Below are 115,343 nucleotides of genomic sequence, written 5' to 3' on the forward strand. Positions count from 1 at the left end.
TCGACCAAGTGGATGCCCAGTCGGGCGCAGATCCCCTGCAGCGTCTTGGCGCGATAGGCCGGGCCGTTGTCGATCACCAGCTTCACCGGCAGCCCGCGTTTGAGCACCGCTTGCTTGAGCACCGCCTCGATATCGAGGGCCGTCTCGCCGGGACGAAAGGCCGAATGGGCGATCAGGCGCGAGGCATCGTCCATCAGCGAGACCAAATACGCCTTGCGCAGGCGGCCCGCGATCGGTACGCGCGGGCCGTGCATCACATCGCCATACCAGATGTCACCGGCGTGCTCGGCGACAAAGGCACGGTGCTCCTGCGGCTCGCTCGCCGCTCCGCTCGGGCGTGAGAGCCCGTGGGCCTGTAACAGCCGGTGCACGGCCGAGCGCGTGAGCGCTCCGGCCGCGACCTGACCCCGGCGCTCGAGCAGACGACAGAGACGGTCGATGGAGCGGCGCGGATGCTCGCGCTTGGCCGCCAGGATCGCCTCCTGGATCGCGGGGGGAATTTTCGACTGCCCCCGGTCCGCGCGCGCCTTGGGCGCGAGCGCCTCGATCCCGCCGCGCTGCCAGGCGTAGTACCAGGCCTCGATCGTCTTCTCGCTCAGGCGCGTGTGGTGCGAGCCGGGGATGGCGTGGCCGCCGACAAGCCCGAGGGCGTGCCCGAGGAGAACTGGCTGCCGATCGAAAGAAAGGACGCAGACATGGACATCGTCCTGCGTATCTACGAGCCGGACCTGGAGAAGATGAAGACCTGGAGGGCGCCCAAAGCGGAGAAGCGACCGAACTAGAGAGCGACTCAACGGCTGCCTGGCGAGAACGCACGGCCTGGACGGGAAGAAGACCAGAGGCAGCAGATCGCTAATGTATCCAAGAGGAGTGAATCGCAACCTGCTGGCCATCGCCGGGCTGGGGATTTCCCTTACCTTGACGATGCCAGTCAACGCCCAATCCACGGCAGACGGCGCCGCCCGCGCCGACAGGGCTGCCCGAGATGCGAGTGGCATCGTCGGCGGCGCCCGCTAGAGGCGCACGACCGTCATGGTGGACGGTGAGGCGCAGCTGCGCGCCATCACCCTTCTGGATCTGGGCCTGGCCCTACTCTTCGCCGCGGGCACCCTGGTGCTGCTGAAGCGCCTACCCGCGCTGCTGGAAATCCTGCTGCTAAGGCGATATGGCATGTCTGCCGCGGACCGCTACGCGGTGACGGCACTGTGGAGCTATGTCGTCGGCGCCGTCGGCATCATGCTCGTGCTTGGCACGCTGGGCAAGTTGGAGCCAACTGCAGTGGATGACCGCTGCGCTCAGCGTCGGCATCGGCTTCGGCCTGCAGGAAATCGTCGCCGATTTCATCAGTGGCCTGATCATCCGTTCGAGCGACCGATCCGCGTCGGTGATACGGTCACGTTGGGCGACACTGACGGCGTCGACACCCGCATTCGTATCCGCGGCGACTTCGACCGTAAGGAGCTCTTGGCCCCGAACAAGGAGCTCATCACCAGCCGCCTGCTCAACTGGACACTGTCGGACCCGGTCACCCGCATTCAGCTCGTTGTCGGCGACGTCTACGGCAGCGACCTTGAGGCGGCGATCTCCATCATGGAGCGTCTTGCCGGGGAGCACGAGCATGTCGTCGACGACCCGCCCCAGTTCGCAGCCTTCGACACCTTCGGTGACAACGCCCCGACACTAACCCTGCGCGCCTATGTGAGCTCCATCGACGTGCCCCTGGGCACCGTCACGGAGCTGAACAGGGCGATCAACGCCGCCTGTGAAGCCGCGGGCTTGAGCATTGCGTTCCCGCAGTGGGACGTACACTTGGACCCGAGTAAGCCACTGCGAATCCGGATTGAGGGGCGCTCAGTCGCCGGCTGACCCGACCCCTGTGCCCGCGGCGCGAGCGCGAAAAGCACCCGGGCGCGCTCGGATCACCCTGTCGACGGCAATCAGGGGAGCGGGGCCGTATCCGTCTCTCCTTTGACGTTGATCGTACCATCCTCGATCTTCGCGTTGATCGCGTCGTGGGCCGTCATCGTACTGGCGGGCTTCGTGTTGGTCACATCCGAGCCGCAGCCCGAGCTCAGCCCCGCGAACGAGATGGCAGCAAACAGCACGCAGCAAATGATCGCTCGGCTCATCACAGCATCCTCCGTTGGTGGCCAATTCAGTGCGCATGGAGTAACACCAACCCCTTCTCAAGCAGTATAGCCTCGCAGGCCAGAGGTGGCGTGCGAGGCCAACGGCATAGTGAAACGGTTGAGCGCCCGACATGAATCGCTCGAAAAGCCGGGGCTCGCAGATCAAGTCGCTGAGCGAGAACAGCCTGGGTGGGCTGCTCCGTGCAACCGTCGTGGGCTGGGATGGCACCCTATTCTTCACCTGACACGGCCTGGCCTTCCTCAAGAAGGCGCTCGACCTGGAGCCCAGCGGCTTGGGGAATCCAGCACTGCCGAAGAAGATTCCCGATGGACCTCGGTGTCTGGGGTCGAAGGAGTGCGGCATCCAGAGCATCGCGATGGCAGGTGCACCAAGGCTCAAGGGACAAGGGACAAGAGAGAGGGGACAAAGGCGTCGCGTCCGTCGGGGAGCTGCGCAGCCTCTGCATTCAGGCGGACGCTCGCATGATCGGCTGACAGATGAGCCGAGACCTCTTCGGCTGGAGCAAGGATGCGCGCATTGCCCTCAGAACCCCCGCATCGCCTTGTAGCGCTCCAGCACAGCTTCGGTCGGGCCGGCATGCACGACCTGGCCATGCTCCATGAGGATCGCCTTCGAGCACATGTTGCGCACCAGCTCGTCCGAGTGCGAGGAGAGGACGATGATCGAGACCTTCTCGGTGAAGCGCGCCAGGCGCTCGCGAGCCTTATGCAGAAAGGCCGCGTCCCCAGCGCCAATCCCTTCATCCAGCAGCAGGATATCCGGGACCACCGAGGTCGACACGGCGAAGGCGAGCCGCATCTGCATGCCGGCCGAGTAGGTGCGGATGGGCAGATCGAGAAAGTCGCCAAGCTCGGTGAAGTCGGCGATCTCGTCCATCCGCGCTTTCATCTCCCGGCGCGTGAGGCCGAGGAAGAGCCCGCGCAGGATGATGTTCTCGTAGCCAGTGCTCTCCTGATCCATGCCGAGACTGATGTCGAACAGCGGCACGGTCCGCCCAGCGACGCTGACACGCCCGGAATTCGGCTCGTAGATGCCGCCCAGCACCCGCAGCAGCGTCGTCTTGCCGGCGCCATTGTGGCCGATCAGCCCGAGGCGATCGCCATCTTCGAGCTTCAGATTGATGTCCTGCAGGGCCTGAACCACGGAGATGCGCTGGGACGTCGAATCGGAGCGGATCTGCCCGCCGGTCGCGCTCTGGATGATGCGGTTCTTGATGGAGCGCGTCGCGGCATTGTAGACGGGGAAGGAGACGGAGACGTTTTCCAGTTGAATCGAAGCCACAGTCGCGTCCCCTATACCCAGTAGGCGATGCGCCAGCGATAGGCGGAGTAGAAGAAGAAGGTGATCGCCCAGCCGCCGACGAGGATGGAGAGCACCGCGAGCCAATGCTCGAGCTGCGCGGGCTGACCGAGCATTGGCGCCCGCATGATCTCGACCAGATGGTAGAAGGGATTCAGGTCCAGCAGCAGGGCGCGCCCCGGAAGCATCTCCGGCTTCCAGATGACCGGCGTGATGAAGAAGAGCACCTGCACGATGCTGCCGACGATCAAGGGCACGTCACGGAAGCGGGCGCTCAAGAGCCCGAAGAGCAGCGAGATCCAGAGCCCGTTCAGCAGGATGACGAAGAGCGCCACCGGGACCCACAGCAGGTTCCAGTTCAGATCCGCGCCATACCAAAGCGCGACGCCGAAGAAGACCCAAACATTGTGGGCGAAGGCGATCAAGTTGGACCAGAGCATGCGGTAGGCATAGATGGAGACCGGCGCGTTCAGCTGCCGGATCATGCCGTCCGAGCGAATGAAGGACTGGCAGCCCTCGTTGACGATGCTGGAGATGAGCCCCCAGATGACGAAGCCCGCCGCGAGGAAGGGCAGGTAGTCGTGCAGGTCCTGCCGGAAGATCTGGCCGTAGAGCAGCCCCAGGGCGAGCACCATGACGGCCATGGAGATGGTGATCCAGAAGGGCCCCAGCTTGGAGCGGCGATAGCGTTGCCGCACATCGTGCAGGCCTAGGGTCATCCACAGCTCGCGACGCTCCCAGCCCGCGGCGATGTCCCTCAGGGCGCGCTGGATCTGCTCCGCACGCAGCCCGTGCCTGAACTGACTCAGGAGCGGCGACTCGCCGACTTGGGTCTCAGACGACATCAGAGAGATTCCAATCCAGGATTTGACGAAGAGGCGGCAGTCGCGCCGGCGGAGGGACAACAGGGCTCAGCCAGAGGCACCGGTGTTACCCGCGAAGCTGATAATCCGGGTACTATACCACGCCATCTCGCCGGGAATCGGGCCCGGCCTCGCACTTCCACCGCGCACACCTTGGGTCCACCCGAGCTTTCCAGCCGCGTCACGCGCTCGCTCGGCAAGCGGACAGCGCAGGCATCGGCACGGCATCATGGTCTTCAATCTGCTACGCCCCCTGTGGCGCCTCCTCCCCCTGGACATCCCGGCCCGGCAGCGCATGCAGCGCCGGCTCTTCCGGACCCTGCCATTCCTGTTCCGCAAGCACCCGGGCTTCAAGGCGTTCGAGCAGGCGCGCCAGCGCGGTGAGCTGTGGCGAGGCATGGGCGGAACGCTGGAGGATCAAAGCTTCCAGGCGGTCCCACTGCTGGATGCCCGGCCGCCGGCCTCGCTACCGGCGCGCCTCATCGCCTTCTACCTCCCGCAATTCCATCCCATCCCCGAGAACGACGCCTGGTGGGGCCGAGGCTTCACCGAGTGGACCAATGTCGTTCGCGGACGCCCCCAGTTCCCCGGCCACTACCAGCCCCATCTGCCCGGCGAGCTGGGCTTCTACGACCTGCGGGCTCCCGAGGTCATGGCCCGCCAGGTCGAGCTTGCCAAGCTCTACGGCATCGGCGGCTTCGCCTTCTACTACTACTGGTTCGCCGGCAAGCGGCTGTTGGAGCGCCCACTCGAGGACTATCTGAGCAGCAGCCTGGACCTCCCCTTCTGTCTCTGCTGGGCCAACGAGAACTGGAGCCGGCGCTGGGACGGCCGCGACGACCAGATCCTCATGGCACAGGAGCACTCGCCCGAGGACGATCTGGCCTTCATCCAGGCCATCGCCAGGTATCTGCGCGACCGGCGCTACATCCGCGTCGGCGCACGGCCGCTGCTCATGGTCTACCGGCCGGCACTGCTGCCCGACCCAGCGGCGACCGCGCGGCGCTGGCGCGGCTGGTGCCGCGACAATGGGATCGGCGAGATCTACCTGGCCTACACCCAATCCTTCGAGTCCGAGCCACCGGAGGACTACGGCTTCGACGCGGCCGTCGAGTTCCCGCCCAACAACAGCCACCCCGTCGACATCACCAAGCAGATCCAGGACCGCAGCCCCGACTTCAAGGGCACCATCTACGACTGGACCATCTACCCCGAGCGCAGCCGGCACTACGAGCCCTGCGACTACAGGCTCTTCCGTGGCGTCAATCCGTCCTGGGACAACGAGGCACGCCGGCGCGGCCGCGGAGCTGTCTTCCTCGGCTCCACCCCCGCGGGCTATCGGCAATGGCTCGAAAACGCCATCGGCGACACGCTCGCGCGCATCTCAGAGCCATCGGAGCGGCTGGTCTTCATCAACGCCTGGAACGAGTGGGCCGAGGGCGCGCACCTTGAGCCGGACGACCGCCATGGCTACGCCTATCTGCAGGCGACCCGCGACGCCCTACTGAGATCCCGCGTGGCGGTGCGGCGCGAGATCCTGCTAGTCGCCCATGACGCCTATCCGCATGGCGCCCAATACCTCGCGCTGCGCATGGCCGAGCGCCTCACCGAGCGCTTCGGCTATCGGGTCACCATGGTCGTGCTCGGCCCAGGCCCATTGCTCGCCGACTACGCCGCCGTGGCGGACGTGCACAGGCTCGACAGCGACGAGGCCGACCGTGGCCCTGGTCGCCGCTTGGCCAAGATGCTCCGCGAGCGCGGCCTCGACAGCGCCTTGGTGAATTCGACCGCCTCCGGGCGCTTCCTGCCCAGCCTTAGGGCCGCTGGATTCCGCACCATCGCACTGGTCCATGAGCTCCCGGAGCTGATCCGCCGCCATGCGCTGCAGCCGCATGCCAGGTATGTCGGCGAGTCCGCGGACGTGGTGGTCTTTCCCGCCGGGATGGTGCGCGATGGCTTCGCCCAATTCGCCAAGGTGACTGAGGCCCAGGCGCGCATCCGGCCACAGGGCCTCTATAAGGAGAACGCCCTCTTTCGACAGGAGAGGACGAAGGCCATCCGCGCCCAGCTCCGCGACCGGCTCGGTCTTCCCGCAGACGCCCGCATCGTCTTGGGGGTGGGCTATGGCGACCATCGTAAGGGGGTCGATCTCTTCGTGCGGACGGGGCTGGCCCTCGCCGGGGAGCGTAAAGAGGTCTATTGCATCTGGGTGGGCAAGCTCGATGCGGCCATGCAGGAGGCGGCCGACCGGCTGCTCGCCGCGGTAGACCCGGACGTCAAAGGACGCTTCATCTTCCCCGGCCACACCACGGACACGGACGCCTTCTACGCGGGGGCGGACATCTACGCCATGACCTCGCGCGAAGACCCCTTCCCCTCGGTCGTGCTCGAGTCCCTGGCGGTCGGCGTGCCAGTGGTGGCATTCGAGGGCGCGGGCGGCTTCTGCGAGCTGGCACCGACCGGGGCCATCCGGCTGGCGCCCGCCGAGGACTCGGGCGCCTTCGCGACAGAGATCGCCCGGCTGCTTGATGACGAGGCCGCACGCCACGAAGCGGGACTGCAAGGCCACAATCTGGTCGCGCGCGACTTCGGCTTCGAGCGCTACCTGCTCGACCTGCTCGCGGAGACGACCAGCCCGGTCCCAAGGATCTCGGTGGTCGTCCCGAGCTTCAACTACCGCCGCTATCTGCCCGCGCGGATCCGCAGCATCCTCGAGCAGAGCCTCCCCGTCTACGAGCTCATCGTGCTCGACGACTGCTCGACCGACGGCAGCCGCGAATGGCTGGCGGAGGAGCTGCCAAGGCTGGCCCCAGAGGCCCAGGTCGTGCTCAACAGAGAGAACTCGGGCTCGGTCTTCGTCCAATGGCTGGAGGGCGTGCGCCGCGCGCGCGGCGACTACGTCTGGATCGCGGAGGCGGACGACCTCGCGGCCCCGGATTTCCTCGACGAGGCCATGCGCGGCTTCGCCGATTCCGACGTGGTCCTGAGCTTCACCCAGTCGCGCCAGATCGATCCCGACGGCGAGGTGCTCTGCGGCGACTATCTCGACTATGTCGCCGACATCTCCCGCGACCGCTGGCGCCAGCCCTATCGCTGCCCGGGCGAAGAGGAGATCGGCCAGGTCCTCGCGGTCAAGAACAGCATCCCAAACGTCAGCGGCGCGGTCTTCCGGCGCGCGGCGCTCCTCGACGTCCTGCAAGCGCACATCGACGACATCCGCAGCTACAAGGTCGCCGGGGATTGGGTGGTCTATGTCGAGCTCCTCAAGCGCGGCGCCATCACCTTTTCGCCCAGGGCCCTCAACGACCATCGCCGCCATCCAAGCAGCGTCACCCTCTCCCGCTTCAATCTCGAGCAGCTGAGCGAGATCGTGGGCGTCCAGCGCTGGATCGCCGCCAATCACGACGTCGGCGACGACACCCGGGCGATCGCCGACGCCTATGCACAGGCCCTCTACGAGCAGTTCGGGCTGGCCAACGCAAAGGCCCCCAAGTACGGGGACTGCGAGGCATTGCGGGGCTCAGGCTAGCGGCAGACTGCTGTAGACCTGAAGAGAGCTACCAGCCTTCAGCAGCCAGCTTTTTAGGGCCGATCCGCAGGTCGCAGCCCGCCCCTCCCGCCTATTCGCAGACGGACCTCTGAGAAGCTGTCTGGGCGCTCGTAGGGGCGACTTCAGCCGCCCTCGATAACCGCGGGGGTGGGCGACTGAAGTCGCCCCTACACCCGTCCATAGGGGTCTCGACGATGATTTCCAGACAGCCTCTGAGTGGCCAGCTCCGCTCGAGCAGGCGCGCGCTCGGGCGAAGCAGCGACCACGCGGTCTCGTCCACCCGTCTTCGCCTGGTAGAGCAGGTCGTCGGCGCGCTTGAGCAGGCTCTCCGGGTCGTCCTCGTCCCTCAGCTCAGCCACGCCGATGCTCGCGGTGACGCGGTAATCCGGTGCGATCGGGCGCAGCTCGGCAATGCCGAGGCGGATGCGCTCGGCCACCTCACAGGCTGCGGACAGACCTGTTTCGAGCAGATAGGCGACCAGCTCCTCGCCGCCCAGGCGCGCGGGCAGGTCGGCGGCGCGGACCTGCGAGCGGAGCAGGTCGGCGACAGCCACCAAGACGGCGTCGCCCCCGGCATGACCGAATTGGTCGTTGACGCGCTTGAAATGATCGAGGTCGATCATGAGCAGCGCGAGTTTCCGCCGACGCGAGCGGACATGCCGCACCTCGGTGTCCAGACGCTCCATGAAGTAGCGCCGGTTGGCGAGCCCGGTCAGGGAGTCGCTGCGCGCGAGCTTCTCATTGAGCCCATTGGCCTGGGCCAGCGCATGATTGGCCTTGTGCAGATCACGCACCAAACGGGACATCTGGATCGCCAAGTGCCCCATGCGCTCGACGATCTCGTTCTCGACGCCGCTCGCGATCTCGCCGATCAGAAGCGTCCCCCCCGCGATCCGGTAGGCATGAAAGCAATAGGCCTCCCCGTCTTCGGTCTCTCTCAGCATCAGCGCAACCGGGGTACGCGGCGGGAGATTCGCCAACAGGTCTCGTGCCTCCTCATCGATGCGCAGGAACCGCCAAGGCGACTCCCCGCTCACGCGATCGAATCCTGCAAAGCGGGACCGGAAGGCCATATTGGCGTCGCGAATGAGACCTCGATCGTCCAGCTCGATCGTCAACAGACGTCCGGATTCCATGACGTGCTGGCGCAAGGCCCACAAGGCATCCAAGTCGAGAGATTCTGTCTGGCTCATGCTCATCGGTCGGTCGGTCGGTCGGTCGGTCGGTCGGTCGGTCGGTCACATCGAAACATCAAGCGCGCGGGCCCAGACGACAGCGGCCTCGCAATCTGTGAGAAAGAGATCCGCGCCGAGTGCCTCGACCAGCGAGGGGACGCTCAGGAGGGCCTGACCACCCACGAGGATGCGCGTCTCGGCCTGATCGCCGAGTGCCGCTCGCAGCGCCGCGATGGTGGCACGCGCCTCGTCGAGGTGGCTGAGCATGCTGATCGAGAGGGCGACGAACCTTGGGGATTCGGCGACGACCGCTTGGATCAGGGTATCCTGGTCGCAGTCGGCGCCGAGAAAGGTCACCTCCCAGCCATCTAGATCCAGGCAGGCCGCGACCATCCAGGCACCGAGCTCGTGCAGCTCGCCGGCCACTGAAGCAACGATCGCCCTACCGCGTGGCTTGGCTGGAAAGGGCTGCTCCGAGTAGAGCCTGGAGAGCACCAGATAGGCCGTGGACGTGGCCTGGTGCTCCCCCGCGACCGAGAGCCGTCCGCTCTCCCAGCGGACCCCGATCTCCACCATCGCCGGGAAGAAGAGCCCCTGAAGGAGCTGCGGAAAGGAAGCGCCCTGCGCCAGCAAGCCGCGGCTCAGCTCGAGCAGGGTGAGGTGGTCGCAGGCGACCAGGGCCTCGACAAACCTCGCGTAGGTTGCATGCAGCTTCTCAGGCACCGCCGGAGACGGCGAGCGAAAGTCGCTGGCGGCAGCGACGCTGCTCTCATGGGCCGCGAGCATCCAGTCATAGAGTGCAAGCAGCGGCTGAGTGTCGGCGTCTGCCAGGCGCTCGCGGATCGCCTGCTTCCAATAGCTCAGCTCGACGGGAAAGTAGTCGAAAGAGACGCCTTGATTGTGATAGGTGAAATAGATCCAGGGCAGGGTCTTGGCCAAGAGCGGGAAGTTGCCGGTGCGCAGAATCTCCGCCACGAAGGCCGCGTGATTGCGGTGATTGACCTCAAGCAGACGCGCCGGATTGCCATTGAGCAGCGCCGCGAGCTTCGGGTGCTGGAACACCAGGTGCGAGACCCGGTCCGCCAGCTCGCGGGCGTTCTCCGCGTAGGCACGGACGGTCTCGGTGGGGATTGCACCAATGCTGGCGTCGAGTCGAATTCCGGTCATCTTGCCGTCCCGGTGAGCGGTGGAATGCGTCGCTGATTGGCGCCTGGTCTCGGCGCACCCAGCCCGTCGTCCCATCCTAGGGCAACCGCTGCGCAGGCCAGGTGCCCCGTGCGCCGGAGATCAGCCATCGTCATCGAGCCGCTCCGCCAGCTGCCGCTGAATGCGATGCACGCGATCGGCCACCTGCTCGGCCTTCGGGCTGCGCGCGCGAATGGCCGCTTCCAAGTCCGCAGACGCTTGGTAGAGCCATGTTGCGCCCAGGGACCCCGCAGCGCCCTTGAGCGCATGGGCGAGCTGCCCGGCCGCGTTCGCGTCACCGACGGCCAAGGCGGACCTTACCTTGGGGATGTCGTCTCCATGGTCCTGGCAGAGACGCCGAAGCAGACGCAGATAGACCGGCAAGCTCCCGCGGACAGAGCGCAGACCGAATTCGACATCCAACCCCTCGACCTGACGAATGCCCGCCTCGCACTCGGGCACCGCGTCCAATGACGCCTGGCCTTTATGGGCGTCACCGACTTCGCGCACATGCGCGGGCACCTCGGTCGCGCTCAGCCACCTCAAGAGCGCGCTATAGAGCAGCTCCGGCTCCACCGGCTTGGCGATATGGGCGCTCATCCCCGCCGCCAAGCAGAGCTGGAGGTCATGCTCGAGCGCGCTCGCGGTCATCGCCAGAATGGGGATCTCGGCCCAGCCGGGTAGGCGACGCATCAGACGGGTCGCTTCCAGACCGTCCAAGTCCGGCATCTGCACATCCATCAGCACCAGGTCGTAGCGCCCTCGCTCAGCCAGCGCGACGGCCGCCCGGCCGGTGTCGGCGAGGTCCGCGGTCAGCCCGACCTGCTTCAGCAGCTCGAAGAGCACTTCCCGATTGATGCGGTTGTCCTCCGCGGCCAGGATCCTTCGGTCTCCATAGTCGCGCGCCAAGATCTCCTGCGTGCTGGGCTGGCTCGGCAGGCTGGCCGGGGCCGCCGCCCGGGTGTCCGCCGGCTTCGCCAAACGGGCGGTGAGCCAGAAGCGGCTGCCGCTTCCCGGGGTACTTTCCATGCCGACCTCGCCACCCATGAGCTCGGCGATGCGCCTGGTGATGGCGAGCCCTAGCCCGGTTCCGCCGAAGCGGCGGACCGAAGAGGCATCGCCTTGCTCGAAGGCGTTGAAGAGTCGAGCCCCCTGCTCGGCCGAGATACCGATCCCGGTGTCACTGACCTCGAAGCGCATGAGCAGGTCCCTGTCGCCTTCTTCGAGGATCTGTGCCCGCAGGCGAATCCGTCCTTGCTCGGTGAACTTCACCGCGTTGCTCAGGTAGTTGATGAGGGCCTGGCGCAAGCGGGTCGCGTCGCCTAGCAGCGTGCTGGGCAGGGTGTCGACCTCGAGCCCGAAGTCGAGGCCTTTGGCCTGGATCCTATCCGCCATCAGGCCACAGACCTCCTCGAGCAAGGCCTCGGGCGCAAAGGCCTCCGTCTGCAGCTGCAGCTTGCCCGCCTCGATCTTGGAGATATCCAGAATGTCGTTGATGACGCCGAGGAGATGCTTCGCCGCGCTGTCGATCTTGGTCAGCTTGTCGCGATGATCTGGGTGGGAGATCGCGCGATCCAGCAAATAGGTGAGCCCCAGAATGGCATTCATCGGCGTGCGAATCTCGTGACTCATGTTCGCCAGGAACAGACTCTTGGCTTGGCTGGCGCTCTCCGCTTCCTGCTTGGCGAGCAAGAGCTCCGAGGTGCGGTGCTCGACCAGGCTCTCGAGATGCTCGCGATGCCGCGCCAGCTCCAGCTCGGCGCGCCGCCGCTCTGTGATGTCGGACAGGATGACGGCAAAGGTGCCCGGCATGGGCCGATAGGCGTAGATCCGGAGATCGCGGCCCAGGGCAGGATCCCACTGCTCGAAATGCACGGCGCGCCCCGTGCGCACCACCTCGCCGTAGCGCGCGATCCACTGGCTCTCGAGATCCGGGAACAGCTCGCGTGCGCTGCGCCCGAGCAAGGCGTCGCGCTCCAGCCCGATCAGCTGCTCATAGGCCGGATTCACGTCCAGGAAGCGATAGTCCAAGGCCTGACCAGAGGTGGAGAAGATGATCTCGTGCAGTGCGAACCCTTCCTGCATCGACTCGAACAGCGACCGATAGCGCACCTCGCTGAGCCTGAGCTGATCCAGGCTCTGGGCGCGCTGGATGGCCAGGGCGCACAGGCCGGCCATCTGCAGCGCGAGATTCTGGTAGCGCGGGAGATAGCCCTCCAGGGCCAAGCCTTCGATCATGAACACGCCTAGGGTCTCGCCTGCATTGGCGATGCGCAGCAGGAAGCCCTGCCCTGACGCCGTCGCAGCGGTCGGCTCGCACCCGCGCATGAAGGTACGCGCCTCGGTGACGGCCTCGGGGCGCGGCGCGGCGCCGACTGGCGACGGAGGCCTTCCTTCCGCGTCGCAAGGCAGATAGAGGCAGATCCTCGGCGCGAAAAGGGCGACGAAGATCTCACGGATCTGAATCAGCACCTCGCGCTCGCCGCGGGCCAGCGAGAGCTGACTCAGCAGGTCCATGGCCATGGCCGTCTCGGCGACCTGGGCCTGTACCACGGACTCCCGGGAGAGGGCGTCGCGGCGCTCGGCCTCGCGACGCGCCTCGGACACGATCAGACGCAGATTGAGCCTGAGATAGCCGAGCCCGACCGCATGCCGCCGCGCTGGACGCTGCAGATGGGCCGCCAGCTCGGCGAAACGCTCGGACGCGGCGGGATCATGCTCGGTGTCGAGGAGCAGGAGCGACTCCGAGCTCTCCTTGAACAGCTCGCGGGCCAGCTCGGCGCCGCCGAGCCCAAGCCGCTCGAGGTGCCTCCGCCAACCGGCGAGCCAGCCCGGCGTGCAGAGATAGGCGCCTTGAAGCAGCTGCGCGTCGATCCAATCGGGATCGGCCAGCAGGTGGAAGCACTGCTGAAGGCGCTGGATCCTGATGCGGTGGCCGGCAACCAGGCAGTGCGGCCCACCATGGTCGCGCCCTGACGCGAGCGACGCGAGACAGCTGCCTCCGAGCAAGGCGATGGGCTCATCCGCGGGAATCTCGTCGAGCGCCCCTTGGAGGTCGGCAGCGGAGAGCGGCGGCGCGCCACAGTGTGCCGGAAAGGCATGCGCGACCAGACCCGCGAGCTCGGGACGGTCCGCGAGCGCGGCCCGCACCTCAGCGACGAAATGTGCGCAAACGAAGAGGTGCGCCCGCGCGCCGGCATCCTGGCCCGCGCTTGGGCGTCGCGGCGAGGCGACAGTGCAAGCAGAAGCGGCGCAAGCAGATGAGACGGCCATGAGCGCTGCCCGGGTCTAGCCCCGGCTCAATCCCGTCGGCACCAATCGAGCGGATAGCGCCCCCAGCGCTCGACCGCGTCCGAGACCGCGGCCAACACCTCGTCCGGGACCTGCCAGGGGATCTCGCCATGGTTGTCGCCAAGGACAAAACCACCGCCACGGCCGGCGGCGGCGATCGCCGCCTTGACCTCGGCCTCGGCCTGCTCGGGCGTCCAGTGACGCATGGAGATGCCGTTGAGATTGCCGAGCAGCGAGAGGCGCCCCCGGCAGACCTGCTTGAGCGCGCCGAGATCGTCATGATGGCTGACGCCGATCGCCACGGCGCCCGTGTCCGGGAGCAGGTCGACGATCTTGAGCGCGCGGCCCGAGGCGAAGTGCATGGCGGCGGGCGCCTGCAGCCGCGCCAGCGTGCGGCGGGCAATCTCGAAGCCAGTGGCGAGAAAGCGCTCGCGCGGCACGATGGTGCTGGAGGAGACGGGATCGAAATAGCAGATGGCATTGGCCCCGGCCGCCACCTGCGCATTGCCCCAGGCGACACAGAACTCCTCGTTGAGCCGCATCAGCCGCTCGAACCGCTCCGGCTGCTCGTGCATCAGCGCGAGATAAGGCCCGAAGCCCATCTGGATCACCGGCAGCGAGAAGGGCGACATGACCACACCGACGATCGGCACCTCGCCGCCTGCCTCGGCGGCCAACAGCCGGGTGGTCTCCAGCACCCTGAGCAGGGCCGGCGAGTCCTCCACCCGTGGCGCGGTCAGCTGGTCGATATCCTCGGGACGCCTGATCACAGGCACGCCCGCGTTGGGCGGCCCGTCGTCACGGTAGAGCACGGTGCCGCCCCAGGCCTCGGTCTCGAGGGCGGCATAGTAGAAGGTATAGAGACAATCATGCCGATAGCGCGCGCGCAGCCTCAGCTGGCCCTCGGCGACCCGCTCCGGGCGCGCGAAATAGTCGGCGATGGACAGCCCAAGCTCGCGCGCGCCCTGCATGACCGGCAGCAGGAAGAGCGGCACCCGATCCGGCTCCTGGTGGCCGAGCGACGTCAGCAGCCGCTGCATCGGGGTCATGTCGCCGTGCGACGCGGTCGAGCCGTTCACGAGCCGGCCTCCAGGAGTCTGCCGAGGATGGGCAGGACCTCACCCGCGCTGAGGCCGACCGCGTCCGCGCCGACCTCGCGCCAGAGTCCGTCGTCGAACCGATAGGGGGCGCCGCCGACGATCACGCGCGGCCTTGGAGAGAGGGCACAGAGCCGTTCGGTCAGCAGGCGCACGCGCAGCGCCGCCGGGAGCATGAGTGTCGAGACCAGAAGGATCTCGATGCGATCCTCGCGCACCCGCGCGACCAGGCCGTCGACGTCCTGCCGGCCATAGTCCATGACCTGGTGGCCGGCGGCGCGCAGCACGGTGCGCACGATCTGCTTGCCGAGCAGGTGGTGATCTTCCAGGACCGCGATCGCCAGGCGGGGCGCCTGGGCCTGCGGCCCTGGATCGGCATCGGCCGGCTCGCTGTCCTGCCGGGTCTCGCTCAGCAGCTCCTCGACAAGCTCCTCGCAGATCCGACCGCTCATGTAGACCTGGGAGAGCGCGCAGTCTCCCGCTTCCCAGCGCCGGCCGATCTCTTCCAGCGCGGGCCGCACGAGCCGCTCGATGACGTCCAGAGGCGCACTCCTTGCGCGGACGTCACGCAAAAGGGTCCTTGCCTGAAGGCGATCCAGGGCGAGCAAGGCGGCCAGCAAGCCGTCGGAGCCAGGTGACATCGCTTGGACTCAAGTCGTGGAAATAACCATGCGCATCGGCCAAAAAACGGGCACAAAATGGACACGAAGCAACCATTTAGCACGCGAATTCGATAATATCGATCTTACGACGCCGGAACAATGTAGGCCAGCAAACCGTTCGTCGAACGATTGCCCCGCGTCGAGTCCGCGCGGGGGCCGCCTGTCCGACCCAAGGCCACGGGAGAAGGTAGCATGCCCGCAGCCCGCAGCCCGCAAGAGCAGGGCGCGACGCGGAGACGTCGCGTCTTGCCGCCCATGCCACGACCTTCGACGCCCCGACCAAGGCTAGAAGCCCCAGCTAACTCTAGATAAGTCTCAGGGTTTCGCCTCGCAGAGGGACTGCTATGCTCTTGGAGACGAGAGATCGAGTCATGATGGTCGGGCGTCTTCAGCATGGGCGCTCGTGGACGGAGGCTCCATGAATCCCCCTGCCCATGGGTGCAGCATCGGCTTCGCCAACGACCAATTCGAGCCGGGCGTGCACGTCTGCCACATCTACGGCGATGACCAGGAGCAGCAGAACGCGCTGCTGAAATTCCTCTTGACGGGTGTCCGAGGCGGCGAGCGCTCGAGCTGCTTCTCCGAGCACTGCGACGAGCAGGCCATCGCGCAGGAGCTGAGCCGCAATGGCATCTCCTACGCGGAGGTCTCGCGCGCCGGCGCGGTGATACTGGGCGGCGTGCGCGAGGTCTATTTCGAGTCGGGCGACTTCGATCCGGACCGAATGCTCGGGAGGCTGCGCGGGCTCTATCGCGAAAGCCTGGAGCAAGGCTACCCGGCCGCTCGCGTCATTGGCGACATGCTGCCCGAGGTCCTGGATATCGCCGGACGGACCCGGCTGCTGGAGTACGAGTCGCGCGTCACCTTGCTGCAGCGCGAATGCCCGATCACCGCGGTCTGTCAATATGACGGCCGCGCCTTCAGCGGTGCCGACATCCTCGAGATCCTCAAGGTCCACCCCTTGACGGTGGTCCAAGGCGCCGTCATTCGCAATCCCTTCTACATCCCACCTGAGACCTACCTCGCGCTCCAGCGAGACGCGTCAAGGTGAGCACGGCGACGCGAACCCTCGACGCGCGCGTCCTCGGACAGCTCCTGCTGATGCAGAGCGCGGTCATCGGTCTGCCGGACGAGACCATCTTCGGCTTCGTTTGCCAGGGTTTGGGCGAGCTGCCGGGTGTGACCAGGGCGCTGCTCGTGCGCGACGGCGAGGCCGCTGCCACGTCCAGCCGACAGCAGTTTCCGCTGCGTGTCGGCGAGCGGCCGCTGAGGGGCATCATCGAGCTCGAGGTCGCCGACTCAAACGCACTGAGTCCCTACCTGGGATACCTGGAGAACTTCTGCTCCACCCTGGCCCTGATCCTCGAGGAGCGCGATCAGAGACAGCGTATCCAAGAGCAGCAGCAGGTGCTCGAGCAGCGCGTCGCCGAGCGCACCCGCGCACTGACGCAGAGCGAGGCACGCTTTCGCGCGCTCAGCAACGACCTGCCGGCCATGGTTTGCGAGTATCTGCCGGACAGCACCCTGACCTATGTCAACGACGCCTACTGCGCCTATTTCGGCAAGACGGCCAAAACCCTCGTCGGCCGGCGCTTCTTCGATTTCCTCCCGGCCGAAGCCGTCGCTGCGGTGCGCCGGGAGATCGCCTCCTTCAGGCCCGAGCAGCCAACCAACTCCTACAAGCACACCGTCCTCAAGGACGGCAAGCCAGTCTGGCACGAATGGATGGATCGCGCCTTCTTCGACGAGACGGGACAGCTGCTGCGGATCCAGGGGGTCGGCTTCGATATCACGGCCCGCCAAGAGGCCGAGATCGAGCTCGCCAAGGCCAAGGAGCTGTTCGAGCGCGCCTTCCGCGACAACCCGAGTCTCATGGCGATCAGCGATCCGGAGTCGGGACGGCTCATCGACGTCAACAACACCTGGCTGGAGCGCATGGGGCTGCGCCACGAGCAGATCTGCGGCAAGACCATGGTGGAGCTGGGGCTCTTCCCGAACGAGCAGGCGCGGCGGCAACTGGTCCAAGAGATCCTCGCGGGAAGGCGCTCACACCCGGTCGAGATCGAGGCCCCCGACAAGAACGGCCGCGCCTTCTTCGGCGAGGCCGCTGGCGAGATCATCCACGTCGGCCCGCACCGCTTCCTGTTCGTGACCATCCAGGACCTGACACGCCAGCGCGAGCTAAGGACGCGGCTGGAGCGCGAAGCCACCCATGACGCACTCACAGGCGTCTATAATCGCCAGTTCGCGGACGGCTACCTCATTCGCGAGATCGCGGCCGCCGATCGGCTCGACCATCCCTTGCCGCTGTTGATCGCGGATCTGGACCACTTCAAGCGCGTCAACGACCGCTTCGGCCACCTGGCTGGCGACAGCGTCCTGCAGGAGGTGACAGGCCGGCTCGGCGCGCGCATCCGTCAGAACGACCTCCTCGCGCGCTGGGGCGGCGAAGAGTTCATACTAGCCCTGCCCGGCACGCACCGCGCCGGCGCGGTGCGGCTCGCGGAATGCTTGCGGCGAGACATCGAGCTGCGCCCCTTCGAGGCCGCGGGTCCCATGACACTGAGCATCGGGCTGGCGATGTGGCGGCCCGGCGAGTCCGCCGCGCAATGGATCAACCGGGCGGATCAGGCGCTCTACGCAGCCAAGCATCAGGGCCGCAATCGCGTTTGCATTGCCGCGGACACCGACCGCTGAGCGCCAGGGTCCGCGGTCGTCTGGAGCCATCCCACCGATGACGTCTTGCTTGCATCTTCTCGAAGCGCTCCAAGCGCCTGTCCTGTTCGTCGCCCTGGATGACGGACATGTGCGCATGGCCAATGCCGCGGCCGCCCGTCTGCTCGGCCATTCGGTCGAAACCCTCGAGCAGCTGCCCATCTCGGGGATCGAGTGCGCCGAAGCCGCACAGGCGCATTGGCAGAGCCGTTCGGCCGGCGGCCCGGCGTCGCCGTGCAGGCCCGCGCGACTGCGCCGTGCGGACGGCCGCGAGCTCAGGGTCGAGATCACGGAGATCGACGCCAGCCAGGACACGCCACCCGGCACCTGGCTCGCCATCCGCGAGGCTTCGGAGGAAAGCACTGCAGAGCAGCGTTTGCGCGACGCCCTGAGCTACGCCCATTTCGGCTACTGGTCGCTCGACGTGGCGACGCTGAGCGGGGATTGGTCCGAGGAGATCTACGCCATCTTCGGCATCGACCCGGCGACGCCGGCGTCGCCGGAAACACTGCGGACGCTCCTACACCCCGAAGACACGGAGCGCGTCATGCGCTCCCTGAATCAGTGCTGCGAGAGCGGCATCGAGCATCGGCTCGACTATCGCATCCTGCGTCCGAATGGCGAGCTGCGCTGGGTGAGCTGCCGGGGCAAGCCCGTGTGCGACGCCGAGGGTCGGCCGATCCGGATCGCGGGCTTCCTGCAGGACATCAGCGAGCGCCAACGCACCGCCGAGGCACTGCGCGCCCGGGAGCAGATCCTCGCAAGCATCTTCCGCACCGTGCCCATCGGCATCGGTCTCACCCGCAACCGCATCCTTCAAGAGGTCAACGACGGCTTCTGCGCCATGACCGGCTACGCGCGCGACGAGCTCATCGGCCGCAGCACGCGCATCCTCTATCCTGACGACGACGAGTTCGAGCGGGTCGGACGCGAGAAATACGCCGACATTCGAGCAATCGGACACGGCGAGATCGAGACGCGGTTCCAGCGCAAGGATGGGCAGCTGATCGATGTGCTCCTGGGCTCGACCCTGGTGGACCAGGATGCCCAGATCCCCGAAGTGACCTTCACGGCGGTCGACATCAGCGCGCGCAAGGCGGCCGAGCGCCAGGCACGGGAGACCGAGGCGCTGTTCACCAAGGCCTTCCACGCCGCCGGGACCATGCTGAGCATCAGCGCGCTCGCCGATGGCACCTACGAGCACGTGAACGATGCCTTCGTCGAGATCACCGGATACCCGCGCGACGCGGCGACGGGAGCCCGCTCCATCGATCTCGGCCTGATCGCCGAGACGCAGCGCCAGCGCATGATCGCAGCGCTCTCACCCGACGGACGCGTCAGGGACCTGGAGCTGCGGCTCACCCGGGCGGACGGCGGGGTCATGGATTGCCTCTACAACGGGGAAGTCATCGAGATCGGCGGCGAGAAGAAGCTGCTCTCGATCGCCCATGACATCACCGACCTCAAGCGTGCCCAGCGTCAGATCGAGGCCGAGCGTGCGCGCGCGGAGCGTTATCTCGAGGTCGCCGGCAGCATCCTTCTGGCGCTCGACCGCACTGGCCGCGTCACCCTCATCAACCCGAAAGGCTGCGAGGTCATCGGGCTCCCCGAGTCCGAGATCCTTGGCCGTGACTGGATCGCGCATTTCATCCCAGAGGAGGACAGAGGCGCGGTCGAGTCGACCCGTGGGCACCTCTTGCATGGCGACTTGCGGACCTCGGAGTACGTCGAGAGGCACCTGCTCACGGCTCAGGGAGAACGACGCCTCATCGCCTGGCACAACAGCCTGATTCGTGACACGGACGGCGAGGTCATCGGCACGCTCGCCTCCGGCGACGACGTGACCGAGCAGCGCGCGGCCGAGCAGGCACTGCGCGAGGAGCGGTCCTTCCTGCAGCACGTCATCGACGGCATAGAGGACCCCATCCTCGTCGTCGACCGCGACCGCCGCGTCCTGCGTATGAACCAAGCCGCGCGGATGAAGGCCACCCAGGTCGCCGCCGCACATTCCGAGCTCAGATGTCATGAGCTGCTCTATCAGAGCCATGAGCCCTGTAATTCGGATGCCCGCCGCTGCCCGCTGCATCGCGTCCTGGAAACCGGCAAGCCCTGCAAGACGCTGCACTCCATCACCGGCATGGGCGGCGAGCGCACGCACGAGGTCGCGGCCAGCCCGCTGCGCAGCGAGGACGGGGCCATCCAGGGCGTCATCGAGATCTCGCATGACATCACCGACCACCTGGAGCTGCTGGAGGCCCTCCATGCCCAGGATCTGCGCTATGCCCATCTGGCGCAGTACGATCCCCTCACCGAGCTGCCCAACCGCTTCCTCTTCTCGGACCGCTTGAGCCAGGCCATCCAGGTGGCACAGCGCAGCCGCTCGAAGCTGGCGGTGCTCTTCCTGGATCTCGACCAGTTCAAACAAATCAACGACAGCTTCGATCACAGCGACGGCGATGCCGTCCTCATCGCCCTGGCGCGGCGGCTGGAGGGCCTGCTGCGAGGCGCCGATACACTCGCACGCATGGGCGGGGACGAGTTCAGCATCATCCTCAGCGACATCAAGCACGATGAAGACGCCGCCAAGGTGGCGCGCGCGATGCTGGCGCTCTTCAAGAGCCCCTTCGAGATCCGCGGCCATCGGCTGTTTCTCGGCGCCAGTATCGGCATCAGCCTCTACCCGGAGCACGGCACGACCACGGAGGACCTGGTGCGCAACGCGGACGCCGCCCTGTTTCGCGCCAAGGCCGAGGGGCGCAACAACTTTCAGTACTACTCGCAAGACCTCACGGCCAAGGCCTTCGAGCGCATCCTGCTGGAGTCCAGCCTCCACGACGCCATCGCCAATCAGGAGCTGGTGCTCCACTACCAGCCGCAGCTGCACCTCCCCAGCCGCAAGGTCTGCGGCGTCGAGGCCCTTGTCCGCTGGCAGCACCCGAGCATGGGACTGGTCCCGCCCGATCGCTTCATTCCACTAGCCGAATCCACCGGGCTGATCGTGCCCATGGGCGAATGGGTCCTGCGCGAGGCCTGCGTCCAGATGGGGCACTGGCTGCAGTCCGGAAAACTGCCCCACGACGCCCTCATGGGGGTGAACCTCTCGGCGCGGCAGCTCGCACAGGAAGACCTGGTCGACAAGGTTCAGGATGCGATCGAGGCGGCCGGCCTCTCTCCCACCAATCTGGAGCTGGAGATCACAGAGACCAGCGTCATGGCCTCACCGGAGCTCTCGGCCTCGCGCCTGGGTCGTTTGCGCGACCTCGGCGTGAAACTGGCGATGGACGATTTCGGGACCGGCTACTCCTCGCTGTCTTATCTCAAGCAGCTACCGCTCACCAAGCTCAAGATCGACCGCTCCTTCGTCTCCGACATTCCAGAGGACGCCAATGACACGGCCATCGCCAAGGCCATCATCGCGCTCGGCGAGAGTCTTTCGCTCGAGGTCCTGGCCGAGGGGATCGAGACGGAGAGCCAGCGCGACTTCTTGATCGAGGAAGGCTGCGAGACGGGCCAGGGCTACCTCTTCTCGAGACCCCTCCCCCCAGCCGATTTGGAGCGACTTCTCGCGGGTGACGGCTGACCGCGCTTTCTGGGATGGTCGTGAAGAGAGCTACCAGCCATTAGCGAAGGAAGTGTCCGTCAACTGCCTCCCGCTGTTCTGGTCACGAAGCTCCTGCTTCGTGACCTCGGCGACGAAGCTCTGCTTCACGACGCCGAGCACTTCCGGCCCCTGCACCAGGCCGAAAGCAGGGCTTACCCTCAGACCCGCGAAGCGGAGCTTCGTCTCGCGGGTGACGCAGCTGGAGCTGCGTCACCAGAGACCCAAATCGGGAAACAAGACATGGACGGCTCCTAAAGAGTGCACCGGCGGCTGGCGGCTGGCGGCTGGCGGCTGGCGGCTGGCGGCTGGCGGCTGGCGGCTGGCGGCTGGCGGCCATTTGTAGCCTGATGGATGCGCATCGGCCAAACCTTGGTTTCTATTCGCCTCCTTCGCGCCTTTGCGGCTCGATAGGCCGATTCGGGATCAGCGAGGCCCGCACTGGCTCACTGGCAGGAGGCGATCGCCCAGCTTCCCCCGTCCGTCGTCAGCGGGACTTGCGGCAGCGACAGCGCATCGATGGGCACGGGCTTGCCGAATAAGTACCCCTGAAAAAGCTCGCAGCCGTGCTGCAGAAGGAAATCGCGCTGCTCGACCGTTTCCACGCCCTCGGCGACGACATTGAGTCCGAGCGACTGGCTCATGGCCAGCACGGCGCGCACGATGGCGGCATCGTTGTGGTCGCGCACGATGTCGCGCACGAAGGCCTGGTCGATCTTGACCTGGTCGAGCGGCAGGCGCTTGAGATAGGACAGCGAGGAATAGCCGGTCCCGAAGTCGTCCAGCGAAAAGCCCAGGCCGAGCATCTTTAGATTGCGCATACGGGCGATGACCTGCTCCACGCGATCGAGCACGACACTCTCGGTCAGCTCGAGCTTCAGCCGCGTCGCGTCGATGCCTGAAATGGCGACCGTTTCGCGAACCTGTGAAACCAAGTCCGGCTGGTGGAATTGGCGGGCGCTGACGTTGACCGAGAGTGTCAGCCCCCGCATACGCGGATCTTCCTGCCAGAGACGCAGCTGGGCACAGGCCTGCTCGAGCACCCAATACCCGATCGGAATGATGAGACCTGTCTCCTCCGCCAAGGGGATGAAGCGTACCGGCGAGACCGGCTCGCCATCGGGCGGGAGCCAGCGCAGCAGCGCCTCGGCGCCGACGAGGCGGCCGTAGCGGTCGACCTGCGGCTGATAGTAGAGCTGGAGCTCGTCGCACTCGATGGCGCACCTCAGGGCTGCTTCCAGCGTGGCCCGCGCCTCGATCGCCGCCTGCATGTCGGGATTGAAGAAGCGCACCGTGTTGCGACCGGCATTCTTGGCCTGATAAAGGGCGACGTCCGCCTGCTTGAGGATCTGGTCGACGCTCAGCTCCTGTCCGCAGAACAGCGCGACGCCGACGCTGGCCGCGCTGTGGTGGAGACTGCGGCCTTCGACCAGCGCATAGGGACGATCGAGCACGCGATGGATCTTCTCCGCGATCTGCTCCGCCTGCAGCGCGGCCTCCGCCTGGACCGTGCCCAGCTCTCCGGCGACGATGACGTACTCGTCCCCACCGATGCGCGCCACTGTATCGTCGGCCCTCACGCGTGCCGTGAGGCGGCGCGCGACCTCGGCCAGCAGCCGGTCCCCAACGTCGTGTCCCTGAGTGTCGTTGAGATCCTTGAAGTGATCCAGATCCAGCATCAGCAGCGCCCCGTACTCCTGCCTGCGGCTCCCGGCCGCCATCAGCTGACTCAGGCGGTCGAGCAGGAGTCGACGGTTGGGCAGGCCGGTCAGGGGATCGAAGTAGGCGAGGCTGTGGATCTGCTCTTCCGCGCGCTTGCGCTCCGTAATGTCGACGCAGAAGCCCATGACGAGCTGACCCGGCAAGGTGATGGCGCGCAGACTGCCCACGATCTGACTCCCGTCCTTGCGGCGCAGATCGATCTCCAGCTCATAGCGCCCCTTGTCGAGCACCTGCTCGAGCGTGCGCAGATGCTCGTGCCTGGCATCGGGCGGCGCCAGGTCCGTCACGCTCATCCCGAGCAGCTCGGCGCTCGCATAGCCAACCATGTCGCAGGCCGAGGGATTGACGTCGACGAGCCGACCCGCGCTATCCGCGACGAAGACCCCCTCAGGCGCATGCTCGATGTAGGTGCGATAGCGCTCCTCGCTCTCGCGCAGCCGCGTCTCGAGCGCCTTGCGTCGTGCGATCTCGGCGGTCAGCGCATCATTGCGCCCCTGCAGCTCGGCCCGGTTGCGGTTGGACTCGATGACATCCGCCTCGAGCCGCCGGGCACGCCGGCGCATGCGCGCGATCACCAGCACCACGGCGACCAGGATGACCGGCACCATGCTGGCGAAGTAGAGAAAGGCGCGCGAGGTGATGTGTCCGTAAAGCACGGACCCCGGCAGCAGGGTCACGACGGACAGCACCCCTTGGGCCACTGGTACCCTTAGAGCCAGGTCGAAGGCTTCCGACAGCACCGTGTCGGAGAGCGCCGGGAGGCCGTCCAAGGAGACCAGCGTCTCCGGGGGGATCTCGGTCAGGCTGAGCAAGCCGGACGCATCTGGCAGCGCCTTGCCGGGCTGATTGAGCGGCCTTCCCGATGCGGTGACCAAGAGCTGGCGAAAACCCAGCTCTTGCGCTGAAGAGGTCAGGTAGCGCGAGAGCAGATCGAGCCGCGAAAGGGTCACCACCTTCCCGCTCGGATTGCCGCGATACATGACGGGCGCGGAGGCCAAGATCCTGCCGTGCTCCTCGTCGATCAGCAGGCGCTCGCTCGGTGCGCCTGCGGCGAGATGCGGATCCAGGGGCGCCCCGGGCCGCGTATCGGCGAGCAGCGTCCCATCCTGGTCGAAATAGAGAATGCGCGCGTAGACGGGCGCGCCGAGAAGCCGCTTCTGCGCCAGCTTGGCCTGGAAGCTCGCCTCGAGCGCGGCCAGGTTGGCATTGAGGCCATAGCGCATGGACATGCCCAAGGCCCGATTGGTGAGGAAGGTCTCGATCTCGTGGATCTCGGTCAGGTCGGCGGCGAAGCGACGCAGATCCTCGAGGAAGTCCCCCATCAGGACCGCCGTCTGGTGTGACTCTGCGAGCAGGCGTGCCTCGGCCGCGTCACGGAGCTGGCTCTGTGACCTATAGGCGTTGCTGAGGAGGACGACCAGATAGCAGGACAAGACGGCGGCCGCCAGCACCATCCAATGGCGGCGTAGGGGCAGGAATGGCACGGCGGTCGCTCCCCTCTAATCCTGCTTGGCGAAGAAGGCGGGGAAGTAGCGCTGAACGCCGGGATAGTACTTGCTGACCAATCGATCGTAGGCCCCGTCCTCCTTGATCTTCCGCAGGTAGGCATTGAAGGCATCGCGCAGCTGAGGGGCATCCTTGGGGAAGGCGGCGGCAAGCACCTGCTCCTCGGAGATGGGGCCGATCACCTTGAAGGCGCCCGCCCACTTCTGCATGTCGAGAATGAGGTCGGGGACATCGAGCAGTGACAGATCGGCATCCAGCTGGAGCAGGGCCGGGACCATCTCGTTGATGTTGGTGCTCTTGGTGTAGGCACGCAGCTCGAGATCGCGGCCCTTGAGACCATAATTGGCCGGGTCGAGACAGGTCCTTTCCATGACCAGCAGACTCTGCTTGCCAATGAGTGCCTTGGTCTCGCGAATGTCTGCGCTGAGATCGTCGCTGCCGGCAATAGGCTGAATGGGCGAGTCGGCGCGGGCGATCAGCATCACCTGCGACGGAAAGGTCGGCTCGGAATAGAGCAAGATCTGCTCGCGCCAGGGCAGGACGGTGAATCCCGTCGCGATCATGTCACCCTTGACGGGATAGTCCCCCTCCAGGCGGACACTGTCTCCGGAGCGCAGGACATCCTTGCCGAGCAGGTCCCGAATGACCGAATAGAAATCGCTGTAGATCAGCTTGTAATCGACGCCGAGATGTCTGGCGAATCCCTGTGCCAGCTCGGCATCGAAGCCATCGCCGGCGCCGGTGACGAAGTTGGCGTAACGGATCCCGAGATGGCGCAGCTCGCCCCTCGCCTTGATCTCGGGCAGATCCGCGGCGGCAAGCGGCAGGCTCATAAGAGCCAAGGGGACGAAAAGCAGCAGGAGCGAGCGAAGGCGGTTCGAGGTCATCCTCTCCCTGTCCTCCCGTATCGTTCGATAACGAGTCCTGATCCGCAAAGCGAGTCTGGGGACACGACGAAACACCGCGGACGTGCCGAGCGAAGCGAGCCAGGCTCGGCACCTTGCGCTAGACGCCCTGTGGAGCGGCGCGAAGATCGGCAGCTCGCCGAAACCGGTCGCACAGGGCTCGAGATGATTGGCTCATCCATCTTGGCCGGCCGGAAAGCAGGTGGCCGGCGCTTTCAGCGCAGGTCAATGCTCGACCAGTGTGTATGTCGATGCTGTGCGCGCGGTCTCAAGCCTAAAGACCGACATTTTGTGGCCGCCAGCGCAACGCCCGCTTGACTCGGCGACGACGAGCACACCGCAAGATAAAAAGCAACCCATTGTTTTAATGGAATAAAATTTCACACGCCAGGAAAGCAGGCCGAATATCGACCAAATGGACGCAAGGCCCGCAATCCACGCTTGAGTGAGAATGTCCACGTCGAGTCGCCCATGCGGCCGCAGCCAGGCGACGCACAGCTGAGGACTACGGGCAAGTGTCAGAGGGACTACATCCTGACTTGCGGAGCCAGCTTCCGGGCACCAGCGTCGCCAAATCCTATGATTGAGGGCTCTTCGAGAAGACCAGTCGCTGACCGATCGCGTGACGGCAGCGCATCGGAAGGTAGCCCCAGCACGAAGCATTTCGATGAGTCGTCCAGCTTGGAGCCATCAATCTAATCGCCATAGGGCACCGGCCTGGGCGGGAAAGAATGCCCGAAAATCACCCAGAGTGGTCACCGAGCCCATTGAGTCCAACGATGGCCCGGTCCCAGCAGGCGACGCAGGATTCCGATGGGCCAGTGACCGGAATTGGTCGGCTGCTACTAGCGCGCGAGCGAGGGAATCCTGCTTCGCTAGGCCTCCGTTCCCTAGGGCTCCGACGGCTGCGTGCTTCAGTCGGGGGCACCTTGCGCCTAGGCCCGCGGCGCCGGCACGGCTGACAAGAGATCGCGCAGGACATCGTCCGGCTGGTAGCCCTCGATCTCGAGGTCGGCAGTCAATTTCAGGCGATGCCGGAGCACGGAGGCGGCCATGGCCTTGACGTCGTCCGGGGTAACGAAGCCATTGCCGCTCGCCAGGGCATGTCCGCGCGCGGCACGGACCAGCGCAACGGTCGCGCGCGGCCCCGGGCCGGTCTCGATGCCCTGCCAATCCCGCGCGGCACGCACCAGCCTCACCGCATAGTCGAGGATGCTGTCGTCCATCTCCAGATCCGCGGCGAGGCGCTGGATGCCTCGGAGCTCGTGCGTGGAAAGGACCTGCTCGACGCGCGAGGTGTCGAGCTGATCTCCAACCCTGCCCTGCGTCGCCTGCCGCACCATGGCGATCTCCTCGGACTCCTCCGGGTAGTCGATGAAGACCTTGAGGAGGAAGCGGTCGAGCTGTGCCTGCGGCAAGGGGTAGGTGCCTTCCTGCTCAATGGGGTTCTGGGTCGCGAACACCAGGAAGGGGGGCGTCAGCGGAAGCGCCCTGCCCTCGATGGTCACCTGCTGCTCCTGCATGGCCTCGAGCATGGCCGCTTGCGTCTTGGCCGGCGCGCGGTTGATCTCGTCGCCGAGCAGCAGGTTGCAGAAGATGGGGCCGCGACGGATGCGGAACTCCTCGCTCTTGAGGTCGAACATCGCGTGTCCGGTGACGTCGCTCGGCATGAGGTCCGGCGTGAACTGCACGCGCGAGAAGCGCCCCCCCAGCGCGGCGGCCATGGCACGCACTAGAAGCGTCTTGCCGACCCCGGGCAGGCCTTCGAGCAGCACATGGCCGGCCGCGACGAGGGCGACGACGGACTCGCGAATCACTTGGTCCTGCCCGATGACCGCGCGGGCGATCATCGCCTCGAGGGCTTCGAGCTTGGCGGACGCCTGCTCGAGGCCGAGCTGATCGGCCTGGTCTCCTGTCGTATTCATCCAATGCTCCGGGAAAGCTTCTCGGGGAGGTCATACCCAAGGTTGATCCTGCGCCAAGGCAGAGTTGCTATGGCTGGGCGCTCAACTTGCCGCGACGCGGACCCTGGCGCAACTGCTGCAGCAGCATCGCCTGCTCGGTGAAGCCGCGCGCGTCATCGGGCTGAGCGAAGAGCGAGCGGTAGATGCGTTCTACCGATTCGCCGGTGAATGCGGCCAGTGCCTCGGCCTGAGCCTGAGACCCGTGCTGCGCAAGATCCGGATGGTGACGCAGCCAATCCCCCAAGATCCGCTTGCGGCTGGAGTCGACCAGGGCGGTGGTCCCATTGTGACGCCACAGAAAATCGCCGCTGGCATCGAGATGCTCGATCAGGTCGCGCCGGCGCCGGTCGGGAGCCGTCACCAGGGGACCCAGCCGCCGCCCCAAGGACCACAGCCAGACGACCGCGAGCACAGCGACCGAGGTCAAGGCATAGGGCGCGATGCCCCACAAGAGCGCACCCAGCCAAGGCATGTCGCTGTCGTAGAGCAGCCAGATCCTGCCGCCCTTCTCCGGGGCCAGAAGCTGGGCCGCGAAGTAGGCATGATCATGCTCGCCGATCGAGGTGTTCGTGAGGAAGCCGCTATCACTGAGAACCGTGAGCCTTCCCTCGCCGATCCGACGCTGCAGGATCCGCGGACGGCCCGCCGCAGCGGCCAGGATCTCATCCCCATCGCGCCCTTCCAGCGCGTAGCCGGACTGGAAGGCGACCTTCACAGGTCGCCCGGCGTCAGCCAGGTCCAGGGTCGCGATCCTGGTGCCATCATCGTCATCAGCCCCTTCGCCCGCGTCGAAGCGCAGCCGAAAGCCGAGATCAGTCAGCAAACCCGCGGGCGGGGTGTCTTCCTCCCAGGTCTCCATGGCCTCGACGATCAGGTGCCCTCCCTGCTTCAGCCAAGCCATGAGGCGCGCCTGGCGCTCGGTGCTCATCGGCCCCACCCCCAGCACGACCAGCGTATCGGTCGCCGCCGGCAGATGCCACAGACGATCGCGGCCCGTGACGCTCTCGGCGGGCAGCTCAAGCGCCTTGAGGAAGCGCTCCGCGGCAAGCAGGGCGTTGCGTCTCGCCTCGGACGAATAGCCGACGGGGATGCGCTCGGTACGGCGCTCGAAGTTGGCGAAGAACCAGCTCACCATCGCCGTGACGGCGATCAGGACCAGGCCGCCGACCACCAAGCTCAAGGCGCGTCGCTCGTCCATCAAGCCGCCTCCTCCCGCGCCTGTGCCGTCCATTGCGACCAAGCCTCGAGCAAGGATTCGACGCCGGCGTCGCTCGGCGCGCGGTGGGCATAGGCGAAGCCCCACCAAGCCTGGGTCACCCGCTTGAAGGGCGCCACCTCGGCTCGAGGCAGGGCGCGCCTGGCCAAGCGGAGACAGTCACCCTCGGTCGCACCCTCCGGGATCTCGACACCGAGCCGCCCGAGGTGCGCCAAGCTCGCGCGATAGAGCAGGGAGAGGGCGCCACGCCGATCGCCATCACGCAGCCGCTGACGAACGGCCTGGGCGATATCATTGGGAAGGCTTGCCTCGACCATTGGCTCGGACTCGCTGACGGCCATCCGGCTTCGGCTGCGCACCCGGCGCAGCGACCAGCCCAGCCGACGCCGGTCGCGCAGGATTCTCAGCAGCAGCAAGAGGATTCCCGCGACGGCGAAGGCGAGCAGGATCCACTTGAGCGAGCCCGCGACCATGAGCAGCACCGCCTTGACGCCCTCAGGGAGCCTGACGGGATCCTCTTCCTCGTCCGGGCTTTCGATCGGCACCCAAACCTCGACCTCCTTGACCGATCCGAAGTCCGGGTCCTCCAGGACCTCTGCGATCAGGGCCTTGGCGCGATCGGGGTCAGGCATGGGAGCCGCGTCCACGCCAGGCGCGGTCAACAAACCGGCGCCAACGATCAAGAGCATGGCCGAAAGGCCGCGGGCACCCTTCGGCCCGCTTTCGCGCACCGTCTTGAAGGCCAGCTCCAGGTCCCAGGCCTCGAGCTCGGTACGCCGCGAGAAATAGAGCGCGAAGCCCGCGCAGACGTAAAAGGGCGCCACCATGGAGAAGGCGAAGACGTAGGCAATGGCGCTGATCCAATAGGCCCAAGAGGCGTCGTCCGTGACGGCGGCCATGAGGTCGAGGCGCGGCAGCTCCTGCGGCACGAGGAAGAAGATACCCAGGAGGAGGCTGGCCCAGAGGATGATCTCGAAGTGGTAGCAGACCAGGGTCAGCCAGAAGGGCACGCCGCTGCCGTTGCTGATCACCCGCCGACGCTCCCGGGCGGCACGGCCCTGGAGCCCCTCCAGCAGGGTCAGCGGCATCAGGAAGGATCGGCGCATACCGATGCGCCGCCAGAGAAGATAGGGCAGCAGGCGTCTCGGCACCCCGGCGCGGAAGAGCGTCCTGAGGTCCGACCACCCCAGCCGCTCGCCGAACAGTGCCCGGCTCGCCCAAATCAGCAAGGGCCCCTCGTAGACGGGCTTGAGCCACCAGAGGGCGAGCAGCCACAAGTCCGGCCGAAAACCGGTCAGGAAGAGACAGAGCACGCCGATCGGCAGGGCGCTCAGCCACCACAGCAGCCACAGCGGCAGGAGCCAGGCCCGGGCCATGGCGAAGCCGAGATCCTGCCCTTCCCAGCCATCGCGCGGGCGCAAGGCTGCCGTTGCACGATCAAGCTCCATGCCGGCTCCGCCCCGACAGCGCGAGATAGAGGGCCACGAGCACCCAGCCGGCGAGGCCGATGCCGTACTTGACGGGTGCAGGCGCGGGACCCGATGACCAAAAGGCCTCGACGATGGCCGCGAGCAGCAGCATGAGGGCCGCCCCGCCGACCAGAACGATGGCGTCGCGCGCGTTCGTGCGCAGGGCCGCCAGCCGCGTGCGCCGGCCGGGGGCGAGCAGTGCCTTGCCGAGCAGCAGTCCGGCCGCCCCGGAGATGGCGATCGCGGTCAGCTCGTAGGGCCCGTGGCCGCTGACGAAGGTCCAAAAGGTGCCGCCATAGTCCAAGCGGGTCAGATGGCCGGCGGCCGCACCGATGTGGAGTCCGTTGAAGACGAGGATCACGGCGGAGCCGACCCCGAAGATCAGGCCGCTCGCGAAGCTGCGAAAGCCGATGCCGACGTTGTTCATGATGTAGAAGCCGAACATGGCGAAGTCCGTATCCGCCTGCCGCCCATGGCTGCGGCCTGGCTTGCGGTTGGCCGGATCGTACATCTCCTCCAGGTTGGAGACCTGGAGGCCATCCATGAGGCTGTAGACGATCTCCTCGTCCAGATAGGTAGCGACCCCCATCGCGAGCATCGGCAGGAAGAGCAGCGCCATCCCCATCCAGAAGGCGAGTGCGTGGCGACGGAGCGTACGGGGAAAATCCTCGGCCATGAAGCCGAGTGCCGCGCGCAGCATCCGCGGACGACGGCGGTAGAGATGAGGGTAGCCGCGCCGCGCCAGGTCATGGAGATCGGCGATCAGCCCCGGGCTGTAGGCCCGCGTCCGCGCCAGGGCATAGTGCCCGCAGACGGCGCGATAGAGCTGAGGGAAGCCCTGCGGATCCTCCTGAGCCGGAGGCCGTTTGGATTTGGCGTCGCCTTCCAGCTGCTCCAGCAGCAGGCGGTATCGGCGCCAGGTCGGTGCATTGGCGGCCTCGAACTGCTGTTGCTTCATCGGCAGTCCGACCGCGCGAGCCAGGCGAGAGCCGGCTGTGCCCAAGAGGAGAGGGAGGCCCCTGGCTGCGGGCGGAGATCGCCCCGGTCGGAGACAGGCGCGCGGTGCCAGGGCGTCGAGCCGCTGCGCGCGAGGCGCGGTCCGGCAGGGGCATCGAGGCTCATGGCAGCTCCTGCGCCCGCCCCCGCGCGAGCCAGCTCGCCCAGCCCCTGACCCGTGCGACGGCGAGCTCGCCGCGATCCCCGAGCTCTTGGGTCAGGACCTCGGCCAGCTCGATGCGACGAGCCGCGGAGAGTCGCTGACTGCGCTCGGCGAAGGACAAAATGGCTTGCTGGGCCTCCAGGCCGAGTCCCAGAGGAGGCGCGACGGGGCCCGCCATGACGGCCTCCCTGGGCTGGGCGCGGCCATCGGCACGCAGCACGAGCGTGCCGGCGGCGAGATCTCCGAGACGGCGAAAATCGCGGTCGAGCAGGACGGCAACCAGCCCGACGCCATAGAGCAGGGGCAGGAAGTCCACGACCCGCAACAGATTGCGAATCATGGATGCGGGCAGCCCGATCGGGGTGCCGTCGTCATGGACGACCGCGAGCCCCATCGCGCGCTTGCCGGGCGTCGCACCCTTCCAGACCTCGAACACGACGGGATAGAGCCATTCCAGCGCGAAGAAGGCGAGGAGCATGAGACCAAGGCCGAAATCGGCGAGGATGAGCAGCGGGGTCAGGATGAGGTAGAGCCCCGCGCGAATCACGCCATCCAGCGCGAGTGCGAGGGCGCGCGGCACTGGGCCTGCGACGCGCAGGCCGAGGTCGATGCCTTCGGGTGTCTCGTTGAAGCGGACGGTATCGATGCTGGGCTGCATGTCCTCTGCTCGGATCGCCGAATCACCGATGCTGACGCTCAACGGTAAAGGCTGAGCGGGAAGTATTCCGTGATCAGGATCACCGGACGCCCGTCGATGATGATCCGATAGGTCCGAAACACTGCTGTCCCGCCATCCGCGGTCCGGTCGAGGCCGACGTCCATGACCTCTCGGTAGCTCTCCATCCCGCTGTCGCGAATGAGCACTCCGATGCCGATCTCCCGGTCGATGAGCCGCTGACGAAACGCCGGAGGGATCAGCTCTGTGCGGATCAATGAGAACGCCTCCGCGAAGCTTCTGCCGCTGTCGACGCCGCACAGCCGCGCGTCGCGGATCAGGCAGCAATCGCCCACGCCGACGGAGATCCAGGACACCGGCTGCTGAGCCGCCTCGAAGCGCTGCTCGACGGTATCGACAGCGACCGGCTCCCAGAAATAGGCCTCGAGGATCTTGGTCACAGTGCCATCTGTGACCAAGAGCGCGCGCAGGAAGGGTGGAAGCTCGCTCAACGCCAGACGCTCCCCGGATGGCGAGCTGATCAATGCGTCGCGCGCGAACCCGTCGCAGCGAAAGGGAAGCTCTGCAGGCGCGCGATCCGCCCGCCGGTAATACCTATGCATCGCCTTTCCTCAACCGCAATGCGGAAACAGCCGGCCCAACCCTTTGCCCCGACGCCCTCGTCAGACACAGGCCGCAAGCGCTTCGGGCGCGTCGAGCCCTCGCCGAGAGCATGCCCGCCCGGCCGCATGGCGTGCCGTGGCGCCTCACCACACCCTTTGCGCCATCGCAACGTGTTGCATAAACCCCCACGACGACGCAGCGAGCGCTTCTGCCACCGTCTCTAGGAACGGCGTCGAGGACAGCGTGCACGGTTGTCACAGGGTGAGTAGGACGCAAGAGAGAGCGCCAGTGAAGGAGCATAATTCATTGAAACTTGAGTACATTCAAACGCACCCCGGGCAGACGAGACAGATCAGAGCCTGGACCGGGCGGCGGAGTGCGCGGCGGCCGTGGTAAGAAATCTGCCGATCCATGCCTTTGTGGGCTTGATGTCTAAAAGATTTTGCCCCAATCTTCTGCGTGACCGCACGCATCAGCGAAATCGCCGGATGTTGCGCGGAGCAAAACGAGCTGTGCCATGGGTCAACCCCGGCGCCAGCCTGGAAATCGTCTATGGTTGACGCAGGGACGAAAGATGGCATGACTCGGAAAGGATCCCCGTATTGTGTTATACAAACAGCGCCTAATGGCCAACAATCTGGAGACTTAGCCCAATGATCAAAATCGTCAAAGTCGCTTCCCTGTCCGCTGCCGCCCTGCTGACCACCTCGCTGCTCGGTGGCTGCACCACCGACCAGACCGCTCGCGACATGGCCCAGCAGGCCCTGGACACCGCCAACAGCGCCCAGGCTTGCTGCAACTCCAACACCGAGCGCCTCGACCGCATGTATCAGAAGATCATGGGCAAATAAGACGCATTGCCTGACTCGCGCCGGTATCCCACGACCTGTGGGATACCGGTATCTTCCTCGACCGCCTTCTCGACCAGCCCCCAGTCGATCACCACATTCGGGTCGCTCTTGATCGACTCCGGAATCGCTTCCCTGGCGCTCTTGCGCACGCTCTTCTCGCCGGCCTGAACCTCAAGATAAAGGTCGTCTCCGCGCCAGCCGACCTTGTAGGCCTGGTCGATGATGTTGACCGGGGTCTTGATGCTCACCTGGGGATAGAGCTTCTCGACGCCCTCGGGGTACATGCGAATGCAGCCGCCGCTCACCTCCATCCCGATTCCCCAGGGCATGCTGGTGCCATGAATGAGATAGTCCGGCCTGCTCAGGCGCATGGCATAGCGCCCCAATGGGTTGTCGGGCCCGGGCGGTACGACCGCTGGCAGGATGTCGCCATAAGCCGCGTGCGCAGCCCGCACATTCGGTCCAGGGGTCCAGGTGGGGTTCTCGCGCTTTTCGATAACCTTGAAGGAGCCTAGCGGTGTGCCCATCGCATCCTTCCCGACGCTGATGGTGAAGACCTGCACCTCGTCCGGCTTGCCTGGGGGATAGTAGTAGAGACGCTTTTCCGCGCGGTTGATGACGATGCCCTCGCGCGGAGCGTCGTTGGGCAGGACGAACATGCTCGGCACGATGACCTCGGTTCCCTTACCAGGCACCCACATATCCACGTTGGGATTGGCCTGACGCATGTCGGCATATCCGAGATTGTTCTGCCGCGCGATATCCAAGAGCGTATCCTTCTCTCTGGCCTTGAAATAGAAGGTGACACCGACGACGGAATCCTCGGGGTGATCGAGTCGGAACGTCTCGGCACGGGCACTGCTCAACGCACCCAAGCCAATCAGGGAGGCACCGATGAGGGCAGCCAGCCACGCCCGACCTTTGCCAAGCTCAAAACCACTCATAGACTCTCCACGCTCCTGTCTGGTTGAGATTCGATGAAAAAGCCGTCGCGATTGTCTCACGTTCGCAACATCGGGGTCGCCGCTCACGTCGACGCCGGAAAGACGACGCTGACCGAGCGCATCCTCTTCTACACCGGCGCGTCTTACAAGATCGGCGAGGTCCATGACGGCGCCGCGCACATGGACTACATGGCCGAAGAGCAGCAGCATGGCATCACCATCACGGCCGCCGTCACCAAGGCACCCTGGCGCGAGCACCTGATCCAGGTCGTCGACACGCCGGGACACGTCGACTTCTCCATCGAGGTCGAGCGCGCCATGCGCGTGCTCGACGGCTGCGTTCTGGTCCTCGACGGCGTCCGCGGTGTCGAGCCCCAGACCGAGACGGTGTGGCGCCAGCGCGAGCACTTCAAGCTCCCCGCACTCTTCTTCGTCAACAAGATGGACCGCCCAGGCGCAGACTTCAGGCGCAGCCTGGACGCCATCCGCGCGCGGCTCAAGGCGGAGCCTGCGCCCATCACCCTGCCCTTCCCGGACGATCACTCGGTGATCCATTTGATCGATCGATCGCGGATTCGTTTCCTTGGAGAGCAAGGCGAAGACGTCGTCGTCGAGCCCTGCCCGCCCGACCTTTGGGAGCACTGCGCCGACCTGCGCGAATCACTTGCCCTGGCCGCCGCGGAGGCCGACGAGTCGCTCGCCGACCTGGTCCTGGCCGGAGAAGAGCCAGATGCCGAAAGCCTGCGCGCGGCCCTGCGCAAAGGGACCCTGGCCGGCAGCTTGTTCCCCTGCTTCGGCGGCAGCGCGCTGCGCAACCTCGGCGTGCAGCCCCTTCTCGACGCCATCGTCGATTTCCTGCCCGCCCCCATGGATCGTCCCCCATCGCTTGCGAAACGACCGGATGGAAGGTCGGAAGAGATCGTCATGGGCGGCGGCGGGCCGCTCGCGGCGCTGGCGTTCAAGGTCCAGCTCTGGGACGGGCGTCGACACGTCTTCGCCCGCCTCTATCGCGGCACGCTCAAGCCCGGCGACAGCGTGGAATTCCTAGGCAGCGACGGGCAGACCAAGCAGGAGCACGTCGCGCGCATCTTCGACGTCGATGCCGGCAAGAAGTCCAAGCTCGACCAGGCGCTGGCGGGGCAGATCGTGCTGCTTGCCGGGCTCAGGCACGCCACCACGGGCGACACGCTCTGCGCACCTGGAAATCCCCTGAGCCTCGAGCGCATCATCACGCACTCCCCGGTCCTGGGCCTCGCGATCGAGCCCGGCGCGGGCACCGACGAGGAGAAGCTGGTCGAGGTCCTCGACAAGGTCCAGCAGGAGGACCCGACCCTCGTGGTCGAGGAAGACCCGGAGACCGGGCAGCGCCTGCTGCGCGGCATGGGTGAGCTGCACCTGCAGATCGTCATCGAGCGGCTCGCGCGCGAGTTCGGGGTGGCGGTCAGGACCGGCAAGCCCGCGGTCGCCGTGCGCGAGACCATTTGCGCGACGGCCTCCGCCGAGGCCCTGTTCGCGCCACCGCCGACGCCAGACCCGCGCCAGCCGGATCTGATGGCGCGAGCCGTCGTCAAGGTCGCGCCGACAAAGCGCGGCCAAGGCGAGCAGATCGAGGTCCGTCCGAGCGTCCTGCCCGAGGGGAGCGCACTCAGCGAAGCTCAAGCGAGCGCGATCGAGCAGGCGATACAGGCCACGCTCGCGTCCGGCCCGCGCTCCGGAGCCGAGGTGCTGGATCTCAGTGTCGAGGTCGTCGAGATCGAGCTGTTCGGTCAGGGATCGACGCCCGAGGCCATTGGTGCCGCGGTCAGCAAGGCCCTGCGCAAGGCGCTCGAGGGGGCGAGACCCGCCACCATGCAGCCGATCATGCGCATCGAGGTCATCGTCCCCGAGCCCAATCTGGGCACCGTGCTGGGGGATCTCCAATCGCGCAAGGCGCTGATTCAGAGCACCTCGACTCAAGGCGAGATGGCGACCATCGCCGCCGAGGCGGGGCTCGAGCCGCTGCTGGGCTATACGACCTCGCTGCGCAGCCTCACCCAGGGACGCGGCCAATTCAGCATGGAGCTCGACCGCTTCGATCTGTGGTGAGCGACAGGGCCCGCGGACCCCCTGGGGACGTCACTGGGTCATCACGGAGCCGCTTCGCCGCGCTCCGTGCCGACGGCGCCTCAGTCGAGACTGGATTCAGCCGGCTGGCTGAGCACGACGACGCGGTCGCGCCCCTCGTCTTTCGCGCGATAGAGGGCGATATCGGCGCGCTCGATGAGACTTTCGGGCGATTCTTCGCCCTCGGCCTCGACGACACCGACCGACACAGTCACTCCACCGATGACATTCTGCGACCCCTTGCGCTGGATGCGCAGGCTCGCCACCTTGTGGCGGATCCGCTCGGCCAGCTCGGCTGCGGCAGCCAAGGGGCGGGTGGCAATCACCGCGAACTCCTCTCCGCCGAAGCGGGCCACGAAGGTGGCGTCGTCCTGCATCTCCTCGAGGATGCCCCCAACGATCTCCAGGATACGGTCGCCCATGAGATGACCGTAGGTGTCGTTGCACTGTTTGAAGCGATCGAGATCGAGCAGGAGCAGTGAGGTCGGCTCATCGCCCGAGCTGAGCGCCTGCTGCAAGGCGTCGTTGAAGGCGCGACGATTGGCGATCTTGGTGAGGCTGTCGACGCGCGCGTCATACTGGCTCTCCTCCAGCTCCTTCTTGAGCTTCGCGACCTCGGCGCTCGCTGCCGCCAGCTCGTCGCGGAACTGGCTGTTCAGATCCTCGAGGCTCGCCGTGTCTTCCATGAGCCGCTTCAGGGCGGCTCGAATCCGCTCGGAATCGATCGGCTGCTCGAGGATCTGAAGGGTATCCTTGAGCGACTCGCCATAGGCCTCGGTGCCTTCGGCGCTCTTGGACACCGACCGCGCGAGCTGCGTGAGGATGTTGACCAGGAGATTCTGGGCCTGCGGACTGTTCGGCAGATAGGTCTTGACGAAGAATTCGAAGAACAGCGATTCGCTGACGTCCGGGTCGTAGCTTCCAGGTCCCGGAAACTGCTCCAACAGGGCCTTGCTGAGCTCCGGATGCGTGTTCTGCACGTGCGCATACCAGAGTGCGTAGTTGTAAGGCGTCGGCGGGATCTGGCGCTGCACCATCAGAGGCACCGCCATGCGGAGATAGTCCGAGGACACGCTCAGCTCCTCGCGAAACACCATCCTCTTATTCGTCATGCGAAGGTCGCTCGTCTTGGCTGGGGTAGCGCCGCTTCGATCGGGCGCCCAAGCGCGTCGGCACGCGCTTGTCGCAGCCGCATGATATGCGATAAGACGCTGGCGCGTTAGGCCAAGCGTGAATCGCCGACGAAGTCGGCATCTAGTCGGCGGGAGTGCATCCGAGCTGGTGCTCGAGCTGCGTTGAGCGCAGCTGTGCAGTGCGGATGGCGAGGGCCGAAGGCAGGATTGGGAGGCGCTCAGCTCGCGCGCCAGGGCGCGACCTCGCCGCGAGGTGCTTCAGCGACTGTGATCCGCCGGTGATTCGTCCGGGCGGTCTCGCGAGTCCGACTCGCGCCGCCGTTTGTCCCTGCGCAGTACCCAGAGCTGCCAGAAGCAGAGCCCGAGGGCGGCACTTGCGGTCAGCAGCGCCTTGCCGAGCATCAAGGTCCCCGTGCTGATCACGCGCCGCCCCCGAGTGATTGGCCGAGTGGCCGAGACGTCCGAGTCTCAGCCATTCGACTCGTCGGCTTTAGACTCCTGCTTGACCTCGGAGCTGGAGCTGCTCGAGTCGCGTCCCGAGCTCATGAATTGGTAATAGAGAAGCCAGCCGACCAATCCGAGAAAGACCATCATTTCGGCAGCAGCCAAGGATCCACCGTCCATCGTCGTCTCCTCCAGAGCATTGGTTATCAGTGATCTCGATCTACGGTGGGGAAGTTTTGGGATGCGCCAACCGATTGCAACCATGCCAGATCCAGGGAGGCCTCCTCGGCCAGACAGGGCTTCCTCGGCCAGACAGAGCGACTCCGAGCCGCCTAGCCAAAGACGCTAGCTCCCTTGGCACCTGCCCGTTGGCAAGAGCGGCCAAATGCGAGCATGAATCGATCTCGAATTCATCTGCGGAAGCGGCCTGCTTCGGGTTATGCTTGGATCCTTCGTATCGGAGACCGACCAAGGCCCTAGCAGTAACAGACGATGTCTCACCAGCCCCAGCTCATCCCACTCTCAGACCTTCCCCACGAGACGCCCGCCCGCCTCACCGAGATCCGTGGCGGCCGCCACCTGACGCGCCGCCTCCTGGCACTGGGTCTAAGGCAGGGCAGCTCGCTCTGCGTGGTCCAGCGCAGGGGGCAGGGTCTGGTGCTGGCGAGCGGAGAGGCACGCATCGCCGTCGGCGCCGGGATCGCGGAGAAGCTGTGGGTCACGCCCGAGGCACCCGAGGCGGGCTGCGCCCCTTGCGAGTCGGACGAGGTCGAGCAGGTCGCTGACGGCAGCCACCTGGGCGTCACGAGCTAGGGGCGGATCTTCACGATGACAGGCAAAGCCACCGGTCCCGTGGCCGCGGACGACCGACCAAGTACCCAGCTGACGGTCGCCGTTGCGGGCAACCCCAACTGCGGCAAGTCGGCCCTCTTCAATGCCCTCACGGGCATCCGGCAGACCACGGGGAACTGGCCCGGCGTCACCGTCGAGCGCAAGGAAGGCTCCATGGAGCTGGACGGGCGGCGCATCCGCGTCATCGACCTGCCCGGGATCTATTCGCTCGACGCCAACTCGCTCGACGAGGTCGTCACGCGCGACTACCTGCTCAGCCGCGACGCCGACCTGATTGTGAACGTGCTCGACGCCAGCAACCTGGAGCGGCACCTCTATCTCACGGTGCAGCTGCTGGAGATGGGCGTGCCCATCGTCATCGCGCTCAACATGATGGATGTGGCGCGCAAGCGCGGCATCCAGATCGACACCGAGCAGCTGGCCGAAGCGCTCGGCTGCCCGGTGGTGCCTCTGGTCGCCGTCAGCAAGGAAGGACTGACGGAGCTGCAGGCCCGCCTGCTCGCGGTCGCCGAGGGGCGCGAGCCCGCCGGCATGCCGCTGGCTCAGGGCGAGTGTGTCGAGGAGGCGGTCGCAGACCTGATCCCGAAGCTGGGGGACAGCGCAGAGCAAGCCAATACGCGCTGGCTGGCACTCAAGCTCTTGGAGTCAGACCCTATCGCCGAGAAGGTCGCGAGCCCCGAGGTCATGACCCTCGTCGAGCAGGCCCGTCACCAGGTCGCCGAGCGCGCGGGCGAGGACACGGACCTACACATCGCGGACACCCGCTATGGCCACGCCCATACCCTCGCCCAGCGGGTCGTGCGCGAGAGCCGCCGCGTCGAGCGCACCCTCTCGGACCGCATCGACCAAGTGGTGCTGAGCAAGCTCTTCGGCATCCCGCTCTTCCTGCTGATGATCTACCTGATGTTCATGTTCACCATGAATATCGGTGGCGCTTTCATCGACTTCTTCGACCTGTTGGGACAGGCGCTCTTCGTCGACGGCCTCGGCGCCCTGCTCGAGCGCCTGGACGCACCCGGCTGGCTCAGCCTGGTGCTCGCGGACGGCATCGGCGGCGGGCTGCAGGTCGTGGGGACCTTCATCCCCATCATCGCCAGCCTCTACATCGTGCTCTCCGCCCTGGAAGACAGCGGCTACATGGCGCGTGCCGCCTTCGTGATGGACCGCTTCATGCGCTCCATCGGGCTGCCCGGCAAGGCCTTCGTCCCCCTCATCGTCGGCTTCGGCTGCAACGTGCCGGCGGTGATGGCGACGCGCACCCTGGAGAGCGAGCGCGAGCGCAAGCTCACTATCCTCATGAACCCCTTTATGTCCTGCGGCGCGCGGCTGCCCGTCTACGCCCTCTTCGCGGCCGCCTTCTTCCCGCACTCGGGTCAGAACCTGGTCTTCGCCCTCTATCTGACAGGGATCGCGGTCGCCATCCTCTCCGGCCTGGCGATGAAGCACACCCTGCTCCAAGGCGACAGCTCGGGCATGCTGATGGAGCTGCCCCCCTATCACCTGCCGACCCTCAAGGGCGTCCTGCTGCGCACCTGGGACAGGGTCAAGCTCTTTCTCCGCGAGGCGGGCAAGGTGATCGTGCTCATGGTCCTGGTGCTCAATGTCCTCTCCACCGTGGGCAGCGACGGCAGCCTGGGCAACGAGGAGAGCGACAGCTCCATCCTGGCGGGCATCAGCCGCACCGCGACGCCACTGTTCGCCCCCATGGGCATCCGCGAAGACAACTGGCCGGCAATCCTAGGTGTCTTCTCGGGCGTTCTGGCAAAAGAGGTCATCGTCGGGACCCTGGACTCGCTCTATGGCCGACTCGCGGCCGAGGAGGCCCCGACCAGCGAGCCCGAGCCCTTCGATCTCTGGCGCGACATCGGGAGAGCCGGCGCCTCGATCGGCGAGAATCTGTCCGACCTGGGGGCGCGGGTGCTCGACCCACTGGGATTGGACGTCGGCGAAGTCGGCGACCAGGCCGCGGCCGCCGACGAGCAGGGCGTGCAAAGCGGCACCTTCGGCGCCATGGCGGAGCGCTTCGACGGCCAGGCCGGCGCCTTCGCCTATCTGCTCTTCGTCCTCCTCTACTTCCCCTGCATCGCCACCATCGGTGCCATCGTGCGTGAGGCGGGCGCGCCCTGGGCCATGTTCGTCGGCTTCTGGACGACGACCATCGCCTTCCTGACCGCGACCGTCTTCTACCAGACCGCGACCTTCGAGCGCGCCCCCCTCTCGGCCGGGATCTGGATCGCAGGCAGCATCGGGCTCTTCGCCGCCATTCTGGTCGCGCTGCGGGTGTGGGCCAGCAAGGAGCCCAGAGTAGGGACATTGGGGAAATCGGAAGCCTGACTTGGCTTGCCCCGATACGGCAAGGAGCAGAGGAGCAGAATGGGTGGTACAGCTGATCCTGATCTGAACGTAGTGGACCGAAGCGCATCGACCCAACTTCCAATTCACGTTGCGCCCTTCGCGCCTTGCGGTTCGAATCACCGCATTCGAGCTACAGACTCCTCGGGCGGGTGATGGAGACGAGCTGAGCGGTCCCTGAGCCAAGCGCCGTCCAGTCATTCGGCATCTCGAGGCGCGCGACCGTTGCGGTCGGCAGCAGCTTGCCGTCCTCCGGGATCTCGATGTCCTCGCCGACCAGGTGGCGCAGCAGCTCTTCGAGGCCGGGATTGTGGCCAACGAGCAAGACGGTCGCGGCACCCTCGGGACAGCGTGCCAAGACGTCCAGCAGCTCGGGGAGGCTGGCCTCGTAAACGGTCTCGTCCCAGACGATGCGCTTCTTCTTGAAGTCCATGCGCTTGCAGACCTTGGCGGCGGTCTGACGCGCCCGCTCGGCTGGCGAGCTGACGACGTGATCGGGCACCAAACCCTCGCGATAGAGCCAGCTGCCGACCTTGGGCGCATCGCTCTTGCCGCGCTTGGCCAGCGGACGCTCGAAGTCCGTCGCGGCGCCCGAGTCCCAATCAGATTTGGCGTGGCGGAGAAGCAGCAGCTCTCGAGGCATATAAAAGAAGGGATCAGCGTAGCTCAAACTGCGTTGCGAACCTGCTGGTGCAATGATGGCAGGTTTTTAACACATCCGTCATTTTGGCGTAACCTCAGCGGGTCTCGGCCAGCAGACGCTCGATCATCCCTTGCGATTGACTCAGGTAGCCGCCACCGAACAGATTGAGGTGGTTGAGGATGTGATAGAGATTGTAGAGGGTCTTGCGGGTCGCATAGCCAGCATCGAGCGGCCAAGCCTCCCGATAGGCGGCATAGAAGTCGCCCCCGAAGCCCCCGAACAGCTCGGTCATGGCGATATCGGCCTCTCTGTCCCCATAGTAGACCGCCGGGTCGAAGATCACCGGCTCCCCCTGACGGGTCGCGCCGATATTCCCACCCCAGAGGTCGCCGTGGAGGATGGATGCCTCCGGCGCATGGTCGATGAGTGCGTCCAGGCGCGCCATGAGGCGCTCGCCGGCAGCCTGCAGGCGTCCGCCGTAGCCATTGGCGGCGGCGATCTCGAGCTGCCGGCCGAGACGATGCTCCCGCCAGAAGCGCACCCAGTCGGTCGTTTGGGTATTGCGCTGGGGCGTGGAGCCGATGGTGTTGTCGCGCTCCCAGCCGAATGTCGGCGCGGTCGCCCGGTGCAGCTCGGCCAGCTGGCGTCCGGCAGGCACCCCGTCGAGACGACCGCCGAGATCGAGCAGCTCCATCACCAGAAAGCTCTGGCCTCCGGCGGACCCCGTGCAGATGGGCTCCGGGACGCGCATGGCGCCCGGCTCGGCCAGCGCCCGCAGGCCGGCGGCCTCCGCCTCGAACATATCCAGCCGGTCCGTCGCGTTGAGCTTGACGAAGTAGGACTGGCTGCCGTCGCCGAGCACCGCGGCTGTATTGATACAGCCTCCGCCAACCGCCCGGTTGGAGCGGACCTCGAAAGGCCGTCCCGTCGCAGTGCTGATCGCCTGTGCGATCGTCGCCCACTGCGTCATTTCGATGCCCCGCGGCCAATGCGTCGATGCAGTGGACTCGTCCGAGGAAAGTGCGCGCGCAGGAACTGCATCTGATCCGCGAGGACGTTGCGCCCCATCAAATAGATGTACTCTGCGTGCGTCGGCGTGAAGGGCACCGCGAGCAGCTCCATGCGCGCATCTTCGGGGGAGCGGCCGGCCTTATGGTTGTTGCAGCGCACACAGGCAGTGACGACGTTGTTCCAGTGGTCTTCGCCACCCTTGCTCGTCGGGCGGACATGATCTCGCGAGAGCTGCCTGGATGAGAATCGCTGACCGCAGTACATGCACATGTGATCGTCGCGCTGAAACAGGGTGCGATTCGACAGCGGCGGGACATAGTCATCCTGCAGCTTGCTCAGGGCGTGATGGATGCCGTAAGTGGCGATGATGGAATGAATTCCTAGCTGGCTCTGAGTGCGCGTCACGGCGTTGATCCCGCCGCGCAGGAGAAACAGCTGGTCGCCACAGGAGTAGGCGACCTGCCCGAGGAAATAGAGACGGGCGGCGGCCCGGTAGTCGACCCATTCCAGGGGCATACCTGCCAAATCCGTTCGCAGTACCTGTTGATTGAGTGGCAACATAGCTGGATACGGCTCGGAATTTGCGGGAATCATACACGCTCAACTCGAAGGCGCAAGGGAGCGAGACTGGGGAATGATGCATTCCGGAAACAGGATGCCGAGCGGGGCGAATTCCCATACGGCTCCCGTCGAGCGCCGCGACGGACGTCGCGGCAAGACCCTGAAGTCATCCCCCACCCACAGCCACCGCAGCGGCTTGGCCGCCTCACCGAATTCGTCAACCCCACGCAGAGCGGGACTGGCACAAATAGCGTAAGTTATTGTTTCGTCGAGCCTTGAGACCAGGTGGTCAGCATTTAGCCAGAACCGCACGAGTCCCCAAGGGACGCGCCTTGGGGACGCTTGCTCAAGGACTATCCCCAGAGTTATCCACAGATATTGTGAACAATTGACCACGAAACAACCCGAGCCCTCTCATCCCGCTCGCCCCCGTGGCAATCAGGGCGCGCACAGAAGCGGCTCTCTGGCGAAGCCAGGGCGCGATTCTTCATGATCCTTCATCACGCCTCATGATCATCTACCGCGTCGCGGTCGATGCCCCGCTCGCAGCCCTCTTCGACTATCTGCCGCCAATCGACGCCGCAGATGCATCACCGGCGCCAGGATCCCGTCTGCTCGTCCCTTTCGGACACCGCCAGCGGGTCGGGATCTTGATCGAGGTGCGCGAAGAGAGCGCGCAGCCCAGCGACAAGCTCAAGGCCGTGGAGCGGCTGCTCGACCCCAGGCCCTTGCTTGGACCCAAGGACCTGGCGCTGGTTCGCTGGGCCGCCGACTACTACCAGCAGCCCCTCGGCGAGGCGGTCTTCACCGCCCTGCCGGCACGCCTGCGCACCTCGGCCCCCCTGCTGGACGAGCACGAGCCGGGCGCTCGGGCAACGCCGCTCGGCTGTGCGACGGCCCTCGCCGATCTCGCACGCGCACCCAAGCAGCGTGCGGTGCTGGCGCTGCTGCAGAGAGCGCCGGCCGGGCTTTCGCTCACCAAGCTCGGAGCCCAGATCGGAGATTGCCGCGCAGCGCTGCGCGCCCTGCGCGAGAAGGGACTCATCGCCAGCTGCACCCTGGAGCGGCGAGAGCCGGCCCCGCAGGTGACGGCGCCTTCCCCGCCGCCACCCTACCCGCTGACCGACGAGCAATCCGAGGCGACGGCCAGCATTCAGGAAGCCTTCGGGCGCTTCCAGGCCTTTCTGCTCGACGGCGTCACTGGGAGCGGCAAGACCGAGGTCTACATCCGTCTGGTCCAGGCACTGATCGAGCAAGGCAGACAGGCGCTGGTCCTGGTCCCGGAGATCGGTCTGACCCCGCAGCTGCGCGAGCGCTTCAGCAGCCGCGTCTCTGGCCCCATCGCCGTCTTGCACTCCGCCCGCAGCAACACCGAGCGCGAGCGCGACTGGCAACTGGCCGCCCGCGGCGAGGCCGGCCTGCTGCTCGGGACCCGCTCCGCCATCTTCGCGCCTCTCCCGCGTCTGGGCCTCATCCTGGTCGACGAGGAGCACGACCCTTCCTTGAAGCAGCAAGAAGGCTTCCGCTACTCGGCGCGCGACCTGGCGGTGCGGCGTGCGCAGCTCACCAGCTGCCCGGTCGTCCTCGGCACCGCCACCCCCTCGCTAGAGACCCTTCACAACGCGCGCGCCAATCGCTACGCCTGGCTGCGCCTGAGGCACCGCACCGGACAGGCGCGCCCGCCGGCGATCTCCCTGCTCGACATCCGCCGCCAGCCCTTGCGCGCCGGCCTCTCCAATGTGCTCCGCAGCCACATGCGCGCGGAGATCGACGCCGGCAATCAGGTGCTGCTGTTCCTCAACCGGCGCGGCTATGCGCCGGTCTTCACCTGCCACAGCTGCGGCTGGGTCGGCGGATGCCGCCACTGCGACGCCCGCCTCACGCTGCACCTGCGCCAGAAGCGGCTTTGGTGCCACCATTGCGACTGGTCGCAGCCGCTGCCGACGCGCTGCCCGGAGTGCCAGGGGCTGGACCTGCGAATGCTCGGTCAGGGCACGGAGCGGCTCGAAGACGAGCTCCGCCCGCTCTTCCCCGATGTCAGCCTGGCGCGGATCGACCGCGACAGCACCCGCCGCAAGGGCGAGCTGACGCGCCTCTTCGACGCCGCCCGCAAAGGCGAGATCCAGATCCTGCTCGGCACCCAGATGCTCGCCAAGGGACACGACTTCCCAGGCGTCACCCTGGTCGGCATCCTCGACCTGGACCAATCGCTGTACGCGAGCGACTTCCGCGCCCCCGAGCGCACGGCCCAGCTGGTGATCCAGGTCGCGGGCCGCGCCGGACGGGCGGAGCGGCCGGGCCGCGTCGTCCTCCAAACCCGGCACCCAGAGCATCCGCTGCTGCAATCCCTGCTGAAGGATGGCTATGGCGGATTCGCCGCCCAGGAGCTCGACGAGCGCCGCGCGGCCGAGCTGCCGCCCTTCATGCATCTCGCCCTGGCGCGGGCCGACGCGGCGGACGAGACGCTTGCCCTGGACTTCCTGCGCGAGGCACGCCGCCTCGGCGAGCGGCTCGACGAGTCCCGCGTCCAGCTGCTCGGTCCAGTCCCGGCCCCCATGGAGCGCCGCGCCGGACGCTACCGCGCCCAGCTCCTGCTGCAATGCGCCAGCCGCCCCCTCCTGCAGCGGTTTCTCCGCCACTGGACCCACGCGCTGCGCCAGCTTCCACGACGGCGCGGACTGCGCTGGTCGCTGGATGTCGACCCTCAGGACATGCTCTAACCATCCGACGCGGGTTCAGGTATCCTTGTGCTCGCCGTTTTCCGCCCGAGCGCGGGGGCGGCGCGACACCCAAGCACCGAAACAATCAACCCGTTGCGGACTCCCCAGAACCCTGGCTCAGCGATGCGCCGAGGCGCGCCCGGAGCCGAGTCTCGCGCGAGTCGGCAAGCCGTCAGCCTGCATGAAGCAAGACATCAAAGATCTCATCTCCGCCGCGCTCTCCGCGCTCACCAGCAACGGCCAGCTCGCGCTCGCCGAGCCTCCAGAGCCCCAGGTGGAGCGCGCCAAGGACGCCTCTCACGGCGACTTCGCGACCAACATCGCCATGGTGCTGGCCAAGCAGGCGCGCACCAAGCCGCGCGACCTGGCGCAGCACATCCTCGACGCCCTGCCCGCCTCGCCACTGGTCGCCAAGGCCGAGATCGCGGGCCCCGGCTTCATCAACTTCTTCTTGGCCGAGGACGCCTACCGCGCCGTCGTGCCGCGCGTCCTCGAGGCCGGTCGCGGCTATGGCCGCAGCGACATCGGCGCCGGCAAGCGCGTACAGGTCGAGTTCGTCTCCGCCAACCCGACCGGGCCCCTCCATGTCGGACACGGGCGCGGCGCGGCCTATGGCGCCGTGGTCGCCGATCTGCTCGCGGCCGTGGGCTTCGACGTGCACCGCGAGTACTACGTCAACGACGCCGGCCGCCAAATGGACATCCTGGCCGCATCCGTTTGGCTCAGATACCTCGAGCTGTGCGGCGAGGAGCTGAGGTTCCCGAGCAACGGCTACAAGGGCGATTACGTCTGGGACATCGCCGCGACCCTGCACCGCGAGCACGGCGACGCCTACCGCGTCGAGGCCGGGCAGGTCTTCGCCGGCCTGCCGCCGGATGCCGCGCTCGAAGGCGAGCCCCAAGACGACGGCGGCGACAAGGAGGCCCATATCGACGGCCTCATCGACGCCGCCAAGCGCCTGCTCGGCGACAACCGCTACCGCTATGTCTTCGAGCTGGGCCTGAGCACCATCCTCGACGACATTCGCGCCGACCTCCTGGAGTTCGGCGTGGAGTATCAGGAGTGGTACTCCGAGCGCTCGCTCACCGAGAGCGGCGCGGTCAACAAGGCCATCGAGCGGCTGCGCGAGTCGGGCCAGGTCTACGAGCAGAATGGCGCGCTCTGGTTCCGCTCCACCGACTTCGGCGACGAGAAGGACCGCGTGGTGGTGCGCGACAACGGCCAGACCACCTACTTCGCCTCCGACATCGCCTACCACATGGACAAGCTCGAGCGCGGCTTCGACCGCGTCATCGACATCTGGGGCGCGGATCACCACGGCTACATCCCGCGCGTCAAGGCGGCGCTCAAGGCACTCGGCGACAACACCGATCGGCTCGATGTCCTGCTGGTCCAGTTCGCCATCCTCTATCGCGGCGGCGAGAAGGCGCAGATGTCGACCCGCTCCGGCGAGTTCGTCACCCTGCGGCAGCTGCGCAAGGAGGTCGGCAGCGACGCCGCGCGCTTCTTCTACGTGATGCGCCGCTGCGAGCAGCACCTGGACTTCGACCTCGACCTGGCCAAGTCACAGTCCTCGGACAACCCGGTCTACTACGTCCAATACGCCCATGCCCGGGTCTGCAGCGTGCTGCGCCAGGCCGCCGATCGCGGCATGGTCGTCGAGCCGAGCAGCGGGACCACGCACCTGGACAGGCTCTCGGAGGAGCACGAGCAGGCCCTGCTGCGTACCCTGACGCGCTATCCCGAGGTCGTCGAATCGGCCGCCCTCAAGGAAGAGCCGCATCAGCTCACCCACTACCTGCGCGAGCTGGCCAACGAGCTTCACACCTACTACAACGCCCACCAGTTCCTGGTCGAGGACACCGCTCTGCGCGACGCCCGCATCAAGCTGATCCTGGCCGTGCGTCAGGTGCTGCGCAACGGTCTGGGGCTGCTCGGCGTTTCAGCACCGGAGAGCATGTGACATGCCCAGGGACTATCGCCGCTCCAGCCAATCGCAGCCGTCCAAGCGCAAGCAAAGCAGGTCCTGCGTCTGGTGGCTGATCGTCGGCATCGCCGTCGGAGTCGTGGCCACCAAGATCCTGGCCCCGGGCCAGGACGCGGCGGAGCCAGCGACCGAAACGGCGGCACGCGAGAGCGCTAGTCCCAGCCGGCCCAAACCGAGCTTCAAGTTCGAGGAGATCCTCACCCAGGCCGAGGATGACGACGATGGCAAGGCCCCGCCGCTGCCACCGCCGGCACCACGTCCTCAGCCGCCCGTGCAGGAGAAGCCAGCCACGCCCGAGCCGGCGCAAGCCAGGGCCGTCGAGCCGGCACCCACGCCGGCGCCAGCGGCCAAGCCTCGCCGCGGCTCCTATGTCGTCCAGGTCGGCTCCTTCAGCCGAGCGGCGGATGCCGAGCGCCTCAAGGCACAGCTCGCGATGCTCGGCGTCTCCACCAGCGTCCAAGCCGCGACGCTCTCCAACGGCCGCGTCACCCATCGCGTGCGCACCGGCGGGTACGCCAGCCGGGCAGAGGCCAAGAAGGTCCAGGCACTGCTGAAGCGCCATGGGAAAGACAGCCTCGCCATCCCGGTCAAATAGCACTCCACATCAGCTGCCGCCGCCTCATGACGGCGGCAGCCCGCCTCACCCCTTGACCGTCAGCACCTGCTTCAGGGTGTGCACCACCTCGACCAGGTCGGTCTGGTCTGCCATGACGGCGTCGATGTCCTTGTAGGCCGCCGGGATCTCATCGATCACGCCCTTGTCCTTACGGCACTCGACACCCTGCGTCTGGGCCTCCAGGTCCTTGCGGGTGAAGCGACGGGTCGCCTCCCCACGGCTCATGCGCCGCCCCGCCCCGTGCGAGCAGGAGCAGAAGGACATGGGATTCCCCAGCCCCCGCACGATATAGGACTTGGCGCCCATGCTCCCCGGGATGATCCCCAGCTCGCCCTCGCCCGCGCGGATCGCGCCCTTTCGGGTGAGGTAGACGTCCTTTCCGAAGTGATGCTCGCGTGCCACATAGTTGTGGTGACAGTTGATCGCCTCCGTGGTCGTCTCGAAGGGCGGCAGCCGATCGCGCAACGCCTCGATGATGAGCCGCATCATCTGACGACGGTTTTCCAGCGCATAGTCCTGCGCCCAGCCGACCGCCTCGACATAGTCGTCGAAGTGCTTGCTGCCCTCGGGCAGGTAGGCGAGGTTCTGGTCCGGGAGCCGGATCTTCCAGTGCTCCATCTCGCGCTTCGCCAGCTCGATGAAGTGCATCCCGATGCGGTTGCCGATCCCGCGCGATCCCGAGTGCAGCATGATCCAAACCTGCTGGGCCTCGTCGAGACAGAGCTCGATGAAGTGGTTTCCGCCACCCAGGCTTCCCAGCTGGCTCTGCCAGCGGGCGTGAATCTTGGGGTGCTTGTCCAGGATCGGCTTGAGGCCCGGGGCCACGCGCTTCAGCCCCTCGGCGCACCAGGCATCCTCGGCGTGTCCGTCGAAGCCGACCGGCACGGCGGCCTCGATCGCCGAGCGCACCCTGGCCAAGGAATCCGGCAGCTGATCCGCGCGCAGCGACAGCCGCAGCGCATTCATGCCGCAGCCGATGTCGACCCCAACCGCCGCAGGAATGATGGCCCCGAGGGTCGGGATCACGGACCCGATGGTCGCCCCCATTCCCCAATGCACGTCCGGCATGGCCGCCACGTGCGAATGGATGAAGGGCAGCTGGGAGACGTTCTCCAGCTGCTTCATGGCGTTCTCGGCCACGTCCTCCGTGTAGATCTTGACCGGGACACGGCCCTTGCTGATGACTCGCTTGATCGGCATGGTCTTCTTCCTGCCAGTAAGGTGCTAGGCGATGCTCGAGCAGCACCGACGCGCTGCCACTCTAAAGCGTGAGAGCAAACCCGTTCGCTTACTTGTGCTTTCGCCTCTTATCGTTTCGTATTTCACCGGGATCGAGACCCTGAAAGGCGTCGATTCCTGCCTCGATCGTCTTGCGGTAGCCCGCCCGAATACTCGATGCGGACCGCTCATGCGGCCCGCCCTTGCGCAGCAGCGGGGACCGGGCGACCGGGTTTCGCAGCTTGCTCATCTCCTTGTACCTCGTTGCTATGACCCGTGACCAAACGACCGCAATCCTTTGCGGCACGTCAATCATCTTAGGGTGGACGAGCGGGAGCGAAGTCCACCGAATCTCGCCTCGGCGCTGGTGGACTGCGCTGCGCTTGTCCACCCTACGCATCTACCCCTTGGGGGCCTCGATCCGGACCAGCCCCTGCAGCAGCGATTCCATGCCGCCGAAGACAGTCAGACTGCCGACCCGCTCGGTGACGCGCTCCAGCGCCTCCAGCTCCTTGAGCCGCAGCAGGACCGGGTTCTGGTCCATCAGCTTGGCGGTGTTGAGCAGCGACCGCGTCGCCGCCGTCTCCTCGCGGCGGCGGATGAGGTTGGCCTGGGCCGCCTTCTCCGCCTCCACCACCTGGTTGAGGATCTGCTTCATGTCACCCGGCAGGATGACGTCCTTGATCCCCAGCGCCTCGACCTGGATCCCGTAGGGCTCCGCGCGCTCCTGGATGCCTGCGAGCAATCCCTGCTCGGTCACGCCCTTCTGCTCCAGCAGCTCGTCGAGCGTGCGGTCGCAGATGGCCTGACGCAGCCCGAACTGCAGCTCCCGATACAGGAAGTCCTTGTACTTCGGCAGCCCGGCACGGACCTTCACGGGGTCCTCGACCCGGTAGTGCGCGCTCAGGTTGATCCGCAGGCTCACCTTGTCACGGGTCAGGATCTCCTGCCCCTGGACCTCCAGCTCCTGCAGCCGCAGGTCGGTCACTTCCACCTGCAGATTCCGCGCGAAGCTCCAGAAGGCGTGGACTCCAGGCTGTAGCGTCCGGATCAGCCGTCCATCCTGGATCAACAGACCGATCTCGTGGTCGGCGACCTCCTCCTCGAGGATGTTGTCCAGAAACTCCGTCCCCGGCAGCACCTTGCCCAGCGTGCGGGCCTTCTCCCGCAGTGCGGGCGAGGCCGTGGTCCAGGCGTCCCTATGCCGCATCCGGCGGATGCTCTCCATGAGCTCGGCATCGACGGCCAGGTCGGCCGACAGGTCGACCCGCTCGACGCGCACCTCGATCGGCCCCTTCCAGTAGAAGCGACGACTCATGGGCGGAATCAGCGTGGTCAGCCGGCCCTCCAGGTAGACCAGTCCGGCCTCTCGATCGGCGGTCTCGACCGCGTCGACCCAGGCATTCCAGAGCGCCGCGGCCTCCTTGCGGAAGACCTCGGCATGCGCGTGGCTCAGCTCCGGATTGGTCAGGTCGTAGACCTCGATGGCCAGGGCGCCGGCCAGGTCCACCCAGTGGTAGACGCCCGGCCCCAGCACCTGCTCCAGCATCCCGTTCTTCAGCACCAGGGCACGCTCGTGCTGGGCGACGACCTGTCGCTTGTATCCCATGATTCTCATCGTTCTCGTCTCCTCTGCCGTCGGTCGATCAAGGGGGCGGCATCATGTCTACCTGTTTCGCTTATCGGTTGGGTTGCGGAAGAGCGACCAGCTTCCAGCCCCTGCGTCATCGCGCTCTTCGATTGCTGACGCCTCCAACAGCCGCTCGAATCGAGCCAATCCAGTTGCTCGTCAACTGGCTGACTGCAAAAAGCTGGCAGCTGGAGGCTGGAAGCTGGCAGCTCTCTTAAGCGGCTCGCCCCGCGTCGCGGCGATGGGCCATGAAGGCCGCACGGCCGCTAGGCTCCGGCTTGGTCGAGCCGCGACCCTGCGGCGCCTTCCGCACTCCTGTGCAGACGACCTGCTGCGAAGCGCTCCGATCCGCGCGTTTCTCCAAGGCGCAAGATCGCCGCGACGCCCCCGATCCGGCCTCCCTGCCGGCCCGCCGACGGGCGGGGATCGCTTGATCATCGGGCTGGGGCTCACCCCTGGGCTGTGGTTGGAGCAGGCTCCAACCGAAGGCGATGGACAGTCGCCTCATGTGGCAACGGCGGGATTCGAACCCGCTACCCACTGGTCCAAAACCAGTTGCTCTACCCGATTGAGCTACGTTGTCGCCTCCACGGCCATCGCGCAGTGGGTACGGACCCCAGGGACACCCTCTGGCGCCTAGGCCCGCCACCGGGGCATTCAGAGCCCCAAGCGCTGACCACGCGATGCGCTCCGCGAAGCTGGTTTCGCCCGAAGCGCCAAGTCTCCAGGCACAAAAAAGCCCCGACCGGTGCTCCCGGTCGGGGCTTGAAATCCCGCCGGAAGGCCCTTTTGCTGGGCCTTCCGCGATCACAATCGAAAAAGACTCAGCTCAGAGGCGCAGCACTGTCCGTCCGCCCCGCGAAGGAGGTCCGGAGCCCTGGTTGTTTGAGGTTGCCGCTGACGATCATTGGAGTCTCGATCCTCTCGATTGCAGTTGTCAGTTGATTCAATGGGCGGCTAGTCTAGCGCGCAAATCAAGTATGTCAACACAAATATCAAGATTCTTGTAAATCACCGAGCACATGCAATCGACCACGATCCCCGGACGTATAAAGCTCGCGCGCAAGATGGCCGGCCTGCCCACTCAGGCCAGCCTCTTGGTGTGCATCCCCGGCTGGAAGCCCTCGCGGCTCGGCAACTATGAGGCCGGCATCTCCACGCCTGGCGCGGACGACATGCTGCTGATCGCGGAGGCGACCGGCGTCTCCGCCTGCTGGCTGATGTTCGGCCAGGGGCCGATCCGACCGAGCGAGCGCGACCTCCAGGCCGTGCGGCACCAGAATCTGGCCCAGGCGCTGGATGGCATCGAGGCGGACGAGGAACGGCTGGCGGAGACGGTCAAGCGGCTGCGCATCTCGCGCAAGCGGCTGCGGGAGCACCTGGACAATCCCTTTCTGCCGATCTCCGACGAGCTGGCCCGCAGACTGGAGCGCCTCCTCGGCGCCAAGCCGGGCTGGCTGGACGAGCAGCACGTCGAGCGCGACCCGCTCTTCCTGTCCTTCCCCGAGGAGATGCGCGAGCTGATGATGATCTATTCCGAGCTGCCCGCCAGCCAGCGCCCCGTGCTCATGGCGACGGTGCGCGCCCTGCGGGATTCACTGACGACGGCCTAGCTTGGCGAATCTCAGCGTCGGTGCCGATGGCCCCAAGGCTGGGAGTGTCGGCCTCCAGGCCGACACCTGTTGACCTGGAGGCCGTAGCGGGCTTCACCTGGCGGGTGAGCCAGCAGGAAACCCCGATCTTGAAAGTGATCAAGGCCTTGCATGAAGCACGAAGCGGTCAACTGCCGGATCTAGGTTCAAGCTGACGCTATCGGCCGGCGGAGCCGCGATCAGGCCTCGCGAACGGTCGCCAGACGCCGCCGCAGGAGCTGAACGTGCAGCCGCAGATCGTAGAGCTCGTCGGAGTAGGACAGCGGCACGTCGACCTGCGCCGCCTCGCACTCGATGCGCTCCAGGCGCCCCGCGAGCGCGTCGAGGGCAGCGTCGTCGCCACGGCCGGTCTCGAGCTCGAGGTCGATCTTTCTCAGCTCGACATACCAGCGCAGGATGCGTCGGCGGATCCGCCAGGCATAGATGGGCGGCAAGATCTTGATGAGCGGGAACAAGAGGGCGACCAGCGGGAGCAGCATGACCTTGGTGCGGTCGATCCAGGTCGCCGCCCAGAAGGGGAGATAGCGCTGCAGGAAGGGCGGGCCATGCTTGTAGTGACGCTCGGCGTCGCTGCTCATCGGAAAGTCGCTGTGCTGCGGCGTCGGAAAGGTCCCTGGGGCGGCGAGCAAGCTGCCCTGTCCGTGCGCCTCGACCGCCGCCTCGATCAAGAGATCCACCAGTGCCGGGTGAATGTCCGGCCGGGCGACCAAGTTTGCCGTCGCCGCAACCAGGTCGAGGTCCCTCTCTGGAGACTGCCGAGCCAGGTCGAGCACGCCGGTCGGGAGCTCGAGCCGGGTGAGCGAGCGGTCGATCCGGGCATAGGCCGGCGCCTCATCCAGTGTCCGAGCACGCACTTCGGGATCCGCCACCAGGGCGGCGAGCAAAGGAGAGTCCGCGGCGGCCACCATGACGAGCAGGTCTAGCCGACCAGAGCGCAGCCGCTCGGCCAAGGCGGCGGTGTCATCGCGGATCAGCTCCGCATTGTCATCCGTGATCCCGCTCTCCCGGAGCATGCGCTCGGCCAGAAAGGCCGTCCCGCTATCGGGCGGGCCGATGCCGATCCGCGCGCCCTCCAGCGCGCTCAGCGGAAGATCCTCCGCGTCGACGGGCACCAACAGCCAGACCGGCTCGTAGAACATGCTCCCCAGCCCCATCAAGGCCTCGCGCTGCTCGGGCGTGGCGACCCCACTCTGAACGAAGGCCAGGTCCACCGGCGCATCCGCATCCAGAATGCGCGCGAGATTGTCCACGGAGCCCGCCGTTTCGACCACGTCCAGGGTGATCCCGTGGCGCTCCAAGGCCCGGCGATACTGCTCCGCGTAGCTGTAGTAGCCGCCCTCGGCGCCGCCGGTAGCGATACTGACCTGCACCGGCGGTGCTGGCTGGATGTATTGCGCGGTGACGTAGAAGGCGATAACGACCAAGAGGGCACTGCCGCCGAAGAGGCCGACCGCCTCCCAACGGCCGCGCTTCGGCTTCGGTCGATTGGCGGACTTGGTGCTCGAGGAAGGCATCCGAGGCTCCCGAGTGCGGGCCAGCGGCGACATGCCGCGGACTGTGTCGAGTCAGCATTATAGCCACGGCTGTCGACGGGGACGGACCCCTGCCCGCAGGCGACGGCCTCACCGACGCACGGCGAGCGGCATTTGAGGCGCAGCCGCGTCGAGCGCCTCGGCCGGTCCAAGCGACCTCGGTCACAGTGCGGCTGGCTCGCGCTGCCTATGCTGAGCCTGATGCATGCAAGCGGCGCTGAGCCAGACTTGAAGTCGCGCGTCTAGCAGCAACTTCTAATGTTGCACTGCAATACAAGCGTGCGTAGCATCCCCCTAGCAACACCAGTTCTTCACGAGGTTTCATCGGTGCCAGGTCAAGCAGTCCGCGAGTCCATTCAGGGCCAACCCTTCAACGACGTGCTCAACGAGCTGCACGCCCACACCTTTTCGGGCGCGCCCGGGGAGTCAGACCCCTTCACGCTCAGCGAGCTCGAGCGCGAGTACATCGCCTATGCCCTGGGGCTCTACTATCAGTGCGATCATTGCGTGGAGTATCACGGCCGTGTCGTAGAGCGCGTGCGCAAGAAGCTCGGCTCGGCGTCATGGGCCTGGAAGGACGAGATGCTGAAGGTGGTGCTCTTTCTGCGCACCAGTCGAACCAACGTCTCGGCGCGGGAATGGGAAGGCTGGATGGACGCCTGGCGACGCTTTGCCGGCCGCTTGCACCACCATGAGCGCGGTCTCGCCTGCAACATCGCCTATGCTGTAGGGATCGCCCGCGCCGACGAGCACCTGATGGATGTCGCCTTCGAGTCCCTGCGCAGTCTGTACGACAACGACGAGACCCTGCTCGGGGTCATTCGCGACATCGACCGCGTCGTGGTCTTCATGAAGGCGGCAACGTCCAAGAACCGCACCGACCCCATCGTTCGGCGCCAGCTCGGGATGCGGGGAATTCGTATCTGAGGTTCTTGCCGACGCGCGGGGCATGGCTAGATGCCAGCGCACCGTCGCGTCGGCTTGGGCCCCCAGCCTGCCAGTCGGCTCAGTATGCCGAGCGATCCCGCCCTAGAGAGCTGGCGGCCGCCAGCTCAGTCATCCTCATCCCGATCACGCCGCTCGACCGTCTCCGGGTCGGCCGTGATGGGACGATAGATCTCCACCCGATTGCCATCGGCGAGCTTGGTATCGAGCTTGCTGATCTTGCCGAAGATCCCGACCTTGTTGACGTCCAGATCGATCTCCGGGAACTGGTCGAGCAGACCCAAGCGCTCGATGGCGTCCCGAATGGTGCTTCCCTCGGGCACGTCCAGCTTCAGCCAGGTCTGCTTGAACTTGTCTGCGTAAGCGACTCCGACGTGCATCTTTGTTCTCGCTCCAGTCTTAAGAAGATTCGTGGGCACCAGCCAGGTGGACGAGCGCGAGCGAAGTCCACCGAATCCCGCGCCGATGCCGGTGGACTGCGCTGCGCTTGTCCACCCTACGCCCTCAGCCCGAAGGCACAGTGGAAGAGGGACCGGTTACGCCCTCTTCGCGTCCTTTGCGCCTTTGCGCCTTTGCGGTTCCAAATGACCGCACCCGGCATCACGCCAAGGCCTCGCCCCCGGACTCGGCGCTGCGGCGCTTGACCTCGGCGATGCGGGCGTCGATGAGGCGCTTGGCGGCGAGCATGAAGCCGAGCGCGATGAATCCACCCGGCGGCAGAATGGCCAGCAGGAAGCCGCGGTACTCGGGGATGATGGTGACCTCGAGGAAGGACATGCCATCGCCCAGCAAGAGACTGGCGTTGGCGAACAGGGTCCCGCTGCCGATGATCTCGCGCAGCCCGCCCAGCACGACCAGCACGAAGGTGAAGCCGACGCCCATCATGAGCCCGTCGAAGGCCGAGGGCAGCACTGGGTTGCGCGAGGCGAAGGACTCCGCCCGCCCCAGGATGGCGCAGTTGGTGACGATGAGGGGGATGAAGAGCCCCAGCACCTTGTGCAGGTCATGCAGCCAGGCGTTCATGCCGAGATCGACCAGGGTCACCAGGACGGCGATCACTAGGATGAAGATGGGGATGCGCACCTCGGGCGTCACCTGGCCGCGAATCATGGCGACGAGCAGGCCGGCCGCGATCATGACGACCGTGGTCGCCAGCCCCATGCCGAGTCCGTTGGTCGCCGTGCCGGTCACGGCCAGCAGGGGACAGAGGGCGAGCGACTGGGCGAAGACGACGTTGTTGTTCCAGAAGCCGTCGGAGGCGATCCGCCCCCACGGGGTCTTGGGCTTGGTCTCTGTGTCTGTGCTCATGGCTGACTCCGGACGGGCGCATCGGGATCCGTCGTGGTGATCTGGGCCGGGGTCGTCAGGGCCTCGCGGTGGCTCTGGAAAAACTCCAGACCGCGCCGGATCGAGCCCACCACGGCACGCGGCGTGACGGTGGCGCCGCTGAACTGGTCGAAGTCACCGCCGTCCTTCTTGACCGCCCAGCGCTCCGCGGGCGGCTCTCCTAGCGAGAGTCCGTCGAAGTCGAGGATCCAGTCGTCCTTGGCGACCTCGATCTTGTCGCCCAGTCCGGGCGTCTCGGCGTGCGCGAGCACGCGCACCCCGAGGATCTTGCCGTCGGCGCCGATGCCCATGATGGACTCGATCTCGCCGGCATAGCCGATTCCGACGATGCGATAGGCGACCGCCTTGACCTGGAGCCCGTCCAGCGCCCGATAGACGGTCACGGGCGCGCCATCCGCGTTCTCGAGCGTCAGGGGGTGCGCCAGCAGGTCGTTGTCATGCATCGCGGGCGGAATGACCTGGCTCAGCGAGGCCTTGAGGTCCTCGGCCTTGCGCAGCTCGATGGTGTCGCGGGTCGCCATGTCGCCCATGACGAGAAGGGCGGCGGCGAGCAGGGTGGAGCCGCCGAGCAGCCCGGCCTGATAGCCGATGCGCTGGCGGTAGCTCGGCACGCTGGCGTGACTCATGATTCCACCTCCGCGTCGTCGGCGTACTCGATGGGCGCGCCCTTGCGGTCACGGCCATAGACGCGCGGTTTGATGTAGTAGTCGATCAGCGGGGTGCAGGCGTTCATCAAGAGCACCGCGAAGGCGACGCCCTCCGGATAGCCGGCCCAGGTGCGGATGGCGTAGACCAGCAGCCCACAGCCGGCGCCGAAGAGGAGCTGCCCCCGCGTCGAGACCGGCGAGGTCACCAGGTCCGTGGCGATGAAGAAGGCGCCGAGCAGGGTCGCGCCGGATACCAGATGGTAGAGCGCGCTGGTGTAATGCTCGGGGTCATAGAGATTCATGACCGTGGCGAGCACGGCGATGGTCCCGAGCATGGCCAGCGGGATGTGCCAGGTGATGATGCGCTTGAAGATGAGGAAGAGCCCACCGAGCAGGATCAGCACCGCCGACGTCTCGCCCATGCTGCCGGCGACCGTTCCGATGGCCCCGGAGAGTGGCGCGAAGAAGCCCGGCAGGATGCCGGACAGGCTGAGCCCCTGGCCCAGCTCGGTGCGCACGTGCCCGAGGACGGTCGCGCCACTGTAGGCATCGAAGCCCTGACCGCCGAAGGTGATCGCCAGCCCCTCGACCAGCCCGGGCGCATCGGCGGAGAACAGGGGCGCCGGCTCGACGAAGCTGGTCATCTCGAGGGGGAAGGCGATCAAAATGGCCACACGCGCAACCATCGCCGGATTGAAGAGGTTCTGGCCGATGCCGCCAAAGACCTGCTTGGCGATGACGATGGCCATGAAGCTGCCGACCACGCCGATCCACCAGGGCGCCCAGGGCGGCAAGGTCATGGCGAGCAGCCAGCCGGTGAGCAGGGCCGAGCCGTCGAAGACGAAGGGGCGGATGGGCTTTCCCGCGATCCCCAGACTCATGACCTCGAACAGCAAGGCCGAGGCGATGGTCGCCGCGAAGAGGTAGATGGCGGGCCAGCCGAACTGCCAGAGCCCGAAGGCCGTGGCCGGCAGCAGGGCCAGCATGACCAGCCCCATGGTGCGGGAGATGCTGATGCGCTCGTGGGCGAATGGCCCGGCCTGGGCGGCCGGGGTCTCGATACTCATCTCAAGCCTCCGTCTCGGCTGGGGCCTTGGCTTCCGCGGGAGCGGGCTCCGCCTTGGGCGCCGCTTCGGCCGCGGCCTTCTGCTCGGCCTCGGCCTTTTTCTTCGCGGCCATCTCGCGCTTGCGCTTCGCCATGGCCTCGCGCTTGGCCTTCTTGATGGCCTCCATGCGCGCCGTGCGCTGCTCGGCGAGACGCTTGGTCTCGGCCTGCTTCTGCTTGGCGCGCCCGCGCGCCGCCATCTCGCCCTTGGCGTAGTTGAAGAACTGCACCAGCGGGATGTGACCCGGGCAGGCGTAGGCGCAGGAGCCGCAGCCGATGCAATCCATGAGACCCCGCTCGACCGCGCCCTCCAGATCGCCGACGCGGATATGGGCCGCCATGTCGAGCGGCACCAGCCCGCAAGGGCAGGCCTGGACGCAGCTCGCGCAGCGGATGCAGGGCATGACCTCGCTGACGTTGGTCTCCTCCGCGGTCAGGGCCAGGATCCCGTTGCTGCCCTTGACCATGGGCACCCGCGTGCTCGGCAGCGGCTGCCCCATCATGGGCCCGCCGCTGATGAGTCGGTCGGGCTCGACCTTGAAACCGCCGCAGTAGTCCAGGATGTCCTGGACCCTGGTACCGAGAGGGATGCGCACATTGCGCGGCTCGGAGATCGCCTTGCCGCTGACGGTCACCACGCGCGAGACCAGCGGATAGCCGTAGCGCAGCGCCTCGTGCACGGCAAAGGCCGTCGCTGGGTTGTGAGCCACGACGCCGATATCGGCGGTCAATCCGCGCGCCGGCGTCTCACGCCCGATCAGCGTCTGCACCAGGTGCTTTTCCGACCCCATCGGATAGCGGGTCGGCAGGCGGGCGATGCCGATATTCGGGTACTCGGAGGCCGCGACCGCCATGGCCGCCTGCGCCTCAGGCTTGTTGTTCTCGATGCCGATGATGATGCGCTCCACCCCGAGCGCATGCGCCATGATGCGGATACCGTCGAGCACGTCCGCCGAGCGCTCGCGCATCAGGCGGTCATCACAGGTCAGGTAGGGCTCGCACTCGGCCCCATTGATAACTAGCGTGTGCAGCCGATATTTCTTGCGCAAATTCAGCTTGACGGCTGCGGGAAAGGTCGCGCCGCCCAGGCCGACGACGCCGGCCGCGGCGACGCGCGCCGCGATCTCCTCCGGCTGCAGCGCGAAGGGGTCCTCGACACCCTGGATGTGGTCGGCCCAGCGATCCTCGCCGTCGGGCTTGAGCGTGATGGTCGGCACCGAGAGCCCGGAGGCGTGATGCGCCGGGTAGCTGCCCACGCCCATGATGCGCCCTGAGGTCGGCGCATGGACGGGCGCCGAGATCATGCCCTGGCCGTTCGCCAGCAGGTCCCCCTTGGCGACCATCTGGCCGCGCCGCACGGCCGGGCTGGCCGGGGCGCCGATGTGCTGCTGCAGCGGAATGTGAAGAAGCGCCGGCATCGGCAGGTCTTGGATCTCCTGACCGGCGGCGAGCTGTTTGCGGTCGTCCGGGTGGACGCCGCCACGGATCTTGAAAAGTCTCATGGCCGTGTGCGGACCTCCGTCCGAGGTTGCGAGCCCCCGCGTGCGAGGAGCGAAGTGCCGAGAAGCTGGCTCATATCGCCACCGCCGGCTTCGGCCAGTACCAGGTCTGCAAGGTCGGCGCGAGCGGACGCATCTCGATGCACTCGGTCGGACAGACGTCGAAGCACAGCTCGCAGCCGATACAGGCGTCTGCAAAGACGCTGTGGATCATGTTGTTGGCGCCCATGATGGCGTCGGTCGGACAGCGCTTGAAGCACTTGGTGCAGCCGATGCAGAGGCTCTCGTGGATGTGCGCGATGGTGGGCACCTTGTCCTCGACGCCAGACAGATCCGCCGTGACGCCAAGCAAGCTGGCCAGCTCCTCGGCCAGCGCGCGTCCGCCGGGGGGGCAGATGGTGACCGGCGCGGCACCCGAGGCGATGGCCTCGGCGGCGGGCCCACAGCCCGGATAGCCGCACTGACCGCATTGCGAGCCGGGAAGCAGGGCGGAGACCTCTTCGGTCGCCGCGCTGCCCTCGACCTTGAGGTAGCGCGCGGCGAGTCCCAGCAGCCCGCCGAGGGCGAGACCAAGCGTGGTAAGACTGGCGATCGCGGCAAACATATCTCTTCGGATCTCCTGATTGAGTCGAGTATCGCGCCGAGTCGAGTGTCGCGCTCCCTCAGGCGAGCCCGGCGAAGCCCATGAAGGCCAAGGACATCAGGCCGGCGACGATGAAGGCGATGGGCGCGCCGGCGAAGGCCGCGGGCACGTTGGCCAGCGCGAGACGCTCGCGCATGCCGGCGAAGAGCACCATGACCAGGGTGAAGCCGAGCGCGGAGCCGAGCCCGTAGAGGACGCTCTCCAGGAAGCCGTGGCCTTCCTGCACGTTCAGCAGCGCCACGCCCAGCACGGCGCAGTTGGTCGTGATGAGGGGCAGATAGATGCCCAGCACCTGATAGAGGGCTGGCGAGATCTTGCGCACCGCCATCTCCGTGAACTGGACCACGGCGGCGATGACGAGAATGAAGGTCAGGATGCGCAGATAGCCGATCCCCAAGGGCTGGAGGACGTAATACTCCAACAGCCAGCCGGCCACGGCGGCCAGCGTCAGCACGAAGGTCGTGGCGAGCCCCATGCCGAGCGCGGAGTCCAGCTTGCCCGAGACCCCCATGAAGGGGCAGAGACCGAGGAACTTGACCAAGACCACATTGTTGACCAATGCAGTGGCCAGGATCAGCATGAGATACTCGCCCATGTGCGAAAGCCCTTGCGCGACGAAAACAGATGACCCGGGCAATGCAACCTGAATGCCACCTCTCCGGGTAGGGCCTTAGGCCATTGCCTCGGAGGGGGCAGCCAGATCCCCCGCTCGCCGCTCGCCCAGCGACTCCCGCGTCCAAAAAACAGCAGCTTGCGGACCAAGCCCCCGGAAGCTCCGCAGGCTATTTCGCGACGCGGGAGCCTCATGCCTGCTCCGCGCGACGCGCCAGCGGCTGTCGCGGTGCCAACAAGATTTCTCGTTGCCAGCACGGCCGATTGTTGGAAAACTGACAAAGCGCCGAGCCCGGAGCTCAGTCGTGACGGGCCGAAGCGCATGGTGTATTTTTTGCTTAAGCTGTAGCGGAAAGCTTAGCCGCTCAGGAGAATGCCGTGCCGGTCCGACAAGCCCCCGAGCCCGTTCAAGAGGCCGTTATCAACGCCCTAGGCGAGTTTCTGGCGTCTCCCCCGGACGGGACGCCACCCGAAGTGATCGAGGCACTCTCGTTCATGGGCGGGGATCCCGCTGACCCTCTGCCGCCGCGGCTCTTTTTCGAGGCCGTCGAGCAGTCTCCGGTCGCCATCTCCATCACGGATGCCAAGGCGGTCATCCTCTATGCCAACCCCGCCTTCGAGCAGCTGACCGGCTACGGACGCAAGGAGGTGGTTGGGCAGAACGAGGGCATCCTGTCGAACAACGCCACGCCGAACAGCATCTACGAGCAGCTCTGGCGCACCATCAGCCGCAAGCAGACCTGGACCGGCACCCTGGTCAATCGCACCAAGCAGGGCGGCGATTACCTCGCCGAGCTGACGATCTCCCCGGTGCTGGATCGCGACGGCGACCTCAAGTACTTCCTGGGCATGCACCGGGACGTGACCAAGATGCACGAGCTGGAAGGCGCGCTGCGCCAGCAGAAGTCGCGCATCGAGACGGTGCTGGACGCCGCGCCCGTGATCGTGGTGCTGCTCGACAGCGCCGGACGGGTGATCCTGGACAATCAGGAGTACAAGCGCCTGCTCGGCGACCTCAAGGGCAAGGAGCCGGTCGACGTCCTGCGCGCCGCCATCAGCGAGCAGCTCGGCATCGATGCCTTCGCCGCCTGCCTGGAGGGCAAGCCGTTCAAGAACGTCGAGGTCAGCATCGATATCCGCGGCCACCAGGGACCGCGCTGGTTCTCCTGCTCAGGCACCCCGGTGCAGGAGTCCGACCCGACCGCGCGCAGCTACTTCGGCCAGACGGGGCCGGGCGAGCGCCGCCTGCTCATCCTCGCCAACGACGTCACGGTGCGGCGCCGCGAGATCGAGCGCGCCCACATGGAGAACCTGCGCGCGCGCCTCGCCGAGCAGCAGCTCATGCACGGCACGCGCGAGGCGCTCGCCGCGGCCATCTACCAGATCCAAGTCCCGCTGAACGTCATCAAGGCCGCCGGCGGCATGCTGCGCAGCGGGGCTGGCAACGTGGATACGCTAGTGGGCATGCTCGACCAGATCAGCGAGTCCGGTGCCAAGGCGCTCGAGACCCTGAGCGCGGCGCTGCCGGAAGAGACGCGCGAGGCCGGCGTCATGGTCAACGTCAATGCCCTGCTCCGCCAGGTGCTGGAGCTGGAGACCAACCGGCTGCTCGCGGACGGCGTGGTGGTGGACTGGCGCCCGGCGGCCGTGCTGCCCGAGCTGCCGGCGCACAAGAACGAGCTGCGCTCCATGTTCAAGCACCTCATCGACAACGCCATTCAGGCGCTGCGCGAGTCCAACAAAGGTCATCGCGAGCTGAGCCTGACCACCCGTAAACTGGACAATGGCGTGGAGGTCGAGATCCAGGACAACGGACCCGGCATCCCGGCCGACGACCGCTATCGCGTCTTCGAGCCCTTCTACATCGGCTGGAAGCACCGCCGTGGGCGCGCCGGCATGGGCCTGGCGCTCTCCCAGGAGATCGTCAACGCGCACGGCGGGTCGATCGAGGTCGACCCCGACTTCACCGACGGCTGCCGCATCCGTCTCTCTCTGACCGCCGTCTTTCCGGACGATTGACTTTGCCCGACCGATCAATGAGCTCTACCCCAACCGACTTCGGGGCCGCCGAAGAGGCGCATCGCCTCGCCCTGGCCGAATCCCAGCTGGCCGCCCTCTTCGAGGTCAGCAGCGTGCTCAGCCGCTCGCTGAACCTGCGCCAGACCCTACGCGAGGTGCTCAGCGTGCTGCACGAGCGCGGCCGCATGAGCCACGGGCTCGTCTGCCTCTTGGACGAAGAGCGCGGCGAGCTCCTCATCAGCGCCCTGCACGGCAAGGACGCCGAGCCCTTCGAGACCGTCACCTACCAGCCCGGCGAGGGGGTCATCGGCCACATCCTCACCACCAACGAGCCCTGGGTGCTGCCCAAGGTCGCCGACGAGCCGCGCTTCCTCGATCGGCTCAACCTCTATGATCCCGAGCTGCCCTTCATCGGCGTTCCGATCCGGCTCGGCGAGGAAAAGGCGGTCGGCGTCTTCGCCGCCCAGCCGCCCCCGGGCGACGCCCTGCTCGGCTACCGCTCGCGCTTTCTGGAGATGGTCGCCAACCTCATCGGTCAGGCCGTGCGCCTGGCGCGTACCGTCGAGGCCGAGCAGCGCGCCCTGCGCGAGGAGCGCGACACCCTGAGGCGCGAGGTCAAGGGCACGCACGGATTCGACAGCATCATCGGCCGTGCGGACAGCATGCGCCTGGTCTTCGAGCAGGTGCGCCAGGTCGCCAAGTGGAACACCACGGTGCTGATCCGCGGCGAATCCGGCACGGGTAAGGAGCTGATCGCCAACGCCATCCACTACAACTCGCCGCGCGCCCGCGCGCCCTTCGTCAAGCTCAACTGCGCCGCCCTGCCGGACAACCTGCTGGAGTCCGAGCTTTTCGGCCACGAGAAGGGCGCCTTCACAGGTGCCGTGAGCCAGCGCAAGGGGCGCTTCGAGCAGGCCGACGGCGGGACCATCTTCCTCGACGAGATCGGCGAGATCTCACCCGCCTTCCAGGCCAAGCTGCTGCGCGTGCTTCAAGAAGGCGAGCTCGAGCGGGTCGGCGGCGGGCGCACCCTCAAGGTCGACGTGCGCGTCATCGCCGCGACCAACCGCGACCTCGAGGCCGAGGTGCGCGCGGGGGATTTTCGCGAAGACCTCTACTACCGCCTCAACGTCATGCCCATCCGCATGCCGGCGCTGCGCGAGCGTCTGGAGGACATCCCGGACCTCGCACGCTTCCTGGTCGGCAAGGTCGCCCGCACCCAGGGTCGCGACCTGGAGATCACCGACAGCGCCATCCGCCAGCTCATGCGTCACAACTGGCCGGGCAATGTGCGCGAGCTGGAGAACTGCATGGAGCGCGCGGCGGTCATGTGCGAGAACGGCGTCATCGACCGCGACGTCATCAACCTGACCGGTTTCAGCCCGGACGGCAGCGGCCAGGAATACTCGACGGCCACCACGACCACCACAGCGGCCCCGGCCACGCAGGTCGACCTCAACGACCCCAACCTCGACGAGCGCGAGCGCGTCATCGCCGCCCTGGAAGAGGCCGGCTGGGTCCAGGCCAAGGCCGCGCGCCTGCTCAATATGACCCCCCGTCAGATCGCCTACCGCATCCAGACGCTCAATATTAAGATGCGGCAATTCTGACCCCGGCAGCCTCGGTGCTCACCGGCGCTGCCTCGGAGGGATCGGCGATGAGCATCCTGATCGACCTGATCGTCTTGCTGGCCGTTTTGGCGGCGCTGGGCAAAGGCTGGGGCTGGTGGCGAACCGCGCAGCGCCTGCGCTTCATCCGCACCTACAGCTTCCCGAACGGCCTGCTCGACCGGCTGGCCAAGCACCACCCCCAGCTCGACGGCCGCGACCGCCACCTGGTCGCCCGCGGGCTGCGGCAGTTCTTCATCGCCTACCTGCGCGGCGGCCGCAAATTCGTCTCCATGCCATCGCAAGCGGCGGACGACCTCTGGCACGAATTCATCCTCTACACCCGCCACTACCAGGCATTCTGCAGCAAGGCCTTCGGGCGCTTCCTCCACCACACCCCAGCCGCCGTGCTCGGACCCAGCCGCCAGAGCAATACCGGCCTGCGCCGCGTCTGGTGGCACAGCTGCCGCGAGGAGAAGATCGACCCCAAGCGGCCCACCCGGCTCCCGCTCCTCTTCGCGCTCGACCAGCAGCTCGGGATCGAGAACGGCTTCCGCTACGCACTGGACTGCCATGGCGCCAGACGCAAGCAGCAGGACAGCTCCAGCACCCCCGTCTACTGCGCCGGCGACATGTCCAGTACCGACTTCGACGGGTCGTCCGATGGCTTCGGCGACTCCTGGTTTGGCGGCGGGGATGGCTCGGGGAGCACTGGGGGTGGAGGTGACAGCGGTTGCGGCGGGGGCTGCGGTGGGGATTGAGACACGGCCTCTCACCACGGCACTGAAGGCTTGGTGACGATCTACCGAGCTTCCGGAGTCTGACCCTATCGGCACACGCGGCAGTCGATGGGCGCGCAGCTGAGGCCTTGGGTATGGAACATATAATTTCGCTGCGAAGAGCGCTTATGGGACAGGTAACCATCTACCTCGACGACGAGACCGAATCGCGCTTGAAGGCTTCGGCCAAGAGCAAGGGCGTACCCGTCAGTCGTTGGATCGCCGAGCTGGTGCGCGAGAAGACCGGGACCGAATGGCCCGAGGAGGTCCGTCAGCTAGCCGGGGCCTGGCCCGATTTCCCCGACGCGGAGACGCTGCGCGGCGAGCAAGCCGAGGATGTCCGCCGCGAGTCGTTCTGATGTTTCTGCTCGAGACCAACACCCTGATCGACTTCTTCAAGGGACAGGGTCGGGTTGCCGAACGACTGCTGGCCACACCACCCAACCAGGTGGGCATTTCCGCGATCGTGCTGCACGAGCTGCAAACGGGGATCGCCAAATCGACTCAGCCAGAAAAGCGGCACCACCAGCTCGAAAGCCTGGTGAGCGCCGCCATGCTGTTTCCATTCGGCGCGCCTGAAGCCGCCGCTTCGGCGCTGATCCGCGCCGATTTGGAGCGCGCCGGCACACCCATCGGCCCGCTGGATACCCTGATCGCCGGAACCGCTCTCGCCAACCGAGCGGTACTGATCACGCACAACACCCGGGAATTCTCACGGGTCTCCAATCTGGCTCTGGAGGACTGGTACTAGTGCGGAATGGCACTTCCAAGTTGCGAAGTCATGCTTGCCCGAGATTCGGCCAATCGAACCGCGAAGGCGCAAAGGACGCTAAGAAAAGATATTGGCTGTTGTATGGAGCTCACCTGCAGGATGCGCAATCGCCACCCCGCAACGCATTGAAATCCTTTGCGCTCTTCGTGCACTTTGCGGTTCGACAGCTCTTCTGAGGTCGATGCCAAGAACGCTCGTGCTGCACGATCTCCAGCCGGCTGCTCGGACCGATCGCTGCCGTCGGCGCCGTCATCAGTCATTGACGATCGAGGATTCTGTTAGGCTTCGGCATCCGCTGCTTCGAGACTACGCCAGCCATGTCGACCACCCACTCGCAAGAGCGCCGCTTCGGGCCAGTCACCGCGATCTCGCTGGTGATCGCGACCATGATCGGCACCGGCGTCTTTACCACGACAGGCTTCTTGCTGCGCGACATCGGCTCACCGCCGGCCGTCCTGGTCGCCTGGCTGCTCGGTGGGGCCGCGGCGGCCTTCGGCTCGCTGGCCTATGCGGAGCTGGTCGCCGCGCTGCCGCACAATGGCGGCGAATACCAGCTGCTGTCGCGCATCTACCATCCGGCGCTGGGCTTCATCGCCGGCTTCGTCTCGCTGGTCGTCGGCTTCGCCGCCCCGGTCGCGGCGAGCGCCATCGCCTTCGGCGAGTACCTCAATCTGGCACTGGGCACGTCCGCCGTCTCGCCGGTCATCTCCGGCCTGGTGCTCGTGGTCGCCGCCTCGGTGATCCACTCCATCCACCTCGGGAGGGGCAGCCGGGTCCAGGATCTGCTCACCATCGGCAAGGCCCTGCTGATCCTCCTCTTCATCGTCGGCGGACTCGCCGCGGTGGATCCCGCGCGGCTCGTGGGGAGCGGAGACTCCCAAACCGTCGCCGCCGTGCTGTCCCCCGCCTTCGCGGTGGGGCTCATCTATGTGTCCTACGCCTACAGCGGTTGGAATGCCGCGGCCTATATCGCCGGCGAGGTGCGCCAGCCGGAGCGCTACATGCCGATCGCCCTGGGCACGGGAACCCTGCTCGTGACGCTGCTCTATCTGGGGGTGAACACGGTGTTTCTGGGCGCCGCACCCGCCGAAGAGATCGCGAGCGCGGGGGAGCGCGTGGGGGCCGTCGCGGCCATGCATGCCTTCGGCGAACTGGGAGGACGCATCCTCAGCGGACTCATCGCCATCGGCCTGCTCTCGACCGTCGGCGCACTGGTCATGACCGGCCCGCGCATCTACGAGGCCATGGGACGCGACTACCCGGCCATGCGCGTGCTCGCGCGCCGACGCCTCTCCGGCGGCCCCGTCATCGCCATCGCCCTCCAATCCGCGCTCGCCGTGGCCATGATGCTGACCTCCAGCTTCGAGGCCTTGGTGAGCTATGTCGGCTTCACCCTCTCGGTGTTCGCCGCGCTGACGGTAGGCGGGGTCTTCGTCCTGCGCGCCCGCGAGCCCGAGCTGGCGCGGCCCTACCGCACCTGGGGCCACCCCTTCACCACACTGGGCTTCCTCGCGCTCATGACCTGGATGACCGTCCACGCCGTCCACCAGCGCCCCATCATCGTCGCGGTCGGCGCCTTGACGGTCTTGCTCGGCTGGCTTGGCTACCTGGCGGCGCGGCGCCTGGGGCGGTAGGGCAGACCACCTGGGGCTCGGCCTAAGCCCCGAAATTCCATCGATGAGATCAACTCGCGACCGGTCGGTCAACCGCGTTCCGCTCCGTCTTGAGGGGACTGAGGCGAGCCAATGACAACGGCAGGGAGATCGGTCCGAGGAAAGTCGTCACCCTTGAAGAGCAACGGCTGTTTAAGGGTGCTCGCCAAGGCATAGGAGCAGCAGTCGCCGAGATTGAGTGAGGCTGGGTGCAGCCCCTTGCCGAAACGCTCATAGGCCACGCGAGCCACACGCGCCTGAATCGCGTCGAAAGGCACGACCTCGACGCCGAGATCCGCAAGCAAAGCCTCCAGCTCAGCGACGGCATCGGCTCCTTTGCGCCGATAGAGCACGATCGATGTCTCCAAGACGGAGAAGGCGCTGATAAAACGCACGGGATCCGCGGCCAATGCGGTCGATAAGCACTCGGCCTCAGGCTCTCCGAGCAGAATCGCAACCAGAGCCGAGCTGTCGATCACCATGGATCGAAGGCTCCCTCCGAACTGTAGCCAAGGATGTCCTCCGCTGAGCTCCGATCATGGTCAGGCAGCTCTGCACACCGCTCCCGCGCTTGCCGAATTCGAGCGATTGCGGAGACCTCACTGCGCTGGCGCTGCAGCCGACCAGCACGCTCCTGCAGGGCAGAGAGGATGATTTGCGGGATCGGCTCTCCGGTTTGACTCGCCAGCTCTCGCGCCAGCTGCTCGACTTCTTCATTGACGATCGTGAGAGCCATGCTTTCGACCTCCTCTGCAGACGCTGCCCGAAGTGTACCAAGTTGACCCTGCCTCCCCCAGGAGGCGGTATCATCGCCGCCCCAAGATCCCACGCCGAGGCTCAATCCATGTCGCCGAGAAGCCGACCATCCGGACCATCGACCTTGCCGTAGAGGCTGAATCGGCTGGCGTGGAAACGCTCGGCCGTCTCCTGTAGATCCCCATTGAAGCGCGGATCCTGCGGCCGCTGGTGGGCGTCGACGAAGGCGGCAACGTCCCAGGCCTCCTGATCCGTCAGGGCTCCGCCGATCCCGAAGGGCATGTTGGCCTTGATGAAGGCCGCCGCGGTGTCGATGGCGTGCATGCCGGCACCCCAGTTGTAGGACTCGGGCCCCCACAGCGGCGGAAAGACCACCTGGCCCTTGGCCCTGACCACACCCGCGCCGTCGCTGCCGTGGCAGAGCGCGCACCGGGCGGCGTAGACCTGCTCGCCGCGTTTCGGATCGAAGCCCCGTGACGTCTCTTTCAAGGGCGCATAGCCGCGGCCCGGCAGCCTGGTCTCGCCGGTCGGCGCGCCTTGGGCCAGCCAAAAGCCGTAGGCCGCGAGGGCGCGGATCGGCTCGCTGTCCGAGGGTGGAGGAGCACCGGTCGACGAGCCCTCGGCATTGAGCGAATAGGCGAAGCAGCCCTGGAGACGGTCGGCGAAACCCTCGACCCGCTCGGTCTTGCTGCGGTAAGCCGGATAGGCGACCCAGGCGGCCCACAGGGGCGCTGCACCGGCAAGCCGCCCTGCATCCAGGTGGCAGTGGACGCAAGCGAGCCGGTTTCCGACGTATTCGGCCGAGGCGGGATGCCGGTTGGTCTCGAGGAAGATCGCCTGGCCCTTTTTGACCAGCTCACCGAGCGGACCTGAGGGCATGGCGTCGCGGGCGGGCGGCCGAAAACCGATGGGCGCCGGCTTGGACGCCGACACCGCCGAAGCCTTCTCGGCCTTTGCGATCAGCGCCTGGTCCGGGGCCTTTGGCGCCGGCGTCGCCCGTCCCGGCGGGAGCGCCGCATAGTAGGCCGCAAGGGCTTGGATCTCGGCGTCACTGAGCTGCGCGGCCACCGTCCGCATGAGGCCGAGTGGATCATTCGCCCGCCGGCCATCCCGCCAAGCCTTGAGCTGCGCCTCCAGATAGCTCGCCTGCTGGCCGGCCAATCCCGGAAAATAGGCGCCGACCCCATTGCCGTCCGGACCATGGCAGCCCGCGCAGGCGGGCAGCCGACGCTGGGACCAATCGCCCCAGGCGATCAGCCCCGAGGCCGTTTGCGCCACCGAGCCCTCGGGCGGAGCCGCTGAGGGCGAAGGCGGAGGGAGCCCCGCGTAGTAGCCCGCCACCGTGGCGATCTCACCATCACTCAGATGCATCGCCATCGCATGCATGACGGCGCTATCGCGCCGCCCGGAAGCCAGATCGCGGAGCTGCTTGGCGAGATAGCCGGCGTCCAGTCCCGCAATGCGCGGGTAGCCGGCCCCGGCATTGCCGCCGCCGTCTGGGCCGTGACAGCTCGCACAGGGCGCCACCCCATGGCGCGTGCCCTGCTCCGCGATACGCCGACCCGCATCTTCAGGGCTGGCGGCACCCGCCTGCATCGCGAAAATCAGAGAGACCAGAGCACCAGCCAGGAAAGCTCGTTTCATTTCACCGCCCCCAAGCAGTCGACAACCAGAGCTTACCGCATCGCCATTGGAGCGCTCGGCACGCGCAGCTCAGCCCAAACCCGCGGAGAGCAGCCCTCCGATCGACGCGACCCAGCCCCGTCAAGCTGTCCGCATTCTCACAAGGATCCTCTGGGCCGTCTGTCGCGATCCTAACAAAGCCACCGCAGCAGACAAGAAAACCCTTTCTAGATCAGCGCGATGAAATCACAAGAAAGCCAGGCACAAGCTTTGCTTAATCTCTCCTAGATTTCGATTCAACCGGGCAAGCGCCCGATTTTTCCGGAGGCGGCGTGATGGATTTGAATGTAGTGAGCCAAAGCGGAGGCTGTGCGTCGAGCGGCTGCGGCAGCAGCGCCGATCGACTCTCTCATCTGCCGGAGGCGATCCGCGCGAAGGTCGATAATCATCCCTGCTTCTCGGAGGATGCGCACCACCACTATGCTCGCATGCATGTGGCGGTCGCGCCCGCCTGCAATATTCAGTGCCACTACTGCAACCGCAAGTACGACTGCTCCAACGAGTCGCGCCCGGGCGTCGTCTCCGAGCTGCTGACCCCGGATCGGGCGGTCAAGAAGGTCATCGCGGTCGCGGCCAACATCCCCCAGATGACGGTGCTCGGCATCGCCGGCCCGGGCGACCCGCTCGCCAACCCCGAGCGCACGCTCGAGACCTTCCGCCAGCTCTCCGAGAAGGCGCCGGACATCCGCCTCTGCGTCTCGACCAACGGCCTGGCGCTGCCGGAGGTGGTCGACGAGATCTGCAAGCACAACATCGAGCACGTCACCATCACCATCAACTGCGTGGATCCGGACGTCGGCGCCAAGATCTATCCCTGGATCTTCTGGAACAACCGCCGCGTCAAGGGCCGCAAGGCCGCCGAGATCCTTATCGCGCAGCAGCAGAAGGGCTTGGAGATGCTGGTCGAGCGCGGCGTCCTGGTGAAGGTCAACTCCGTGCTCATCCCGGGCGTCAACGACGAGCACCTCAAGGAAGTCAGCCGCGCGGTCAAGGCCAAGGGTGCCTTCCTGCACAACGTCATGCCCCTGATCGCCGAGCCCGAGCACGGCACCTTCTACGGTCTCATGGGCCAGCGCGGCCCCAGCAACGAAGAGCTGCAGACCCTGCAAGACGCCTGCGCCGGCGACATGGCCATGATGCGCCACTGCCGCCAGTGCCGCGCGGACGCGGTCGGCATGCTCGGCGAGGATCGCGGGCACGAGTTCACGCTCGACAAGATCGAGACCATGGAGATCGACTACGAGGCGGCCATGGCGCGCCGCGCCGAGATCCATGCCGAGATCGAGGCCAACCGCACGGCCCAGCGCCAGCAGACCGGCGAGGCCTTCGTGTCGCTCTCCTCACTGAAGCGCGGCCTCAAGACCAAGGCCGCCGAGCCCCGCCCCGTGCTCATGGCCGTGGCCACGACAGGCGGCGGCGTCATCAATCAGCACTTCGGCCACGCCCGCGAATTCCTGGTCTACGAGGCCTCGGTCAACGACGTGCGCTTCGTCGGCGCGCGCAAGGTCGATCTCTACTGCTCGGGCGGCGACACCTGCGGCGATGCCGAGACCACGCTGCAGAAGATCATTCGCACCCTGAAGGACTGCGAGGCGGTGCTCTGCTCCAAGATCGGCTACGAGCCCTGGAGCCAGCTCGAGGAGGCCGGCATCACCCCGAACGGCGAGCACGCAATGGAGCCCATCGAAGAGGCCATCGCCGCCGTCTACCAGGAGATGGTCGCCTCCGGCCAGCTCGAGCAGGCGGGCGCGGAGCCGCAGCGCCTCACGGCCTAGCGCGCAATTTCGATCAGTAGGCTGGACGAGCAAGCGCGAAGTCCACCGAATTCCGCGCCGGCATTGGTGGACTGCGCTGCGCTTGTCCACCCTAAGGCGGGGTGCAAATTTCCGAGTTTCGGATCAAGGGGACGAATTCAATGGCATTCAAGATCGTCGAAGGCTGCGTCAACTGTTGGGCCTGCGAGCCGCTCTGCCCGAGTCAGGCCATCTTCGAGGCCAAGCCGCATTTCATGATCGACGCCAAGAAGTGCACCGAGTGCGAAGGCGAGTACGCCGACGCGCAGTGCGCGAGCATCTGCCCCATCGAAGGGGTCATCTTGGACGGGCTCGGCGTGCCCGTGAATCCGCCCGGCTCGCTGACCGGCATCCCGCCCGAGCGCCTCGCGGCCGCCCGGGCCGAGATCCAGGCCCGCTGAAGAACATCGAACCGCAAAGGCGCGAAGGACACGAAGACATGCGGCTTTGTGGGCACTGCATCCGTTCAGCCGCCGTACCAGGATCCGCCTCGGCCTCACCCGCTGAAACTCTTGGCGCTCTTTGCGCCTTTGCGGTTCAAGAACATTCCGGAGCCTAGCAGCGTGACAACCTCGGTCGTCTTCTACGAAAAGCCCGGCTGTATCTCGAATGCCAAGCAGAAAGCGATTCTGCGCGCGCACGGGATCGAGCTGAGCGTGAAGAACCTGCTCGCGGAGCCCTGGACCGCAGAGCGTCTGCGCCCCTTCTTAGGCGCGCGACCGGTGCGTGACTGGGTCAACCCGACGGCGCCGCGCGTCAAGCAAGGCGAGGTCAGGCCGGAGGCGCTGGACGAGCCGACCGCGCTCGCCCTCATGGTCGACGACCCGCTGTTGATCCGCCGCCCCTTGATCGAGGCCGACTGCGGCCGTGGCTGCGGCTTCGAGCCAGGCCCCCTATTGACCGCGCTTGGCGTCGACCTGGACGCGAGCCAAGACCTGCAGTCCTGCTCCCAGACCGGCCCGGACCCGCACTGCGACCTGCCGACCGCGGAGGCGACGGCGCGATGATGCCCCTCCAAGCAGAGCCCGCCGCTCGAGCCATCGCCAAGCCTGGCGAGTCGGTCGAGATCGCCCCAGGCGTGCACTGGATCGGCGCGCTCGATCCCACGCTGCGCACCTTCGACATCATCCTGCGCACGGCCAACGGGACGACCTACAACTCCTACATGGTCCGGGGCACAGATGGCGTCGCCATCATCGACACCGTCAAGGCCGAGTTCGCGGACGACTTCTTCGCGCGCATCGAATCGGTCGCGCGCTACGACGAGATCCGCATCATCGTCCTCAATCACCTGGAGCCGGACCATACGGGCGCCCTGCCCGAGCTGATGCGCCGCGCGCCCCAGGCCAAGCTGTATATCTCGACGCGCGCCACCGCCATGCTCAAGGCGCTGCTCAAGCCCAAGGAGGACAAGGGACCGCTGGCGTTCGAGACCGTCGGCACGGGCGACGAGGTCTCGCTCGGCGACCGCACCCTGCGCTTCCTGCATACGCCCTTTCTGCACTGGCCGGACACCCAGTGCACCTATCTGGTGGAAGAGGGCGTGCTCTTTTCCGGCGACGTCTTCGGCTGCCACTACTGCGACACCCGGCTGCTGAACGACCGCTGCGGCGACTTCCGCTTCGCCTTCGACTACTACTACGCGCACATCATGCGGCCCTTCAAGACGCACGTCATGGACGCGCTCAAGCTGATCGAGCCGCTCCCGCTCAAGACCATCGCACCCACGCACGGGCCCATCCTGCGCGACCGTCCGCGCCGCTACATCACCCGTTACCGCGAGCTGTCCACCGCGAGCTTCGCGGACAAGATCGGCAACGAAGAGCGCTCGCTCATCATCTTTTACATGAGCGCCTATGGCAGTACCGCGCGCATGGCCGAGGCCATCTGCGCCGGTGCCGAGGAGCAGCCCGGGCTGCGTGTCTCGCTCTACGACCTCGAGGGCGGCGAGACACAGCCCTTCGTCGACCTGATCGAATCGGCGGACGCACTGGCCCTTGGCTCGCCCACCATCAACGGGGACGCCGTGAAGCCGATCTGGGATCTGCTCTCGTCGCTCGCCGTGATCGATCTCAAGGGCAAGCTCGGGGCCGCCTTCGGCTCATACGGCTGGACCGGGGAGGCCGTGCGCATGATCGAGGACCGCATGCGCGGTCTGAAGATGCGGGTCCCGGTCGCCGGACTTCGCGTCAAGCTCATCCCGACCGATGAGGAGCTCGACGAATGCCGCGCCTTCGGACGCGACATCGCGAGCGCCATCGCCAGTGGGGAGAAGGGCAGGGTCATCGACTTTGCCGAACTGGGTTAACGACAGATCGACCAAGCTCGAGTGCTTAACCTCAACCTTTAGAACCTAGGAGTTTTCAACCATGGCCAAGGCCAAGATCACCTTTTCGGACATCGACCAGACCGTCAACGTCCCGGCCGGCACGCGGATCATCGAGGTCTCCGAGAAAATCGGCGCCGGCATCATCTACGGCTGCCGCGAGGGCGACTGCGGCACCTGCATGACGCATGTCGAAGAAGGCTGGAACAACCTGACCGAGCCGTCCGTGCTCGAGGAAAAGGTCCTGCGCGAGAACATGGCAAGCCGCCACGACCGTCTCGCCTGCCAGGCCCAGATCCTCGGCGACTGCAAAGTCAAACCTGCTTGATGATTGGAGAAGCAACGTGGCTCTCGTAACCTTTTCGAACCCCGAGTACAAAGACAAGACCGTCTACGCCGTGGCCGGCAGCCACACGGAGACGCTGCTCAAGCTCGCCAAAGAGCACAAGATCCCCGTGCACCACGACTGCCAGGACGGCGAGTGCGGCAACTGCCTGGTGCGCGTCACCAGCGTCGACAACAAGGCGCGCATGGGCTACCACCTGACCGAGAAGGAGCAGACCGTGCTCCGTCACCTCGGCAAGCTGACCAAGGATCAGATCGACCAGCTTGCGGTCGATGACATGCCCAGCGAGTGGCGTCTGGCCTGCCAGATGATCGTTCGCGACGAAGACATCCTCGTGGAGTACTGATCATGTCCACCCTGGCCCGTGACCTGACACTGGACTCCGATCGAATCTATGCCCGGTTGATGGTCCGCGCGGCCGGGGATGGCAATGATCGCGCTTTCGCGAGCATGATCGCCTCGCGCGCCGCCGGCGGCGGCGCGCTCCCCGCCTGGCTCGGACTGGAGGTCACCGACTTCCACCAGCTCATGGCACACCACTTTCCCGGCGTCTCCCCGGATGTGCTGTCGGCGATGGACGGCCAATCCCCAGTGACCGCCAACCGGCTGGACGAGCGCGAGGAGCTGCTCCAGCTGATGCTGTCCAACCGCGCCAGCCGATCGCCCTCCGAGGCCTGGATGGCGCAAGTGGTCGCGGCCGGCTGCATGGCGAGCGACCACCTCTGGCACGACCTCGGCCTCTGGAACCGCAAGGAGCTGACCGAGCTGATGCGCCGCAACTTCCCCGCGCTGGCGTACCGCAACGACAAGGACATGAAGTGGAAACGTTTCCTCTACAAGCAGCTGTGCGAGTCCGAGGGCGTCTACGTCTGCCGCGCCCCCTCCTGCGAAGTCTGCGCCGACTACCATGTCTGCTTCAGCCCCGAAGAGTAGCGAGCTGACACAGGGAATCACCAAACAAGCCGTCATCGGCCGCGCCGTTGCGGCCTATCTGGGCCTTGCGATCGGCGACGCCCTTGGCGCCACGGTCGAGTTCCTGACCCCACGCGAGATTCGCGACCAGTACGGCGAGCACCGCGACCTCATCGGCGGCGGCTGGCTGCGTCTGCGCAAGGGCCGCGTCACCGACGATACCGAGATGAGCCTGGCGCTCGGACAGTCCATCCTGCGCATGGGCCGCGTCGACGCCCGAGACATCGCCGAGTCCTTCAGCGACTGGATGCGCACCAAGCCGGTCGACATCGGCCACACCGTGCGCCGAGGCGTCAGCCTCTACCGCCGCACCGGCGAGACCCAGGTCCCAGAGAACCAGTACGACGCCGGCAACGGCGCCTGCATGCGCGCCCTGCCCATCGCCCTCTACACCCTGGGCGCGGATCTGGAGCAGATCGCCGCGGCCAACCGGGTACAGTCCCACGTCACCCACCACAACACCCTCGCCGACGCCGGCACCCTCACCGTCATCCGCATGGTGCAGATGGCCATCCTCGGCGGGACACGCGACGATCTGCGGGCGCTGACCGAGGAGCTGGTCAGCAGCCACCCGAGCTACCGCTACGATCGCAAGCCCATGGAAAACCCCGGCGGCTACATCGTCGAGACGCTGCGTGCCGTCTTTCAGGCCCTGATCGCAACCGACAGCTTCGAGGCGGCCATGATCGACGTGGTCAATCGTGGCGGGGATGCGGACACCACGGGCGCCATTCTGGGCATGATCGCGGGGCCTTTGTATGGAGCTGAGGGACTTCCGAGACGCTGGCTGCGCACGCTCGAAAAGGAGACCACCCAGGCCTGCCAGAGCCAGGCGATCGCCTTGGTGAGCGCCGCGCCTCTCACCCAGAACGAAGATCTTCGGCACTAGCTCGCGGGGTCACTGGCCATGTCTAGGGGCTGGCCCAGAGGCGCGAGCTTCCCCCAGACCTTGGAAATCGCCCACCCATTGTGCAGAGGCTCTAGGGAGCGGCTCGAAAACGGCGAAGTCGCCCGCAAGCGGGCTCCTACTGGGGCGAGGCGTTTGGCACCGGACGCCCCAGGCGACCACACATCAGTGCGGCCGCCCGTGATGCACGGGGGAGTGATCGCTGGAAGGCGTCTTAGCCGGAGCTACGGCCCGCATTGGCGGTGACATGCGCCGCCAGGGCGCTGTCCATGGTGACCGCGTGCTGCGCGAACCAGCTAGGAAGCTGCTCCACGACATAGGACCTCGCCAAGGCGACATGCCCCTTCTGCAGGCGAGAGCCGAACCAATCCATCTCTCCGAGCACTCGGCGATGCTCGGTGCGGTGCTCCTCGGTCGCGCTGAAGCCCGTCTCGCGCATCATCACCTCTTCCGCGGCGAAATGGGCGTGGGTGTGCTGGACCATCTCGTTGAAGAGATAGGCAAAGGCGGCACTGCTCGCCTCGGCCATGCGGTTGACGAGGTCAACGAGCTCCCGGTGGTTGCGATCCATGGCAGGCACGCCAAGGAGATAGCGCTCCTCGAAATCCTCTATCAGAGCCATGGCTCCTCCGCGGGCTTCGCGTCAGGCGCTGAACGGTCGGACTTCAGCGCATCGATCCATCGATGGTGGTGAGCTGCCCCGGCGCGAACCGATCCGGGACTCTAAGGCGCGATGACGCGCCCTTGGCTCCAACCATAGCAAGCCCCGAAAAACGGGGAAAAGAGGAAATCGCAATTTCGGAGCCCCTGGACCGAGCCAGGGACGCGAGGCGGAAGACGCGCTGGAGCCCCGCCCCCTAGCAGCCGACCTCGCCAGTCTCGGGGATCAGCTCCGCGACGGCATCGGCCTGCCCGGCCGCGGCCAGCAGCTCGGGCCAGTCCGCCTCGACGATCTCGACGCCCTTGGTGGCGAGGAAACGGCGCTCCTTCTCCGTGGGCTCCGGGATCAGGGCCCAGCCGGCGGGCTCGCCTGCCGCATAGATGATGTCGGACATCACCATGCGCTCGGTATCCCGTAGAAAGCGCAGCCCCAGGAAGAGGTACTGTTTGCCCTGGCGATGGGTCTTGACGAAGGCAGGGATGCCGAAACCGCCCATCAGCTCCGTGAGATAGTCGACGAAGTCGGCATCCGAAGCGATATAGGTCTCGTCCGGTTTGGGGCTGCCCATGGGCTTGAAGAGGATTGGCAGACTGGGATCGACGTCTTCCTGAGCGACCTCCCGGTAGGTCTCGCCATCATAGGCGTGGATCCGAAAGCGATAGTCGGTCCCCCCCACTCGGGCGATACCGCGGATGAGCGTATGCGGCTGATCCGCGTAGGAATCCTGCAGCTGCAGATCGCGGTTGATGTCGATGACGTAGGGCGGGCGGATGCCCTTGATCCAATCCTGTAGGGGCGAGCGTGTCCAGGTACGCTGCGCATAGGTCGCATTCAGGAACCGATGGACGGCACTCCGGCCCCGCTTGAGCTCGACATCCATGGCGGCACGCGGGAATTCCCACATGAGCCTTGGCGACATGGGCTTGCCATTGTTCATGGCGATGATGAGGCTGTCGCTGTCGGCCGGCATGGCCTCGCCGTTGGCGACATCCGTGACCCCGCTGAGTGCGCCAGGGCCGAGGTAAGGGACCAGCTCGCCGCGAGCCAATTGGCCCGCGAGGCTTTCGAGCGTGACTGTCATTGCGGTTACTCCTGGGCAGTCGATGGATTCAATGAGCCAAGCAAATAACCTGCCAATACACAAGGAATCGGCACCTTCGGGCCTGCGGCCTTGCCGCACGCGGCCTCGACGGAGCAGGTGCGCACGGCGCTTGAATACGGAGCCAGACCGCAATGTCGCCCGACGGCGCGACGCTTGTCGCCTTTGCGACAAGCTGGCGCTAAGGCAGCAGAGTCAGTCCCTGGGCTTGCGGCGCGGACGCGCGTCTCGATTGAAGGGCTTGCCGTCGCGCCCAGCGGAGGGACGTCGCGAAGAGCCGCCCTCGCCACCTTGGCGCCGCGGACCCTCGCTGAAGCGCGGCGGCTTGGCCCGCGGGCCTGCCGAATCGCGGCCGCCGTCACCCGCATCGCGTCCCGCGCCCCAGGAGCGGCGCCCGGAGGCCTCATCGGCCAGGGTGATGCGCAGCGGCTGGCCGCAAACATAGACGCGCTTGAGGTGCTTGAAGATCTCGCGCGGCATCCCCTCGGGGAGGTCGACGACGGAGTGATCCGTCTGGATGTCGATGCGGCCGATGTAGCGCCCTTCCAGACCCGACTCGTTCGCAATGGCGCCGACGATCTCGCGCGGCGTCGCGCCGTGCTGATGGCCGACCTCGATGCGATAGCTGACCAGATCGGCGTCCCCGCCGCCCTGGCGCGGCCGTTGATTGCCGCGGCGCTCGTCCTGACGGTCCCCGCGCCCAGCATCACCGTCGCGCTCCCGCCCCCGCCGCGGCTCGCGTCTGCCACGCTCCGCGCGGGAGTCGTCGCGCTCGCGCCGGTAGGGGCGGATCGGATCCTCCTGGACCTCGAGCGGCCGCTCGAGCTGCCCGAGATAGGCCAAGGCCGCCGCGATGTCCATCATCTCCACCTCCTGCTCCTGGGCGATGCGCGAGAGCAGCCGATAGAAGAAGTCGAGGTCTTGCTCGGTCAGGGTCTTGAGGACCTCCTGGGTGAAGCGGTCGATCCGCGTCTCGCTGAGCGCCGCGGCGGAGGGCGGATCCATCGCCGGCACCTGGCGCCGAATGATGCGCTCGATCGCCCTCAGCAGGCCGCGCTCGCGCGGCTCCACCAGCAAAATGGCACGCCCGGCACGGCCAGCGCGCCCGGTCCGGCCGATGCGGTGGACATAGGCCGAGGGATCGGTCGGGATGTCGTAGTTCACCACATGGCTGATGCGCTCGACGTCCAGGCCGCGCGCGGCGACGTCGGTCGCCACCAGGATATCCAGCTGCCCCTGCTTGAGCCGCTCCACCGTGCGCTCGCGCATCTCCTGATTCATGTCGCCATTCAGCGGCTCGGCGGCGAACCCATGCGCCTTGAGCTTGTCGGATAGCTCGGTCGTCGTGTTCTTGGTGCGCACGAAGATGAGCATGCCGTCGAAGGGCTCGAGCTCCAGGATCCGTGTCAGCACGTCGAGCTTGTGGAAGCGGGTGACGACGCAGTGGTGCTGGTCGATGGTGTCGACGGTCTCGGAGTCCGCCTCGATGCGGACCTCGACCGGATCCACCAGACGATCCTGAGCCACACGGCGAATGGCCGGTGGCATGGTGGCCGAGAAGAGGGCGACCTGGCGCTCGGCCGGCGCCTGATCGAAGATCCAGTCGATGTCCTCCGCGAAGCCCATGTTGAGCATCTCGTCGGCCTCGTCCAGGACCAGGGTGCGAATACCGTCGAGCTGCAGCGTGCCGCGACGGATATGGTCCATCACGCGCCCCGGCGTTCCGACGATGACCTGCGGATTGCGCTTGAGCTGGCTGAGCTGCAGACCGTACGCCTGCCCGCCGTAGATGGGCAGGACATTGAAGCCTTTGAGGTTGCGCGCATAGCCCTGGAAGGCCTCGGCCACCTGCAGCGCCAGCTCGCGCGTCGGCGTCAGCACCAGCAGCTGGGGCCGACGGACATCTGGGTCGATGTTGCTCAGCAGCGGCAGCGCGAAGGCGGCGGTCTTACCCGTGCCGGTCTGCGCCTGACCGAGTAGATCGCGGCCAGCGAGCAGGTGAGGAATGCACTGGCTTTGAATGGCGGTCGGGGATTCGTAGCCGAGATCGCGCACGGCCATTGCAATAGCGGGAGAAAGACCGAGCTCGTCGAAGCTGGTGCTCGTGTCGGGGGTGTCCATGGTGGGCCTCTCGAGAGGAAGGTCGCGGCCCGGGAGAAGGCCGAAGGGCCAGCCGAATGATGGGCGCGAAAGTAACAGAGTATTATCAATGATTCTCCGCCTGTCCGCAACTAATATCTGACCGGAAAGCTCGACTTCTACGCCAACGGCTGGCCGAGTCCGGGCGCCGATCGCCGGCCAGCCGACTTGCACTTCGGAACCCAGACACCAGCTTTCTCAGCCATCGCGCCTTGCACAAGCGTCGCAAGGCGCAAGCATTGCAAGACAAATTCAGACGAATCGCCGGAAGGAGCCCCAATGACCCAAACCAGCGACGCGCGCGGCACCGCCGTCCCCAGCAAACGACTCAGCCGGCTTTGGCACCTCGGACGCGCGACGACCGACCTGGCCGCCGGCATCGGCTTCACGGGGCTGGTCGACATGGCCCGCACGCGCGGCGGCGGCCAACCGGCACGCATCCAGCTCTCGCCCGAGCACACGCGCCGCTTCACCGACCGCCTGGCCAAGATGCGCGGCGCCGTGATGAAGATGGGCCAGCTGATGTCGATGGACGGCTCCGACATCTTCACGCCGGAGGCGGCGGAGATCATGGCCTCACTGCGCGACCGCGCCGAGCCCATGCCCTTGAGCCAGCTGGCTCAGGTGCTGGAGCGCGAATACGGGTCCGGCTGGGACAAGGGGTTCAAGCGCTTCGACTTCACCCCCATCGCCTCGGCCTCCATCGGCCAGGTCCATCGCGCGGAGACCAAGGACGGGCGCAAGCTCGCCCTCAAGATCCAGTTTCCCGGCGTGCGCGATAGCATCGACAGCGATATCGACAACCTCGCCTTTCTCGGCCGCTCGCTCGGCATGGCGCCGAAAGGCATCGACATCGACCCCTTCCTCGAAGAGGCCCGCCGTCAGCTCCATCGCGAGGCCGACTATGCCGCCGAGGCGGACGCCATGGACGCCTATCGCGAGCGCATCGGCAACGACGAAGCCCTTTTCATCCCCGGCGTCCATCGCGATCTCACCACCCAGAGCATCCTTGCAATGGACTTCGCCGAGGGCGTGCCGATCGACCACCTGGCCGGACCGGACTACCGCCGCGCCGAGCGCGACCGCGCCGCCACCCTGCTGATGCGCCTGACCCTGCGCGAGCTCTTCGAGCTCGGCCTGGTCCAGACGGACCCGAATTTCGGCAACTATCTCTACGAAGCCTCGAACGGCCGCATCGTGCTGCTGGATTTCGGCGCCACCAAGCCGGTCTCGGCGAAGCTCGTCGAGCAGTACCGCGCGCTCGCCCAGTCCGCGCTCGCCAAAGACCGCGGCGCCATGCGGAGCGCCTGCGTGGCACTCGGCTATGTCGGCGAGAACGACCCGAGCGAGCATGTCGATGCGATGGTCGATCTGCTCGAGATGGCCGCCGAGCCCCTGAAGCACCCGGGCCACTACGACTTCGGCACGTCCAATCTCTTCGAGCGCGTCTACCATAGCGGCCGCGAGCTGTTCCACTCGGGCGCGTTCACGACCGCGCCCGCGCCGGACACCATGTTCCTGCACCGCAAGTTCATGGGCTCCTTCATGCTCTCCAGGCGACTGCGCGCCCGCGTCGACCTCGCCGAGATGGCGCGAACCTGCATCTAGCCGACTCGCCCGCAAGCGGGCTCCTTACGCGCGCGGCGCCTCCCCCCTGATACGGGGAGAGGTGCTGCTGAGCCGCCCCGACGGATCCGCACCCCACGCGGGGCCGGCCGCGCGCGGGCGGTTTCCGACCTCGGCGCGCCGCATACGCTCAGGCCCGGAACTTGGTAGAGTTCCCACATGGAATTGCAGAGTTTTATCGTCTCCGCGATCGTGCTGCTGACGGCGGCGGCGCTCTCTGTCGCCCTCTTCAAGCACCTTGGGCTCGGCTCCATCCTGGGCCTGCTGGTCGCCGGCATCGTCGTGGGACCGCATTCGCCCGGCCCCTATGTCACCGCCCATGTCGACGACGTGCGCAGCTTCACCGAGCTGGGCGTCGTTCTGCTGCTCTTCATGATCGGACTGGAGATGCAACCGAAGCGGCTCTGGGCGCTGAGGCGCGAGGTCTTCGGGCTCGGGACTGTGCAGATCCTGCTTTGCGGCTTCGGCATCGCGGCCTACATCTCCTTCTACGAGGCCTCCTGGCAGGCCACGCTCATCATCGGGCTGACCATGGCGCTGTCCTCCACCGCCCTGGTCATGCAGCTCCTGCACGAGCGCGGCGACCTCGCGACCCGCCACGGCACCAGCGCCTTCGCCATCCTGCTCATGCAGGATCTGGCGGTAGTGCCCATGCTCGCCATCGTCCCCTTGCTCTCGGACCTGGGATCTGGCTCGCCCGAGCTGCCCTTCTCCCAGCAAGCCCTGACGCTGGTGGGGATGCTCGCCCTGGTGATCGTCTGCGGGCGCTACCTCGTCCCCTTCGCGCTGGAGCGCCTGCTGCGCCAGAACAATCGCGAGGCCTTCGCCCTGGTCGTCATGCTGGCGGTCTTTCTCGCCGCCTGGGCCATGCACGAGGCCGGACTCTCGATGGCGCTCGGGGCCTTCATGATGGGCATGCTACTGTCCACATCCCGCTTCAGCTTTCAGATCCAGGCCCATATCGAGCCCTTCAAAGGGCTGCTCATGAGCCTCTTCTTCGTGGCCGTGGGCATGTCGATCGACCTGCCGGCGATTGCCGCTCAGCCCCTGCTGCTCGCCCAGCATGTCCTCGTCATCCTCGCCATCAAGCTGGTCGTGCTCTTCCTCATCGCCCTGCTCTTCGGGCTGCCGCGCGGGGTGGCGACCCGGGTTGCCTTCCTGCTCGCGCAGAACGGCGAGTTCGGCTTCGTGCTCTTCGGCTTCGCGAAGGCCATGGGGGTGATCGGGGAGTCCACCTTCGTCATCGCCGTCAGCGTCATCTCGGTCAGCATGCTGCTGACCCCCATCCTGGTGGGCATCGGCGACAAACTGGCGCGCCGCGCCGAGCGACGCCGCGACGCCCCAGAATCCTTCGACTACGAGGCCACCGGCATCCAGCCGCAGGGGCGCGTGGTGGTCGCGGGCTACGGCCGTGTCGGCCATACCATCGCAACCCTGCTCGAGGTCAACCAGATCCCCTTCATCGCCTTCGATACCAATCCGACCAATGTCGAGCGCGGCGTGCGCGACGGCCGCGCGGTCTACTATGGCGACATCGGCGACATGGAGCTGCTGACCGCCGCCCAAGTCGGCAATGCCTCGCTCGTCATCCTGACGATCGACCATGGACCGACGGCACTGCGCGCCGTCTCACACATCCGCAACGCCTATCCGCAGGTGCCCGTCATCGCCCGCGCGCGCGATCTGGAGGCCTGCGGCAGCCTGATCCGGGCCGGGGCGACCCGCGCCTATCCGGAGGCGATCGAGAGCAGTCTGCGACTCGGGGCCGAGGCACTGCAGATGCTCGGCATCTCGACCGAAGAGGTGGATTCGCTCTTGAGCGGAGTGCGCAGCGAGAATTACGCCCAGGTCGTTGAATGAGAAGGGTGAGCGACCTCGCCCGACCCCAGAGTTGCCTTGGTGAGACAAACTCAGTAGGCTCTCCCGCCGCATAACATAAACGCCTGATCCGAGGACACTTCGACAATGGAAACCAGCACTGAGCATGCGCGGTTCAACATGATTCAGCAGCAAATCCGGCCTTGGGGCGTCCTCGACGACCGCGTCTTGGATGTCATGGGAGAGCTCCTGCGCGAAGCCTTCGTGCCCGATGCCTACCGCGGCCTGGCCTACGCGGACATCGAGATCCCGATCGGCGCGGAGAGCAGCATGCTTGCCCCGAAGCTCGTCGGACGCATGCTCCAGGCGCTGCAGGTCCAGCCCGGCGACAAGGCCCTGGAGATCGGCACAGGCACGGGCTATGTGGCGGCCTGCCTCAGAAACCTGGGTGCGCGCGTGATCAGCGTCGAGATCGACCCAGCCCTGGCAGCCGAAGCAACTGCTCGACTCACTGCGCTGAAGGTGAAGTCGGTCGACGTCCGTGAGGCGGATGGGCTCGCCAGTGCCATTCCCGGCGGTCCCTACAACGTCATCGCGATCACAGGCTCCATGCCGACCGACGACGACCTACCCCGCTTCCAGGAGCAGCTTGCCGTCGGCGGCCGGCTCTGCTGCTTCCTCGGCACCGAGCCTGTCATGCAGTGCGTGCTCGTCACGCGCGAGAGCAAGGATGCGTTTCGCCGCGAGGCCCTGCTCGAGACCAGCGTCCCGCCATTGCGCAACGTCGTCGAGCCCGAAACCTTCGAGCTCTAGGCCGGCAGCGACCGCGCCCGAGCCCGAGCAACGGCGGCCATCCTGGCCGAAAAAATCGGCGCAGGCAGCCCGCATTATTAGCTTTATCAATCCTTGATTTCGATAAGGCTAATAGCGCACACTCCTTCGGCTCCCGTATCGTCGGCAGCACAGACGTACAACGATTTCGGAGGACAGGCCAATGACGACACATCCGGCCCACATGCCCCTGTGCCAACGCGCATCTTCCCAGCTCCTGATCATCGACGCCCAGGAGCGGCTCGCCGCCGCCATGCCACTGGACGAGCTCGAGCTGGTGGTCGAGAACATCAACCGCTTGGTCTCGGCCGCGAAGATCCTGGACATCCCAGTCATCGCGACACAGCACAACTCCAAGGGACTCGGCCCCATCATCGACACCATCAGCTCCAACATGCCGAAGGTGCATGAGCCGACCGAGAAGACGGCCTTCTCCTGCTGCACGGCGCCTGGCTTCGAGCGCAACATCTCGCTGCACCCCGACCGCCGCCAGCTCGTCGTCGTCGGCATGGAGGCGCACATCTGCATCTCCCAGACGGTCTCAGGCCTGCAGCGCTGGGGCTATCAGGTCTTCGTGCCGTCCGACGGCATCATCTCCCGCAAGCCGGCCTGCAAGCAGAATGTCCTCGACCGGATGCGCCATGGCGGCGTCCAGGTCGTCTGCACGGAATCCGTCGGCTTCGAGTGGATCGGCGACTCCACGGACGCCCAGTTCCGCGACGTCTGGTCGCTGTTCAAATAGGATCGCTAATCGAATAGGTCGCCTTCCGCGTCGGCGTCGATCACCGCCACCAGGCGGTCCAGCGCCCCGCGATTGCGCTCCACCACGGCGCGGCCCTGCTCGCCCACCTGGGCACGCAGGGCCGCGTCGCTCAGCCAAGCCTGCATCAGCGCGGCGAGCCCGGCGGCATCCGCGACACGCACCGCGGCACCCTCCCTCACCATCATCTCGGTGATCTCGGCGAAGTTGAAGGTATGAGGCCCCACGGCGACGGGCACGCCCGCGGTCGCGGCCTCGAGGAGATTGTGTCCGCCAGTCGGCACCAGACTGCCGCCGATGAAGGCAGCGTCACCGGCGGCCAAGAAGGCCGCCAGCTCGCCCATGGTGTCGCCCAAAAGGACGGCCCTGTCCTCACGGCAAGGCTCCTCGCGGCTGCGCCGCGCCATGGCCAGCCCCTGCCGCTCGACCAGGGCGGCGACGCGATCGAAGCGCTCGGGGTGACGCGGCACCAAGACCAGGAGCGCCTTGGGCAGGCGCGCCAACAGACGCCGATGCGCCTCCAGCAATTGAGCGTCCTCGCCCTCGTGCGTGCTGGCCGCAACCCAGACGGGGCGCTGAATCCCCCAGCTCCTGCGCAAGGTCTCCGCCAGCTCGCGCTGACTCGCGGGCTGGCGGAGATCGAACTTGATGCTGCCCGTGACCTGCACGCGCCCGGCATCCGCCCCCAGCGCGATGAGCCGTTGCGCATCCGCGTCGCTTTGGGCCGCGATGCGCGCGAAACGCTGTAGGGTCTCCCTGGTCAGACCTCCCACGCGCGCATAGCCGCGCGCGGATCTCGCCGACAGGCGCGCATTGGCCAGGACGACGGGGATGCCCTGCCGCTCGCAGGCGGCCAGCATGCTCGGCCAGATCTCGGTCTCGACGACGACCACCAGCCGAGGACGCACCTGATGCAGGAATCGCCGCATCACGCCGGGCAGGTCATAGGGCGTATAGCGATGCGCGACCGCATCGCCGAGGAGATCCTGGACGCGCGCCGCGCCCGTGGGCGTGGTCGTGGTCACCAGGACGCGCAGGGCGGGATCGCGGCCGCGCAGCCGCCGGATCAGCAGCTCGGCCGCCTGCACCTCCCCGACCGAGACGGCATGGATCCAGAGGTCGGCCCTCGGCGCGGCATCGCCCGAGGCCAGCCGCTCGCCGATCCGCCGCCGGTACGCAGGCGCCTTGAGGCTGCGCGCATAGAGGCGGAGCAGCGCCATCGGCAGCAGTAAGCGCAGCAGGATCGAGTAAACGCCCAGAGTCATGCGTCAGGTCCCTGCCCTGCTGTCCCTGTCCTGCTCATCGATCCCGGATGGTCCCGATGATGCGGCTCGTCGAGCGGCCCGGCAGGAAATCGAGCACGCGGACCTCGCCGCCGCTCGCGCGCACGCAGTCGGCCCCGGCGATCTCCTCCGGCCGGTAATCCCCACCCTTGACCAAAACTTCCGGCCTGACCGCGCAGATCAGCGACTCGGGCGTGTCCTCGGCGAAGGGACAGACCCAATCGACCGACGCCAGCCCGGCGAGCACCGCCATGCGCTGCTCCACGCCGTTGACCGGACGACCCGCACCCTTGAGGCGCTGCACCGAGGCGTCGTCGTTGACCGCGACCACCAGCCGATCCCCAAGCCGTTTGGCCTGCTGGAGATAGGCGACATGGCCCTCGTGCAGGATGTCGAAGCAGCCATTCGTCATCACCACACGCTCACCGGCCGCGCGGGCCGCGGCAGCTGCGGCGACCAAGGCGTCGCGGTCGAGCACCGGCTGCCACTCGCCACCGCGATAGGCCAGCTCCAGCTCGGCGGCCGTCACGCTCGCCGTCCCCAGCTTGGCGACCGCCAGCCCGGCGGCGCAGTTGGCCAGCGCGCAGGCCTCGGCCAGCCCGACGCCCGCACTGATCGCCGCCGCCAGCGTGGCGATCACAGTGTCTCCCGCCCCGGTGACATCGAAGACCTCGCGCGCCTGGGTCGGCAGATGCAGGGCCTCCGCATCGGGCCGCAGGAGCAGCATGCCGCGCTCGCCCAAGGTCACCAGTAAGGCATCGAGCTGCAGCTCCGCACGCAGCCGCTGGCCTTTCTCGATCAGCATGGCGTCATCGACGCAAGCGCCGACGATCTGCTCGAGCTCCGCGCGATTCGGCGTCAGCAGGGTCGCCCCGCGGTAGGGCGTGAAATCCCGCCCCTTGGGGTCCACGAGCACGGCCTTGCCTTGGGTCTTGGCGATCGCAATCAGGCCCTGCGGATCGGCCAGCGTGCCCTTGGCGTAGTCGGAGAGCAGCAGCAGGTCGGCACAGGTCAGCGCCTCGGCAACCAGCTTGGGCAAGGGGTCGATATCCGCGGGAGCCAGGGACTGCTCGAAATCGAGCCGGATCAACTGCTGGTGGTGGCTCAGCACCCGCAGCTTGGTGATGGTCGGGACGTCGGGCCGACGGTGCAGCCTGGCCCGGATGCCCTGGGACGACAGCCGCTCGGCGAGCAGGTCGGCAGCCGCGTCCGCACCCGTGACCCCGACCAGCGCCGTGTCCGCGCCGAGCGCGGCCAGATTGAGCGCGACATTGGCCGCCCCGCCCGGGCGGTCCTCGACCTGCTCGACATGCACGACGGGCACAGGTGCCTCGGGCGAGATGCGTCGCGTCGCGCCCGTCCAATAGCGATCGAGCATGACGTCGCCGGCCACGAGGATGCGTGCGCGGCCGAGGTCGGGGAAGCTGGGCGGGGGCGTGCGGCTCAAGGTCGGCTCCGTTCGTCCAAGCGCCGGGGAGCCCGGCGGGCCCAGATTCTACTGGATTGTCGGCCACCTGGCCTCTGGCCCGAGCAGCTCCTCGATCGGACGCGGCGCGCCGATCCCATAGCCCTGGGCGAAATCGATCCCGATATCGCGCACCCGCGCCAGGGACTCATCGCTCTCCACGAACTCGGCGACCGTCTTGATCCCCATGACCTGGCCGATCTCGTTGATCGACCGAACCATGGCATAGGCGACCGGATTGACCGCGATATCCTCGACGAAGATCCCGTCGATCTTGATGAAGTCCACCGGCAGCGTCTTGAGATAGGCGAAGGAGGAGAGTCCGCTGCCGAAGTCGTCGAGGGCGAACCTGCAGCCCATGTCGCGCAGCGCCCGAATGAAGTTGACGGCGCTGTACATGTTCGAGATCGCCGCCGTCTCGGTCACCTCGAAGCACAGCTTGGAGGTCAGGCCTTCGTGCGCCTCGAGGCGCTCGACCAGCCAGCCCAGCAGGCGCGGGTCGCCCAACGAATGCCCGGAGAGATTGATGGAGCAGAGCGTCAGCTCGGCGAGATGCGCCGGATTCTCGCTGAGCCAGGTAATGGCGCGATCCAGCACCCACTGATCGAGCCGGCAGGCGAGATGATAGCGCTCCGCGGCCGGGAAGAAGGCGCCCGGCATGACCATGTCGCCACACTTGTCGCGCATGCGCAGCAGCAGCTCGTAATGATGCCCTTCGCTGTCGCCACTCAGCGGCATGATGGGCTGAAAGGAGAGACCGAAGCGATCTTGCTCGAGCGCCTCGGTGATCCGCGACACCCACTGCATCTCGCCGTGGCGCCGGGCCAGCTCGGTGTCGTCCTCGGTATAGACATGGATGCGATTGCGGCCGGCATCCTTGGCGGCATAGCAGGCGTTGTCGGCGGCGCTCAGCGCGGCGTTCATTCCGGTCACTTCGGCATCGATCATCACCAGGCCGACACTGACCCCGACCCGAAAGCCCTTGTCACCCCAGACGAAACGGAAGTCGCTGACGGCCTTGCAGAGGCCCTCGGCGACCCGGATCGCGCCATCCGCCGAGCACCTCTCCATCAAGAGTCCGAACTCGTCTCCCCCCAAACGGGCCAGGGTATCCTGCTGACGAATGCGGCCTTCGAGGACACGCGCGAGCTGGCGCAGCACCGAGTCGCCGGCGATATGACCGCAGGTATCGTTGATGACCTTGAACTGGTCCAAATCCAGGTAGCAAAGGGCATGCTGAAAGCCCTCCCGCCTAGCGCTCGCGAGCGCTAGGCCCAGCCGCTGCTCGAAGGCGCGGCGGTTCAGGAGGCCGGTCAGGTCGTCCAGGCTGGCCTGGAGCTTGAGCTGCTCGGAGAGCAGATGCGCCTCGGTGTTGTCCAGCCAAGAGCCAACCAGCTCGATGGGGCGGCCGGCGGCGTCGCAGACGAGACGCACGCTGTCACGCACCCAGCGCCAGCCGTGGTCGCGATGCCGGATGCGGTACTCCAAGCTGCTGCTCAGCGCGCCGGGGAGACCATCGAGATCGGCGCGCACGCCCGACAGGTCATCCGGATGGACCAGATGCTGCCAGCGGACCCGGCCACTCAAGAGCTCCGCCGGGTCGAAACCGAGCAAATCTCTGACATTGTCACTGACGAAGGTGAGCGGCCGCTCGCCTTCGGGCCGGCGCGCATAGACCACGGCTGGACTGGTGCTGATGACGTGCGCCAGGAGCTCGTCCGAGCGGCGCCGAGCCGCTTGCGCCTCGTAGCGCTCGCTGAGATCGCGCGCGACGCCGATCAGCTCGCCCTGAACGCCCGGGACCGACTCCGTCCCGGCATTGCCGAGCGACAGCAGCTTGATCTCGACTGGCATGGGGAGCGCCCCCTGAATCTGGGTCTCGATGGCCCTCGTCTCGCCCTCTGGCGCCTCTGCGAGCTCGACCAGGGCACGGCTCACACGCCCCCGTTGCGCCGGAGCGACGAGATCCAGAAAAGACCGCCCCGTGGCTTGCTCCGCCGGGCTTCCCAGGAGAGACGTCAAGCGCTCATTGACGAAGCGCAGACGGCCGAGACCGTCCAGGACGAAGATGAGATCCGGCGAGCTGTGCACCAGGAAGCGATGCAAGCGGTCCGACGCGCTCAGCTGCTCCAACATGAGCGCATGCGAGCGCTCCGCCTGGGTGCGCCGGCAGCAGCGCCCGATCCGCTCCAGCAAATCTTCGACCCGATAGGGCTTGGCAAGGAAGTCGTGCGCGCCTTGGCGCAAGGCCGCCGTCGCCTCGGGAACCGAGCGCGTTCCGCTCACCACCACGACGGCGGTCTCCGGACAGGTCTCGCGCAGGAACTCGAGCACCTGCATCCCGCCGACCTCGGGCATCGCCAGGTCGAGCAGGACGATGTCGAAGTCGGCGTCGCTCAAGCGCCGCAGGGCCTCGTCACCATCGGCGGCACAGCTGACTTGGAAGCCGCGCCGACTGAGCAGCCGCGACAGGCTCGCGCGGACCTGAGGCGCGTCGTCGACGATCAGGAGGCGGCGACAGCGTCCTGCGTCCTCATCGGTGGCGAGAGGCTGAGACAGCTCCGGATCCCCTTGGAACGCATCGTTCATCCCGTTCTCCGCGCTGGCTCGCGACAGGGCGGCATCAAGACCCGAAAGCGACTGCCCCCGCCGCTACCGGGAAAGTAGCCGACCATGCCGTCTACCCCCTCGACCAAGGTCCTGACCACCGTCAGACCGACGCCTGCGTGCCCTGGCTTGGCGCTCGTGATGGGCTGGAAGAGCCCCGCGACACGCTCCGCGGGGACCCCAGGTCCATCGTCGCTGACGCTGAGCTCGACATAGACCTTGCCGGCGACGTTGACCCCTGCGCGCAGGTCGACGCAGATCTGCCCGCCCGCGCCGAGCGCCTCCGCGGCGTTACGCACCAGGTTGATGAGCACCTGCTTCAGAGCATCCTCGCCGAGCGTCAGCGCGGGGATCTCCTCGGCACAACACAGCCTCAGCGCGATCCCGCGCGGACGACAGAGCGCCTGCTCCAGCACCCCGCTCAAGCGCCTGATTGCAGTGGAAGGGGTGGTGTCGCCAGTGTCGGGAGACGCGGCGGGCGCGTCGTCCACCAGGCGCACCAAGATGCCCCCGACCCGCTCGACCTCTTGCCTCAGGACCCCGAGGTCCTCGCTGGCCTCCGGATCACCCTGCAGCCGGTCGACGAGCAGATCCAGATAGCTCTGCATCACGGTCATGGGGTTGCTGGCCTCGTGAACGGCCGCATGGAGACGACTCTGCTCGAGCAGCCGACGGTCTTCGTCGGCAAGCTGGCGCTGGGCGACACGCGCGCGCAGCCCCATCAGGGCGAGGCCGGCCTCGCTGCCCAGCAGCATCAGCAAGCGGGTCTGCGTCAAGAGCCGAGCGAGCTGGGCGGGCTGGGTCTGCAGCACAGCGACGCCCTGGCATCCGCCGGGCGCCCTGAGCGGCAAGTACAAGACGCCGGAGGCCGTCCCCATGACCTGGCGATCGAAGACGCTCACATCGGGCGAGTCCGCCATGGCCTGGGTGATCGCGCCTGAGGTGAAGGCCTGAGCGGCCCGGGAGGCGCCGCCGTCCGCCGTACAGGACAGCTCGGCGAAACGTCCGTCGCTCGCGCCTGGATCCAGACCCTTCAGACGGCCCCCTGCGGCGGGAAGGAGGTAGCGCGTGCGATCGACGCCGAAGAGGAGACTCAGCATCTGCCCGAGCACCGCGAGCAGGGCGGACTCGTCGCGCTCCCCGCCGAGATCCTCCCGAAGCCCCGCGGCCAGGCTGTGGGTCCGCACCGCGGAAAGGAGTCGAGACTCGCCCTTGAGCCGTATGCGCTGGGATGCGGCCTCGTCCGCCCGCGTCTCCTCGACTGGCGCGATACCCAGCGGACCGGCGAGCTCGGCGACCACGGCACGACTCTCCTCGCGCAATTTCCGCAGCATCGAAGGGGTCAAGCCGAACAGCAGGTCGCCCGCCGCGAAGGCATCCGCATCGTCCCAGTGGACACTCTCCAGGGCATTGGCGACGTGGAGCAGGCGCACCAGGAGATGCGCGTCGACCAAGGCGGCCGTCTCGGCGTGATGGAACCTGCAGGCATCCGCCAGGAAGGACTCCAGACGCCAGGCCGAGATCAAGGCTGCGCCGACGGCACAGTGATCCGTCCCCACCAAGCCGCGCTCGCGCGCGACGAGCGGCTCGGCGCATCCCGCCTCGGCAAGGAGCTGAATGTAGGCTGCACCCTTCTGCGAGGCGATGATGAGCTGCCCGATGTCATGCAGCAGCCCGGCCAGATAGGCCTCGCTGGGGCAGGCATGGCCCAGGGTCTCGGCAAGACGCTGAGCCAGATGCGCCGTGCGCAGCGCATGTGTCCAAGACCGGCAGATCTCGTCGCGTGGAATACTGAGCTGCTGAGAGAGCGCCTGCATCAAGGCGGTGGTGATGGCGATGCGCCGGACAGTTTCGAGCCCCATGGTCACCAAGGCGCGATCCAGGCGCGTCTCCGTGCTCGGCTGGCGCCGGTAGAGCGCCGAGCTCGCGACGGCCAACATCCGAGCCGCGACCACGGGATCCTTCGCGCAGATGGCCGCGAGCCGCGAAAAATCCACGTCTGGATCGTCGAACGACTGGAGCAGCTCAAGCAGAACACTGGGGAGGGCGGGCAGCTTGGCCAGGTCCGTTGGATCGATATTCTTGTTGTTCTTGTCCACGGGCATGATCTGGGGGCAGCTGCGGAAGGCAGTTTAGGCAGCAAGCACGGCAGCTAGTCGTCCTTTTATATCAAGTTATTCCTTGCTTTTTGTGATGGATATCAGCTTTTGCGTCATTGGGCACGAATCGTCTCCATTCGACGAGTGCCGGCTTGGGGGCGTTCTTGACCGCGAGCTTCCACCAGACGCCGAGCAGATCGTCGCCGTAGGAGATCGCCTTGCGGGGCAGGATCAGGGGATGATCCGCTGGGCTTGCTGGGCCACGCAGACAGGTCGTGGCGCTTAGATAGCCGGCCTCTGCCGCCAAACCGACGGTCTCGGCGTCGAAGCTGCCGAAGGGGTAGCACAGGTGCTCGACCGCCTCGCCCAGGGCATCCTCCAGCGCCGCCTTGCTGTCGCGCAGCTCGCGGCGCTTGGTGGCCGCATCGACCTCGCCGAGCTTCACATGGTTCACGCTATGCGATCCGATGGTGATCCCCGCCGCACGCATCTCCCGCAGCCGCGCGCCACTCATGAGGCTCGGAATCGGCCGGCCTGGGTCCTTGCCGAACCACTCGGCCCGGCGCCCCAGCCAGTTGCTGATGGCATAGAGGGTCGCGGAGAAGCCGTGGCGCTGGAGGACAGGCAAGGCGTAGTCGGCGAAGTTGTCGTAGGCGTCGTCGAAGGTCAGCACCACCGCCTTGGGCGGGATGGGGCGCTCGCCGCGCAGGCAGGCGAGCGCCCCATCCAGCGGCAGCACCCGATAGCCGAACCGGTCCAGCAAGGCCATTTGCGCCGCGAAACGGCGGTGATCGCAATAGTTCGCACGATGCGCCTTCATGGGCGCGAACTCGCCCACCTGGTGATACATCAGGATGGAGATGCCGGGCGGCGTCATGCCGGGACATCTCCCGAGACGAGCGGCCTCGAAGCCAGCCTAGGCACGGAGCGCATGCAGCAGCCCTTTCAGCAGCGCGAGCGGCGAAGGCGGACAGCCGGGAATCTTGGCATCCACCGGAATCACCCGCTCGACCGCCCCGCAGCTCGCGTAGGAGACACCGAATTCGCCGCCCGTGCAGGCGCAATCACCCGCCGCGATGACGAACTTCGGCGCGGGCGTCGCGCGCCAGGTCCGGCGCAGCGCCGCCTCCATGTGCCGCGACACAGGCCCAGTCACCAGCAGCGCGTCGGCATGACGCGGCGAGGCGACGAAATGGACCCCGAAGCGCGCGACGTCATGGTAGGCATTGTTGAGCGCATGGATCTCCAGCTCACAGGCATTGCAGGATCCGGCATCCACCTGCCGAATCGCCAGGCTCCGCCCGAAGCGGGCATCGATGCGGCGACGCAGCTCCATGCCGACGCCATCGAGCTCGGCGTCTTCGAGCCGCGGCGGCGCCTCGGTGACGACGCCCGTCTGGAATGATTTCTTGAGGATTCGAAACATCAGCCGTCATCTATAAAGAGCGCTGTCAGCTCCCAGCCTCCAGCGGCCAGCTTTTTGGAATCAGTCCGTAGGGTGGACAAGCGCAGCGCAGTCCACCAGCGCCGGTGCGGGATTTGGTGGACTTCGCGCTCGCTCGTCCACCCTACAGGTCTTGGTCTACAGATCCTGCCCCGAATATGCCCCATTCACGGACTTATTGCAGACGGGAAAGTCCGGGACGATGTTGCCCTGGATGAGCCGCTCCAGGGCGGGCCAGGTGAACCAGCTCGGGTCGCGCGGGAAGTAGCGGGCGATGCGGCCGTCCGCACCGAAGCGGACGACGCTCAGGATCTCGCCGCGCCAGCCTTCGATGATCCCCAGCCCTAGGGCGCCCGCCTCCGCCTCTGGAAGATCGGTCCGAACGGGCCCCTCAGGTAGGGCCTTCAGGAGTCGATCCATCCAGCCCAAACTGTTGCGGACCTCCGCCATGCGCACCCGCACCCTGGCGGCGACATCGCCCTCGGGCAGCGTGGCACCATCCATCGCCAAGCCCTCATAGGGCGCATAGGGACTGTCGCGCCGCACGTCGAAGGAGAGCCCGCTCGCCTTGCCGACATAGCCCGTGCAGCCGAGCTGGCGTGCGTCGCTCTCGGAGAGTACGCCCGTCGTCATCAGCCGGTCGTCCAGCGAGGGATGGTCCGCGACCACGTCGAAGATGGGGGCGATCTCCGACTTGAGCTGGGCCTGGTCCTGCAAGAGCTCTTCCGCGACCCTTTCGCAGACATCCGCCGCGACACCGCCAGGGACCAGAGCATCCATCATCAGCCGATGGCCGAAGACCGCCTGGCTGCGGCGCTGCCACAGCTCCCGCAGCCGGCCGCACTGGACGTGTGCGAAGGCGAAGCCGACGTCGTTGCAGACGGCGCCGATGTCGGCCAGGTGATTGGCGACGCGCTCGCGCTCGGCCATGAGCCCGCGCAACGCCAGCGCGCGCGGCGGAACGACGCAGCCGGTCGCCCGCTCCATCGCCTGACAGGCCGCCCAGGCGTGGGCGACCGTCGCATCGCCAGAGACCCGCCCGGCCAGACGCGCCAAGCCGGCGGGGTCGCGCCCGACGGCCAGCTTCTCGATGCCCTTGTGGACATAGCCCAGCCGCTCCTCGAGCTGCAGCACGTCCTCGCCCATGGCGTGAAAGCGGAAGTGGCCGGGCTCGATGATGCCGGCGTGCACCGGGCCGACGGGGATCTCGTAGACACCTGCTCCCTGCACGCGCCCGAAGGGATAGTCGGCATCCGCCGGGGTGCGTCCGACCGGCTCTCCCGCGAGCGGAAAGGCGCTGCGCAGCGGAAAGCTGTCCTCCGGCCAGGCCTGGTGACGGGTCCAACGACGGCCGTCCGGCTGACCGGTCAGCTCCAGGCCCGTGAGGTCGTGCGCATGTCGCTCCAGCCGATCGACGCCAGGATAGAAGGCCGCCTGGGAGGCCAAGACGGGGCGCAGCATGGGGACCTGGGTCTCGAGCACCAGATAGTCGCCCGCGTGCTCCAGACAGGCCTGGACGCGGATGGCTCGGTCCTCGGCGGCCAGAGCGCTGTCATCAAGACAGTCGGCCCAGAGACCCGCATGTCGCAGCCCCATGTCGGCGGCGACCCGGGCCGCCGTCGCCCAGTGCTCGGCGGCCAGCGCCAAGCGGATTGCCGGCGCCAGCGCCAGGGCATCCTGCGCGACGATGACCTGCTCGGCCCCGAGCCTGGCGAGAAAATCGGACAGCCAATCCAAGCCGCTCATAGCAGGTGGCTCCCCGTGATGAGCTGGGTCGCGCTATCCAGCCAGGCGGCAAGAAAGCCCGGGATCGCCAGCCCCAGCCAGAGCACCAGCCCCAGGTGTACCAGCACCGGCAGCATGTTGGCCTGGACCGGCAGCTGACCCTCGGGCGCGCTGCCGTAGACCATGGGGTGCAGGTGCCGAAACAGCCCCGCGAAGGCGATCACCAGGCCGCTCAGCAGCACGACGGTAAACCAGGGATAAGACTGCATGGTCGCGGTCAGCAGCAGGAATTCGCTGGTGAAGACGCCGAAGGGCGGAAAGCCCGCGATGGCCGCGACGCCGATCAGCAGCGACCAGCCCACGGCAGGCTGGGTGCGGATCAGCCCCCGGATGCGATCGATGGCCTGGGTCCCGGCGATATGGGTCGCATGCCCGACGGTCACGAAGATGGCGGACTTGGTGAGCGAGTGCACCAGCATGTGCAGCAATCCGCCGAAGGTCGCCAGCGGCCCGCCCAGCCCGAAGGCGAAGGTCATGAGCCCCATGTGCTCGATCGACGAATAGCTGAACATCCGCTTGATGTCGCGCTGACGGTGCAAGAAGAGCCCGGCGACCAGGAAGGTCGCCAGCCCGAAGCCCATCAGCAGGGCGCCCGCCAGGTGCGGCGTCGCCGTCTCCGCCAGCGAGCCGTCGACCAGCATCTTGAGCCGGATCACGGCGTAGAGCGCCACCTTCAGCAGCAGCCCGGAGAGGACCGCGGACATGGGCGTCGGACCCTCGGAGTGGGCATCCGGCAGCCATTGGTGCATGGGCACCAGACCGACCTTGGTGCCATAGCCGACCAGCAGGAAGACGAAGGCGATGCGCATCACCGTGGGATCCAGCGCATGGGCATGGGCATGGAGCACGCTCCAGGTCAGCCCCGCCTCGGCCTCCTGGACGACGTGCTGGGAGGCGAAATAGGTCAGCACCGTGCCGAAGAGCGCCAGCGCGATCCCCACGCCGCAGAGGATGAAGTACTTCCAGGCCGCCTCGACGGCCTCGGGCGTGCGGTAGAGCGACACCAGCAGCACGGTCGCCAGGGTCGCGCCCTCGACCGCGACCCAGAGCACGCCCAGGTTGTCCGTCGTCAGGGCCACCAGCATGGTCAGCATGAAGGCCTGATACATGCCGTGATAGATCCGCAGGCTGCCGACACTGATCCGCCCGGTCGCGCAGACATGGCGCATGTAGGGCCGCGAGAAGATGGATGTCGTCAGACCCACGAAGGCCGTCAGCACCACCAGGTAAACGTTGAAGGCATCGACCCGAAAGCCCGTGCCCTCGACCGTCCCCTGCGCGGCGACCGACAGCGCCAGCCAGAGCGCCCCCGCGAGCGTCAGCGCCGAGACGCCCAGATTCACCCAGCCAGCCGGCCCGAGGGCGCGCATCATGATGAGTGCGAGGCCACCCAGGAGGGGCGTGAGGAGCGTCAGTGCGAGCGCATTCATGTGGGAAGCCTCCAGCCGCCAGCTTCCAGCCTCCAGCCAAAGGGCATCCGAGCAGCATCCAAGCTCGCACCGGGCGCAGCCGCCTGCGGAAAAGATCCGGCGCAACAGCCTCGCGCCACATCGCTGGCAGCTGGAGGCTGGAGGCTGGCAGCTCTCTTCGATCTCATCCGCCGCCCTCCTCGACTTCAACCGTCTCCGTCAGCCGATTGAGCCGATCCACGTCCAGCGAGTCGATACTCTCGCGGATCTGGAAGAAGAAGACGCCGAAGAGCACCATGGCCACCAGGACGTCGAAGGCCACGCCCAGCTCCACGACCAGCGGCATGCCGGCGGTCGCGGAGACGGCGGCGAGGAAGAGCCCGTTCTCCATCGACATGAAGCCCAGCACCTGTGCCACCGCCTGCTGGCGAAAGACCATCATCAGGAGTCCGATCAGCACCACGGCCAGGCTGACGGCGATGATGTTGCGGGTGAAGGCCAGCCCCTGGGCAACCATGGGCACCACCACCCAATAGCTGAAGATGACCAGGACCACGGCCGCCATGATGACCAGCGTCGGGCGGGCCAGGGTCTCGGTGTGCCGCTCCAGCTCCAGGCGTCGGGCCAGCCGGTGCAGCATCCAGGGGATGAGCAGGGCCTTGAGCCCGAGCGTCAGCAGGGCGGAGAAGTAGAGGTGCGAGGCGTCCCCCGCGAGGGCGACGGTGAAGGTCACGGCCGCGACCAAGGCGCCCTGCCAGGCGAAGACATGGATGGCCGCGACCAGACGCGGCTGAGCCAGCAGCACGAAGGACAGAAAGAGCGCCAGCGCCGCGAGCAGCAGCACGAACTGCTGCAGCAGCGTCATGACCGTCAGGCTCATGTCCCCACCTCCAGGATGACGTGGCTCAAGAGCCCCAGCAGCCCGAGCAGCAAGGCCAGGTTCAGGAAGGCCGGCACGCGGAAAAGGCGCATCTTCGCCAGCACCGTCTCGCCCACGGCCAGCACGACCGCCAGAACGCCCAGCTTCAAGACCACCGCGACCAGTCCCAGCCCAAGCGCCACGGGTCCGAAATCACCGGCCAGACCCCAGGGGAAGAAGACGTTGACGACCAGCACCCCATAGAGCAGCAGCTTGAGCTGGGCCGCCCATTCCATGAGCGCCAAGTGGCGGCCGGTGTATTCCAGCACCATGGCCTCGTGGATCATGGTCAGCTCCAAGTGCGTCGAGGGATTGTCGACCGGGATGCGCCCACACTCCGCCACGGCGACCAGGATGAGCGCCCCGAAGGCGAAGAGATACGAAGGACGCAGCAGGAAGCCGTCGGCCAGGTGATGCTGCATCACGCTCACCAGGCTGGTGCTGTGCGCCGTCATCGCCAGGGTGAAGACCGCCATCAGCAGGGCCGGCTCGGCCAGCGCGGAGATCATCATCTCGCGCGAGGCGCCCATGCCGCCGAAGGCGGTGCCCACATCCATGCCGGCCAGCGCGAGGAAGAAGCGCGCCAGGGCCAGCAGCCCGACGAGCACGATGATGTCCGCGATCTGCGCCGTCGGCAGATCCAGCGCGACCAGCGGCACGGTCGCCGACGCCAGCCAGGTCGCGACGAAGACGATGTAGGGCGCGATGCGAAACAGCGGCGAGGCCGTGTGCGCCACCCGCGTCTCCTTGAAGAGCAGCTTCCGCAGATCCGCGTAGGGCTGCAGCACGGAGGCGCCCCGGCGATTCTGCAGCCGCGCCTTGACCTTGCGCAGCCAGCCCACCAGCAGCGGCGCCAGCGCCGCGCAGAGCAGCGCCTGGAGCAGGGCGATGAGCCAGGCGCTAAGCATGCGCGCATCCCAGCACTCTGGCCAGTCTGGCTCCCAGGCTCCAGCGTGGGAGCAGTTCAGCGATGCTCCAGCGTCGCGACCCGGCCCGCAGAGCGGGCGGGCGGCATTTCCACGCCGGAGCGTGGGAACGAGATACACATCTTCGTGGGAGCGGCGCCCCGCCGCGACGAGCGCAGCGTCCCCGATCGCGGCGAGGCGCCGCTCCCACCAGCAATAGCCGTAGGGTGGACAAGCGCAGCGCAGTCCACCAGCACCGGCGCGAGACCCGGTGGACTTCGCTCGCGCTCGTCCACCCTACAAGCGCGTACGGCCAGCCCACCAGCAGCGATGCGATCAGCCAGGCGCTAAGCACGAGCGCCCCCTTCCAGCCTGGCTCCCACGCTCCAGCGTCGGAGCAGGTCGGCGACGCTCCAGCGTCGCGACCCGGCCCGCAGAGCGGGCGGACGGCATTCCCACGCCGGAGCGTGGGAACGAGATACACATCTCCGTGGGAGCGGCGCCCCGCCGCGACGAGCCCAGCGTCCCCGATCGCGGCGAGGCGCCGCTCCCACCAGCAATAGCCGTAGGGTGGACAAGCGCAGCGCAGTCCACCAGCGCCGGCGCGGGACCCGGTGGAGCGCGGGCTCAGGTCGGCATGAAATAACTCGCATCAGCCACCCCATCACGCCCCCGAGATGATCCACAGCAGCACCAGGAGCGTCGCCAGAGTCCAGCCGAGATAGACCCGCACATTGCCCGACTGCAGCCGCACCACCCGGCGCGAGGCGAGCTCGACCCCACGCGCCACAGGCACATAGAGCCATCCCCAAAGCCGATCCGCGAGCCTCAGCCGATAGCGCTGGACGCCGTCGCCGCCGGTCGTGCGCGTCTCGTCGATCTCGAACAGCAGTCCAAAGACCCGCCGCACCGGCTGTGCGAAGGAGGCGGCCGTGTACTGCATCCGCGGCGTCGGGGCGGCGAATCCGCAGTCCCAGGGGTCGCAGCGCCGGGAACGGCGCACCGTCCGGCGCTTGAACCACCAGATCGCCACGCCGGCGATGAGGGTCAGCGCGAAGACGTTGAGCGGCGCACTATAGCTTGCGGTCTCGGAGGAAATGGGCGTCAGCCACAGCCAGCCGTTGGCGCCCGCCTGCGGGATGCCGGTACCCAGCAGCTGGGCGGAGACCGGCTCGATCAGATGGACGACCTGGGTGGGCAGAACGCCCAGGAGCACGCAAAGCACCGCCAGAAACCCCTGCCCGAGGCGCATCCCAAAGGGAACCGCCCGCGCCCGGCGCACATGGCGGCTGCGCGCCTGACCAAGGAAGGCGACCCCATAGACCTTGACGAAGGTCGCCGCGACCAGGGCGCCGGTCAGTGCCAGCACGGCGGAGGCGATGGGGATGAGGCTGCGCAGCACACCGCTGTCGAGCTGCCAGGCCTGGAGCGCCGCCTGAAAGGTCAGCCACTCCGAGACGAAGCCGTTGAAGGGCGGCAAGGCGGAGATCGAGAGGCAGCCGACGAGGAAGAAGTATCCCGTCCAGGGCATGCGCCGCAGCAGCCCGCCCATCTGCTCCAGGTCGCGCTCGTGGGCGCTGTGCAGGATGGCCCCGGCGCCGAGGAAGAGCAGCCCCTTGAAGAGCGCGTGATTGACGGCGTGATAGAGGGCCGCGACCAGAGAGAGCGCGCCAAGCATGGGATGACCCGTCGCCTGGAACAGCAGCGCCAGCCCGAGCGCGATGAAGATGATCCCCAGATTCTCCACTGACGAATAGGCCAGCAGCCGCTTGAGGTCCGTCTGCATCAGGGCGAAGAGCACCCCCATGAGCGCCGAGACGCTGCCCACGGCCAGCAGCACCACGCCCCAGAGCCACTGCACCTCGCCGTTGAGGTCCAGCACCACGCGGACGAAACCATAGACCGCGACCTTGAGCATGACGCCCGACATCAGGGCCGAGATGTGCGAGGGCGCCACCGGATGCGCCTCGGGCAGCCAGGCGTGCATGGGCACCAGACCCGCCTTCATCCCAAAGCCGAGGAAGGCCAACGCAAAGGCGACGCTCGCCCAGCCCGGCGAGAGCGCCGCCGTCCGCATGGCATCGAAATCGAAGCCGCCGCCGAAGGCCGCCAGCACCCCGAAGCCGAGCAGGATCGCCAGCCCGCCGATATGGGCCATGAGCAGATAGAGAAAGGCCGCGCGACGGTTGGCCGGGTGCTCGTGCTGGAAGGCGACCAGAAAATAGGACGCCAGCGACATCAGCTCCCAGGCCACCATGAAGAGAAAGGCGTCGTCCGCCAGCACCACCAGCAGCATCCCGGTCAGAAAGAGCCCGGTGAAGCCGCCGAGCGCCGCGAGCGAGTCGCGGCCCTGCTCGAAACCGCGCACATAGGCCGGGCCATAGAGGCCGACGGCCGTTGCGACCAGGCCGATCACCGCGAGAAAGAGCCCGGACAGGGCATCCAGCCGCAGATGCCAAGGCATCCAGGGCAGGCCGAGCGGCAAGGTCACCGTGAAGCTGCCGCCCTGAGCCAGGACCAGCAGCCCCGCACCGAGCGCCGCCACACCGGAGAGGCCCACCAGAGGCATGGCCGCCAGACGCAGGACGCGCGGCTCGCGCCCGGCCAGAAGCGAGACGCCAGAGGACCCCAGGGCCAAGACCAACGCCAGGAAGGCCAGCGACAGCGCCGGGCTCCCACTCATGCGCCCGGATCCTCGGTCGGCCGCTGCGCCTTGAAGCGCACCCCGCGCCCGCCGCCCGCACTGGTCGCGCCCTCGCCGATCAGCTCGACCCCGGCACGCTCGAGCGCCTCGACCACCTTGACCAGGGACTCGACATTGCCGCGCACCTGCCCGTCGCTCGCCTCCATGCGCTGAATGGTCGGCAGCGACAGACCGGCGACCTCGGCGAGCCGGCGCTGGTCCATGCCGAGCAAGGCGCGCGCGGCCCGCAGCTGGGCAGCCGTAATCATGTCTGAGACATCGGAAGTGATGGCATGGAGAAGAGTTTAGAAAGATCAAGGATGAGAAAGCAAGTATGAGGCAGCGGCCGAAGCGAGTTTCAGAGGTCTATCGCCGCGCTCTCCAGAAGTCAGTGCTTGGCGCGCGAGGCGCAGTGCTCACCTGATGGGGCAAACCTCAATGGACATCCCTTTGGACATGGAGCCCCACGGGATATACATTTCCAACAAGTAGATCCAACACATCCAACGAGGTAAAGATGCGAGTTTCAAAGTGGGGCAACAGTCTCGCGGTTCGCCTGCCCGCCACGGTGGTGGAGGCGCTGGACCTAAACGAAGGTGACAACATCGAGATTCAGGTGGAAGGTGCTCGCGCACTCAGCGTTGCCAAGGCGCCCGACAACCAGGCTCTCCTGGAGCGACTACGCAAGTACCGGGGCCGACTGCCCAAGGCGTTTCGTTTTGACCGACTGGAAGCCAATGAGCACGAGTAGGGCCTTCTTCGATACCAACGTGCTGCTCTATCTGTTGTCGGAGGAGACTTCAAAGGCGGATCGCGCAGAAGCAGTGCTGGCCGATGGAGGCACCATCAGTGTTCAGGTGCTCAACGAATTCGCATCCGTGGCCTCGCGGAAGCTCGGCCTCTCCTGGGCGGAGATCCGCGAGGTGCTTGGCACGATCCGGCAGCTTTGCAGCATCGAGCCCCTGCTGCTCGCGACCCACGAGCGAGGGCTCGCGATCAGTGAGCGATATGGGCTCTCGATCTACGATGCGTTGATCGTCGCCTCCGCGCTCAACGCCGGGTGCAATCTCCTGCTCACCGAAGACCTCCAGAACGGGCAACGGATCGATGAGACGCTCGAAATCAGAAATCCTTTTGCGAGCGAAGACGGCAGATAAGGGAGCGACCCTTTTCGGTCATGAGGATCCGATGACACTCGATCTTGTCATCTTGCTGCGAGCCGTCCTGGGCGCGTTGACCTCTAGGTCAACAGGTGTCGGCCTGGAGGCCGACACTCCCAGGGCTGGGTCTGCTGGCTACCAGCGTCCTCCATGGCCGCGCTTCTGGCTCAAGAGCCGAGCGGCCTCGGCGCGCTGATCGGGTGTGAGCGCCGCATAGAGCTCCTGCCGCGCGCTCCACATCTGCTCACGCTGGCTCTGCCGAGACTCCCGCAGCGCGTCCATCTGCTCCGGCGTTAGGCTCCCGCCGAGCCGCGCCTCGCGGCGACTCCTGATGATGTCATCCCGCGCGGTGACGGCCTCGGCGTACTTGCTCCAGGCGGGCTCCTGCTCCGGCGTGATGCCGAGGCTGGTCTTGAGCTGGTCCAGGCGCTGCGCCCTGGCCGCCGGATCCGCGAAGCCCTTGGGACCGCCGAATCCCCTTCCACGACTCTGCTTCGACCGCATCAGCTGACCGGCCTGGGCACGCTGCTCGGGCGTGAGGGCGGCCAGGAGCGCGAATCTTGCAGTCTGCATCCGATCGCGCTGGGTCTGGCTCGATTGACGAAACTCCTCGATCTGCTCGGCTGTGAGGTCCCCGCTGAGCCGCGCCTCGCGATGGCCGCTCATGAGCGCCGCCCTGGTGGTCATGGCCGTGGCATAGTCGCTCCAGGCCTGCTCCTGCTCCGGCGTGATCCCCAAGCTGGTCTTGAGCGCGTCCAGGCGTTTGGCGGTCGCCTCCGGATCCGCGAAGTCCATGGGGCCGCCGAATCCGCGCATGGGTCCGCCTCGTCCATCCATGGCGCGCGGCGCGCCGTCCGGGCCTGTGCCATAGCAGTCAGGCCCATAGCCGCCGCGGGCGTAGACGCCGTTGCCGACACCCAATGCCAGAGCGGAGACCGTGAGGATTCCCAGGAGCTTTCGTGTCTGTTGTTTCATGATGCTTCTCCACTGTGATCCCGGACAGGCGCATCCTGCCCGGCTCTGGGGTCGATTTGACGCGCCGCGCGTAAGCTCCAGATGTCTACACAGGGGCTTTTTGTAAGCGAATGTGACAAGGGGGCGTCTTGTGACGCTGGGTTACCATCGGCGCCTTCCTGGGATGTCCGGCCGGAGTAGAGTGCAGCCATGACGACGCAAGACCATATCCTGGTGGTCGACGACGACCCCGAGATCCGCCAGCTGCTCAAGACCTATTTGGAGCGCAACGGCCTGGCCGTGACAGGCGTGGGCGAAGGGTCGGCGATGTGGCAGGTCCTTGAGGGGACCCGCATCGACCTCATCGTGCTCGACATCATGCTGCCTGGGGTCGATGGTCTGGAGCTGTGCCGTCAGCTGCGCGACCGCACGCGGATTCCCGTCATCATGCTGACCGCGCGCGGCGACGAGCTGGACCGTGTCCTGGGGCTGGAGCTGGGCGCGGACGACTATCTTGCCAAGCCCTTCAGCGCGCGTGAGCTACTGGCACGGATCAAGGTGGTGCTCCGCCGGGTGCGCGAGCAGCCCTACGCCGGACTGGACGATGCGCCCGGCGTGCTGGCCTTCGCCGGCTGGACGCTGGATACCCGCACCCAGGACCTGACCTCGCCCAAGGGGGTGCTGGTCTCGCTCAGTCAGGCCGAGTACCGCCTGCTGCTCGTCCTGGCCAGGCATCCCAACCGCGCCCTGACGCGCGATCGGCTGCTGGACCTCACCCAGGGGCGCGAGAGCGGCCCCTTCGACCGCAGCATCGACGTCCTCATCGGACGCCTGCGCCGGCGGCTGGGCGACGACGCCAAGGAGCCTCGGCTCATCAAGACGCTGCGCGGGCGTGGCTATCTGCTCGCGGCACAGGTCGAGTCGCGGCCCTGATGGCGCTGCGCCTGCGCATCCTGCCGGCCTCGCTCTTCGGGCGACTGACCCTGGTGCTGCTGGTGGGACTGGTGGCCGCCCAACTGCTGTCCGCGACCATCCTGCTGCGCGACCGCGGACAGACGCTCTACCAGTCCATCCAGAGGGGATTCGTCGAGCGAACGGTCGGCATCGTCAGGCTGCTGGACGTCCTGACGCCGCGCGAGCGCGCCCGCCTGCTGCCGCTCTTCCACACCCCGGAGTCCCGCGTCAGGCTGGCCGAAGAGCCGTCCGAGACCGCGCCCGGCCAGGGTGTCGCGGAGGCCGCCGCCGAGCGGCTGCGCCGTCAGCTCAGCGGGCGCCTACCCCCAGACACCGAGCTGCGGGTCGTGCTGGACAATGACCTCCGCTTCCTAACCCGCCGACGTGGCAGAGACCACCGCCCACCGCCGCCCGATCATCCGCCGGGCATGGGGCCGGAGCCCCGCCCCTGGTCCGCGCTCGCGCGGGGCCGCCCCATGGCGCGCGGCTTCTTCATCCAGATCCGCCTGACCGATGGAACCTGGGTGCAGTTCGTCCGCGCCGTCCCGGAAGACGTCTTCGAGCGTCCGGCGCGGCTGCTGCTGACGCTCGGCATCCTGCTCGTCAGCGTCATTCTTCTCGCCCTGCTGGCGGTGCGCTGGCTGGTCGGCCCGCTGCGGACGCTGCGCAGCGCGGCCGAGGCGCTCGGCCGCGACATCCGGCGTCCCCCGATCCCCGAGCGCGGCCCGCTGGAGGTCGCCCAAACCGCCCATGCCTTCAACACCATGCAGCAGCGGCTACAGCGCTTCATCGACGACCGGGCGCGCATCCTCGCGGCCGTCTCTCATGACCTCAAGACGCCGCTCACCCGGATGCGCCTGCGCACGGATCTGCTCGACGACGCGGAGCTGCGCGCCAAGCTCCAGCGCGACCTCGACGACATGGAATCCATGGTGAAGGCCACGCTGGACTTCATGCAGGGCAGCGACAGCCGCGAGGCCACACAGACGCTCGACCTGAACGCCCTGCTCGAGACCATCCAGTCCGACGCCCAGGACGCGGGCTGGACCGTATCGCTGACCGGCAGCGCCGACGCGCCCATCCAGGCGCGGCCCAAGGCCCTGAAGCGCTGCATCACCAACCTGGTCGAGAACGCGGCGCGCTACGGCGGCGGCGCCGAGATCGGCGTGGAGGAGAGGCCGGGCGCCCTGGTCATCCTGGTACGGGATCGCGGGCCGGGCGTACCCCAGCCACTCCTGGAGCAGGTCTTCGAGCCCTTCTTCCGCCTGGAAGCATCGCGCGCCCGACACAGCGGCGGCACCGGCCTGGGGCTGGGAATCGCTCGCAACATCGCCCGGGGGCATGGCGGCGACCTGCTCCTGCGCAACCGTGTGGACGGCGGGCTTTGCGCGGAGCTGACGCTGCCTCAGTAGCGGCCGCGGGCGGACACCGCCGTGGGAGCGCCACCCCGGCGCGACGGGCGCCAGTCGCGGCGAGGCGCCGCTCCCACGCCATTTTGCTCGACCGCGTGGGCGATTCCATGATCGATGCCGCGCGGGCTGGACCCTGCGCTCAGTCGGCGAGGCAGCGATAGAGCTCCAGATAGCGGTCCATGATGGCTTGGCGGCCAAACTCGCGCTCCACGCGCTCGCGGCCTCGGTCGACCATGGTGGTCATGAGCGCGGGGTCGGACAGGGTCTGCTGGATCCCATTCGCCAGCCCGGCGGCGTCCTCGCAGGGCACGCAATAGGCATCCTCGCCGTGCCGCGCCAGCTCGCGCGCCCCGCGGAAGCGCGCCGTCACCAGCGGCTTTTCCCAGGCCCAGGCCTCCAGGATGACGTTGCCCAGCGTCTCCGCATCTAGAGAGGGGAAGACGACCAGATCCGCCATCTGCAGATAGGGCGCCGGATCGCGCTGCCAGCCGGCCCAGACGATGCGATGGGCCTGCCCCAGCTGCTCCGCCTGCGCCTGGAGCTTGGGGCCCAGGGGGCCGTCGCCGACCATCACCAGGCACAGCGGCCGGTCGGCGATGCGCTCCGGCAGCCGGCTCAGGGCCTCGATCAGATAGCCTTGCCCCTTGACCGGCACGAAGCGCCCGAGCGTTACCAGCACCCAGGCGTCTTCCGGGATGCCATGCGCCTGGCGCCGCTCGGCGACGGCCTCGGGCGCGACCGGACGCGCAGCATCGGCGAAGTTGTAGATGTGGTAGATGCGCTCCGCCGGCAGGCCCTGGCTCGTCATCCAGTCGCAGAGCCCCTTGGTGTTGCCGATCCAGGCATGCGCGTGGCGGTAGGGGCCCAGGGCGTAATAGCCGCCGAGGCGCGAGACATGCACAGGACGCTCGCCGAGCGGCAGATGGGTCAGCCGCGTGGCGCGGCCCATGTAGGTCTGGACGATCTCCGGCTTGAGCTGCCGAACGAGCCGCGTCACCGCCCGCCGCGACCAGGGGTCCCAGGTCGTGCGATAGGGCAGCTTGTGGACCGGGAGCCCGCCCAGGTCCATGCCATCCAGCGCGCTCCCCGCGCGCACCGCGACCTCGGCGGGAGCACCGCAATCCGCCAGCGCATGCGCGAAGCGAATCAGCCAACGCTCGGCACCTCCGAGCGCCTTGCTGGCGACCATTTGCAGGGTGGTTGGGTCGCTCATGAAACCGACCTGACCGAGGCGGCGGGATGGACCTGAAGGCCCAAGATCCGCTCGATGGGCTCAAAATCACGATCAGCGTGCAACAACGTCACTCCTTCCAGGATGCAATAGCTCGCGATGATGACGTCGATGGTCTTGCGAACCGTGATGCCTCGAGCGCGCAAACGCCGGTAGTTGTCCGCTGCAGCCAAGGCGACCTGGTAGCCGCCAAGCTGACGGCAAGGTAGCGAGCAAAGCAGCTGGCGCGCCTGCAGATAGCCTGCTTCGGATCGGAACCCCTGGAGGACCTCCGTCAGGATCAGGTCGCCGATCAGTACCGGCTCGCTCGCAAGCACGGAATCGAGCGCGTCCGTCTGACGAGAGACGACCCCATTGAAGTAGCCGATCCAGACCGAAGAATCGACCAGTACCATCAGGCATCGTCGCGCCGCATGGCGTCCAGGTCACCTTCCCAGCGCAGCTTGCCGCGCGCAGCACGGATGCGCTCCTGCTCCTTCAGACGGACGAGCATTCGGAGTCCTTCCTCAACCGCCTCGCGTTTGGTCTTGAGGCCCGAGAGCGCAAGGGCGCGCTCCATCAGCTCGTCATCGATGACGATGTTCGTTCGCATGACCTTTGCACCAATGTGTACCAGATTCAGATATTATACACATCCGCACTTCAGCCGACGGATTCCATCAGCTCTCGGTAAACGGCAAGATTCCCCTCGACCATGGCGTCGATGGAGAACTCGCGCGCCATGAGCGCGCGGCCGCCTGCGCCGAGGGCGGCTCTGCGGTCGGCGTCCTTGAGCAAGGCGGAGATGGCGTCTCGCAGTGCGAGGACATCGCCGGGCGGCACCAGCAGGCCGTTCTCGCCTTGGCGCACGGCCTCGGGGATGCCGCCGGCGCGGCTGGCGACGATGGGCACGCCGGCGCTGGCGGCCTGGAGCAGGGCGACGCCCAGCCCCTCCATGAGGGCCGGATGCACGACCAGGTCGAGGCAGGGCAGGATTTCGGCGAGGTCGTCGCGGAAGCCGGCGAGCTGAATCTGGTCGCTGAGACCGGCCTCGGCGATCTGCCGTGTCAGCTCATCGGCAAGCGGCCCCTGGCCGAAGAAGCAGATCTGCAGGCTCGGCTGCTCCAACACCAGGTCGCGCGCCGCCTCGATGAGAAAGCGATGACCCTTGCGTGGGATGAGCTGGGCGATGACGCCGATCAGCAAGGCGTCCTCCGCAACACTGAGGCGCGCCCGCACCTCGGCTCCCGCGCAGCCACCGGCGTAGCGCTCGAAGTCCACGGCGCTGCGGACCACGCGCAGCTTGGCGGACGGAAGGCCTTCCTCGAGCAGTACCCGGCCGATGCCCTCCGAGATGGCGACGACCCTGTCGTGCAGCCGGTACTTGAGGGCGACCAGCCACCTCGGCTCAGGGTTGTCGACCCGCCGGGTGTGGATGACGGGAACGCCGGCGAGCCTGGCCGCGATGCCGCCCATGACGTCCGCGCCGATACGGCTGTGCAGATGGACCAGGTCGGGGCGCGTCTCGCGAATGAGGCGTCGCAGCCGGTAGGCCATGAGGACGTCCGCGTCGCCGTGCATCGGCAGGCCATGGACCTCGGCGACGGGCGCCGCCGCCTCCGCTAGGGCGCAGCCGCGCGGGCAGGCGAGCAGGCTCTCATGTCCACGGGCATGGAGCCCACGCAGCAGGTGCAGCACCTGAAAGGCGCCGCCGTAGAGATGACGCCCGCCCTCGACGTGGAGGATCTTCACGCCTTGAGCACCTGCTTGGCGGCCTGGATCACCTCGCCGACCTGGATGCGCTGCATGCAGTCGAGCCAGGGACGCTGCTCGGGCGTCGACTTGGCGCCGCAGGTCGGCCGGCGCTTGCAGGGCGAGCAGGGCAGCTTGTGATAGAGCACGCGGGCATTGGGGCGCGTGGTGTCCAGGTAAGGACAGGTCGAGCCGAACAGCAGCAGGCTCGGCGTATCGAGCGCGATCCCCATGTGGCCGAGGCCAGTGTCCACGGCGACCAGCAGGGCGGCGCGGTCGATCAGCGCGGCGGCCTCGGTCAGGCTGGTCTTGCCGGCCAGATCGACCAGTAGATCGGCTGTCTCGTCGGCGATGCGCGCCGCGGCCTCGCGATCGCCTGGCCCGCCGAGCAGGACCGGAATCAGTCCCAGCTCGTCGCGAATGCTGTGGGCGAGACGCGGCCAGCGCGCCTCGACCCAGTGCTTCTGCGGCCGGGTCGTAAAGGGACAGAGCACCGCATAGCCATTGCCCAAGGCCTCGCGGCGGATGATGTCCTCGACGAAGGCGGCCTCGGGCGCGCCGTAGTGGACCACCATCTGAAAACCGTCGATCGGCAGGTCCAACGACTCGGCCAGAAAGCGATATTCGGAGCCGATCCGGTTGGAATCCCCGCCGCGCGGCAGCCGGCGCGTCATCAGCCACTGACTGCCCTCGCGCGAGCCCAGCCCGATGCGCTCGCGCGCGCCTGAGAGCCGCGTCAGCGCCCCGCTCTTCAACAGACCCTGAAGGTCGATCGCCAGGTCGAAGTCGCGCGCCCGCAGGTTGTCCCGCAGCGTGAGGATGCATCGCCTCAGCTCACGGAAGCGCCGCTCGCGCCACAGCCGCTGCCAGTGGCGAAGGGGACAGACGATGACCTCGTCGAGGTCCGGATGCTGATCGAGCAGCGCCGTGCACTCCGGCTGCACCAGCCAGGCGATATGGGCGTCCGGCCACTTGCGGCGCAGGGCGGAGACCAGCGGCGAGGCGAAGACGATATCGCCGATGGCGCTGAGTCTGACCAGAAGGATGGATTTCATGGTGGCCTTGATCGTCGTTTAGGGAGTGTCCGTCAACTGCTTCCCGCTTTTCTGGTCGCGAAGCCCCTGCTTCGTGACCTCGGCGACGACGCTCTGCTTCACGACGCCGACCACTTCCGGCCCCTGCACCAGGCCGAAAGCAGCGCTGACCCTCAGACTCGCGACGCGGAGCTTCGTCTCGCGGGTGACGCAGCTGGAGCTGCGTCACCAGAGACCGGATCGCGAAGCGAAACACGGACAGCTCCTTCGTCCAGCATCAGCACCATCCGGGGCTGTTCGCGCCCGAGGTCCGGTCCCGTTCAGGTGAAGCCCGTGGTGCGACGCGACGCTGGAGCCTCGGTCCTTGCTCCCACGCCGGAGCCTGGGAGCTAGAAAGAGGGCTGCGGTGACCGAAACGATGATCGGCGCCCTTCCTGATGATCGCTGGTGAGGGAGCCTGGGCAGGGGCGAGCGCGGCGCGAGTCGCGCCGTCCAGCGCGGCGAGGTCGATTGTCGCCGCACCCGAGCGCCCGAGAGGCTCCCTGCGAATTCCCGAAGCCCGGCATGGTAGCATCCCACTCCGCACGCCTTCGAGGCGCGCGCTCAGGCGGGCCTCCCGGCCCATCCAAGTCCCATCCGCTCGATGCCATCAGACGTCCCGACCTTGCCGTGAACATCCTGGCGCCACTCTCCGAACGATTGTCACGGCTCGGCACCGAGCGGGGCATCCTGGCCGTCACGCCTCTGCTGCTGGCCTTGAGCGCGGCGACCATCAACGTCGCCTACTATGAGGTGCACGGCCCGACGCTCCATAGCCTCATGCTGCTGAGCCTGGTCTGGCTGGTGCTGCACCTGCGCGGCGGACAACGGCTGGAGATGGGCCGACTCGGCTACCTGCTCAGCGCGATCTTCCTCGTCTACGCAGTCATCGCCGTCGTCGCGGCCGGAACGGCCGGCTTCAACACAGACGCCTTGGACCGGCTGGACCACTTCAGCTATTTCCTGGCCGGGGTCTTCCTCATCCCCTTCCTGGTCGCCGCGCGCGTCCGCCCGATCTGGTTTTGGGGCGCGGTCGCGGCCGCAGCGCTGCTCTCCGGGCTCTACGCCTACTGGGAGGTCCATGCCCTGGGACCCGCCTTCGAGCAGGCCACCGGCTTGGACTACCGGGCCGGCGGGAGCAAGGGCAAGCAGATCCCCTTCGGCGATATCGCGACACTCGCGGCGGTGCTGAGCGCACTCGCGGCCTGCGTCTACTACCCGCGACGCCGGCTGCTCGCCGCCCTCTTCGTGATCGCCGCGCTGGGCGGGAGCTATGCCAGCTTCGCCTCGGGGACGCGCGGCGCCTGGCTCTTCTTCCCGACAGGCATCCTGGTCATCGCCCTCTACCTGATGCAGAGGTATCCCGCGCATCGGCGTCAACTGCTCGCCGCGCTCGCGGCCTTGGCCCTGGCGGCTGGGATCGCGCTGGTGCAGTCCGAGCAGATCCGGGACCGCTTCGCGACGGCCATCGCGGAGGTGACCAGCTACGCAGAGGGCGACGGCGTCCAACCGGGCAACTCGCTGGGCGAGCGCTTCGAGATGTGGCGCGCCGCCTGGATGGCCTTCGAGGGGCACCCCTGGCTCGGCATCGGCGTCGGTCAGCTCAATGCCCATTTCAAGCAGGCCGCCGACGACGGGCTCATCTCCCAGGCCATCGTCGCCTTCAACGATGGCGAGGGCCACACCCACGCGCACAACGACTATATCCATGCGCTCGCCACGCGCGGCCTGATCGGGCTCGGATCGCTCCTGCTCCTCTATCTGGTGCCGCTCGGCATCTTCGCGCGCACCGCGCTCATGCAGCCGGACCCAGGACTGCGGGCGATCGGCTACGCGGGCATCCTCACCATCCTGGCCTACACGCAGTTCTCGCTCACGGACTCCATCCTGCTCATGCGCATCACGGCCGGCTATTTCGTCTTGTTGACCTGCTGGCTGCTCGCCATGAGCCTCGCGGGCAGGAGAGTGACCTCCCCATGAGCACAAAGGTCATCGCCTTCGTCGATCCAGGCCCGAACCTGGCCCAGTACCTGTCCGCCGTCGGAGACCGGCTGCCGGCGGGATACGCGCCGACCTATTTCGCACTGCGCGTGAAGAGCCGAAGCGTCCTGCATCGATTGGGCCGGCCGCTGCATCCGCGCCACAGCGCCGGCAAGCCAGGTGACTGGCCGAGCCACATTCGGATCGATAGGGACGCGCTCGTCGCGAGGCTGCGCAAGGACGCCGACAAGGCGCTGGTCGCCCGCGATGCGCCTGACTTCCGCTGGCTGGTCGGCGCGCTCGACGCCTTCTTGGATGACCTCGAGCCAGCCGGCATCTTCCTGTGGAACGGCTCAGGCCTGGCCGCCGCGATCACCGAGCAGCTCGCGAGGGCGCGCGGTATCCCGCTGGTCTTCGGCGAGAACGGCTATCTGCCCGGCACGCTCCAGCTCGATCCCCAGGGCGTCAACGCCTTCTCCCGCATCGGCCTGGACGCCAGCCTCGACGAGATCCGGACGCGCGACTACAGCGAGACGCAGGTCCAAGAGCTGGATCGCCTTCTGGGCGGCTACCGCGCGGGCACGACGCCGACGCGCAAGCCGCCGCCCTGCGGGCGCGTGCGCCCCTCCCCGCTTGCCTATCTCGCCCAGGCCTGGGAAGACCTGCATGAGCGCGAGCCCTCCGCCAAGGGCAACCTGCGCATCCCGCGCGAGATCCCACCACTCCCGGAGCGCTTCGTCTTCTTCCCGCTCCAGGTCCGCAGCGACAGCCAGCTCACCATCCACTCGCCCCTCTACGGCAACCGGCTGGACGAGGCCATCGCGGACCTCGACAGGGCGGTCCGCGCAATCGACCCGGGGCTGAAGCTGGTGGTCAAGCTGCATCCGGCCGATCTCGGCAAGACCGACTATGACCCCGTCGCCCAGGGCTTCCCGGATGTCGTCTGGATCGGCGGCGGCGACGTGCGGACCATCCTGCAGCGCGCCGCCTGCGTGGTGACGGTCAATTCGACCGTGGGCATCGAAGGGATGATCTACGGCAAGCCGGTCGTCACCCTGGGCAGCAACTTCTATGTCCGCGAGGGGCTGGTCCATCCGGTCCGCGACCGCAGCCAGCTCGTCGATCGGCTGCGCGCCGCACTCACGGATCCGCCGGATCACCCGCTCACCCAGCAGTATCTCCGCTACCTCTACTTCCACGCCTTCGCGCGCGGCCACTGGCAGGATTATGCCGAGGCATCTCTCGATGCCATCGGGGCACGCATCGTCGACATGGTAGAGCGAGCCAGATAAGAGCCTAGCGTCGGCCGGGTGCCCGTCGCGCCGGGGCGGCGCTCCCACGGCGGGGTAGCCTGCTTGTCCGCAGCACCCGGCAATTCGGGTGACTGATCTGTCCGACTCGGGCTCTGATCAGAGGGCGTCGATCATCGTTTCGGCCAGTCGTCTCCTGTAGGGTGGACAAGCGCAGCGCAGTCCACCAAGGCCGGCTCGGAATTCGGTGGGCTTCGCGCTCGCTCGTCCTCCCTACCGGCCCAACGGATGGCCAAGTCCGATCAGAGCAAGGCGACACGAAAAAGGGGCCACATCGTGGCCCCTTGGTAAGACGCCCCTAGCAGGGGCCAGAGATCTCGTGCTTATCCGAAGATGTCGTGCACGATGTTGTTGTACCAGCTGTGCGCGTAGGCGACTTCACGGGCAAGGGCCCAATCCGGCGCGTCCATCGGGGTCAGGCCGCCGGATTCCGGGACGGGTGCGATCACGGAGCCGTCCTCGCTCAGGCGATAGACGGCGGCGACCGAGATCCCGTAGTCCGGGGCGATGATGGAATAGCAGGTGTTGATGTAGGCCGGC

98 protein-coding genes and 1 tRNA gene (1 of these 99 running past the window's edge) are annotated in these 115,343 nt (G+C 66.9%); 38 read left to right on the forward strand and 61 right to left on the reverse strand.

The window, feature by feature from the left end; translation table 11 throughout:
- The coding region (locus G3446_RS01390) for a DDE-type integrase/transposase/recombinase (protein ID WP_209262211.1) at nt 1-794 on the reverse strand (794 nt) is incomplete at its 3' end.
- Nucleotides 795-1,032: 238 nt separating this feature from the next.
- Between G3446_RS01390 and G3446_RS01395 the strand changes: the two genes are divergently transcribed.
- Nucleotides 1,033-1,866, forward strand: a complete 834-nt coding sequence (locus tag G3446_RS01395) for a mechanosensitive ion channel domain-containing protein (protein ID WP_342450001.1) — start codon at nt 1,033-1,035, stop codon at nt 1,864-1,866.
- 71 nt (nt 1,867-1,937) lie between these two features.
- On the opposite strand, the gene G3446_RS01400 is transcribed toward G3446_RS01395, so the two are convergent.
- From G3446_RS01400 to G3446_RS01410, 3 genes are all read right to left on the reverse strand, one after another.
- Nucleotides 1,938-2,129 carry a hypothetical protein gene (locus G3446_RS01400; protein WP_164450607.1) on the reverse strand — a complete coding sequence of 64 codons (192 nt, stop codon included), beginning with the start codon at nt 2,127-2,129 and terminating at the stop codon, nt 1,938-1,940.
- A 544-nt stretch (nt 2,130-2,673) separates the two neighbouring features.
- Complete coding sequence (locus tag G3446_RS01405; protein WP_164450608.1) at nt 2,674-3,432, reverse strand: ATP-binding cassette domain-containing protein; 759 nt, start codon at nt 3,430-3,432, stop codon at nt 2,674-2,676.
- Nucleotides 3,433-3,443: 11 nt separating this feature from the next.
- Nucleotides 3,444-4,295 carry an ABC transporter permease gene (locus G3446_RS01410; protein WP_164450609.1) on the reverse strand — a complete coding sequence of 284 codons (852 nt, stop codon included), beginning with the start codon at nt 4,293-4,295 and terminating at the stop codon, nt 3,444-3,446.
- 247 nt (nt 4,296-4,542) lie between these two features.
- Here G3446_RS01410 and G3446_RS01415 point away from each other — a divergent pair, with 247 nt between their 5' ends.
- A complete protein-coding gene (locus G3446_RS01415) occupies nt 4,543-7,842 on the forward strand; it encodes a glycoside hydrolase family 99-like domain-containing protein (protein WP_164450610.1) in 3,300 nt (1,099 codons plus the stop codon).
- A 188-nt stretch (nt 7,843-8,030) separates the two neighbouring features.
- Here G3446_RS01415 and G3446_RS01420 read toward each other — a convergent pair whose 3' ends face one another.
- The 5 genes from G3446_RS01420 to G3446_RS01440 all read right to left on the reverse strand — a co-directional run bounded on the left by G3446_RS01420 (nt 8,031) and on the right by G3446_RS01440 (nt 15,252).
- Nucleotides 8,031-9,056: a GGDEF domain-containing protein gene (locus G3446_RS01420; RefSeq protein ID WP_245232239.1), complete on the reverse strand. Its 1,026-nt coding sequence runs from the start codon at nt 9,054-9,056 to the stop codon at nt 8,031-8,033.
- A gap of 45 nt (nt 9,057-9,101) precedes the next feature.
- Nucleotides 9,102-10,205, reverse strand: a complete 1,104-nt coding sequence (locus G3446_RS01425) for a cobalamin B12-binding domain-containing protein (RefSeq protein ID WP_164450612.1) — start codon at nt 10,203-10,205, stop codon at nt 9,102-9,104.
- 120 nt (nt 10,206-10,325) lie between these two features.
- Nucleotides 10,326-13,496: an ATP-binding protein gene (locus tag G3446_RS01430; protein WP_164450613.1), complete on the reverse strand. Its 3,171-nt coding sequence runs from the start codon at nt 13,494-13,496 to the stop codon at nt 10,326-10,328.
- A 26-nt stretch (nt 13,497-13,522) separates the two neighbouring features.
- Nucleotides 13,523-14,593 (reverse strand): uroporphyrinogen decarboxylase family protein, encoded by a 1,071-nt coding sequence (locus tag G3446_RS01435; RefSeq protein ID WP_342450002.1) that lies wholly within the window; start codon nt 14,591-14,593, stop codon nt 13,523-13,525.
- Nucleotides 14,590-15,252: a cobalamin B12-binding domain-containing protein gene (locus tag G3446_RS01440; protein ID WP_164450614.1), complete on the reverse strand. Its 663-nt coding sequence runs from the start codon at nt 15,250-15,252 to the stop codon at nt 14,590-14,592. Before G3446_RS01440 ends, G3446_RS01435 begins: the two co-directional genes overlap by 4 nt.
- Nucleotides 15,253-15,691: 439 nt before the next feature.
- Between G3446_RS01440 and G3446_RS01445 the strand changes: the two genes are divergently transcribed.
- From G3446_RS01445 to G3446_RS01455, 3 genes are read left to right on the forward strand one after another with little or no spacing between them, the layout of a single operon-like run.
- Nucleotides 15,692-16,324, forward strand: a complete 633-nt coding sequence (locus G3446_RS01445) for an MEDS domain-containing protein (RefSeq protein ID WP_164450615.1) — start codon at nt 15,692-15,694, stop codon at nt 16,322-16,324.
- A complete protein-coding gene (locus tag G3446_RS01450) occupies nt 16,321-17,970 on the forward strand; it encodes a diguanylate cyclase (protein ID WP_164450616.1) in 1,650 nt (549 codons plus the stop codon). The genes G3446_RS01445 and G3446_RS01450 overlap by 4 nt, the downstream gene beginning before the upstream one ends.
- A 37-nt stretch (nt 17,971-18,007) precedes the next feature.
- Nucleotides 18,008-21,568: a bifunctional diguanylate cyclase/phosphodiesterase gene (locus G3446_RS01455; protein WP_164450617.1), complete on the forward strand. Its 3,561-nt coding sequence runs from the start codon at nt 18,008-18,010 to the stop codon at nt 21,566-21,568.
- Between the two features lie 464 nt (nt 21,569-22,032).
- On the opposite strand, the gene G3446_RS01460 is transcribed toward G3446_RS01455, so the two are convergent.
- From G3446_RS01460 to G3446_RS01495, 8 genes are all read right to left on the reverse strand, one after another.
- Nucleotides 22,033-24,792, reverse strand: coding sequence for an EAL domain-containing protein (locus G3446_RS01460; RefSeq protein WP_164450618.1), 2,760 nt, complete (start codon nt 24,790-24,792; stop codon nt 22,033-22,035).
- Nucleotides 24,793-24,807: 15 nt separating this feature from the next.
- Complete coding sequence (locus tag G3446_RS01465; protein WP_164450619.1) at nt 24,808-25,701, reverse strand: transporter substrate-binding domain-containing protein; 894 nt, start codon at nt 25,699-25,701, stop codon at nt 24,808-24,810.
- 953 nt (nt 25,702-26,654) lie between these two features.
- The gene (locus tag G3446_RS01470; RefSeq protein WP_164450620.1) at nt 26,655-27,644 is read right to left on the reverse strand and encodes an AAA family ATPase; all 990 of its coding nucleotides are present in this window, start codon (nt 27,642-27,644) and stop codon (nt 26,655-26,657) included.
- Nucleotides 27,645-27,711: 67 nt separating this feature from the next.
- A complete protein-coding gene (locus G3446_RS01475) occupies nt 27,712-28,881 on the reverse strand; it encodes a DUF4350 domain-containing protein (protein WP_164450621.1) in 1,170 nt (389 codons plus the stop codon).
- Nucleotides 28,881-30,347, reverse strand: a complete 1,467-nt coding sequence (locus G3446_RS01480; protein WP_164450622.1) for a DUF4129 domain-containing protein — start codon at nt 30,345-30,347, stop codon at nt 28,881-28,883. The genes G3446_RS01475 and G3446_RS01480 overlap by 1 nt, the downstream gene beginning before the upstream one ends.
- On the reverse strand, nt 30,337-31,326 hold the full coding sequence (locus G3446_RS01485; RefSeq protein WP_164450623.1) for a stage II sporulation protein M: 990 nt from the start codon (nt 31,324-31,326) through the stop codon (nt 30,337-30,339). Before G3446_RS01485 ends, G3446_RS01480 begins: the two co-directional genes overlap by 11 nt.
- 160 nt (nt 31,327-31,486) lie before the next feature.
- Nucleotides 31,487-32,185: an RDD family protein gene (locus G3446_RS01490; protein ID WP_164450624.1), complete on the reverse strand. Its 699-nt coding sequence runs from the start codon at nt 32,183-32,185 to the stop codon at nt 31,487-31,489.
- A 38-nt stretch (nt 32,186-32,223) separates the two neighbouring features.
- A complete protein-coding gene (locus tag G3446_RS01495; protein WP_164450626.1) occupies nt 32,224-32,805 on the reverse strand; it encodes a chorismate--pyruvate lyase family protein in 582 nt (193 codons plus the stop codon).
- 654 nt (nt 32,806-33,459) lie between these two features.
- On the opposite strand from G3446_RS01495, the gene G3446_RS01500 reads away from it, so the two are divergent.
- Nucleotides 33,460-33,657 carry an alanine-zipper protein gene (locus G3446_RS01500; RefSeq protein WP_164450627.1) on the forward strand — a complete coding sequence of 66 codons (198 nt, stop codon included), beginning with the start codon at nt 33,460-33,462 and terminating at the stop codon, nt 33,655-33,657.
- Here G3446_RS01500 and G3446_RS01505 read toward each other — a convergent pair.
- Complete coding sequence (locus G3446_RS01505; protein WP_164450629.1) at nt 33,636-34,601, reverse strand: L,D-transpeptidase family protein; 966 nt, start codon at nt 34,599-34,601, stop codon at nt 33,636-33,638. The genes G3446_RS01500 and G3446_RS01505 overlap by 22 nt on opposite strands.
- A gap of 33 nt (nt 34,602-34,634) precedes the next feature.
- On the opposite strand from G3446_RS01505, the gene G3446_RS01510 reads away from it, so the two are divergent.
- The gene (locus G3446_RS01510) at nt 34,635-36,686 is read left to right on the forward strand and encodes an elongation factor G (protein ID WP_164450631.1); all 2,052 of its coding nucleotides are present in this window, start codon (nt 34,635-34,637) and stop codon (nt 36,684-36,686) included.
- An 80-nt stretch (nt 36,687-36,766) separates the two neighbouring features.
- On the opposite strand, the gene G3446_RS01515 is transcribed toward G3446_RS01510, so the two are convergent.
- The 3 genes from G3446_RS01515 to G3446_RS27420 form a co-directional block, all read right to left on the reverse strand.
- The gene (locus G3446_RS01515) at nt 36,767-37,816 is read right to left on the reverse strand and encodes a GGDEF domain-containing protein (protein ID WP_164450632.1); all 1,050 of its coding nucleotides are present in this window, start codon (nt 37,814-37,816) and stop codon (nt 36,767-36,769) included.
- Between the two features lie 279 nt (nt 37,817-38,095).
- Nucleotides 38,096-38,260, reverse strand: coding sequence for a hypothetical protein (locus G3446_RS01520; protein ID WP_164450634.1), 165 nt, complete (start codon nt 38,258-38,260; stop codon nt 38,096-38,098).
- A gap of 45 nt (nt 38,261-38,305) precedes the next feature.
- Nucleotides 38,306-38,461 (reverse strand): hypothetical protein, encoded by a 156-nt coding sequence (locus tag G3446_RS27420; RefSeq protein ID WP_167757057.1) that lies wholly within the window; start codon nt 38,459-38,461, stop codon nt 38,306-38,308.
- A 312-nt stretch (nt 38,462-38,773) separates the two neighbouring features.
- Here G3446_RS27420 and G3446_RS01525 point away from each other — a divergent pair, with 312 nt between their 5' ends.
- Together G3446_RS01525 and feoB are read left to right on the forward strand one after the other, a co-directional pair.
- Entirely contained in the window at nt 38,774-39,094 is a 321-nt protein-coding gene (locus G3446_RS01525) for a FeoA family protein (protein WP_164450635.1), read from the forward strand.
- Between the two features lie 15 nt (nt 39,095-39,109).
- Nucleotides 39,110-41,467: a Fe(2+) transporter permease subunit FeoB gene (gene feoB, locus G3446_RS01530; protein WP_164450636.1), complete on the forward strand. Its 2,358-nt coding sequence runs from the start codon at nt 39,110-39,112 to the stop codon at nt 41,465-41,467.
- Nucleotides 41,468-41,618: 151 nt separating this feature from the next.
- Here the strand turns inward: feoB and G3446_RS01535 are convergent, their stop codons facing one another.
- From G3446_RS01535 to G3446_RS01545, 3 genes are all read right to left on the reverse strand, one after another.
- Nucleotides 41,619-42,128 (reverse strand): SixA phosphatase family protein, encoded by a 510-nt coding sequence (locus tag G3446_RS01535; RefSeq protein ID WP_164450637.1) that lies wholly within the window; start codon nt 42,126-42,128, stop codon nt 41,619-41,621.
- Between the two features lie 94 nt (nt 42,129-42,222).
- Nucleotides 42,223-43,098, reverse strand: coding sequence for a fructosamine kinase family protein (locus G3446_RS01540; RefSeq protein WP_164450638.1), 876 nt, complete (start codon nt 43,096-43,098; stop codon nt 42,223-42,225).
- Nucleotides 43,095-43,700, reverse strand: coding sequence for an HNH endonuclease (locus G3446_RS01545; RefSeq protein ID WP_164450639.1), 606 nt, complete (start codon nt 43,698-43,700; stop codon nt 43,095-43,097). Before G3446_RS01545 ends, G3446_RS01540 begins: the two co-directional genes overlap by 4 nt.
- A 509-nt stretch (nt 43,701-44,209) precedes the next feature.
- Here G3446_RS01545 and G3446_RS01550 point away from each other — a divergent pair.
- The 3 genes from G3446_RS01550 to G3446_RS01560 all read left to right on the forward strand — a co-directional run bounded on the left by G3446_RS01550 (nt 44,210) and on the right by G3446_RS01560 (nt 49,002).
- Complete coding sequence (locus G3446_RS01550) at nt 44,210-46,420, forward strand: primosomal protein N' (protein WP_164450640.1); 2,211 nt, start codon at nt 44,210-44,212, stop codon at nt 46,418-46,420.
- Between the two features lie 181 nt (nt 46,421-46,601).
- Complete coding sequence (argS, locus tag G3446_RS01555; protein WP_164450641.1) at nt 46,602-48,383, forward strand: arginine--tRNA ligase; 1,782 nt, start codon at nt 46,602-46,604, stop codon at nt 48,381-48,383.
- Between the two features lies 1 nt (nt 48,384).
- Nucleotides 48,385-49,002 (forward strand): SPOR domain-containing protein, encoded by a 618-nt coding sequence (locus G3446_RS01560; RefSeq protein ID WP_164450642.1) that lies wholly within the window; start codon nt 48,385-48,387, stop codon nt 49,000-49,002.
- A 45-nt stretch (nt 49,003-49,047) separates the two neighbouring features.
- On the opposite strand, the gene G3446_RS01565 is transcribed toward G3446_RS01560, so the two are convergent.
- From G3446_RS01565 to G3446_RS01580, 4 genes are all read right to left on the reverse strand, one after another.
- Nucleotides 49,048-50,223 (reverse strand): RtcB family protein, encoded by a 1,176-nt coding sequence (locus tag G3446_RS01565; protein WP_164450643.1) that lies wholly within the window; start codon nt 50,221-50,223, stop codon nt 49,048-49,050.
- Nucleotides 50,224-50,311: 88 nt separating this feature from the next.
- A complete protein-coding gene (locus tag G3446_RS01570) occupies nt 50,312-50,491 on the reverse strand; it encodes a hypothetical protein (RefSeq protein WP_164450604.1) in 180 nt (59 codons plus the stop codon).
- Nucleotides 50,492-50,641: 150 nt separating this feature from the next.
- The gene (locus tag G3446_RS01575) at nt 50,642-51,859 is read right to left on the reverse strand and encodes a slipin family protein (RefSeq protein WP_164450644.1); all 1,218 of its coding nucleotides are present in this window, start codon (nt 51,857-51,859) and stop codon (nt 50,642-50,644) included.
- A gap of 521 nt (nt 51,860-52,380) precedes the next feature.
- Nucleotides 52,381-52,454 (reverse strand) — tRNA-Gln (locus tag G3446_RS01580).
- Between the two features lie 439 nt (nt 52,455-52,893).
- Here G3446_RS01580 and G3446_RS01585 point away from each other — a divergent pair.
- Nucleotides 52,894-53,484, forward strand: coding sequence for a helix-turn-helix domain-containing protein (locus tag G3446_RS01585; RefSeq protein WP_164450645.1), 591 nt, complete (start codon nt 52,894-52,896; stop codon nt 53,482-53,484).
- 218 nt (nt 53,485-53,702) lie between these two features.
- Here the strand turns inward: G3446_RS01585 and G3446_RS01590 are convergent, their stop codons facing one another.
- Complete coding sequence (locus G3446_RS01590; protein ID WP_164450646.1) at nt 53,703-55,037, reverse strand: TAXI family TRAP transporter solute-binding subunit; 1,335 nt, start codon at nt 55,035-55,037, stop codon at nt 53,703-53,705.
- Between the two features lie 345 nt (nt 55,038-55,382).
- Between G3446_RS01590 and G3446_RS01595 the strand changes: the two genes are divergently transcribed.
- Complete coding sequence (locus G3446_RS01595; RefSeq protein ID WP_164450647.1) at nt 55,383-55,982, forward strand: hypothetical protein; 600 nt, start codon at nt 55,383-55,385, stop codon at nt 55,980-55,982.
- A gap of 125 nt (nt 55,983-56,107) precedes the next feature.
- Here the strand turns inward: G3446_RS01595 and G3446_RS01600 are convergent, their stop codons facing one another.
- The 7 genes from G3446_RS01600 to rsxA form a co-directional block, all read right to left on the reverse strand.
- On the reverse strand, nt 56,108-56,380 hold the full coding sequence (locus G3446_RS01600) for an RnfH family protein (RefSeq protein ID WP_164450648.1): 273 nt from the start codon (nt 56,378-56,380) through the stop codon (nt 56,108-56,110).
- A gap of 220 nt (nt 56,381-56,600) precedes the next feature.
- A complete protein-coding gene (locus G3446_RS01605) occupies nt 56,601-57,308 on the reverse strand; it encodes an electron transport complex subunit E (RefSeq protein WP_164450649.1) in 708 nt (235 codons plus the stop codon).
- Nucleotides 57,305-57,973 carry an electron transport complex subunit RsxG gene (gene rsxG, locus G3446_RS01610; protein WP_164450650.1) on the reverse strand — a complete coding sequence of 223 codons (669 nt, stop codon included), beginning with the start codon at nt 57,971-57,973 and terminating at the stop codon, nt 57,305-57,307. Before rsxG ends, G3446_RS01605 begins: the two co-directional genes overlap by 4 nt.
- Nucleotides 57,970-59,061 carry an RnfABCDGE type electron transport complex subunit D gene (locus G3446_RS01615; protein ID WP_164450651.1) on the reverse strand — a complete coding sequence of 364 codons (1,092 nt, stop codon included), beginning with the start codon at nt 59,059-59,061 and terminating at the stop codon, nt 57,970-57,972. Before G3446_RS01615 ends, rsxG begins: the two co-directional genes overlap by 4 nt.
- Before the next feature lies 1 nt (nt 59,062).
- Nucleotides 59,063-60,601: an electron transport complex subunit RsxC gene (gene rsxC, locus G3446_RS01620; RefSeq protein ID WP_164450652.1), complete on the reverse strand. Its 1,539-nt coding sequence runs from the start codon at nt 60,599-60,601 to the stop codon at nt 59,063-59,065.
- A gap of 70 nt (nt 60,602-60,671) precedes the next feature.
- Entirely contained in the window at nt 60,672-61,202 is a 531-nt protein-coding gene (locus tag G3446_RS01625) for an RnfABCDGE type electron transport complex subunit B (RefSeq protein ID WP_164450653.1), read from the reverse strand.
- A gap of 58 nt (nt 61,203-61,260) precedes the next feature.
- The gene (gene rsxA / locus G3446_RS01630) at nt 61,261-61,836 is read right to left on the reverse strand and encodes an electron transport complex subunit RsxA (RefSeq protein ID WP_164450654.1); all 576 of its coding nucleotides are present in this window, start codon (nt 61,834-61,836) and stop codon (nt 61,261-61,263) included.
- 395 nt (nt 61,837-62,231) lie between these two features.
- On the opposite strand from rsxA, the gene nifL reads away from it, so the two are divergent.
- The 6 genes from nifL to G3446_RS01660 all read left to right on the forward strand — a co-directional run bounded on the left by nifL (nt 62,232) and on the right by G3446_RS01660 (nt 68,664).
- Entirely contained in the window at nt 62,232-63,872 is a 1,641-nt protein-coding gene (gene nifL / locus G3446_RS01635) for a nitrogen fixation negative regulator NifL (protein ID WP_164450655.1), read from the forward strand.
- 17 nt (nt 63,873-63,889) lie between these two features.
- Entirely contained in the window at nt 63,890-65,482 is a 1,593-nt protein-coding gene (gene nifA / locus G3446_RS01640; protein ID WP_164450656.1) for a nif-specific transcriptional activator NifA, read from the forward strand.
- Between the two features lie 47 nt (nt 65,483-65,529).
- Entirely contained in the window at nt 65,530-66,240 is a 711-nt protein-coding gene (locus G3446_RS01645; protein WP_164450657.1) for a glycine-rich domain-containing protein, read from the forward strand.
- A 146-nt stretch (nt 66,241-66,386) separates the two neighbouring features.
- Nucleotides 66,387-66,617 carry a CopG family transcriptional regulator gene (locus G3446_RS01650; protein ID WP_164450658.1) on the forward strand — a complete coding sequence of 77 codons (231 nt, stop codon included), beginning with the start codon at nt 66,387-66,389 and terminating at the stop codon, nt 66,615-66,617.
- Nucleotides 66,614-67,009, forward strand: a complete 396-nt coding sequence (locus G3446_RS01655; protein WP_164450719.1) for a type II toxin-antitoxin system VapC family toxin — start codon at nt 66,614-66,616, stop codon at nt 67,007-67,009. The genes G3446_RS01650 and G3446_RS01655 overlap by 4 nt, the downstream gene beginning before the upstream one ends.
- 338 nt (nt 67,010-67,347) lie before the next feature.
- Nucleotides 67,348-68,664 carry an APC family permease gene (locus tag G3446_RS01660; protein WP_164450659.1) on the forward strand — a complete coding sequence of 439 codons (1,317 nt, stop codon included), beginning with the start codon at nt 67,348-67,350 and terminating at the stop codon, nt 68,662-68,664.
- Nucleotides 68,665-68,732: 68 nt separating this feature from the next.
- On the opposite strand, the gene G3446_RS01665 is transcribed toward G3446_RS01660, so the two are convergent.
- The 3 genes from G3446_RS01665 to G3446_RS01675 form a co-directional block, all read right to left on the reverse strand.
- Entirely contained in the window at nt 68,733-69,164 is a 432-nt protein-coding gene (locus G3446_RS01665; RefSeq protein ID WP_164450660.1) for a type II toxin-antitoxin system VapC family toxin, read from the reverse strand.
- Nucleotides 69,158-69,418 carry a type II toxin-antitoxin system VapB family antitoxin gene (locus tag G3446_RS01670; protein ID WP_164450661.1) on the reverse strand — a complete coding sequence of 87 codons (261 nt, stop codon included), beginning with the start codon at nt 69,416-69,418 and terminating at the stop codon, nt 69,158-69,160. The genes G3446_RS01665 and G3446_RS01670 overlap by 7 nt, the downstream gene beginning before the upstream one ends.
- A 101-nt stretch (nt 69,419-69,519) precedes the next feature.
- Nucleotides 69,520-71,082: a c-type cytochrome gene (locus G3446_RS01675; RefSeq protein ID WP_164450662.1), complete on the reverse strand. Its 1,563-nt coding sequence runs from the start codon at nt 71,080-71,082 to the stop codon at nt 69,520-69,522.
- A 314-nt stretch (nt 71,083-71,396) separates the two neighbouring features.
- Between G3446_RS01675 and nifB the strand changes: the two genes are divergently transcribed.
- The 8 genes from nifB (at nt 71,397) to draG (ending at nt 77,447) form a co-directional block, all read left to right on the forward strand.
- Nucleotides 71,397-72,896, forward strand: coding sequence for a nitrogenase cofactor biosynthesis protein NifB (gene nifB, locus G3446_RS01680; protein ID WP_164450663.1), 1,500 nt, complete (start codon nt 71,397-71,399; stop codon nt 72,894-72,896).
- A 140-nt stretch (nt 72,897-73,036) separates the two neighbouring features.
- Nucleotides 73,037-73,315, forward strand: a complete 279-nt coding sequence (locus tag G3446_RS01685; protein WP_164450664.1) for a 4Fe-4S dicluster domain-containing protein — start codon at nt 73,037-73,039, stop codon at nt 73,313-73,315.
- Between the two features lie 162 nt (nt 73,316-73,477).
- Nucleotides 73,478-73,921: an ArsC/Spx/MgsR family protein gene (locus tag G3446_RS01690; protein ID WP_164450665.1), complete on the forward strand. Its 444-nt coding sequence runs from the start codon at nt 73,478-73,480 to the stop codon at nt 73,919-73,921.
- Complete coding sequence (locus tag G3446_RS01695; RefSeq protein WP_164450720.1) at nt 73,921-75,222, forward strand: FprA family A-type flavoprotein; 1,302 nt, start codon at nt 73,921-73,923, stop codon at nt 75,220-75,222. The genes G3446_RS01690 and G3446_RS01695 overlap by 1 nt, the downstream gene beginning before the upstream one ends.
- A gap of 61 nt (nt 75,223-75,283) precedes the next feature.
- The gene (locus tag G3446_RS01700) at nt 75,284-75,568 is read left to right on the forward strand and encodes a 2Fe-2S iron-sulfur cluster-binding protein (protein WP_164450666.1); all 285 of its coding nucleotides are present in this window, start codon (nt 75,284-75,286) and stop codon (nt 75,566-75,568) included.
- Between the two features lie 16 nt (nt 75,569-75,584).
- Nucleotides 75,585-75,932, forward strand: coding sequence for a 2Fe-2S iron-sulfur cluster-binding protein (locus G3446_RS01705; RefSeq protein WP_164450667.1), 348 nt, complete (start codon nt 75,585-75,587; stop codon nt 75,930-75,932).
- 2 nt (nt 75,933-75,934) lie between these two features.
- Nucleotides 75,935-76,519 (forward strand): nitrogen fixation protein NifQ, encoded by a 585-nt coding sequence (locus tag G3446_RS01710; RefSeq protein WP_164450668.1) that lies wholly within the window; start codon nt 75,935-75,937, stop codon nt 76,517-76,519.
- Entirely contained in the window at nt 76,494-77,447 is a 954-nt protein-coding gene (draG, locus tag G3446_RS01715; RefSeq protein ID WP_164450669.1) for an ADP-ribosyl-[dinitrogen reductase] hydrolase, read from the forward strand. The genes G3446_RS01710 and draG overlap by 26 nt, the downstream gene beginning before the upstream one ends.
- 232 nt (nt 77,448-77,679) lie before the next feature.
- On the opposite strand, the gene G3446_RS01720 is transcribed toward draG, so the two are convergent.
- The 3 genes from G3446_RS01720 to G3446_RS01730 form a co-directional block, all read right to left on the reverse strand.
- A complete protein-coding gene (locus tag G3446_RS01720) occupies nt 77,680-78,087 on the reverse strand; it encodes a bacteriohemerythrin (protein WP_164450670.1) in 408 nt (135 codons plus the stop codon).
- A 235-nt stretch (nt 78,088-78,322) separates the two neighbouring features.
- Complete coding sequence (locus tag G3446_RS01725) at nt 78,323-79,207, reverse strand: SIR2 family protein (protein WP_164450671.1); 885 nt, start codon at nt 79,205-79,207, stop codon at nt 78,323-78,325.
- Between the two features lie 213 nt (nt 79,208-79,420).
- Entirely contained in the window at nt 79,421-81,346 is a 1,926-nt protein-coding gene (locus G3446_RS01730; RefSeq protein ID WP_164450672.1) for a DEAD/DEAH box helicase, read from the reverse strand.
- A 297-nt stretch (nt 81,347-81,643) separates the two neighbouring features.
- Here G3446_RS01730 and G3446_RS01735 point away from each other — a divergent pair, with 297 nt between their 5' ends.
- The 4 genes from G3446_RS01735 (at nt 81,644) to G3446_RS01750 (ending at nt 86,381) form a co-directional block, all read left to right on the forward strand.
- Nucleotides 81,644-82,972: an ABC1 kinase family protein gene (locus G3446_RS01735; protein ID WP_164450673.1), complete on the forward strand. Its 1,329-nt coding sequence runs from the start codon at nt 81,644-81,646 to the stop codon at nt 82,970-82,972.
- A 177-nt stretch (nt 82,973-83,149) separates the two neighbouring features.
- Nucleotides 83,150-84,850, forward strand: coding sequence for a cation:proton antiporter domain-containing protein (locus tag G3446_RS01740; protein WP_164450674.1), 1,701 nt, complete (start codon nt 83,150-83,152; stop codon nt 84,848-84,850).
- Between the two features lie 105 nt (nt 84,851-84,955).
- Nucleotides 84,956-85,621 (forward strand): protein-L-isoaspartate O-methyltransferase family protein, encoded by a 666-nt coding sequence (locus tag G3446_RS01745; protein ID WP_164450675.1) that lies wholly within the window; start codon nt 84,956-84,958, stop codon nt 85,619-85,621.
- A 181-nt stretch (nt 85,622-85,802) separates the two neighbouring features.
- Complete coding sequence (locus G3446_RS01750; RefSeq protein ID WP_164450676.1) at nt 85,803-86,381, forward strand: isochorismatase family protein; 579 nt, start codon at nt 85,803-85,805, stop codon at nt 86,379-86,381.
- 5 nt (nt 86,382-86,386) lie between these two features.
- Here the strand turns inward: G3446_RS01750 and waaA are convergent, their stop codons facing one another.
- The 12 genes from waaA to G3446_RS01810 form a co-directional block, all read right to left on the reverse strand.
- The gene (gene waaA, locus G3446_RS01755; RefSeq protein WP_164450677.1) at nt 86,387-87,664 is read right to left on the reverse strand and encodes a lipid IV(A) 3-deoxy-D-manno-octulosonic acid transferase; all 1,278 of its coding nucleotides are present in this window, start codon (nt 87,662-87,664) and stop codon (nt 86,387-86,389) included.
- 34 nt (nt 87,665-87,698) lie between these two features.
- Nucleotides 87,699-89,129: a bifunctional D-glycero-beta-D-manno-heptose-7-phosphate kinase/D-glycero-beta-D-manno-heptose 1-phosphate adenylyltransferase HldE gene (gene hldE, locus G3446_RS01760; protein ID WP_280818759.1), complete on the reverse strand. Its 1,431-nt coding sequence runs from the start codon at nt 89,127-89,129 to the stop codon at nt 87,699-87,701.
- 48 nt (nt 89,130-89,177) lie between these two features.
- Entirely contained in the window at nt 89,178-91,736 is a 2,559-nt protein-coding gene (locus tag G3446_RS01765) for an EAL domain-containing protein (protein ID WP_164450678.1), read from the reverse strand.
- The gene (locus G3446_RS01770; RefSeq protein WP_164450679.1) at nt 91,733-93,853 is read right to left on the reverse strand and encodes an HDOD domain-containing protein; all 2,121 of its coding nucleotides are present in this window, start codon (nt 93,851-93,853) and stop codon (nt 91,733-91,735) included. The genes G3446_RS01765 and G3446_RS01770 overlap by 4 nt, the downstream gene beginning before the upstream one ends.
- Nucleotides 93,854-93,923: 70 nt before the next feature.
- Nucleotides 93,924-94,730: a polysaccharide deacetylase family protein gene (locus G3446_RS01775; RefSeq protein WP_164450680.1), complete on the reverse strand. Its 807-nt coding sequence runs from the start codon at nt 94,728-94,730 to the stop codon at nt 93,924-93,926.
- A gap of 39 nt (nt 94,731-94,769) precedes the next feature.
- Nucleotides 94,770-95,279 (reverse strand): NADH-quinone oxidoreductase subunit B family protein, encoded by a 510-nt coding sequence (locus tag G3446_RS01780; protein WP_164450681.1) that lies wholly within the window; start codon nt 95,277-95,279, stop codon nt 94,770-94,772.
- Nucleotides 95,280-95,435: 156 nt separating this feature from the next.
- A complete protein-coding gene (locus tag G3446_RS01785; protein ID WP_164450682.1) occupies nt 95,436-97,043 on the reverse strand; it encodes a hydrogenase large subunit in 1,608 nt (535 codons plus the stop codon).
- Nucleotides 97,040-98,512, reverse strand: coding sequence for a hydrogenase 4 subunit F (locus tag G3446_RS01790; protein WP_164450683.1), 1,473 nt, complete (start codon nt 98,510-98,512; stop codon nt 97,040-97,042). The genes G3446_RS01785 and G3446_RS01790 overlap by 4 nt, the downstream gene beginning before the upstream one ends.
- Nucleotides 98,513-98,675: 163 nt before the next feature.
- Nucleotides 98,676-99,371, reverse strand: coding sequence for a formate hydrogenlyase (locus G3446_RS01795; protein WP_164450684.1), 696 nt, complete (start codon nt 99,369-99,371; stop codon nt 98,676-98,678).
- Entirely contained in the window at nt 99,368-100,318 is a 951-nt protein-coding gene (locus G3446_RS01800) for a respiratory chain complex I subunit 1 family protein (protein WP_164450685.1), read from the reverse strand. The genes G3446_RS01795 and G3446_RS01800 overlap by 4 nt, the downstream gene beginning before the upstream one ends.
- A gap of 661 nt (nt 100,319-100,979) precedes the next feature.
- Nucleotides 100,980-102,998, reverse strand: a complete 2,019-nt coding sequence (hyfB, locus tag G3446_RS01805; protein WP_164450686.1) for a hydrogenase 4 subunit B — start codon at nt 102,996-102,998, stop codon at nt 100,980-100,982.
- The gene (locus G3446_RS01810; RefSeq protein WP_164450687.1) at nt 102,995-103,267 is read right to left on the reverse strand and encodes a helix-turn-helix domain-containing protein; all 273 of its coding nucleotides are present in this window, start codon (nt 103,265-103,267) and stop codon (nt 102,995-102,997) included. Before G3446_RS01810 ends, hyfB begins: the two co-directional genes overlap by 4 nt.
- A 248-nt stretch (nt 103,268-103,515) precedes the next feature.
- On the opposite strand from G3446_RS01810, the gene G3446_RS01815 reads away from it, so the two are divergent.
- Nucleotides 103,516-103,749, forward strand: coding sequence for an AbrB/MazE/SpoVT family DNA-binding domain-containing protein (locus tag G3446_RS01815; protein ID WP_164450688.1), 234 nt, complete (start codon nt 103,516-103,518; stop codon nt 103,747-103,749).
- On the forward strand, nt 103,736-104,155 hold the full coding sequence (locus G3446_RS01820; protein WP_164450689.1) for a PIN domain-containing protein: 420 nt from the start codon (nt 103,736-103,738) through the stop codon (nt 104,153-104,155). Before G3446_RS01815 ends, G3446_RS01820 begins: the two co-directional genes overlap by 14 nt.
- A 138-nt stretch (nt 104,156-104,293) precedes the next feature.
- On the opposite strand, the gene G3446_RS01825 is transcribed toward G3446_RS01820, so the two are convergent.
- Nucleotides 104,294-105,133, reverse strand: coding sequence for a Spy/CpxP family protein refolding chaperone (locus G3446_RS01825; protein ID WP_164450690.1), 840 nt, complete (start codon nt 105,131-105,133; stop codon nt 104,294-104,296).
- A gap of 189 nt (nt 105,134-105,322) precedes the next feature.
- Between G3446_RS01825 and G3446_RS01830 the strand changes: the two genes are divergently transcribed.
- Both G3446_RS01830 and G3446_RS01835 read left to right on the forward strand, forming a co-directional pair.
- Nucleotides 105,323-106,045 (forward strand): response regulator, encoded by a 723-nt coding sequence (locus tag G3446_RS01830; RefSeq protein ID WP_164450691.1) that lies wholly within the window; start codon nt 105,323-105,325, stop codon nt 106,043-106,045.
- Nucleotides 106,045-107,478 (forward strand): ATP-binding protein, encoded by a 1,434-nt coding sequence (locus G3446_RS01835; protein ID WP_209262213.1) that lies wholly within the window; start codon nt 106,045-106,047, stop codon nt 107,476-107,478. Before G3446_RS01830 ends, G3446_RS01835 begins: the two co-directional genes overlap by 1 nt.
- 139 nt (nt 107,479-107,617) lie before the next feature.
- On the opposite strand, the gene G3446_RS01840 is transcribed toward G3446_RS01835, so the two are convergent.
- From G3446_RS01840 to G3446_RS01860, 5 genes are read right to left on the reverse strand one after another with little or no spacing between them, the layout of a single operon-like run.
- Nucleotides 107,618-108,691, reverse strand: a complete 1,074-nt coding sequence (locus G3446_RS01840) for a glycosyltransferase (RefSeq protein ID WP_164450692.1) — start codon at nt 108,689-108,691, stop codon at nt 107,618-107,620.
- The gene (vapC, locus tag G3446_RS01845) at nt 108,688-109,104 is read right to left on the reverse strand and encodes a type II toxin-antitoxin system VapC family toxin (protein WP_209262214.1); all 417 of its coding nucleotides are present in this window, start codon (nt 109,102-109,104) and stop codon (nt 108,688-108,690) included. Before vapC ends, G3446_RS01840 begins: the two co-directional genes overlap by 4 nt.
- The gene (locus G3446_RS01850; RefSeq protein WP_164450693.1) at nt 109,104-109,301 is read right to left on the reverse strand and encodes a type II toxin-antitoxin system VapB family antitoxin; all 198 of its coding nucleotides are present in this window, start codon (nt 109,299-109,301) and stop codon (nt 109,104-109,106) included. The genes vapC and G3446_RS01850 overlap by 1 nt, the downstream gene beginning before the upstream one ends.
- 50 nt (nt 109,302-109,351) lie before the next feature.
- On the reverse strand, nt 109,352-110,440 hold the full coding sequence (locus tag G3446_RS01855) for a glycosyltransferase (protein ID WP_164450694.1): 1,089 nt from the start codon (nt 110,438-110,440) through the stop codon (nt 109,352-109,354).
- Nucleotides 110,437-111,495: a glycosyltransferase family 9 protein gene (locus tag G3446_RS01860; RefSeq protein WP_164450695.1), complete on the reverse strand. Its 1,059-nt coding sequence runs from the start codon at nt 111,493-111,495 to the stop codon at nt 110,437-110,439. The genes G3446_RS01855 and G3446_RS01860 overlap by 4 nt, the downstream gene beginning before the upstream one ends.
- A gap of 648 nt (nt 111,496-112,143) precedes the next feature.
- Here G3446_RS01860 and G3446_RS01865 point away from each other — a divergent pair.
- Together G3446_RS01865 and G3446_RS01870 are read left to right on the forward strand one after the other, a co-directional pair.
- Nucleotides 112,144-113,493: an O-antigen ligase family protein gene (locus G3446_RS01865; RefSeq protein ID WP_342450003.1), complete on the forward strand. Its 1,350-nt coding sequence runs from the start codon at nt 112,144-112,146 to the stop codon at nt 113,491-113,493.
- Nucleotides 113,490-114,785, forward strand: a complete 1,296-nt coding sequence (locus tag G3446_RS01870; RefSeq protein WP_164450696.1) for a capsular polysaccharide export protein, LipB/KpsS family — start codon at nt 113,490-113,492, stop codon at nt 114,783-114,785. The genes G3446_RS01865 and G3446_RS01870 overlap by 4 nt, the downstream gene beginning before the upstream one ends.
- 341 nt (nt 114,786-115,126) lie before the next feature.
- Here the strand turns inward: G3446_RS01870 and G3446_RS01875 are convergent, their stop codons facing one another.
- A protein-coding gene (locus G3446_RS01875) for an NAD(P)/FAD-dependent oxidoreductase (protein ID WP_164450697.1) crosses the window boundary here: on the reverse strand, nt 115,127-115,343 show its 3' end. 1,076 nt of this gene lie beyond the right edge of the window; the window shows 217 of its 1,293 coding nt (coding positions 1,077-1,293); its start codon lies beyond the right edge, outside the window; it ends in the stop codon at nt 115,127-115,129.

The organism is Thiorhodococcus minor (assembly GCF_010820565.1).
GTDB classification, from domain to species: Bacteria; Pseudomonadota; Gammaproteobacteria; order Chromatiales; family Chromatiaceae; genus Thiorhodococcus; species Thiorhodococcus minor.

Bases quoted from the DNA above. Each gene is read 5' to 3' on its own strand.
- G3446_RS01395 (WP_342450001.1), top strand. From the start codon at position 1,033: ATGGTGGACGGTGAGGCGCAGCTGCGCGCCATCACCCTTCTGGATCTG.
- G3446_RS01400 (WP_164450607.1), bottom strand. From the start codon at position 2,129: ATGAGCCGAGCGATCATTTGCTGCGTGCTGTTTGCTGCCATCTCGTTC.
- G3446_RS01410 (WP_164450609.1), bottom strand. From the start codon at position 4,295: ATGTCGTCTGAGACCCAAGTCGGCGAGTCGCCGCTCCTGAGTCAGTTC.
- G3446_RS01415 (WP_164450610.1), top strand. From the start codon at position 4,543: ATGGTCTTCAATCTGCTACGCCCCCTGTGGCGCCTCCTCCCCCTGGAC.
- G3446_RS01420 (WP_245232239.1), bottom strand. From the start codon at position 9,056: ATGAGCCAGACAGAATCTCTCGACTTGGATGCCTTGTGGGCCTTGCGC.
- G3446_RS01425 (WP_164450612.1), bottom strand. From the start codon at position 10,205: ATGACCGGAATTCGACTCGACGCCAGCATTGGTGCAATCCCCACCGAG.
- G3446_RS01430 (WP_164450613.1), bottom strand. From the start codon at position 13,496: ATGGCCGTCTCATCTGCTTGCGCCGCTTCTGCTTGCACTGTCGCCTCG.
- G3446_RS01440 (WP_164450614.1), bottom strand. From the start codon at position 15,252: ATGTCACCTGGCTCCGACGGCTTGCTGGCCGCCTTGCTCGCCCTGGAT.
- G3446_RS01445 (WP_164450615.1), top strand. From the start codon at position 15,692: ATGAATCCCCCTGCCCATGGGTGCAGCATCGGCTTCGCCAACGACCAA.
- G3446_RS01455 (WP_164450617.1), top strand. From the start codon at position 18,008: ATGACGTCTTGCTTGCATCTTCTCGAAGCGCTCCAAGCGCCTGTCCTG.
- G3446_RS01465 (WP_164450619.1), bottom strand. From the start codon at position 25,701: ATGACCTCGAACCGCCTTCGCTCGCTCCTGCTGCTTTTCGTCCCCTTG.
- G3446_RS01470 (WP_164450620.1), bottom strand. From the start codon at position 27,644: ATGAATACGACAGGAGACCAGGCCGATCAGCTCGGCCTCGAGCAGGCG.
- G3446_RS01475 (WP_164450621.1), bottom strand. From the start codon at position 28,881: ATGGACGAGCGACGCGCCTTGAGCTTGGTGGTCGGCGGCCTGGTCCTG.
- G3446_RS01480 (WP_164450622.1), bottom strand. From the start codon at position 30,347: ATGGAGCTTGATCGTGCAACGGCAGCCTTGCGCCCGCGCGATGGCTGG.
- G3446_RS01485 (WP_164450623.1), bottom strand. From the start codon at position 31,326: ATGAAGCAACAGCAGTTCGAGGCCGCCAATGCACCGACCTGGCGCCGA.
- G3446_RS01490 (WP_164450624.1), bottom strand. From the start codon at position 32,185: ATGCAGCCCAGCATCGATACCGTCCGCTTCAACGAGACACCCGAAGGC.
- G3446_RS01495 (WP_164450626.1), bottom strand. From the start codon at position 32,805: ATGCATAGGTATTACCGGCGGGCGGATCGCGCGCCTGCAGAGCTTCCC.
- G3446_RS01500 (WP_164450627.1), top strand. From the start codon at position 33,460: ATGATCAAAATCGTCAAAGTCGCTTCCCTGTCCGCTGCCGCCCTGCTG.
- G3446_RS01505 (WP_164450629.1), bottom strand. From the start codon at position 34,601: ATGAGTGGTTTTGAGCTTGGCAAAGGTCGGGCGTGGCTGGCTGCCCTC.
- G3446_RS01510 (WP_164450631.1), top strand. From the start codon at position 34,635: ATGAAAAAGCCGTCGCGATTGTCTCACGTTCGCAACATCGGGGTCGCC.
- G3446_RS01515 (WP_164450632.1), bottom strand. From the start codon at position 37,816: ATGACGAATAAGAGGATGGTGTTTCGCGAGGAGCTGAGCGTGTCCTCG.
- G3446_RS27420 (WP_167757057.1), bottom strand. From the start codon at position 38,461: ATGGACGGTGGATCCTTGGCTGCTGCCGAAATGATGGTCTTTCTCGGA.
- G3446_RS01525 (WP_164450635.1), top strand. From the start codon at position 38,774: ATGTCTCACCAGCCCCAGCTCATCCCACTCTCAGACCTTCCCCACGAG.
- feoB (WP_164450636.1), top strand. From the start codon at position 39,110: ATGACAGGCAAAGCCACCGGTCCCGTGGCCGCGGACGACCGACCAAGT.
- G3446_RS01535 (WP_164450637.1), bottom strand. From the start codon at position 42,128: ATGCCTCGAGAGCTGCTGCTTCTCCGCCACGCCAAATCTGATTGGGAC.
- G3446_RS01540 (WP_164450638.1), bottom strand. From the start codon at position 43,098: ATGACGCAGTGGGCGACGATCGCACAGGCGATCAGCACTGCGACGGGA.
- G3446_RS01545 (WP_164450639.1), bottom strand. From the start codon at position 43,700: ATGTTGCCACTCAATCAACAGGTACTGCGAACGGATTTGGCAGGTATG.
- G3446_RS01550 (WP_164450640.1), top strand. From the start codon at position 44,210: ATGATCATCTACCGCGTCGCGGTCGATGCCCCGCTCGCAGCCCTCTTC.
- argS (WP_164450641.1), top strand. From the start codon at position 46,602: ATGAAGCAAGACATCAAAGATCTCATCTCCGCCGCGCTCTCCGCGCTC.
- G3446_RS01560 (WP_164450642.1), top strand. From the start codon at position 48,385: ATGCCCAGGGACTATCGCCGCTCCAGCCAATCGCAGCCGTCCAAGCGC.
- G3446_RS01565 (WP_164450643.1), bottom strand. From the start codon at position 50,223: ATGCCGATCAAGCGAGTCATCAGCAAGGGCCGTGTCCCGGTCAAGATC.
- G3446_RS01570 (WP_164450604.1), bottom strand. From the start codon at position 50,491: ATGAGCAAGCTGCGAAACCCGGTCGCCCGGTCCCCGCTGCTGCGCAAG.
- G3446_RS01575 (WP_164450644.1), bottom strand. From the start codon at position 51,859: ATGAGAATCATGGGATACAAGCGACAGGTCGTCGCCCAGCACGAGCGT.
- G3446_RS01585 (WP_164450645.1), top strand. From the start codon at position 52,894: ATGCAATCGACCACGATCCCCGGACGTATAAAGCTCGCGCGCAAGATG.
- G3446_RS01590 (WP_164450646.1), bottom strand. From the start codon at position 55,037: ATGCCTTCCTCGAGCACCAAGTCCGCCAATCGACCGAAGCCGAAGCGC.
- G3446_RS01600 (WP_164450648.1), bottom strand. From the start codon at position 56,380: ATGCACGTCGGAGTCGCTTACGCAGACAAGTTCAAGCAGACCTGGCTG.
- G3446_RS01605 (WP_164450649.1), bottom strand. From the start codon at position 57,308: ATGAGCACAGACACAGAGACCAAGCCCAAGACCCCGTGGGGGCGGATC.
- rsxG (WP_164450650.1), bottom strand. From the start codon at position 57,973: ATGAGTCACGCCAGCGTGCCGAGCTACCGCCAGCGCATCGGCTATCAG.
- G3446_RS01615 (WP_164450651.1), bottom strand. From the start codon at position 59,061: ATGAGTATCGAGACCCCGGCCGCCCAGGCCGGGCCATTCGCCCACGAG.
- rsxC (WP_164450652.1), bottom strand. From the start codon at position 60,601: ATGAGACTTTTCAAGATCCGTGGCGGCGTCCACCCGGACGACCGCAAA.
- G3446_RS01625 (WP_164450653.1), bottom strand. From the start codon at position 61,202: ATGTTTGCCGCGATCGCCAGTCTTACCACGCTTGGTCTCGCCCTCGGC.
- rsxA (WP_164450654.1), bottom strand. From the start codon at position 61,836: ATGGGCGAGTATCTCATGCTGATCCTGGCCACTGCATTGGTCAACAAT.
- nifA (WP_164450656.1), top strand. From the start codon at position 63,890: ATGAGCTCTACCCCAACCGACTTCGGGGCCGCCGAAGAGGCGCATCGC.
- G3446_RS01645 (WP_164450657.1), top strand. From the start codon at position 65,530: ATGAGCATCCTGATCGACCTGATCGTCTTGCTGGCCGTTTTGGCGGCG.
- G3446_RS01650 (WP_164450658.1), top strand. From the start codon at position 66,387: ATGGGACAGGTAACCATCTACCTCGACGACGAGACCGAATCGCGCTTG.
- G3446_RS01660 (WP_164450659.1), top strand. From the start codon at position 67,348: ATGTCGACCACCCACTCGCAAGAGCGCCGCTTCGGGCCAGTCACCGCG.
- G3446_RS01665 (WP_164450660.1), bottom strand. From the start codon at position 69,164: ATGGTGATCGACAGCTCGGCTCTGGTTGCGATTCTGCTCGGAGAGCCT.
- G3446_RS01670 (WP_164450661.1), bottom strand. From the start codon at position 69,418: ATGGCTCTCACGATCGTCAATGAAGAAGTCGAGCAGCTGGCGCGAGAG.
- G3446_RS01675 (WP_164450662.1), bottom strand. From the start codon at position 71,082: ATGAAACGAGCTTTCCTGGCTGGTGCTCTGGTCTCTCTGATTTTCGCG.
- nifB (WP_164450663.1), top strand. From the start codon at position 71,397: ATGGATTTGAATGTAGTGAGCCAAAGCGGAGGCTGTGCGTCGAGCGGC.
- G3446_RS01685 (WP_164450664.1), top strand. From the start codon at position 73,037: ATGGCATTCAAGATCGTCGAAGGCTGCGTCAACTGTTGGGCCTGCGAG.
- G3446_RS01695 (WP_164450720.1), top strand. From the start codon at position 73,921: ATGCCCCTCCAAGCAGAGCCCGCCGCTCGAGCCATCGCCAAGCCTGGC.
- G3446_RS01700 (WP_164450666.1), top strand. From the start codon at position 75,284: ATGGCCAAGGCCAAGATCACCTTTTCGGACATCGACCAGACCGTCAAC.
- G3446_RS01710 (WP_164450668.1), top strand. From the start codon at position 75,935: ATGTCCACCCTGGCCCGTGACCTGACACTGGACTCCGATCGAATCTAT.
- draG (WP_164450669.1), top strand. From the start codon at position 76,494: ATGTCTGCTTCAGCCCCGAAGAGTAGCGAGCTGACACAGGGAATCACC.
- G3446_RS01720 (WP_164450670.1), bottom strand. From the start codon at position 78,087: ATGGCTCTGATAGAGGATTTCGAGGAGCGCTATCTCCTTGGCGTGCCT.
- G3446_RS01725 (WP_164450671.1), bottom strand. From the start codon at position 79,207: ATGACAGTCACGCTCGAAAGCCTCGCGGGCCAATTGGCTCGCGGCGAG.
- G3446_RS01730 (WP_164450672.1), bottom strand. From the start codon at position 81,346: ATGGACACCCCCGACACGAGCACCAGCTTCGACGAGCTCGGTCTTTCT.
- G3446_RS01735 (WP_164450673.1), top strand. From the start codon at position 81,644: ATGACCCAAACCAGCGACGCGCGCGGCACCGCCGTCCCCAGCAAACGA.
- G3446_RS01740 (WP_164450674.1), top strand. From the start codon at position 83,150: ATGGAATTGCAGAGTTTTATCGTCTCCGCGATCGTGCTGCTGACGGCG.
- G3446_RS01745 (WP_164450675.1), top strand. From the start codon at position 84,956: ATGGAAACCAGCACTGAGCATGCGCGGTTCAACATGATTCAGCAGCAA.
- G3446_RS01750 (WP_164450676.1), top strand. From the start codon at position 85,803: ATGACGACACATCCGGCCCACATGCCCCTGTGCCAACGCGCATCTTCC.
- waaA (WP_164450677.1), bottom strand. From the start codon at position 87,664: ATGACTCTGGGCGTTTACTCGATCCTGCTGCGCTTACTGCTGCCGATG.
- G3446_RS01765 (WP_164450678.1), bottom strand. From the start codon at position 91,736: ATGAACGATGCGTTCCAAGGGGATCCGGAGCTGTCTCAGCCTCTCGCC.
- G3446_RS01775 (WP_164450680.1), bottom strand. From the start codon at position 94,730: ATGACGCCGCCCGGCATCTCCATCCTGATGTATCACCAGGTGGGCGAG.
- G3446_RS01780 (WP_164450681.1), bottom strand. From the start codon at position 95,279: ATGTTTCGAATCCTCAAGAAATCATTCCAGACGGGCGTCGTCACCGAG.
- G3446_RS01785 (WP_164450682.1), bottom strand. From the start codon at position 97,043: ATGAGCGGCTTGGATTGGCTGTCCGATTTTCTCGCCAGGCTCGGGGCC.
- G3446_RS01790 (WP_164450683.1), bottom strand. From the start codon at position 98,512: ATGAATGCGCTCGCACTGACGCTCCTCACGCCCCTCCTGGGTGGCCTC.
- G3446_RS01795 (WP_164450684.1), bottom strand. From the start codon at position 99,371: ATGAGCCTGACGGTCATGACGCTGCTGCAGCAGTTCGTGCTGCTGCTC.
- G3446_RS01800 (WP_164450685.1), bottom strand. From the start codon at position 100,318: ATGCTTAGCGCCTGGCTCATCGCCCTGCTCCAGGCGCTGCTCTGCGCG.
- hyfB (WP_164450686.1), bottom strand. From the start codon at position 102,998: ATGAGTGGGAGCCCGGCGCTGTCGCTGGCCTTCCTGGCGTTGGTCTTG.
- G3446_RS01810 (WP_164450687.1), bottom strand. From the start codon at position 103,267: ATGATTACGGCTGCCCAGCTGCGGGCCGCGCGCGCCTTGCTCGGCATG.
- G3446_RS01815 (WP_164450688.1), top strand. From the start codon at position 103,516: ATGCGAGTTTCAAAGTGGGGCAACAGTCTCGCGGTTCGCCTGCCCGCC.
- G3446_RS01820 (WP_164450689.1), top strand. From the start codon at position 103,736: ATGAGCACGAGTAGGGCCTTCTTCGATACCAACGTGCTGCTCTATCTG.
- G3446_RS01825 (WP_164450690.1), bottom strand. From the start codon at position 105,133: ATGAAACAACAGACACGAAAGCTCCTGGGAATCCTCACGGTCTCCGCT.
- G3446_RS01830 (WP_164450691.1), top strand. From the start codon at position 105,323: ATGACGACGCAAGACCATATCCTGGTGGTCGACGACGACCCCGAGATC.
- G3446_RS01835 (WP_209262213.1), top strand. From the start codon at position 106,045: ATGGCGCTGCGCCTGCGCATCCTGCCGGCCTCGCTCTTCGGGCGACTG.
- G3446_RS01840 (WP_164450692.1), bottom strand. From the start codon at position 108,691: ATGAGCGACCCAACCACCCTGCAAATGGTCGCCAGCAAGGCGCTCGGA.
- vapC (WP_209262214.1), bottom strand. From the start codon at position 109,104: ATGGTACTGGTCGATTCTTCGGTCTGGATCGGCTACTTCAATGGGGTC.
- G3446_RS01850 (WP_164450693.1), bottom strand. From the start codon at position 109,301: ATGCGAACGAACATCGTCATCGATGACGAGCTGATGGAGCGCGCCCTT.
- G3446_RS01860 (WP_164450695.1), bottom strand. From the start codon at position 111,495: ATGAAATCCATCCTTCTGGTCAGACTCAGCGCCATCGGCGATATCGTC.
- G3446_RS01870 (WP_164450696.1), top strand. From the start codon at position 113,490: ATGAGCACAAAGGTCATCGCCTTCGTCGATCCAGGCCCGAACCTGGCC.